Below are 98,864 nucleotides of genomic sequence, written 5' to 3'. Positions count from 1 at the left end.
TCGACGCCGACGACCGGACCGGTGCGCGGGCGGACGGTGAGAACCTCACCATCAACCTCGACCACAAGGAGGCGTTCCGGCGCATCCTCGTCTTCGTGACCATCTACGAGGGCGCCCGCAGTTTCGCCGATCTTCATGCCGCGGTCACCCTGCAGCCGCAGTTCGGCGCCCCGGTCGACTTCTCGCTCGACGAGTGCACCGTCCCATCCCCGGTCTGCGCGCTCGCGCTCATCACCAACACGGGCGGCGATCTCGTCGTCCAGCGCGAGGCCCGCTATCTGGTGCCGGAGCGCGGCGTCAGCCCGCAGCGCACCCTGGACTACGCGTACGGGTGGGGCATGAACTGGACACCCGGCCGCAAGTGAGGCGACCGCGCGGGTGAGGCGGCCCGTGGCCGCCGTGCGGGCGGTCAGGGCGCTGTGTGGGCCGTCAGGGCGCTGTGTGGGCCCGTCAGGGCGCGGCGCTGGGGCGGGCGTACGTGCGCCCCTTCCAGGCCGCGCCCCGCCCCCGCCAGTGCTGCACCGCCGAGTCGACGGTCATCAGCAGATAGAGAAAGGCCGTCAGGGGCAGCAGCGGCGCGAGCCACAGGGTCTGCCGGTAGTAGCGCAGCATCGGGATGTACGTGGCGGCCATCAGGGCCCAGGCGGCGCCGCCCGCCGCGAGCAGCGCGGGGCGGCCCGTCAGCACCCCGGCGCACAGGGCGACGGGCGGCGCGAGATACACCACCGCGAGCCCCGCGACCGTCGCCACCAGCAGCAGCGGGTGGTGGCGTAGCTGGGCGTAGGCGCTGCGCGAGACCATCCGCCACAGCTCGCTCAGCCGTGGATACGGCCGCACGCTGTCGACCTGGTCGGCGAGCCCCAGCCAGATCCTCCCGCCGGACCGTTTCACCGCGCGGGCCATCGCCACATCGTCGATGACCGCCTGCCGGATGGCCTCCGGGACCCCGGCCCGCTCGGCCGCCTCCCGGCGCAGCAGCACACATCCGCCCGCGGCCGCCGCCGTGCGCGCCCGGGGCCGGTTGACCCACCGGAAGGGGTAGAGCTGGGCGAAGAAGTAGACGAACGCGGGCACGATCAGCCGCTCCCACCCGGTCGCCACCCGCAGCCGCGCCATCTGCGAGACCAGATCCAGATCCGCGTCCCGGGCGGCCCGCACCAACTCCCGCAGGGAGTCCGGCTCATGCGCGATGTCCGCGTCCGTCAGCAGCAGATACGTGACATCGCCGCCGTCCTTATGGCCGGTGGCGAGCGCCATACCGTGCCGTACCGCCCACAGCTTGCCGGTCCAGCCCGGCTCCGGCTCACCCGGGGAGTCGACCGTCAGCGGCAGCCCGCCGTACTCCTCGGCGAGTTCGCGGGCCAGCTTTCCGGTGCCGTCCGAGCTGCCGTCGTCGATCAGGAAGATCTCCGCGCGCCCCGGGTAGTCCTGGGCGAGCAGGGACGGCAGGCTCACCCGCAGGACCGCCGACTCGTCCCGGGCGGGCACCACGACGGCCACCGGGGGCCAGTCGCCGGGCTCCGGGGGCCAGTCGCCGGGCTCCGGGGGCCAGTCGCCGGGCTCCGGGGGGCGGTCGCCGGGCCCCTGGCGCGTGGCCTTGGGCAGTCGGACGTCCGTACGCCAGAAGAACCCCTGGCCCAGCAGCAGCCACACCCATGCGGCCAGGGCCGCGGCGGCGATCCACGTCAGCGCGCTCACCCGCCGCAGTCTGCCCGAAGGTGTGCCCGGCTGCCGGGCACACCTGACCAATCCATTAAGGTGACCGGGTGAAGATCGCGCTTATGGACTCCGGAATCGGCCTGCTGGCCGCCGCGGCCGCGATGCATCGACTGCGACCGGACGCCGATCTGGTCCTCTCCTCCGACCCCGACGGCATGCCGTGGGGGCCGCGTACTCCCGAGGACGTCACGGCCCGCGCCCTGGCCTGTGTCCGCGCCGCCGCCGCACACCGGCCCGACGCCCTGATCGTCGCCTGCAACACCGCCTCCGTCCACGCCCTGCCCGCGCTCCGCGCCGAGCTCGAGCCCGCGCTGCCGGTGATCGGGACTGTGCCCGCGATCAAGCCGGCGGCGGCCGGGGGCGGGCCCATCGCCATCTGGGCCACGCCCGCCACCACCGGCAGCCCGTACCAGCGCAGGCTGATCCGCGACTTCGCGGACGGCGTCGAGGTGATCGAGGTGCCGTGCCCGGGGCTCGCGGACGCCGTCCAGCGCGCCGACATGGCGGCGATCGACGCGGCCGTCGCCGCGGCGGCGGCCCGTACTCCGCGCGACATCAGGGCCCTCGTCCTGGGCTGCACCCACTACGAACTGGTCGCCGAGCGCATCCGGGCCGCCGTACAGCCGCCCGGCGCGCCGCCGATCGCCTTCCATGAGTCGGCCGGGGCCGTCGCCGCCCAGGCGCTGCGCCGGATCGGGGCCGACCCCTTCCCGCCGGACGCGGTCGCGCCGGCCGGAGGTCTCACGGTCATCCTCAGCGGGCGCGAGGCCGCCCTGCCGGAGGCTGCCCTGGCGTACGCCGAAGGCGGGCTCCTGGCGCCCGTCACCCCGGCGCGGGGCTGACCGGAACGCCCCGGACCAGCGGATTCGTCCGCCCCGCTGCCGTGGCGGGGGAACGTGAGTACGCTGCCAACCATGAGGCACCACGAGCACGGGAAGGCGACCGCGGACGGAGAGCCGCCCCCGGTCTGGACCGGGCGCGCGCACAATCGCGTGCAGTGGCTGCTGGCCGCCGCCGGCGCCGCGTGCCTGGCGCTCGGCGTCGACCTGGCCGTCGAATCGCCCTGGGGCTCGGGTCTCGCCCCGCTGCTGATGTCGGTCATCGGCTGCGTCGCCGCCGGTCTGCTGATGCTCTTCGGCACCCTCGCCTTCGTCCATGTGGCGGTACGGGTCGACGAGGAGGTCCTGGAGATCCGCTGCGGCCACATGGGCCTGCCGCGCCGCCGTATCCCTCTCAGCGATGTGGTCGACGCCGATGTCGCCCACAAGGTCACCCCCTGCCAATGGGGCGGCTGGGGCTACCGCTGGCGCCCCGAGAAGGGCACGGCGGTGGTGGTCCGCCGTGGCGAGGGCCTGGTGGTCCGCCTCGGGGACGGGCGCGTCTTCACGGTGACGGTGGACGACGCCGAGGCGGCGGCCCGAATCATCCGTGACCGCCTGCGGCTGATCGCGGCGCGCGCCTCGCAGGTCTGACCTCCGGCCCGTCCGGCGTCCAAGGCCCGAAGGATGCTCCGGGGCCCGGGGCAAGGCCCCGGTCACGGCTCCGTGCCGGCCTCCAGTCGGCGGGCCGTCGCCAGACCGGCCAGAAGGCCCGCGCCCGCCGTTATCTGAGGGAAGCTGAGCGCGTTGCCCAGGGACGACTCGATCGCCAGGGCTGTCAGGGCCGCCGCGGCCGTCAGCACGATCGGGGTGGCCCGGGGCGACCGCCAGAGGGCGTAGAGCATCCAGCCGAAGGCCGCGCCCAGCAGGACGACCCCCGGCAGACCCTGGTCGGCGGCCAGCTGGAGCGGGGCCGAGTGCGGGGTGGCCTCCGGGCCGGCGGACTGCGCGGCCGTGCGGCTCAGCTCGCCAAACCGGTCGGGCCCCGCACCCCGTACCGGACTCGCCTCGGCGATATGGGCCGCGTCCTGCCACAGCCGGATCCGGTGCTCGGTGAGCTGGGCCCGCAGCGCGGGCGGGAGGCCGCCCGGCACGGCGTCCTGCGCCACCGCCCAGCAGCCGCCGACGGCGACGGCGGCGATGAGCGCGAGCGTGACCAGGCCCAGCAGCCGCTGCCGCAGCCGGGCGGCGACGAGCGCGCACACCAGGACGCCACCGCTCGCCAGCCAGTCCGCATCGGAGCCGCCCACCGCGGCCGTCAGCGTGATCGCCACGGCCAGCGCCCACAGCGCGAGCCGGAGCACGGACTGCCGGGCGGCCCACGCCGCGCAGCAGGCGGAACCCGTGGCCAGCGTCCATTGCGCCGCGCCCAGGCCCTCATGGCCGGCGAGCCCGTTCAGAGTGGTGGTGCAGGCCAGGCCGAGCCCCGCGAGGGCGGCGCCGGTCGCCGCGGCGACCGGCAGCAGCGATCCGGCGATCCGGCCGCATGCGTAGCCGGCGGCGACCGCCAGTACGGCGAGCAGCACCCCCTCGGGGCGGGCCAGGCGACCCATGGCCGAGACCAGTGCCCAGACGGCGCAGCCGCCCAGTACCGCGGCGCCCGCGAGATCGGACGCGCCGCTGAGAGCCGGTCTGTCGTGGTCCCCTCTGCCGTGATCCTTTACGACAGGTCCCACCGCTGATGACGTCATCCCGTCGACCCCCCCGTCGTGACGGGCACCGCACGGCGACCTCGAGGCCGGGGTGCGGGCCATGACACCGGGAACGGTAGCGCTTGTGACGAGGTATGTGTATATGGTGCGCAGAAACGATGCGTCAGTGATGAAAACGGGGCCGGGTGTACGGAACGGCCGCCGGGCGCGCGCCCGGCCCCGCCCGATACCCTCACCGCATGGCGACCCCCGACTTCATCCGTGACCTCAGGGCCACCGCTGGCCATCAACTGCTGTATCTGCCGGGCGTGAGCGCCGTCGTCTTCGACGACGAGGGCCGGGTGCTGCTGGGCCGCCGGGCCGACAACGGCCGCTGGGCGATCATCTGCGGCATCCCCGAGCCCGGTGAGCAGCCCGCCACGGCGGTGGCGCGCGAGGTGGAGGAGGAGACCGCGGTGCGCTGTGTGCCCGAGCGCCTTGTCCTCGTACGGACCGTCGAACCGGTGACCTACCCCAACGACGATATGTGCCAGTTCGTGGACATCTGCTTCCGCTGCCGGGCGGTGGGCGGCGAGGCGCGGGTCAACGACGACGAGTCGCTGGATGTGGGCTGGTTCCCGCTTGACGCGCTGCCCGAACTGCAGGACTTCTCCCTGACCCGGATCAAGCAGGCGCTCGACGACGGTCCGGCATGGTTCGAACCCATCACCGCGGAGTGAAGTGTGTGCCACGCCCACATCGGTCCGGCCGCGGCCGCTGCCTAATCTGCCCCTCATGAGCGCGTCCACCACACCAGGCCCCGCCCCCCGGCCGCCCGCCGCCCTCGACCTCTCCGGCCGTACCGCACTCGTCACCGGCGCCGCCGGGGGCATCGGCCGGGCGTGCACGCTGCGGCTGGCCGCCGCCGGGGCGCGGGTACGCGCCGTCGACCTGGACGCCGAAGGGCTCGCCGATCTGGTCGCCGCCTCCGCCGCCGCCCCCGGCTCCGCCCCCGGCCGGGCGCCGGGCACGGTCGAGGCGTACGCCCTCGACCTGACCGACCTCGACGCCGCCGAGCGGGCCGCCGAGGGCGCCGACATCCTGGTCAACAACGCCGGACTCCAGCTCGTCCGCCCCATCGAGGACTTCCCGCCCGAGGTCTTCTCCCGTGTGCTCACCGTCATGCTGGAGGCCCCGTTCCGGCTGGTGCGCGGCGCGCTGCCGCGGATGTACGCGCAGGGCTGGGGCCGGATCGTCAACATCTCCTCCGTGCACGGGCTCCGCGCCTCCCCGTACAAGTCGGCGTACGTGGCCGCCAAGCACGGTCTGGAAGGGCTCTCCAAGGTGGCCGCCCTGGAGGGCGCCGCCCATGGGGTGACTTCCAACTGCGTCAACCCCGGCTATGTGCGCACCCCGCTCGTCGAGCGGCAGATCGCCGACCAGGCCGAGGCCCACGGGATCTCCCCGGAGCGGGTCGTCTCCGAGGTCATGCTGGCCGATTCGGCGGTCAAGCGGCTGGTCGAGCCGGAGGAGGTCGCCGAGGCCGTCGCGTATCTGTGCGGTCCGCACACCTCCTTCGTCACCGGCGCCTCGCTCAGCATGGACGGCGGATGGACCGCCCACTGAGATGGACGGCCCACTGAGTGGTCACTTGGCTCAGCCACCGGACCGCCTGCCCGGCCGTCCGACGGCTGGCGCCCGCGCCCCTGGCCGGAGTATGCCTGTGCCCATGCCCGAGGATCAGCCGGAGACCCCGTATCTGGAACTGCTCGCGCGCGGCGCGCCCGCCGAGGCGTACGAGCGCCCGGTGCTGCGCGCCCGCGCCGACAAGGCGCCGGCCGACCGGCTGGCGGCCCTGGAGCGCGCCAAGCTGCTCGCCCTGCGGGTACGCGGTGAGCTGGAGGGGCGCAGGCGCCGCGAGGCCGAGCTGTCCGCGCTCTTCGAGACCGCCCACGACCTCGCCGGGCTGCGCGATCTGGACGCCGTACTCCAGGCCATCGTCCAGCGCGCCCGTTCGCTGCTGGGCACCGAGGTCGCCTATCTGACGCTCAACGACCCGACGGCCGGTGACACCTATATGAGGGTCACCGACGGCTCGGTCTCCGCCCGCTTCCAGCAGCTGCGGCTCGGCATGGGGGAGGGGCTCGGCGGTCTGGTCGCCCAGACCGCCCGCCCGTATGTGACCGAGAACTACTTCGACGACCCGCGGTTCCAGCACACCCGCACCATCGACGCGGGCGTCAGCGACGAGGGCCTGGTCGCCATCCTCGGCGTGCCGCTGCTGCTCGGCAGCGGCGTCATCGGCGTGCTGTTCGCGGCCGACCGCCGGGCCCGGGTCTTCGAACGCGAGCAGATCGCGCTGCTCGCCTCCTTCGCCGCCCATGCGGCCGTCGCGATCGACACCGCCAATCTGCTCGCCGAGACCCGTACGGCGCTCGCCGAGCTGGAGGCCGCCAACGAGATCATCCGGGCCGGCAGCGGCGTCATTGAGCGGGCCTCCGAGGTCCATGACCGGCTGACCGAGCTGGTGCTGCGCGGCGGCGGGGTGCATGACGTCGCCGCCGCCGTGGCCGAGGTGCTGAGCGGGTCCGTGGAGTTCGTCGAGGCCGATGAGGCACCCGCGGCCGCCGTGGACCGTTCGCGGGCCGACGGTCACGCGGTACGGCACGAGCAGGACTGGGTCGCCGCCGTCTCCGCGGGCGGCGAACTGCTCGGCGCGCTCGTCCTGCGCGGCCACCCCCGGCTCGACCCCGTGGACCAGCGCACCCTGGAGCGGGCCGCGATGGTCACCTCGCTGCTGCAGCTTGCCCGCCGCTCGGCGGGCGAGGCCGAACAGCGGGTGCGCGGCGAGCTGCTGGACGACCTTCTCGACGCACCGGACCGCGAACCGCGGCTGCTGCGGGAGCGCGCCGCGCGGCTGCGGGCGGATCTGGACGCGCCCCATGTGGTGCTCGCCGCGTCCGTCGACGCGGCCGGCGCGCCCGCCGAGGACGCCGCCGACCGGCAGCGGCTGTGGTCCGCCGCGTCCCATCTGGCGGTCACCCGGCACGGACTGGCCGCCGCGCGCGACGGCGGCACCGTACTCCTGCTGCCGCTCGCCGATGGCGACAGCGCCGACGCCCTCGCCCGCCGGACCGCCCGGCAGCTCGGCACCGCCGTCCACACGGCGGTCACCGTCGGCGCCTCCGCGCCGGTCCGCGCCCCCGCCGCCCGGCCCGGTGAGGTCGCCTCCTCCTACGCCGAGGCACGGCGCTGCCTCGCCGCGCTGCGGGTGCTGGGACGGGCCGGCCAGGGCGCCGCCGCCGAGGACTTCGGCTTCCTCGGCCTCCTGCTCGCCGGCACCCGCGACGGCGCCCCGGACGGCACCCGCGTCCAGGACTTCGTGACCCGCACGATCGGGGCGGTCCTCGACTACGACGAGCGGCGCGGCACGGATCTGGTGCGCACCCTGGACGCGTACTTCGCGAGCGGGATGAGTCCGGCGCGTACGAAGGACGAACTCCACGTGCACGTCAATACGGTGGCGCAGCGGCTGGAGCGGGTGGCGCGGCTGCTCGGTCCCGACTGGCAGTCGCCCTCCCGCTCCCTGGAGATCCAACTCGCCCTGCGGCTGCACCGCTTGGCGTCGGCGGTGGTCCACCACTGAGAGGGCCGTGCCCCGCGGACGCCGGGGCGCCCAAGGTCCCCGGGGCGTGGACGCGGCGCCCACGCCCCGGGGCGGGCCTGCCGGGGCCTACGAGGCCGAGGCCGAGCGCGGGGCGGGGTCCGGGGCTTCGGCCGGGTCCGGCGCGGTGCGCGGGGCGGGGGACGTGGTCGGCTGGATATCGGCCAGGTCCCGTTCGCGGGTCTCCTTGGCGGCGCCGACCGCCACCAGGGTCAGGAGCGCCGCCGCGATGACATACAGGGCGATGGGGGTCGCGCTGTGGTGGTCGGCCAGCAGCGCGGTGGCGATCAGCGGGGCGGGGGCGCCGGCCGCCACCGAGGAGAACTGGGCGCCGATCGACGCGCCCGAGTACCGCATCCGGGTCGCGAACATCTCGGAGAAGAAGGCCGCCTGGGGCGCGTACATCGCGCCGTGGAAGACCAGGCCGACCGTGACCGCGAGCAGCAGCGCCCCGAAGTCCTCCGTGTCGATGAGGGCGAAGAACGGGAAGGCCCAGGCGCCCACGCCCGCCGCGCCCAGCAGATAGACCGGACGGCGTCCGATACGGTCCGACAGCGCGCCCCAGGCGGGGATCACCGCGAAGTGCACGGCGGAGGCGATCAGTACGGCGTTGAGCGCGGTCTGGTTGTCGAGGCCGACGTGGCCCGAGGTCGCGTAGACGAGGACGAAGGCCGTGATGACGTAGTAGCTGATGTTCTCGGCCATCCGGGCGCCCATGGCGACCAGCACATCGCGCCAGTGGTGGCGCAGGACCGCCACCAGCGGCATCTTCTCGGCCGGCGCACTCCGGTCGGCCGCCTTACGGGCCTCGGCCTGGGCCAACGCCGCCTTGAAGACGGGTGATTCATCGACAGAGAGACGTATCCACAAGCCGACCAGCACCAGCACGCCCGAGAGCAGGAACGGCACCCGCCACCCCCAGGACAGGAACGAGGCGTCCGAGAGCAGGGCGGTCAGCGCGGAGAGCACACCGGTGGCCAGCAACTGCCCGGCGGGGGCGCCGGTCTGCGGCCAGGAGGCCCAGAAGCCGCGCCGTCGCGCGTCCCCGTGCTCGGACACCAGCAGCACCGCGCCGCCCCATTCGCCGCCGAGCGCGAAGCCCTGGATCAGCCGCAGTACGGTGAGCAGGACGGGCGCGGCGAAGCCGACCGTGGCATAGGTCGGCAGCAGCCCGATGGCGCAGGTCGCGCCGCCCATCAACAGCAGACTCAGGATCAGCAGCTTCTTACGGCCGAGCCGGTCGCCGTAGTGGCCGAAGACCAGGGCGCCCACCGGCCGGGCGGCGAAGCCGACCGCGTAGGTCAGGAACGACAGCAGGGTGCCGACGAGCGGATCGGAGTCCGGGAAGAAGAGCTTGTTGAAGACGAGCGCGGCGGCCGACCCGTAGAGGAAGAAGTCGTACCACTCGATGGTGGTGCCGATAAGGCTCGCGGCGACGATACGCCGCAGGGAGCTGGGGGTGGTCGGGGGAGAGGAGGCCGGTGAAGCCGGGGCAGCCATGGTCACCACTTCCGAGCGCGGGGACGGATTTGTGTCGCCACACCGTAGAAATGCGCAAGTCAGCTCGGATATGTAGGCGGACTACACACTTCGCCCGCCCACTGTGGTGCCGGAGGGGGCCAACAGGGCCGGCAAAACTAGTCGGGACGCCCCGTCCGCGGCCGCCGAGCCTTGCCGAGCTGGTGCATGACGACGCCGAGCTGATCGGCGGTGAGCGACGGGGCCGGGAGCGGGCGGGCCCCGTCGGGGCGGAGGCCGTCCAGCAGCAGGGCCAGATAGCGGCGCCAGGCGCGCGGCGCTGCGGTGGCCGAGCCGGGGACGGCCCGGCCGAGCGCGGCCAGCAGGAACAGCAGGTCCTCCGCGGTGAGGTCGTCCCGTACGGCGCCCTGCTTCTGGGCGCGTCGCAGGAGGGCGTCGATGGTCTTGGCGTTCTCCTCGCGGAGGGCGTCGAGCGAGGGGACACCCTGGATGCCCGTGGTCATCAGGTCGTTGGTGCCCCGGTCGCCGGCGAGCAGCCGGAATATGCGCTCCAGATAGGCGGTCAGCCCGGCCCATGCGTCGGTGCTCGACCTGGCGTCCTCCGCGGCCCGCAGAATGTCCTTCAGGGAATCGCCGAAGACCGCTTCGATGAGTTCGGCCCGGCCGGCGAAGCGCCGGTAGAGGGTGGCGCTGCCGACCCCGGCCCGGCGGGCGATGTCATCGAGGGGTGCGTCCACACCCTGATCCGCGTAGATTTCCCGGGCGGCTGCTATCAGCATCTCCCGGTTGCGTTGCGCGTCCCGGCGCAACGGTGTCTCTTTCTCCACACGGCTGCCCATGGCGCGCAACCCTAACATTAACCGGGGAAATCTCTCCGGTTAGGGATCTCCCTCGCCAGGCCCGTAACTCCCGTCCGGGATCTGTCGGCACCGCATACCCCCGGTGCGGCTGAGCACGCCGAACGGACCGCGGTGGGCCTCCACCGCGGTCCAACGGCCCTCGTCTCAGCGCGGTTCCGGCACCATGTGCAGCGGGCCGGCGGTGAGGCTCATCTGCGGCCTTGGCCGGATCTTCGTACCCGGGAGGGGGCGCATCCGCCAGCGGGACGCGATGGCGGCCAGGGCGAGTGTCGCCTCCGTCATGCCGAAGACATCGCCGATGCACTTGCGGCTGCCGCCACCGAACGGCAGATACGAGCCGCGCGTCACGTCCTTGGCCCGCCCGGGAAGCCAGCGGTCGGGGTCGAAGGACTCCGGCTCGGGGAAGAGACCGGCGTGGTGATGCAGCACATAGGGGCTGATCAGCACGTCGGATGCCGGGGGCAGCCGCCGTCCGCCGAGCTGTGTGGACTCGGTGGTGGTCCGGGTGAAGAGCCACGCGGGCGGGAAGAGCCGCAGCGCCTCGGTGAAGACCCGCTGGGTGTAGCCGAGCCGGGGTATGTCGGCGTAGACGGGGGCCCGCCGGCCCAGCACTTCGTCGACCTCGGCATGCAGGGCGGCCTCGGCCCGGGGATCGCGGCCGAGCAGGAACCAGGCCCAGGTGAGCGCGGAGGCCGTGGTCTCGATGCCGGCCAGCAGCAGCGTCATGACCTGGTCGTGGATCTCCTGGTCGGACATCTTGCCGCCGGTCTCGTCGTCCCGCGCGGCGAAGAGCGCGGACAGCACATCGCCGCGGTCGCCGTCGGCCGCCCGGTAGTCGCCGATCATCCGGTCGACCAGCCGCCGCAGCCGGGACAGCGCGTCCTCGAAGCGCCGGTTGGCCGCGATCGGGAGCCTGGCGAGGAGCCCGGTGGGGTCGATGGCCTGCCGGTAGGCGCCCTCCACGACGACCGGCAGACAGTGCTGGATCTCGGCGACGGCATGCGGTGCCATCTCGGTGGAGAAGAGCGCACGGGCCGTCACCCGCGCGGTGAGCGCCAGCATCGCATGGCTGACGTCGAGGGCCCGGCCCGCCCGCCACGACTGCGACTCGGCCTCGCATTCGCGCTCCATCACCTCCGCGTAGGTGGCGATCCGGGCGGTGTGGAAGGCGGGCTGCACCAGCCGCCGCTGCCTGCGGTGGTCCGCCCAGTCGGAGGTGATCAGGCCGTTGCCCAGGATCGGCCGGGCCTTCTCCTTCACCGGACCGCCGGTGTCGTAGACCCGCGCGTTCACCAGCACCTGCTGGACCAGCTCCGGATGGCAGGGCAGATAGGCGCGCCGGGGTCCGAGCCGTAGCTCGACCAGATCGCCATGGGCGGGCAGGGAGGCCAGGAACTGAAGCGGCCGGCGGCCCATGAGCAGGGCATGGCCGATCAGCGGAAGCCCGCCGGGGGCGGTGGCGAACCTCCCGTCGTGCGTCGCCGTGTGCTGCGCGGTCCTCATGAGGAGACGTCCTTCGCTCGCGAGTGATGGGGGGTACGGAAGGATGGGGGTACGGAAGGTACGGGGCCCGGCCCGTGCGGCGGCGCCCTTACGGCGGGCGCGCTCAGCGCGGCGCGCACACCATGGGCAGCGGTCCGGGTTCCAGCGTCGCCTTGGGCTCGGGCCGCAGCGTCGTGCCGGGCACCGGACGAAGCCGCCACCGGCTCGCGATCGTGGCCACGATCAGGGCGGTCTCGGTGAGGGCCAGCACATCCCCGATGCACTTGTGGCTGCCCGCGCCGAACGGGAGCAGCGCCCCGCGCGGCACCTCCTTGGCGCGATCGGCAAGCCAGCGCTCCGGGTCGAACCGCTCGGGGTCGGGGAAGAGCTCGGGGTTGTGGTGCAGCGCCTGGGCGCTGTAGAGGATCATCGTGCCCGCCGGGAGCGTCCGGCCGCCGAGTTCGGTCTCGGCCGCCGTGACCCGCATGGACATCCACGAGGGCGGATACAGCCGCAGCGACTCGGAGATGACCCCGCGGGTGTACTCCAGCTTCGGCAGATCCTCGAAGGTGGGCGAGCGGTCGCCGAGGGCCTCGTCGATCTCGGCGTGCACCCGCGTCTCGGCCTCGGGGTGGGTGCCGAGGAGATGGAAGACGAAGGCGAGGGTCGAGGCGGTGGTCTCGCTTCCGGCGACCAGGAAGGTGACCACCTGGTCGAGGATCTCGCGGTCGTTCAGGCGCGCTCCGGTCTCCGGGTGTTCGGCGCGCAGCAGCGTGGAGAGCAGATCGCCGTGGCCGGCGCCGGAGCGCCGGCGGTCGCTGATCATCCCGTCGACGATCTGCCGCAGCCGGGCGTTGGCCCGGTCGTAGCGCCGGTTGCCCGGGGTGGGGAGCTTCTCCATGATGCCCAAAGGCGCCATGGTGCGCTGGTAGATGCCGTGCGAGACGATGCGCAGACAGTGCCGCGCCTCGTCGATCGTCGCCTCGTCGACCCCGGTGGAGAACAGCGTCCGCGCGGCGACCCGCATCAGCAGGGCGTGCATGGTGTCGCTGAGGTCCAGGGTCTGCCCCGCCCGCCAGGAGCCGATCGCCGTACGGGTGTCATCGGCGACCGCGGCGGTGTAGTCGGCGATGCGCTGGATGTGGAAGGCGGGCTGGATCGTCCGCCGCTGATAGCGGTGGTCCTCCCCCCGGGAGACCGAGAGGCTGTTCCCGAGCAGCTGCCGCGCCTTGTCGAAGACGCCGCCCTTGTCGAAGACGCGGGGGTTCAGCAGCACATGGCGGACCAGCTCGGGATGGCAGACGAGATAGGCGCGGCTGGGGCCGATCCTGACCTCCACCACATCACCGTGGGCCGGCAGGGAGGTCAGGAACGGAAGCGGGCGGCGCCAGAGCGCGAGGGTGTGGCCCAGCAGTGGCACCGCTCCGGGCGCGGTGCCGCTCGACCAGGGACGCGCCGGCTGTTCGGAGGTCTTCGCGGGAGTCACGGTCCCCGTTTCCTTAACTGATGCGGGAGTTGACGTCGTTGACGGCCGCCTTGTACCGCTTGTTGCTGGCGGTCCAGATGAAGTTGCCGTAGAGGAGATCCAGGAAGACGTCCTGGGAGACCTGGTCGAACGCCTTCATGCATGCGATGTCTTCCACCATGTCGTCCAGCCTCGCCTGGAAGAACTCTTTGAAGGCCCTCTCGTCGGTCACATCGCAGAGCCGGAAGCAGTTGGTGATCTGGCCCAGCGCGACCTCGCGGTCATAGGAGTAGAAGTCATTGACGATGGTGAGGCCGCGGGTGGTCATCCGCGCCGCGAGGCTCGTCTTTGCGTGCTCGGTGAACTCCGGGTGCCGGTAGATCGGGTACGACATCTTCATCCAGAAGTCGACACCGATGTCCGTGACCCGGAACCGGAAGTACTGTTCCGGGGAGGTGGTGCACAGCGCCGCCTTGATGGGCGAGTCGCGGAACATATGGTCGCTGGTGACGAAGGCGCGAGCCGCCTCGTACGCCACCTCCGCGTCCTCGGCTCCGTAGTACTTCTCGCAGACCCGGCGCAGTTCGGGCAGGAAGAGATCGAAGTCGTGCAGCGCGGGATCCATGTCGTCCCACACGAAGGTCACACAGTTCAGGACGCAGACGGCTTTGAACGCTTCCCTGTCCTTGATGTGGCGCGGGCTCTGGGACCACAGCACGACCCCCATATAGGAGATCCAGCGCTCATCGGAAACGGTCGTTCCAAGGGGGGCCACCGCCGTGTTGCAGTCCGCTATGACCTCGCGGAGTTCGGTGTCGGTCAACTCGACCACGGTGGGCCGGGACTCGACATGCCGAGTGAACATCTCCTGGAAGCGGCGGGTGCACTCCTCCAGGTAAGGGCGCACGCTGTGCCCGCTGAGGTCCCGGGCACCGGCTGGGGAAAGGTCAGTGGTCATGAGTTCCTCACAGTGGCCATGCGGGCGATCTGCTGCAGCGCGTTGACCGCGTCCGCGGTGAAGGGGGCGTCGGCGAGAGCCCGCAGAGCCTGGTGCCGACGGTCGTCGATCATCTGCTCGACGGCTTCCCGGGCGGTGGTGGCGGCGAAGATCTCCTGGATGATCGCGGCGTCCTCCTCGTCCAGCAGCGGATCGCCGATCAGCCTGCGCAGCCGCTCGGCCTGGACGCTGTCGGCGCCGCGCAGGGCCAGGGCGATCAGGGTGGTGTTCTTGCCCGCCCGCAAATCGTCCAGCTGGGACTTTCCGGTCGACTCCGGATCGCCGTACACGCCCAGCAGATCGTCGCGGAGCTGGAACGCCTCGCCGAGCGGGAGGGCGTAGGCGGTGAAGGCCTCCATGGCCCGCGCGTCGGCGCCCGCGATGGCGGCTCCGACGTGCAGCGGGCGCTCGATGGTGTATTTGGCGGTCTTGTAGCGGTTGACCGTGAGCGTGGCCTCGACATCGTCGGTCAGCTCGCCGGTGGCCCGCAGATCGAGGTACTGGCCCAGCATCACCTCGGTGCGCATCTCCGAGAGCAGCGGAAGGACGGCGCCCAGCTGCGTGGGGGTCAGCCCCGCCGAGTGCAGGATCTCGTCCGACCAGGCGAGGGCGAGGTCGCCGAGCAGCACCGCGCCGCTGACGCCGAACCGCTCGATCTGGTCCGGCCTCCGGTCGGCGGCGCAGAGCGCGGCCAGGGTGCGGTGGATGGTCGGCCGGCCGCGCCGGGTGTCGCTGTCGTCCATGACGTCGTCGTGGATGAGCGCGAAGGCATGGAACATCTCCAGGCAGGCGGCCACCTGGACCACGGCCTCGGTGTCCTCGGCGCCGCCGACGGCCCGCCAGCCCGTGACACACAGTAGGGGCCGTATGCGCTTTCCGCCCGAGAGGAAATCCTTGAGCAGTCCGGAAAGATACGGCAGATGGTGCTGTGGAGTGGTGCGGGCCTTCCTCGTCAGAAACTCTTCGAGTGCGATGTCCACCGACTCGCGGACGGCGTCCGTATCCAAGGGGCCGGGGATGAGCGTGGGTGTGGCCATGAGACTGACTCCTCCACGTCGAACTGTCGAAATCGTGTGGTCAAGAAGAGGAAAAAGGCATGCGGAAACCGTTGGATCGGGTAAAGGCGGATTGTTGGTTTGCGCGCCATGTGGGCACGGTCAATGCGGGTGCGCAAGAGAAGTGGGTGGCCGGTCCATCGGCCGATACGCCGACGCTTCGCGGGTGTGCGCGGTCGGGGCGGATCAGGGGCCAGGTGACCGTCGCGGTCAGGTGGCTACCGTGCGCGGAAGGTCCGCCGGGCCGCGGTGCTTTCCCGGCTTTCGCGACACCTGGTGGTTACCGTCGGTTCGATGGGTGTCAGGTGTGAGCGGGCCCGCATGAATGCGCCCATGAATTTCCCCCTGAATGCCGTGCTGGTCCCCCCACTCGGACGCCAGCAGTCTAGTCACAAGATCGACGGATCCGGAAGCCCGTTCTGCCCATCCGGACAGAGCCCACAACGGGGCGACTCGCCCCGTACGCGCGGAGTATCAGCGAAATAAGCCGCCACCCCACTGGGTTCGGGGATTCGTTGAAAACCGAACGGGGCCCTGCCTTCATCGGCAGGGCCCCGTGGGAATGGGAATAGTGCGGTGGCTCAGACCTTGCGGTACTCGTACGCCTCCGAGGCCGCCTGGGCGACCGCGTCCACATCCGCCCCGGTGGAGGCGGTGACGACAGCCGCCACCGCGCCCTCCACGAGCGGCGCGTCCACCAGCCGGGTGCCCTCGGGCAGTTCATCGCCCTCGGCCAGCAGCGCCTTGACGGCCAGTACGGCGCTGCCCAGGTCCACCAGGACCGCCACGCCCGCGCCCTGGTCGACCCCGTGGGCCGCCTCGGCGATGAGCTCCGGGCTGGTGCCAAGGCCGCCGTCCGGATTGCCACCCGCGGCGCGCACGGGCGCGGTGCCCCCGCCGGCCAGCCCCGTGGCCAGCTGGGCGACCGAATCGGCCACCGCCGCGCTGTGCGAGACCAGGACTATCCCGACCCGCTTCTCCTGGTCGTCGCTCATCGGGCCGCCTCCGCGAGCGCCGCGATGATCATGGCCGACGAGGTGGCGCCCGGGTCCTGGTGCCCGACGCTGCGCTCACCCAGATAGCTGGCCCTGCCCTTGCGTGCCAGCATCGGCACGGTGGCCAGCGCGCCCTTCTCGGCCGCCTCGCCCGCCGCCGTGAAGGTCCCGGTGCCGGCGCCCAGTGCCTCGACCGCGGGGATCAGGGCGTCCAGCATGGTCTTGTCGCCGGGCGCGGCGCCGCCCAGCTGCGCGACCGCGTCGACGCCGGCCCGCAGCGCGTCCGAGAGCTGCTGTGGGGTGACCTCCTCGGCGTCGCCGAGCGCCTTGCCCGCGCGCCGCAGCAGCGTCCCGTACAGCGGCCCGGAGGCGCCGCCCACCTTGGAGATCATCTGGCGCCCGGCCAGGATAAGCGCGGCCCCGGGGGAGCCCGGCGGCTCCTTGTCCAGCGCGTCCGTCACGGCGGCGAAACCGCGCTGCATATTGGTGCCGTGGTCGGCGTCGCCGATCGCGGAGTCCAGATCGGTGAGCCGGGCCGCCTCACGGGTCACGGACGCGGCCGCGGCGGTGAGCCAACGGTGGAAGAAGGGGGTATCGAGCACGTGTTCGACGGCGGATTCACTGCTGGACACGGACGCCTCCTCAGTCGATAACAACGCAGACAGCGTACGTAGCGGGGGACGGCCCGGGTCAGCAGCCCCACCGCAGCCCGGCGGTCCGTACGGGCGCGTCCCACAGCCGCAGCAGATCCTCGTCCACCTGGCACAGTGTGATCGAAGCGCCCGCCATGTCGAGTGACGTGACGTAGTTGCCGACGAGCGTACGTGCCACGGCCACCTGGCGCTCGCCGAGCACTCGGTGCACCTCCGCCGCGAAGCCGTACAGCTCCAGCTGCGGGGTCGCCCCCATGCCGTTGACCAGCAACAGCACCGGACTGTCCGGGCGCAGGTCCTCCAGCACCACGTCCACCGCGTAGTCGGCGATCTCGCGGGAGGTCATCATGGCCCGCCGCTCGCGCCCCGGCTCGCCGTGGATGCCCACGCCCAATTCCAGCTCCCCGGCGGGAAGGTCGAAGGTGGGGCCGCCCTTGGCGGGCGTCGAGCAGGGGCTGAGCGCGACACCGAAGCTCCGCGAGGAGTCGTTGACCCGGCGGGCGATCGCCTCCACCCGCTCCAGCGGCGCGCCCTCCTCGGCCGCGGCGCCCGCGATCTTCTCCACGAATAGGGTCCCCCCGGTGCCGCGCCGGCCCGCCGTGTAGAGGCTGTCGGTCACCGCCACGTCGTCGTTGACGAGCACCTTGGCGACCGTGATGCCCTCGTCCTCGGCGAGCTCGGCCGCCATGTCGAAGTTGAGTACGTCGCCGGTGTAGTTCTTGACGATGAACAGGACGCCGTTGCCGCTGTCCACGGCCGCCGCCGCGCGCACCATCTGATCCGGCACGGGGGAGGTGAAGACCTCGCCGGGGCAGGCCGCGTCGAGCATCCCGTGCCCCACGAAACCGCTGTGCAGCGGCTCATGCCCCGAACCGCCGCCGGAGACCAGCCCCACCTTGTCGGCGACCGGCGCGTCCCGCCGGACGATCACCCGGTTCTCGATGTCCACGGTCAACTCGGGATGGGAGGCGGCCAGTCCGCGCAGGGCGTCGGCGACCACGGTCTCGGCGACGTTGATCAGCATCTTCATGAAAGGGTCCGTCCTCCACCGGATGGGGGCTGTGCACCGCTGCAACAGCCTACGGATCCGGAGCGTTCATGGCACCCCTTGAGCGCTGAGCCGAACGGCCTAATAGGCCGAAAAAGGTACATAGATATCATATGGTGCGCGCATGGAGAATACTGCCGCACCGGCGGCCGCCGCCCCCCGCCCGCGCCCGCTTCCTCCACAGCCGCAGCGGTACCGGCTCCCCGCGCCCTGGCTCGGGCTGGTCGCCGTCGGGTACGCCGTCGTCCAGCTCGCCGTGGTGATTCCGCACACCGGGCACGCGCTGGGCTGGGACGAGTCCGTGTATGTCTCCCAGGTCGACCCGCGCACCCCGCCCGCGTACTTCAGCGCACCCCGCTCGCGCGGCATCAGTCTGCTGGTCGCGCCCATCGTGGCCGCGACCTCCTCCATCCCGGTGCTCCGGATACTCCTCATGGTGCTGTCCGCGGGCGCGCTCTACGCCGCCTTCCGCGTCTGGACCCGGCTGCTGCCCCGGGGCACGGTCGCGCTCGCCGCGCTGCTCTTCTCCGGGCTGTGGATCACCCAGATCAGCGGGCCCGCGGTGATGCCGAACCTCTGGGTGGCGCTCGGCGCGGTGGCCGCCGTCGGCTGGTTCCTGCGCGTCCCCGACGAGCGCAACGCCCGCTGGTGGCTCGCCGCCGTCCTCGCCGGCGTCACGCTCATCCGCACCCCCGACGGGGCCTGGCTGGGACTCCCGCTGCTCGCCGGCGCGGCGTTCGTACGCGCCTGGCGGCCCGCCCTGCCCACGCTGGTGGGCGGGCTGCTGCTGGGCGCCGCCCAGTGGATCGGCGAGGCCTACGACCGCTTCGGCGGCATCCGCGGGCGACTGAACGTCTCCAGCGACGTCGAGGGCGGCATGGGCCTCCACTTCAGCGTGGGCGCCGCGCTGCGCAGCCTCAACGGGCCGCAGCTGTGCCGCCCGTGCGAGGTGCCGCTTCGCCATCCGGAGCTGACCGTATGGTGGCTGGCGCTGCCGGTGCTGACCCTCGCCGCGGTCTCCGTCGCCCTGCGCGACCGCCATGAGCTGCGGACCCGGGTGCGGGTGGGGCTGGGGCGGCCGGGCTACCGCCGGCCCCCCTGTGTGCCGCTGACCGTGCTGCCCATCGTCTGCGCCGGTGCCCTCGCCGTTCCCTATCTGCTGCTCATCGACTACTCCGCGCCGCGCTTCCTGATGCCCTCCTACGCCCTGCTGGCGCTGCCCATCGCCGGGCTCGTCCTGCGCGCCGTACGCGGCGCGCGGTCGCCCCAGCATCTGGCCGTCGCGCTCGGAGTGGTCATCACGCTCCAGCTCGTCAGCCAGCTCGCCGTCCTCGGGCATGCCGCGGCGAGCACCGACACCACCACCGGGCGCTACCGCACCGCCGCGAAGGCGCTGCAGCGGCTGGGGCTGCGGCCGCCCTGTCTGGTGGTCGGGGACCGCGCCCTGCCCGTCGCCTACCACGCGGGCTGTGCCTCCGCCCAGACCAGCGGGAACAACCGGTCCACCACCGTGCCCGCGCTGCTGCGGCGCGCCACCCATGAGCCCACCGCGCTGCTCACCCGGCGCGACCAGGCCCGGCCCCCGGCCTACGCCCGTACCTGGGTCGCGTATCCGCTCCCCGGCACCGAGTGGAGCGCCCATCTGCCGCCGGATCAGGCGCGGGAGATGGAAGCGGAGAAATCCCGACAGGAGATGTCCGGTAACGGCGCCAGTATGGGCGCCATGCCGATGTCCACGACCACCAGCTGGGCCGGATTCCAGGCCGCCGAGCCCGGCTTCGCCGCCTTCGCCCAGGGCCGCTTCCAGGGCTACCGCCACCATGTGCTGGCCACCCTGCGCCAGGACGGCTCGCCGCGCGTCACCCCGCTCGAAGTGGACTTCCGCTTCGGCGAGTTGTGGCTCGGCATGATGCCGGACTCGCGCAAGGCGCTCGATCTGCGCCGCGATGCGCGGTTCTCCATCCAGGCCAACCCCGGTCCGGACGCCGGGATGGCCGAGGGCGACGTACGGGTCAGCGGCCGGGCCGTGGAGGTGACCGACCCCGAGTCGCTCACCCGCTTCGCCGAGGCGGTCCGGCCGCCCGAGCCCTTCCAGCTCTTCCGCGCCGAGGTGACCGAGGTGGTGCACACCGCCGTGGAGGGCCAGGACCTGGTGCTGCGGACCTGGCGCCCGGGCGGGCCGGTACGGGTCGTACGGCGGGGCAGCGACGACAGCCCGCCGCGCGTGGAGGGGAGTGAACAGCGGGGCTGACGACCGGGTCCACGGCCCTTCCGTATTGGTGGAACACGTTCTACCGTGCCCCTCGATCCCAGGACGCTCCCAGGCCGCCGCGCGGCGCACGCGAGTGAAGGTGCTCAACTGGCAGATGGTCGACGCCCTCCAGCGCGAGACCCTGACCCCGCAGGACGCCTCCGCCCTCAAGGCGTGCGGATCCGAGGCCCGCCGGGACGCCTGCGCCTGGCTGATGGAGGTCGTCGGCGCGGCGGGCCCGCTCAAGGAGGTCTCGGCGGGCGCGGTGCTCCACGGCGAGCTGGAGCGCGGCTATCGCAGCAGCGTCGTCTTCACCTTCGGCGGCGGCATCCACGAGGTGCAGCGGGAGATCATCTCCTGGATCGGCCTGGGCATGCCGAGGGTGCGCCGCTGAGCCGCCGGCGGGCCGGGGATAGCCTGGCCGCAGGAGGTGGTGGCCATGGCGGCGGCTCTACGGCCCGGTTCGTCCGACGTCGACGCGGGGCTCTTCGGGCCCCGGTCGGTCACCTGGCAGATGCACGGCGACCCGATGATGTGGATCGCGGGCGTACGCGCGCTGTACCTCCAGGCGCTGCATCCGCTCGCGGTGCGCGGCGTCACCCAGAACTCCGACTTCCGCAAGGACGCCTGGGGCCGGCTGATCCGCACCGCCCGGTTCGTCGCCACCACCACCTACGGCACCATCGAGGCGGCGGAGCGGGCCGGCGCCAGGGTCCGTTCCATCCACCGCAGGCTGTCGGTGACCGACCCCGTCACCGGCATCCGCCGCGGCGTCGACGAGCCCGAGCTGCTGTTGTGGGTGCACTGCGCCGAGATCGCCTCGTATCTGCATGTCGTACGGCGCTCCGGCTTTCCGCTCACCGACGCCCAGGCGGACTCCTATGTCGCCGAGAACGTCGTATCCGCCCGGCTGGTCGGCCTCGACCCCACCGATGTACCGGCCGATACGGCGGCGCTCGCCGCGTACTTCGAGAAGGTGCGCCCCGAGCTGGCCGACACCCCCGAGGCACGTGAGGTCGACGCCTTTCTGCGCAGACCCCCGGTTCATGCCGCGCTGGTCCCGGCGCGTGAGGTGATCTGGGGGCGCTTCGCCGCGCTCGCGTATGCGTCCCTGCCTCCGTACGCCCATGAGCTGTACGGGCGTCTCGCGCCCGCTCCCGCCGTCGTCACCCGCCGTCTGAGGGCGACGGGCAGGGCGTTGCGCTGCATCCCCCCGAAGGTCCGCTGGCAACTGCCTTCCAAGCACATTCTGCGGGCCGTCGAGCGAATCGGTCCCGGTAGTCGTCCCTCGCCCTACAAACTCCGCAGAAACGCGGCCATACTGGACAGCGGGGACGGGCCGGGGGCGGCGTGGCGCGCGGCCGGCATCCACGGGGGCGGCGGGAGGGAGCACCTTCCGCCGGAGGCAGGGGGAGAATGGCGGACACCAGGCTGATCCAGGGCCGGTACCGACTGCTCGACCTGATCGGGCGCGGGGGAATGGGCGAGGTGTGGCGGGCGCGTGACGAGTCGCTCGGCCGGCGCGTCGCCGTCAAATGCCTCAAGCCGATGGGGCCGCAGCACGACCAGTCGTTCACCGGGGTGCTGCGCGAGCGCTTCCGCCGCGAGGCGCGGGTGGCCGCGGCGCTGCAGCACCGCGGGGTGACCGTGGTGCATGACTTCGGCGAGCACGAGGGCGTGCTGTATCTGGTCATGGAGCTGCTGGAGGGGCGTAACCTCAGCCAGCTGCTGGAGGACAACAAGCACCATCCGCTGCCGGTCCCCGATGTGCTCGACATCGGCGGGCAGGTCGCCGCCGCCCTCGCCTACACCCATGATCAGGGCGTCGTGCACCGCGATCTCAAACCCGCCAACATCGTGCGGCTGGCCGACGGCAGCGTGAAGCTCTGCGACTTCGGGATCGCCCGTCTCGGCCATGACGTCGGCCTCTCCTCCCGGCTCACCGGCACCGGCATCGCCATGGGCACCCCGCACTACATGTCGCCCGAGCAGATCGCGGGCGGCTCGGTCGACCATCGCAGCGATCTCTACTCGCTGGGCTGTGTGCTCTACGAACTGGCCACGGGCGTGCCGCCGTTCGACCTCGACGACGCCTGGGCGATCCTCGTCGGCCATCGCGACACCCCGCCCGCCCCGCCGCGCCGGCACCGCCCCGAACTCCCCGAGCGGTTCGAGCGCGTGGTCCTCGATCTGCTCGCCAAGGCCCCGGAGGGGCGGCCGCGTGACGCCGTGGACCTCGCCGAGCGGATCGCCCTGGCGCGGGCCGCCCGGCAGCCGACGGCACCGCCCTTCCCGGAGACCCGTGGGGGATTCGGGGCCACCGGCCCGCCGGCGCCGCGCCTCCCGGCCTGGGCCCGCCGTATGACCACCGGCTCCAAGGCGAGCGTCACCGCCTGCGGGATCCGGCAGGCCACCCCGGCCGACCCGGCCGCGGCGCTCACCGGAGCGTGGACCGGCGGCCCGGCCCCGCGCCCCGCGCCACCGCCCGAAGCGGCCGCCCGGCTCGCCGGCCGGCACAGCGCCGCGCTGGTCCTGGGGCGGCTGGGCCGCTGGGAGGAGGCGGCCGACGCGCACCGCGCGGTCGCCGCCGAGTGCGAGCGCCTCCTGGGCCCCGACCACCCCTCCGCACTGACCAGCCGCTATGAGATCGCCTTCGCCCTCGGGCTGCTGGGCCGCCCCGGTGACGCGCTGCGGGAGTACGAGCGGGTCGCGGCGGGCCGCGAGCGGACGCTGGGCCCCGGCCATCCGGACACCCTCGCCGCCCGGCAGGAGACCGCGTTCGCCCTGGGCTGCCTCGGCCGCTACGCCGGGGCCCACGAGGTCTATACGGCCGTGCTCGCCGTCCGCGCGCGCACCATGGGCGCCGACCATCCGGACACCCTGCGCTGCCGCCACAACCTCGCCTTCAACCTGGGCTGTCTGGGCCGGCTCGACGACTCGTACCGCATGGCGCGCGAGGTGGCCGCCGCCCGCGCCCGGGTGCTGGGCCCCGACCACCCCGACACCCTGGTCAGCCGGTACGAAGTGGCGTACGCCCTCGGCCGGCTGAACCGCTGGGACGAGGCGCTGCGGACCTACCGCGAGGTGGCCGCCGCCCGCGCCCGGGCGCTGGGCCCCGACCACCCCGATACCCTCGCCGCCCGCTATGAGGCCGGCATCAGCCTGGGCCGGCTGAACCGCGGCGCGGAGGCCCTGACGGTCTACCGCGCCCTCGTGGACGACCGCACCCGCGTCCAGGGCCCCTCCGACCCGGAGACCCTGCGCGCCCGCCACGGCCTCGGCGTCAACCTCGGCCGCCTGGGCCGCTGGGAGGAGGCCCTGACCGAGGCGCGTGACGTCTGCGCCCTCCGCGAGCGCACCCTGGGCCCCGACCATCCGGACACCCTCGTCAGCCGTCGCGAGATCGCCGTCGCCCTCGGCTGGCTCGGCCGCTGGTCCGACGCCCTCGCCCAATACCGCCATGTGGCCCGCGCCCGCACCCGCGTGCTGGGCCCGGACCACCCCGACACCCTCACCAGCCGCGGCGACGAGGCGCACTGCAGGGAGCAGCTGGGCCGCCCCCAGCCGGCCGCGCCGCCCGAGCCGCCGCGCCGGGTGGCGGTGCCGCACCAGCGGCAGGGATGATCGCCGAGGCCTGGCCCTGGCGATCACGGCGTGCTAACCAGGAGGCATGTCTCACAGCGATGCGTACGACGTCGTCATCGTGGGCGGTGGCCACAACGGCCTGGTCGCCGCCGCGTATCTCGCCCGGGCCGGGCGCAGTGTGCTGGTGCTGGAGCGGCTGGACCACACCGGTGGTGCGGCCGTGTCCACCCGGCCCTTCGCCGGGGTCGACGCGCGGCTTTCGCGCTATTCGTATCTGGTCAGCCTGTTGCCGCGGCGGATCGTGGAGGATCTCGGGCTGCGGTTCGCGGTGCGCAAGCGGGCGGTGTCCTCGTACACGCCCGATGTCCGGGGCGGGCGGGCCACCGGGCTGCTGGTGGACACCGGCGGTACGGCGCGCACGCGGGAGGCGTTCGCGCGGCTGACCGGGTCGGACCGGGAGTACGAGTCCTGGGAGCGCTTCTACGGCATGACGCAGCGCGTCGCCGAGCGGGTCTTTCCGACGCTGACGGAGCCGCTGCCCAGCCGGGACGCGCTGCGGGCGCGGATCGGGGACGAGGCCGCGTGGGAGGCGCTGTTCGAGCGGCCGGTGGGGGAGGCGATCGAGGCGGCGTTCACGGACGACCTCATCCGGGGCGTGGTGCTCACCGACGCGCTGATCGGCACCTTCGCGCACGCCCACGATCCGTCGCTGCGTCAGAACCGCTGCCTCCTCTACCACGTGATCGGGGGCGGTACCGGCGACTGGGATGTACCGGTCGGCGGGATGGGGGCGCTCACCGACGCGCTCGCCAACGCGGCCCGCGCGGCCGGCGCGCGGATCGAGACCGGCCGCGAGGTCACCGCGATCGCCACCGACGGGACCTCGGCGGAGGTCACGTACGAGGGCGAGGAAGGCGGCGGCACGGCGGCGGCCCGGCATGTGCTGGTCGGGGCCGCGCCGCGGGAGCTGGCGCGGCTGCTGGGCGAGGAGCCGCCCGCCCCGCCCGCCGAGGGGGCGCAGCTCAAGGTGAACATGCTGCTGCGGCGGCTGCCCGCGCTGCGGGACCGCGAGGTCGACCCGCGCGAGGCGTTCTCGGGGACGTTCCATATCGCCGAGGGGTACCGGGCGCTGGAGGAGGCGTACCGTCAGGCCGCCGCGGGAGAGCTGCCGGGCCGCCCGCCGTCGGAGATCTACTGCCATTCGCTGACCGATCCCTCGATCCTCGGGCCGGAGCTCGCGGGCCAGGGCTATCAGACCCTGACCCTGTTCGGACTGCACACCCCCGCCCGGCTGTTCGCCGAGGACAACGACGGGGCGCGCACCGCGCTGCTGGATGCCACGCTCGCGCAGCTCGACGCACATCTCGCCGAGTCGATCGCCGACTGTCTCGCGTACGACGCCGACGGCAGGCCCTGCATCGAGGCGAAGAGCCCGCTGGATCTGGAGCGCGAGCTGCGGCTGCCCGGCGGCAATATCTTCCACCGCGACCTGGCGTTCCCGTACGCCCAGGAGGGGACCGGCCGCTGGGGTGTGGAGACGCGCCACGCCAATGTGCTGCTGTGCGGCGCGGGCGCGGTGCGCGGCGGCGGGGTGAGCGGGATCCCCGGGCACAACGCGGCGATGGCGGTGCTGGGGAAGTAGGCACGGCACGGCGCCGAATAATCTGACGTTCCGTCAGAAAAACCCTTCCTTCGTCCCGCCCCCTGCGGCATCCTGCCGCCCGTGGAGACGGAGCTGAGCACAAGGCTGGGTGTCGAGCACGCCATCTTCGGCTTCACGCCGTTCCCCGCCGTGGCCGCGGCGATGGCCCGAGGAGATCCGGCGGTCCTGCGACGTCTCCTCGATGCGTCACGCCATCCACGGCGCCGCGCCCTGCCCCGACCACATCAAGCGCGCCATGATCGACTGGTGGGGGACCTGTGTGGAGGAGTACTACGCGGCGAGCGAGGGCGGCGGCGCCTTCGCCACCGCCGAGGACTGGCTGAAGAAGCCCGGGACGGTCGGCAGGCCCTGGCCCATCAGCGCCGTCGCCGACGCCGCCGCCTTCGGCGTACCGCACCACGACTGGGGCGAGCAGGTCAAGGCTGTCGTGGAGCCCGCCGAGGGGCATGTTCCGGACCCTGAGCCGGCCGGCTCCATCCTCGACCACTGCGCACAGCGGCTGGCGGGCTACAAACGCCCCGAGTCCGTCGACTTCATCGCGGAGACGCCACGCGACCCCAACGGCAAGCTCTACAAGCGGCGGCTGCGCGAGCCGTACTGGGAAGGCCGTGAGCGCCCAGTGTGACGCGCGTTACACCGGTCGTATCCTCGCCCTATGCACACACTTGACACGGTCGAGGTGGACGGGGTCGAGCTGGCGTACCGGGTGTGGGGCACCGCGGGCGACCCGCCCGTCCTGCTGCTGCACGGCCTCGGCGAAGGCGGCGTCGACTGGCTCACCATCGCGCCGCGGCTCGCCCCGGGCCGCCGGGTGTACGCACTCGATCTGCGTGGCCACGGTGCCAGCGACTGGCCGGGGGAGTACGCCCTGGAGCTGCTGCGGGACGAGGTCGCGGGGTTCCTCGCGGCGCTCGGCCTGACGTCCGTCACACTCATCGGGCACTCCTACGGCGGCGTGGTCGCCTATCTCCTCGCCCAGCGCTTCCCGCGTCTCGTGGCACGACTGGTCGTCGAGGACGCCCCGCCGCTGCTGCCCCAGGACCCGCCGCTGGCGGTGCCCCCGCGCCCCCAGGGGCGGATGGCGTTCGACTGGGCCGTCAAGACGCAGTTCACCGCACAGCGCAACGCCCCTGACCCCCGGTGGACCGAGGACCTCTCGGCCATCACCGCACCCACCCTGGTGATCGGCGGCGGGCCGACCAGCCATATCCCGCAGGAGCTGCTCGTCGGGATGGCCGAGCGCATACCCGACTGCCGACTCGTCACCATCGACGCGGGCCATCTCGTCCATGAGCGGTGTCCCGAGGAGTTCCTGACCGCCGTAGGGGCCTTCCTGGAGGACGGCATGTAGGTCTCCACGCGTCGCCGCGCCCGGGATTCACCCAAGTCACCTCCTGCCTTGAGTGTGGGCTTGTCAACTTTATGTCGGCCACGCTATATAAAAAGGCAGAGGGCATCGCACGCAGCGCGAGAGAGATGAGGAGTGATCTGTGATGCTCATGCGTACTGACGCGTTCCGTGAACTGGACCGGCTCTCCCAGCAGATGCTGGGCACCGCCGTACGCCCGGCCGTGATGCCGATGGACGCCTACCGGGCAGGCGACGAGTTCGTCGTCCACTTCGATCTGCCGGGCATCAACCCGGAGACCATCGACCTCGACATCGAGCGCAATGTGCTGACCGTCCGGGCCGAGCGCCGCTCGCCGGCTCCCGAGGGCGCGGAGATGATCGCCTCCGAGCGCCCCGTCGGCGTCCACACCCGCCAGCTCATCCTGGGGGACACGCTGGACACCGAGCGGATCGACGCCTCCTACGACGCGGGGGTCCTGACCCTGCGTCTGCCGGTCCTGGAGAAGGCCAGGCCCCGCAAGATCAAGATTGGCGACGGGTCCGGAGCGCCTCACCAGCTCACCGCCTGACCCACCCCCACCCCTACTACGAGAAAGGCGCTCCAGCACCCATGTTCCACCAGCGTCGGCCGGGACGGCAGGAACACGGCATGACATTCGACGAGCTGATCGAAGCGGTGAGGTACGACGGTCTCTATCCCACCAGGGAGAGGGCCGAGGAGGTCACCCGTACCGTACTGGCCGCTCTGGGACGGCAGCTCACCGGTGACGAACGCGTAGCGCTCGCGGCCCTGTTGCCCAGGAAGGCGGCACGCGCGTTCGCCGACGAGATTCCCGGCCCCGAGCCGCTGACCGGCTGGGGGTTCGTCAAGGACATCGCCGCGCACACCCCCGGCGCCACCCGGGCGACCGCCCGCTGGGACGCCGGATCGGTCCTGGGGGTCCTCGCGCGGCTGGCGGGACCCGAGCTGCTGGCGCGTATCCTCGGCCAACTGCCCGACGGCTACGCCCTGTTGTTCGGACAGGCCCAGCTGGTACGTTCGCAACCCGTCTGATCCGGCAGCGTTCCGCGGGGCCGGCCCCGATGGTCCGGGGCCGGCCCCGCGGGTCGTCCACGGCTCGGGCGGCGGCGCGAGGTGAACGGTCACCTCTCGTGCGGGAGCCCGCCGCGCTCTACGCTCGCCCGGTGGGAGACCACCGCGCCGCCGAGAAGAGAGGTCCCGACCGTGCGACTGCCCCATTCCCTCCGCCACGTGATGATCGCGGCCACGGCCACCGCCGTGCTCGCCACGGGGGCGGGCGCGGCCGTCGCCGCTCCGGCCGCGCCCGCCACGCGTCCCCACGGCCGGCTTCTGCCGGTGGCCGAACTGTCCGCCGACCGGGTGCTGGTCGCCGACAACGTCGCCGCCGCCAAATGGGGTACGGACAGCCCGATCGACGATCCGGCGCGCGAGAAGCAGGTGCTGGACTCGGTCGCACAGCAGGCCAAGGAGGTGGGCGCCGACCCCGGGGCGACCGTTCGGATCTTCCGCGACCAGATCGAGGCCAGCAAGGTGGTCCAGCGCGGTCTCTACCGCCGCTGGGACGCCGACCCCGCGCAGGCACCCACCGAGCGCCCCGACCTCGGGAAGGTCCGGCTGGAGATCAACCGGATCAACGGCGAACTCGTACGAGCCATCGCGGATTCACCGCAGGCGCGTGAGGCCCGCTCCTGCGCCGGGCGGCTGGCGGCCGGCGCCGTGGTCGTGGGACACGAGAAGCGGCTGGACACGCTGCACGCGGCGGCGCTGGCCCGCTCGCTCCCGTCGGTGTGCGAGCGCCCGTAGTGCGGCGGACCGGCGCGCCCAGCGGCATCGGCGCGCTCGTCGCCTACAAGGACCGCCGCAACGCCCTGCGCAACCCGTACGCGCATCTCCATGAGCACGATCTGACCCTGGAGAAGGTGCGCTCGTCCCCGATGCTGTGGGACCCCATCCGCTACTCCGAGACCTGCCCCTCCTCGGACGGCGCCTGCGCCATGGTGCTCACCGACCGCGCCGGCGCGGCCCGCGCGCCCCGTCCGCCCGCCTGGGTGCACGGCGGCGCCATGCGCAGCGAGCCGACGCTCTTTGCGGGCAAGGACTTCGTCTCACCGCGCGCGGGCAAGGACTGCGCGGCCGATGTCTACCGGCAGGCCGGAATCACCGACCCGCGCCGGGAGATCGACGCGGTCGTGAGGTATGTGCCGTTCAGCTGGTACGAACCCATGTGGCTGGAGAACCTGGGCTTCGCCGCCGAGGGCGAGGGCTGGAAGCTCACCGAGTCCGGCGTGACCGAACTCGGCGGCGAGCTCCCGGTCAACCCCTCGGGCGGGGCGGGGTGCTGTCCACCAACCCCATCGGGGCGTCCGGCATGCTCCGCTTCGCGGAAGCGGCGCTCCAGGTGCGCGGGCAGGCGGGCGAACACCAGGTCGAAGGGGCCCGTAAGGCGCTCGGCCACGCCTATGGCGGGGGCGCGCAGTTCTTCTCCATGTGGGTGGTGGCGGCCACGCTTCCCACCGGCTGAGCGCGGTGGAACGTACTTCTTTCGTGGCCTGTCCGGCACCGGCCGCGCTCGCTAGGGTGGGGCCCGGACGACGACCCGGGAGGAGCCAGGACGTGGCCGACACCACCACTACCACACAGCCACTGACAGGAAGCGGCGAGAAGCCAGAACTCGACCTCGCGGGAGCTCATTGGCGGTCGAGCAGCCAGGGCGTGGGCGATGTGGAGATCGCCTTCGTCGAGGGCTTTATCGCGATGCGCCACGGCCGCCGTCCCGAAGGTCCGGCCCTGGTCTTCACCCCGGCCGAGTGGCGCGCCTTCGTACTGGGCGCGCGCGAGGGCGAGTTCGACCTCACCTGAGCCGTCCGATGTCACGGGCCGGGCCGTCCGGGAGCGCCGGGCGGCCCGGCCCGTAACACGACGCCAGGCGGGTCTGGTGAGGTCCGGTGCGGTTGGGCAGCGCCCCAAAGAGGCGCGGAGCTGTATCGATATGCGGCTCCGCCGCGGGGCGCGACCAGCCACGACGGACCCGCGGGCGACGCACCGGACTTCCAGCGGAGCGCTTACGTGAGCACGACGCACCCCTTGTCCCGGAGCGCCTGGACCGCCCGCGAGCCGTCGGTGTGGTCATCGAGGGGATTCCAGCGCAGATCGAGCTTCTCCAGGGCGGGCAGCTCCGCGATCCAGTCGGGGAGCGTCCGCAGCCGGTTGGCGCGCAGATCCAGGTGGCGCAGCAGCGGCAGCGCGCGCAGTGGCTCGTCCACGGCGGTGAGCGCGTTCTCGCGCAGCTCCAGATGGCGCAGCCGGCGCAGCCCGGCCCAGGCCGCGGGCAGACGGGTGATCCGGTTGCCGCGCAGCCACAGCTCCCGCAGCGAGCCGAGCCGCCCCGCCGACTCCGGCAGCCCGGCCAGCTCGCTGTGCTGGGCGCGCAGTTCCACCAGGCCCGTCATGGAGCCGAGCTCCGAGGGGAGCCGGCCGAGCGGGTTCTCGCCGACGTTGAGATAGGCCAGCCGGTCCAGCCGACCGAGCGAGCGCGGCAGCCGGGCGAGGCGGTTGTCGTGCAGATACAGATACCGGGTGAGGCCGCCGGCCAGATCGCCGATCTCCTCGGGCACCTCGGCGAGGTGGTTGTGGCCGAGGTCGAGGGTGTGCAGCCGCCGCAGCCGCCCGATGGCGGCGGGCACACGGGTGAGGGCGTTGTCCGCCAGGATCAGGACCCGCAGCCCGGTGCGCTGCCACACCTCGTCGGGCACGTCCGTAAGGCCCGCCTTCCACAGGTTGAGCGTCTCTACGGCCATGGAGCCAACTCCGGGAGCGGCGCCGCGCCGTCGAGGCGGCCGGTCACCTCGCGCCCCGCCAGCCACGCGGTCAGATCGCCCAGCCGGCCCCGTACGGTCAGCGGTTCGCCGGATCCGCAGTCGCGCCGCTCCGGCCCGTCGGTGGCCTCCAGCGTGAGCCGTACGCCGTGGGGCGCGCGCGGTGCGAGGAAGTCCAGCGCGTGGCCGCAGAACTCCCGTGACCAGCCCCCGGGGCCGCGGCCGAGCCGGGCGTCCACGGTGTGGATCTCCAGCTCCCGCCACCAGGCGTGGAGGGCGGAGCGCACGTCGCCGTCGCGGTGGCGTACGGGCCGGTCCCAGTCCCGCGGACCGACCGCCGCCCAGGTCTCCTCCGCCTCGGCGAGGGCCTCGGTCACGGCGGCGCGCAGCTCGTCCGCCGTACGCCTCGCACCGGCCTCGATCGCGGCGTCCCTGGCCGGGCGGCCGCCGTCGTAGACCTCGACCAGCTCGCCCTTGAGCGCGTAGCGGGCCTGCCGGGCGAGCGCCCGGGCCACGCCGTCGAGATGCGAGAGCACCTGCGCGCGGCTCCAGCCGGGCAGCCCGCTCGGCTCGCGCACCGCGGCGTCGGTGAGGCCGGTGAGCAGCTCACGCAGCCGAGTATGGCCGTCCAGCACGGCGGTCCGCACCTCTGCGGTGTCCATGGGGCCCCCTGACTCCTCGGCTCATGGCGAGGGGCTAATGGTTATGGCGGGACGTTACCATTAGGCCCCATGTCCGGGAACCGCCTCGCCGTCGCGCTCGTCGTCACCATCCACCACGACGGGCGCGGCGGCGTCGCCGACGACCTCGACACCGCCGAAGGGCTCACCGCGTGGGTACGGGAGCGGGCCGAGCCGCTTGAGGACGCGCTGGACGCCCCCGGCGCCTTCACCGCGGACGCCGTCGCGCTCGACGCCGTACGGGAGTTGCGCACCGCCGTCCGCGCGCTCTTCGCCCACGCGGTGGCGCCGCCCGCGCCGCTGAGCTCCGCCGGCGCGGCGGCCCTCGGCCTCCTCAACGCGGCGGCCGCGGCGGTGCCGCGGGCGCCGCGTCTGGACTGGCCCGATGGCGGTGCGCCCGGGGTCCGTACGGTGCGTTCGGGGCCGGCCCCGGAGCGGGACCGGCTGGTTGCGGCGGTCGCGGCCGATGCCATCGCCCTGCTCGGCGGGGAGGAGCGGGAGAGGTTGCGGGCATGCCCCGCGCCGCGGTGCGTGCGGTACTTCGTCAAGGAGCATCCGCGGCAGGAGTGGTGCAAACCGTCCTGCGGCAACCGCGCGCGGGTGGCCCGCCACCAGCGCCGCCATCGAGGCCTCTAGGTGCGGCCTGGCGCGGCGGGCCGGCCTGCCCCGGCCGTCAGATCGACGACCGCCCCGCCTGGATCAGTTTGTCCAGGCTCGTCAGATGGGCCCAGGGCCGCTGCCGGCCACGGCTGACCGCTTCGATGCCCCGGTCGTCGTAGCGGGCCGTGCGCAGGGACCACCCCAGGTTGCCGCTCATCACATGCCGCATGCCGTCGACGTAGCGCCGTACGGCCGGGCGTACGTCCGGGCCCGCCCCGGCCTCGGCGAGCAGCGCCGGCAGCCCGGCGGCGGTCTCCTCGAACCAGCGGTGGCGCGCGTTGGCGAGGTCGGCGATATGCCGTACGGCGTCCTCCAGGTCACCACCCGCGCGCTCCCGCTGGACGATGACGCTGTTGTGGACGTCCCCGGCGGCCAACTCCTTGTCCAGGGAAGCGATGTCATTGGTGAAGACCACCACATCGTCCGTAGCCTCCCGCATCCGGGCGAGCGGGAAGCCGCCGTGCAGCGCGGGCGGCAGAGTATAGCCGCCGAAGGGCTCGTTCAGGTCGAGGCAGGGCTGTACCCCGATCGAATGGCGCCGCAGGGCGAGGACGGCGTCCACCGAGCGTGGCGGGGCTCCCGCCCCCGCCCCCGTCCCGGTACGGCCGAGCGCCTCGCGGTGGTAGGAATGCAGATACTCCAGCCAGTGGTGGCGGAAACGGTCCCGCCACACCGCCGTCCGACCGGAGTTGATGCGACGCCACAGGTCGCGGAAGCTCTCCAGGAGAGGGCCCTGGCCGCCGCCCCCCGTACGGCCGTCCTCCTCCGTTATCCGTATGACGGCCGCCACCAGCCGCGCCACCTCCTGCGGCCGGCACCCCAGTTCACCGTCGAACTGATCGTCGAAGACGAAGTACCAGCCGACGAGGTCATTGCCCAGGTCCAGGTCGGCGCCGGTGGCCCGGGGATAGAACAGGCCCGTCAGCAGGTCGAACCGCAGCGCGTCGTACTCCGCGACGGCCGCGCTGTCCTCGAAGACGCCATGATGCGAGAGCCATTGGATCGTGTGGAGCCTGGCCGCCTCGGCGTCGGGACTGACGTCGGCGGAGGCCGGGAAGTCGAGCAGGGCGGCCCGCCGCAGCAGGGCCGCGTGCCGGGCGTGAGGTCGCGAAGCGTGCGTGTCCATGAGTCGTGTCCGCCCCCCTTTCGGGATCCGAGCGGCCCGGGCCGCAAATACCACAGGCCATCGCGGCTTCGGGCCAACCCGCTGAATCCGGCCATCCTCGCGTGCTGTACGTGCCATCGATAGAGGAGGAGGGGAAATGGCGTGTGCCATTGGCAATGCCAATCCCTCCACGGAGGGCTACGGAGCGTGCCATACGCGCTACGCTCGGCGTTACCTGCCGGAGGGGAAGAATGGCGGAGTATATGAGCCGACAGAGCCGGGCGCGCCGGACATTGCTGGAACGGGAGCTGGAACTCGGCGCGGTCGACGGCGTGCTGACCGAGCTGTGCGGGACGGATCCGAACGATCCGGCCGGGACCCGCACCGGCGGAGTGATCGCCTTCGAGGGGCCGGGCGGCGTCGGTAAGACCGCGCTGCTCGGCGAGATGCGCCGCCGGGCCGCCGCCCGCGGCTGCACCGTTCTCTCGGCGCGCGGCGGCGAGCATGAACAGGGCGCGGCCTTCCACGTGGTGCGCCAGCTCTTCCAGCCCGTGCTCGCGGCGACCGGTGAGGACGAGCACCGCCGGATCCTGGGCAGTTGGTACGACATCGTCGCGCCGGCGGTGGGTCTCGTGGTATCGGGCGACGGCGGCTCACCCGACCCGCAGGGCGTACGCGACGGCCTCGACTGGCTGGTGACCCGCTTCGCGGTTGAACACGCCCCGGTCGTCATGATCCTGGACGACGTCCACTGGGGCGACACCGAATCGCTCGACTGGCTCACCAGGTTCGCGCCGCGCGCCGTCGCTCTGCCCCTGCTGCTGGCCATCGGCTACCGCCCGGAGGACCTGACGGCCGACGCCGCCGGGATACGGGGACTCACCGAGCGCCAGGGATCGCGGCCGCATGCGCTGGCGCCGCTCACCCCGAGCGGGGTCGGCAGGATCGTGCGCGATGTCCTCGGCCACGAGGCCGACGAGGCGTTCTGCCGTGAGTGCTGGGCGATGACCGGCGGCAACCCCTGGGAGGTCGTCGAGCTCACCGCCAAGATCCGCGACCGCGAGCTGAAGCCGCAGTCGGAGAACCTGGTTGCGCTGCGCGAGCTGGTCTCCTCGGCCAAGGACAGCGGACTCAACGACCGGCTGACCCGGCTCGGCACCGCCGCCGTCCGCCTCGCCTGGGCCGTCGCCGTCCTCGGCATCGAAGCCACCCCGACCCTGACCGCCAATGTCGCCGGACTCAGCGAGACGGAGGCCACCGATGTGGTGGCGCGGCTGGCCCACGCCCGTATCCTCGCCCCGCCGCGCGGCGGGACCCAGCCCCTCGAATACCTGCACCCGCTCATCGCCACCGCCGTTTACCAGGCGATCCCGGGCGCGCTGCGCGTGGCCATGCACGGCCAGGCCGCCACCGTGGTGCTCGCCGCCGGTCTGGGCTCAGCGGCCGCCGGCCGCCATCTGCTGGAGATGCACCCCGAGGGCGACCCGTGGGTGGTGCGCCATCTGCGGGCGGCGGCCCGTGAGTACCTGCGCGCCGGAGCCCCCGGCGCCGGGCGCCGCTGTCTCGCCCGGGCGCTGCGCGAACCGCCCGCCCTGGAGGAGCGCGCCGCCGTTCTGTACGAGCTCGGCTGCTCCGCCCAGCTCACCGAGCCCGCCGTCACCGTCAACCATCTGCGGGCCGCGCTGGAGGAGCCCGCGCTCGGCGCCGAGTTGCGCGAGGCGATCACCTACCGGCTCGCCCAGGCGTACGGTCACAGCGGCCGCATGGAGGAGGCCGCACAGGTCGTCGCCGCGGAGGCCGGACGGGCCACCAGTGCCCGCACCCGGCTGCGGATGCAGGCCGAACAGTTCATGTGGAACATGTTCCGCGCCGACGAGAAGGAGTCGCCCGCCCGCTCCCGGCGGCTGGCCCGGCTCGCGGACCACCTTACCGGCCGCGGCATGGCCGAGCGCTATCTGCTGGGGCTGCGGGCCTGGGACGCGATGACGCGCGGAGAACCGGCGGCCACCGCCCTGCACTACGCGGAGGAGGCCCTGCGCGACGGCCTCAGCTGGACCGATGACGACTGGGGCTTCGAGGTGCCCATCCTGGTCGCCCTGATCTTCCTCCACTGCGATCAGCCCGGCCGCGCCGAGGAACTGTTCAACAAGGGCATCGCCGAATGCGAGCGCAAGGGCTGGCGCGGCTCCCACCTGGCGTTCAGCATCACCCTCCTCGGCTACGCCCGCTACCGCCGCGGGGCGCTCGCCGAGGCGGAGGAACTGGCCCGCGAGGGGATGCGCATCGCCGATCTGGTCGGCTCCTCGACGCCCGCGCACTGGACCGCGGTCGGCACCCTCATCGCGACCCTGATCTCCCGGGGCCGGGTCCGCGAGGCGCAGGAGTTCGCGGCCGGCCACGGCGGCGAGACCCTTCCGCAGGCCACTCTCTGCCCGGATGTGCCCGTGGTCCGCGGCGAGCTGTCGCTGGCCGCCAATATGCACCGTGAGGCCCGGGAACAGCTCACCGCGGTCGGCCGCCGGATGGACGGCCGAGGGATGCGCAACCCCGCCTGGTGCCCCTGGCAGCTGCACCTCTCCCAGGCCCTCGCGCTGACCGAGCCGCGGCAGGCGGCCGAGGTCGCCGACGACGCGGTGCGCCGCGCCCGTCAGTTCGGCACCCACTCCGCGATCGGCCGGGCACTGCACACCGCGGCGACGGTGACCCAGGGGCCGGAGAGGATCAAGCTGCTGGCCGAGTCCGTCGGCCATCTCGAGCGGTCACCGTCGGCGTACGACCTCGCCGTGGCGCTGGTCGAGCACGGCGCCGCGCTGCGCCGCATCGGGCTGCCCCAGGAGGCCGGCGACCGGCTCTACCGCGGTCTGGAGGGCGCGGTCCAGTGCCGGGCGGACGCGCTCGTGGCCCGGGCCCGCGACGAGCTGTCGGCGGCCGGGCTGCGCCCGATGCAGCTGCGCGTCGATCACACCAGCCCGCTGACCTCGCAAGAGCAGACCGTGGCCGAGTGGGCCGCCCAGGGCTGGCCGGACGAGCGGATCAGCGAGGAGACGGGCCTGGCGGAGCGCGATGTGGCCCGGCTGCTGTCCGGGGTCTACCGCAAGGTCGGCACCGACCGGACCGGCCTGGCGAAGCTGCTGGGGCGCGCCCGCCGCCCGCCGGCCGCCCCGCCGACGAGCCCGGCCACGGAGATCCCGGCCACGCCGACCCCGGCCACCGAGGACCGCTGAGGATCCCTGACGAGCCCACCCGAGGCCCCCCGCCGCACGGTGCCTCCCGGGCGCTCCCCGGCACCGTAACGGGCGCGCGGGCACGTACCATATCCGCATGTCCTTCCTCCGCCGCCGCAGCGCCGCCACGCCCACCGGGCCGGACTTCGACGTCCTCGCCATGGACCCGGGAGACTGGCCCGGCGATCTTGGGGCGGGGCTGTTGCCCGCACCGGACGGCAGCTGCCAGGGCGTCTTTTTGCGCTACGACCTGTTCGGCGGGCGCGGCCCGGCGATGATCATCGGCAATCTGCCCGAGGGGTCCCCGGCCCGCGAGGTGGCCGAGGGCCAGGTGCCGTTCGAGGTGACGCAGCTGCTCGCGGCGCTCGGGAACGATGAACCGGTCCATGTGGTGGACACCGAGGACAGCCCGGTCATGCACGAGGACAATCTGCTCATCGTGCGCCGCGTCAAGCTCTCCGAGGGCCGGATCTCCTGCGCTCAGTTCGACCGCAGCGACGGGGTGCTCGTCACCATCGCCAGCTGGGACCGGCCGATCACCGACGATCTGTACCGGCTGCTCAAGCCGCTGCCCGCGGAGATGTTCCAGCAGCGCTGAGGGCCGCCCCCACGCCGTCCACGACAGCGCCGGGGGCCGCGAGGCGACCGTACGACGGGACGATGCCGGTACGGTCACGCTCACGGCCCTCCGCGGGCCGCCCTTGGCCGGCCGGGGTCACTTCCCGGAGCCGCGGACCGTCACATCGGCGGCCCGTACGAACGCCACCCGGTGACCGAACTGGATCTGGTAGTACGTGTCCTTGCCGCGCACCACCTTGTGCCCGGCCGGATCGAAGGTGGTCGCCCACAGATACTCGCCCTGAGTCCGCAGCCCCAGCGGGTACGACTGCCCGGCGAGGAGCTTGTACGGCAGCGGCGAGACCGCCTGCACCGGGACGCCCTCCGGATACGCCTCCTTCTCCGGGTAGGCGCGGCCGTACACCGGGACCTCCGTCGCACCCGCCTTGGGCGTGACGACGAGCCCCTTGGCGTCCACCGCCGTGGGCCGCCCCTTCGGGTTCTGGAACCACGCCTGCTGGCCGAGGTACCAGATCGCCGTCCAGTCGCCCTGGCGCCCGGCGACCGCGAACTGCTGCCCGGTGGTGGCCCGGGCGCCCGTGTCATTGACGCCGGTCGTCGAGCCGGAGCCGTCCGGGCGCAGCCCGATGTCCTTGACCAGCGGAGCGTCCGCGCTGGGCGCGGCGTGGAGCCGCACGGCGGAGGAGCCGTGCGGGGCGCATGGCCGGCCCGCCTTCTCGCAGTCCGTATAGAGCGGCTCGTTGGCGTCGTAGTCGGGGCGGATGGTGACCAGACCGCCAAAGCGGCCCGCGGTGCGGGGGAACGGCGCGCCGAGCAGCGTGAAGTAGTGCGCCCAGTCCCAGTAGGGGCCCGGGTCGGTGTGCATGCCCCTGATGGTGGCGGTGGTCGTGCCGGGCACATTGTCATGGCCCAGGATGTGCTGGCGGTCCAGCGGAATGTCGAACCGCTTCGCCAAATACCGCACCAGCCGGGCCGACGAGCGGTACATCGCCTCCGTGTACCAGGCGTCGGGGGCGGTCAGAAAGCCCTCGTGCTCAAGGCCGATGGACTTGGCGTTGACGTACCAGTTGCCCGCGTGCCAGGCGACGTCCTTGAGCGGCACATGCTGGGCGATATGCCCGTCGGAGGAGCGCAGGGTGTACTGCCAGGAGACATAGGTGGGGTCCTGGACCAGCTTGATGGTGGTGTCCCAGGAGCCCTCGGTGTCATGGATGATGATGTAGTCGATCGACTGGGACGCGGGGCGGTCGCCCAGATCGTGATTGCCGTAGTCGTTGTCCCCGAACTGCTCGTACGGGGCGGGGATCCACTCGCACGACACGTTCTTGGGCGCCTCGACCCGCGGATCCCGCTGACGGGACGGCAGGCCGAGAGCCCGCAACTGCCGGGTGTCCGGCGCCACGCCGGGCACCGCGTCCAGGGAGACCCGCTCGCCGTCCCCCGTCGTACGGGTCGCACCGCCGCGGATCACGTCGTACACATCGTCCGCGAAGACGGCCGCCGCCGTGGCGTCGTCGGTGCCGGAGTAGGCCGCCACCGCCGCGTACCAGCCGGCCGGGTCCTCGCTCAGCGGCAGGCCCAGCCTCTTCTGCTCGGCGGCCAGCAGCGCCGCGCCACCGCGCACATTGGCCGCCGCGTCGCCGCGCAGGGCCTCCGCCGACAGCCCGGTGAGCTCCGCGGCCCGGCTGAGGGTGCGCAGCCGGGCGGGCAGCTGCCGGGGCTCGGGGACCGTGGTCTCCGGCACCCTCAGGGGGCGCGCCGCGTCGCCGCGCGCGTCCTCGGCGCCCTGGCTGTGGTGCGGGGCCGCCGAGAGGGCGGTGTACGCGTCGGTGAGGTGCATGGGGCCATAGCCGCCGGTGACGCTGGGCGCGCCGCGGTGGCCGTCCCAGCGGGACTGCAGATAGGAGACGCCCAGCAGCACGCTCAGCGGCACGCCGTACTCCGCGGCCGCCGCGGCGAAGGCCCGCTGCAGGGTGTCGCCGCCGGAGCGGGGCTCGTCGGCCCGCGGCTGGTCGGCCCGCGCGGCGGGCGTCGCGGAGACGAGGGGGAGCAGAAAGGCCGCCGACGCCGCGGCCCCCGCACCCCGCAGCGTCGTTCTCCGTGTCGGGCCGGGTGCCGGTCTGTTCGAGTCGTGGGCGCTGTCCTGTCCGGATCCTGGCATTGCAGCCTCCTCCAAGGCGGGCCGAGCCGAGCCACTTAGAGGTATCCGCTGCCAGGCGATCCGTCAATCGCACTCGTCCAAAGGAGTGTTCGCACGTCAGCCTGTCTGCGGCGCGTCACCGGTCCAGACCGGTGACGCGCCGCTCGGCTCACCGGGTGCCGACCGCGGCCCGTACCGCGCGCCGGGCGAGCGCGCAGTCGTCATGCAGCCGGCGCAGCAGCAGCCGCTGCTCCTCACCGGACGGGATCACGCCCGGCACCACCGGAGCGGGATCGTGCATGGTGCGCTGCACAGCCGTCTCGTACTGGCGGATCTCACGGGTCAGCACCAGCATCAGATTCACCAGGAAGGAGTCCCGCGAGGCCGGACCGGCGGCCTGCGCCAGCTGGCTGATCTGACGGCGCGCCACCGGGGCGTCACCCAGGACCGTCCACAGCGTCGCCAGGTCATAACCGGGCAGATACCAGCCCGCGTGGTCCCAGTCGAGGAGCACCGCCCCCGAGGGCGACAGCAGGATGTTGTTCAACAGGGCGTCGCCATGGCAGAACTGCCCCGGGGCCTGCCGCCCCGGCGCGTGCGAGAGGCCGCGCAGCAGCTTCTGCACATCGCCCATGTCGCGGTCGGTCAGCAGCCCCAGCTCGTGGTAGCGGGCGAGCCGGGCGGCATAGTCGATGGGGGTGTCGAACAGATCGGCGGGCGGCCGCCACTGATTGATCCGCCGGATCGCGCCCAGCGCGGCCCCCAGATCGGCGCGCGGCGGTGGTTCGGTGGGGTGGCGATGCGCGGCCGCGATCCGCCCGGGCATCCGCTCGATGACCAGCGTGCAGTTGTCCGGGTCGGCGGCGATCAGCCGGGGCACCCGCACCGGCGGGCGCTGGCGTACGAACGCCCGGTACATCGCTATTTCCCGGCGGAACCGTTCGGCCCACGCCGGGGAGTGGTCCAGCAGACACTTGGCGACCGCGGTACTGCGGCCGGTCGTGCCGACCAGCAGCACGGACCGTCCGCTGCGCCGCAGCACCTGCACCGGGTTGAACTCCGGACAGATGCGATGGACCGATGCGATCGCGGTGCGCAGCTGCGCACCCTGTGGACCGGACAAGTCGAGTCTCCCGCGGGGCGGGACAGGGCCGAGGGCGGTGGTCCGCCGTGCGCGGTCGCTGTGGGCGGGATCGAGGTACGGCCCAGTGCCGGGCAGCTGCCGCCGGTACGGCCGGGGCGGGGCGGACACGGAGGACGATGCTGCGTACATGGGCGATACAGATCCCTTCGTGTGCCGACGAGTTGCGTACGCTCCCGGCCCCGCGGCGGGGCCGCACCCTGGGGAATGCGGTCGGTTTCGCTCGAGCCGCCACCGGGCCGGGTAACGCGCTCCTACATCACACCCGCGTGCGGGTGGCACACCATCTGGCGGACCCTGGCGAACCCTGGCGAATAGTCGCACAGCCCGTGACGGGGCCGTTACTGTCAAGTCAGCCGAGGAACCTGGGGGCTTGACGTGACGAGGGAACCCAACACCCGTCTTGCGGACTTGTTCGGCCTCGCCGGCTGGTCCAAGGGGGAGCTCGCGAGGCTCGTGAACCGGAAGGCGGCGGCCATGGGCCATCCGCAGCTGGCGACCGACACCTCGCGGGTGCGGCGTTGGATCGACACCGGCGAGACGCCGCGCGATCCCGTGCCCAAGGTGTTGGCCGCCCTGTTCACCGAGCGCCTCGGTCGAGTCGTGACCATCGAGGATCTCGGGTTTGGGCGTGGTGGGCGCGCGGGAAAGGGGCAGTCCGCCGACGGGCTGTTCTGGCCGCCCGAGTCCACGGCCGCGGTCCTCACCGAATTCACGGGAATGGACCTTATGTTCAACCGACGCGGCTTGGTGGGTGCGGGCGCCGCGCTCGCCGCAGGATCCGCCATCACCGGTGCCATGAGCGACTGGCTGCTCTCCGACCCCACCCTCGCTACCGACGCGCCCCGTACCGACAACCCCCTGTCCGCCGAAATAGCGGGCTTCGACCGCTATGAAGCCGCCCCCGTGGGCTCCCAGGAGATCGACGCGCTGGAGACCTCGGTCGAGGTCTTCCGTGCCTGGGACGCGGCCCGCGGCGGCGGGCTCCAGCGCAAAGCCGTGGTCGGCCAGCTCAACGAGGTGGGCGGAATGCTCGCCTACCGCCACCCCGAGGTCCTGCAGCGCAGGCTGTGGGGCGTCGCGGCGAATCTGGCCGTGCTCGCCGGCTGGATGTCCCATGACGTCGGTCTGGAGCCCACCGCCCAGAAGTACTTCGTCATCGCCGCGCACGCCGCCCGCGAGGGCGGCGACCGGCCCCGGGCGAGCGAGGCGCTCTCCCGCGCCGCCCGGCAGATGGTGCACATCGGCCGCCCGGGCGACGCACTCGATCTGATGGAGCTGGCCAAGTCAGGGGCGGGCGAGGGGGCGCTGCCGTGCACCCGCGCCATGTTCTGCACCATCGAGGCGTGGGCGCAGGCGTCGATGGGACACGGCCAGGCGGTGCGCCGCACCCTCGGCGAGGCGGAGGAGCTGTTCGTCTCGGACCGGGACAACGGGCCGGCGCCGAGCTGGATGCAGCTGTTCAACGAGGCCGATATGCACGGCATGCAGGGGCTGGTCTACCGCACCCTGGCCGAGCACGATCCGTCGGTCGCGGCCATCTCCCAGCGCCATGCCAAGGAGGCGCTGCGGATGCGGGAGGGCGGCCGCCAGCGGTCGCAGATCTTCGACCATATCTCGATCGCCTCGGCGTGCTTCCTCGGCGGCGACCCCGAACAGGGCGACCGCTACGCCCGGCAGGCGCTGGCGACGATCGAACAGAACTCCTCGCATCGCACCTGGGACCGGCTGCGGGAGATGTACCAGCTCACCGGGGTGTACGTGTCGAACGCGGGCATCCGGCAGCTGCGCGAGGAGATCCAGCAGGCGATGCCGAGAAGCGGGAACAAGGGGTCCAAGGGCGCCGGAACGAAAGGGGCGGGCGACATGGCGAAGAGCACGGCCATCTGACGGCCGCCGTACGCGGTCGTACGGCGGCCGTGGGACAGCGCTGACCCAGCCTCAGGTGACGACGGACGGCCGTGGGAGACAGGGCCGTGCGGCGAGACGCTATGCGCCGATCCTGGCGATCAGCACACAGGCGTCGTCCTCGCGCCGCTCGTCGCCGAACGCCTCGACCACGGTCCGTACGCACTCCTGTGCGCTGCGGGCGACGGTGAACCGTGGCGCGAGGCCGAGCAGCCGCTCGCCGACCACCGTGGCGTCCTGGGCGAGCCCGCCGGTGTACATCACCAGCAGGTCGCCCGGCTCCAGCCGCTCGTCGGCCTGGGCGTACGTGGCGCCGGTCGTGGCGCCGAGCAGCACGCCGTCCGGCGGCCGCAGGGCGCTCCCCGTCCCGTCCCGGAAGAGCAGCGGGGCGGGGTGTCCGGCCTGCGACCAGACCAGGGTGCGGGTGCCCGGGTCGTACCGCCCGCAGACGGCGCTGACCAGCGCGGGCTGGGAGGAGACGTCGAGCAGCTGGTTGAGCCGCCCCATCAGCGGGCCCGGCTCGATCCCGGCCACCGCCATGCCGCGCACCGCGCCCAGCAGCATGGCCATACCGGAGGTCGCGGCGACGCCATGGCCGGTGAGGTCGCCGACGCTGAGCAGGGTGCGGCCGTCCGGGAGTTCGAGCGCGTCGTACCAGTCGCCGCCGATCTGGGCGCTGGTCTCGGAGGGGAGGTAGTGGGCGGCGAGGTCGAGCGCGGCACCCTCGGCCGGTGCGCCGCCGTCGCCTGCCAAGCCGCCGCTGTGGCCGCTGCGGGGGAACCGGAGGGCGCCGCGCCACGGCGGCAGTACGGCCTCCTGGAGCTCGACCGCCAGCCGGCGCTCGGTGCGTGCGACATGCCGCCGGCGCTGGAGTGAGTCACTGCTCTCGCGCACCGCCCGCTCACTGCGGCGCAGCTCGCTGACGTCCCGGAGCACGGCCCACATGGAGGCGGTGCTGCCGTCGGTGTCGAGCACGGGCTCGCCCGCCATATGGACGGTACGGACCACGCCGTCCACGCGCACCACGCGGAACTCGCCGACGATCGGCTTTCCGTCCACGAGGCAGTCCGTGACCAGGGCGGTCAGGATCGGCTGGTCCTCGGAGAAGACCCAGGAGGGGAACTCGTCGAGGGTGAGCCCGCCGTCGCCGGGGTCGCGGCCGAAGATCCGGCAGAGCTCATCGGACCAGATCACCTCGTCGGTGAGCAGGTTCCACTCGGCGCTGCCGACCCGGCTCACCAGCGAGCCGCGGTCGGCGGCGGGCGAGGGGGCCGACTCCGCCTTCACGGCCCCGGCCGGTGCGCCGGTGTCGGCGCCGAGCTCGGCCCCGGGCTGGTCGGCGGGCAGTCCCTCGCGCAGCTGGCCCAGATGCTGGCCCAGATCGTCCAGATGGTGGACGGCGAGGTCGCACAGCGCGCGCTGCCAGCGCAGCTGAGGGTCGTCCGTACCGGCTATGTCCGCCGTCGTCTCGCGGCGGACGGCGTCGATCCCGCCGCGGAGCCGCTGGGTCTGCGAGATAAGGGCGTCCACCGTGCCGCGTTGGGGAGGCTGGACGGCGGAGTGGTCCGCGGAGCGGGGGGACGGCATGACGTTCTCCGATACGGGCGCGGCGCGGCCGGGTCTGAGGGAGGGACCGGTTACGACTCTTGCACAGGCTGCGACGACCCGTAAGCGGTTTGGCAATACCCGATCCGGTGGTGCTTATGGCATATGCCAGCGGCCCTCCGGGCGCAGGTCGGTCACAACTCGGCGGAGGGCGTGATTCCGGGTAGGCTGCGGCGCTCGGGATCCCCTCAGTCCACGGCGTTCATCAGGCATACCGCGCCAGGACACCGGCAAGAATGGCGGTCGACGGAAATCCCGTTGCCAGCGAACCTCCCGCACCGGATGCTGACCTCATGTTCGATCCAGACATAGCGCCCAGCGGCACCCTGCTCGGCCTCCTTCAGCGAGGCCGCGGCGACGGGACCCTGCACGCCCTCGCCGCGCCGCGGGCCGAGGCGCTCGCGGCACTGCACCACTGTGTGCTGCACGACCCCCGCCGTGACTGGCAGGTCGAGAACCGCTCCCTGTATTACGCCAGGCTCTGTCTGGACCTCGACGCCGGGCTCGACGAGATCGAACAGCACCTCTTCCACCCCGAGGACCTGGTGAACACCGACGAGGAGCGCACCGGTCTCGCCCTCGCCGTCCTCGGCCACCTCGCCGCCTACGACCGGCTGGACGCCCTGCGGCTGCTGCGCCGCTACGCCGCGTCCGGCGCCAACTGGGAATGGGCCCTCGACGAGCTGGCCCTGCGCGATGACGACACCGGGCTGTGCGCCCTCGCCCCCGCGATCCTCGCCCGCTTCCCCGAGACCCCCGACGGCCACGCCGAGCTCGCCGCCGCCGTGCGCGGCGCCTACGAACCCCGGCCCTGGCGGCTGTGGGCCGACGACCCGTACTACGGGCCGCGGGTGCGCGCCGCGCAGGAACAGGGCGCCTTCGACCGCTGGCAGCGCCAGCTCCGCCCCTCGGGGCCGCGACCCGGCTGGAGCGTCCACGACGTCCTCCTCTGGGCCCAGCAGGAGCACGACCTGAGTCCGGGCGCCCGCCGCCCCGACGCGGCGGCCCGCTGCCTTGCCGCCGTCGCCGGTCCCGAGGACCGGCCCGAACTCCTCGCCGCCGCCGCGTCAGCCCCCGACGCGGCCCGCGCGGCGGCCCTGCGGCACCTCGCGGAGATCGGCGACCCCGAGGTGCTCGACCTGATCGAAGCGGCCGTCACCGAGCCCGGCGCCACGGAACTGGTCGCCCAGGCGGCCCTCTCCTCCTTCGAACGCATGCGCAGTATCGCCGCCCTCGACCGCGCCCGGATCTGGGCCCACCGGCCCGACGCCCTCGGCGACGCCGCCGCCGCGATGCTCGCCTGCCGTGGCGGCCAGTACGACACCGCCCTGGTGCTCTCCGCCCTCCGCCGTACGGTCCGGGCCCAGGGCCCGGACGCGCAGGCCCTGTGGACGCTCGTCGACGGCGCCGGACGCCTCGCCATCACGTGTGCCGCGCCCGTACTGCGCCATGTCTACCGCGAGACGGCCTCCTCCCACCTCCGCGGCCGCGCCGCCCGCGCGCTGGCCGCCACCGATCCGTCCTTCGCCGCGGGCTTCGCGGTCGAATGCCTCTGGGACTGCGAGGAGAGCACCCGCGAACTCGCCGCCCGCCACGCCGCCACCGCCGACGCCCGTGTCGTCGAGCAGCTCCGCCGGCTGGCCGCCGACCCCGCGGAGGAGGCGGAGGTCCAAACGGCCGTCCGCAGCCGCATCGGCCCCGACGCCGCCGAGGTCTGACCTCCGCCGGGGCCGCGACCGGCCCCGGGGCCCGTTGTGCCTGACGGTGGGTGGTCGGATGCGGGTGCGGGGCCTCCGGGGCGGGGTCCTGGACCGTATATTTTTGGCGCCGGTGCCCTGGGGCGTTGGGTGGGCCGGAAATTGGCGCCACACATACACGTAAGCGTCCAGAACCCCGTCCCTGCGGCCCCGCCCCTCCCGCATCGTCGCCGACCGCCCCCTGGCGGCCCGCCCCGCCCGGTGAGCGGTTGTCCCGTCGGCGGTGGTACGGCCGACGGGATCGCCTCTGTTCGCGTCATGCGTCCGCGGCGATCGTTTTGCGCCACGGACGAGGTGTCTTCTCCAGCGGCGAGTTCCTCACTACGTTCCCCAGGAGCACTTGGCTGAGTCACCGCCCCGTCGACGCGATATCGCCACGTGTCCACCCGCCGGCCCCGCGGACACCGCAGGGGTTCGGGTGGGTTCGTCCGGTGATGGAGGTGTGCGGGCCAACGCTCATGGGACGTTCCACGGCGCGCAACGTGCAGGATGCCGGAGCCACCCTTCGTACGCCGAGAACACGGGTATGCGAGTCGCCATCGTGACTGAATCCTTTCCACCCGACATCAACGGCGTCGCTCATTGCGCGCTGCAGACCGCCGACCACCTCCACCGGCGCGGTCACCACCCCCTCGTCATCGCCCCCGCGGGTCCCCCCGGAGGCCCACCCCATGCCACGACCGACGGGCCACCGGAGAGCCGGGGGGAGCTCGACCGGTCGCATCCGTACCCCGTTGTCCGGATTCCGTCCCTGCCGCTGCCCGGCTATCCGCAGGTGCGGGTCGCGCTCCCCAGCCGTCGGCTCGCGGCCGCGATCACCTCCCACCACAGCGACGTCGTCCACCTCGCCAGCCCCTTCGTGCTCGGCGCGCGCGGTATGACGGCCGCGCTCCGGCTGCGGATCCCCGCCGTCGCCGTCTACCAGACCGATCTGGGTGGTTACGCCCGTACATACCTCGGCGCCGGCGAGAACGCGGCCTGGCGGCGGATACGGGCCGTGCACACCGCGGCCGACCGCACCCTCGCCCCGTCCACCGCCGCCGCCCGCGATCTCGATGAGCACGGGGTGCCGCGGATCCGGCTGTGGCCGCGCGGCGTGGACACCGAGCGCTTCCACCCCGCGCGCCGCGACCCGGATCTGCGCCGGACCCTCGCCCCCGGCGGTGAGCTGGTCGTCGGCTACATCGGCCGCCTGGCTCCGGAGAAGAACGTCGAGCTGCTCGCGCCGCTGTGTCTGCTGCCCGGCGTCCGGGTGGTCGTGGTCGGGGACGGGCCGAGTGAGCCCGCGCTGCGCGCCGCCATGCCGGGGGCCCGTTTCCTCGGCCGCCGGACCGGCGACGAACTGGCCCGGATCTTCGCGTCGCTGGACATCTTCGTGCACACCGGGCCGCAGGAGACCTTCTGCCAGACCGTGCAGGAGGCGCAGGCCAGCGGCGTACCGGTGGTGGCCCCCGCCGCGGGCGGCCCGCTCGACCTGGTCGACCACGGGCGGACCGGGCTGCTGGTGCCGCCCGGCGACGCGACCGAGGTGAGCGAGGCCGTATCGCGGCTCACGGCCGACTCCCGGCTGCGTACGGCGCTCGGCCACGCGGGCAGGGCGGCGGTCGAGGGCCGCACCTGGGAGGCGATCGTCGACCAGCTGATCGACCACTACGCCGAGGTGCTGACGGCCCGTACGGCGGTGGCGGCATGAACGGCGACGACCGCGGGTCCCTGCGCATCGTCCGGCTCGCCAACTTCGTGACACCCGCATCCGGTGGGCTCCGCACCGCGCTGCGCGAGCTCGGGGCGGGCTATCAGGCGGCGGGGCACGAGTCCGTCCTGGTGGTGCCGGGTGAGCGCGCCTCGGACGAGCACACCCGCCAGGGCCGGGTGATCACCCTTCCCGGGCCGTGCGTCCCCGGCACCGGCGGCTACCGCGTCCTGACCGACCGGCGGCGGGTGGCCAGGCTGCTCGACGCTCTCGCGCCCGACCGGCTCGAGGTGTCGGACCGCACCACGCTGCGCTGGACGGGGGAGTGGGCGCGCCGCGCCCGCGTGCCCGCCGTGATGGTCTCCCATGAGAGCGCGGACGCCGTGCTGCGCACCTGGGGTGTGCCGGACGCCTTTGCCCGGGGGGCCGCCGACCGGCTGAACCTCCGCACCGCGCGGTCGTATGCGCGGATCGTCTGTACAACGGAGTGGGCGGCGCGCGAGTTTGTACGGATCGGCGCGCGGAATGTCGTACGCGCCCCCCTGGGCGTCGACCTCGACCATTTCCACCCCTCCCATCACGACGGCGGGCTGCGCGACCACCACCGCGGTGAGGCCACCGTGCTGCTCGCGATGTGCTCGCGGCTCTCCCCGGAGAAGCGTCCGGGCCGCGCGCTCGACGCGCTCGCCGAGCTGCTGCGGCGGGGCGTCTCTGCGGCGCTCGTGGTCGCGGGGGACGGCCCGATGCGCCCGCGGCTGGAGGCGCGCGTCCGCGCGGAGGGGCTTCCGGCCGTCTTCCTCGGCCATGTGCCGGACCGGGCGGGGCTCGCCGCGATCCAGGCCAGCGCGGATGTGGTCCTGGCGCCGGGCCCGGCGGAGACCTTCGGGCTGGCCGCGCTGGAGGCGCTGGCGTGCGGTTCGCCCGTCGTCGTGAGCGCGCTCTCCGCCCTCCCGGACATCGTCGGCGCGGCGGGCGGGACGGCGGCCGACAACGGCCCGGCCTTCGCGGACGCCGTGGAACGCGTCCTGGCCCGCCCGGAGCCCGCCCGCCGCACGGCGGCCCGCACCCGCGCCGAGCGCTACGGCTGGCCGGCGGCGGTGGCCTCCTTCCTGGCCGCCCATGACGCGTCCACCGAGGGCGTCCAGGAACTCGGCGCCACCGGTGCCGCCCTTAAGGGCGCCACGGGCGTGCCCGCCCACGAGGCCGTCGGCGGTGCGTGGTGAGCGCAGCCCGCGCTCGTACCGCCCCGGCCGCCGCGCCCGTCCCCGGCGGCACACCGCCGGGGACGGGCGCGGCGGGCCGAGGGGGCGACGGCCACGGCGGCGAAGGCCAGGGCGCGGTGCCGCCGCGAGCGGTCGGGCCCGAGCGGTCCGCCGCCCCGCGCAAGCTGCGGTTCGCCGCGCTCGGCGACTCGCTGACCGAGGGGCTCGGGGACCCCGCGCCCGGCGGCGGATGGCGCGGCTGGGCCGCGCTGCTGGCGGCCGCGGCCGGACCGCACGACGAGCCCGTGGAGCTCGTCAATCTGTCCCGCAGCGGTGCGCTTACCGCCGACGTCGCCGAGGAGCAGCTGATCGCCGCCCGCCGCGCGCGCCCGCATATGGCGTCCGTCGTGGTCGGCGGGAACGACACGCTGCGCGACTCCTTCGACATCCACCGGGTCGCCCAGGCCCTCGACACGACGATCGGCGCGCTGCGCTCCGACGGCGTTGTGGTCCTCACGGCGTGTCTGCCCGACCCCGGGCGGATGCTCGGGCTGCCGTCCGCGCTCGCCCGCCCGCTGGGGCGGCGTATGCGCGCCGTGAACACCGTGGTGCACGCGCTGTCCCAGCGCTACGAGGCCGTCCATGTGGAGCTCGGGGACCACGCGTGGGCCGCCGACCGGCGGGCGTGGAGCGTGGACCGGCTGCATCCGAGCGAGCTCGGGCACCGGCTGCTGGCCCGGGAGTTCCATACCGCCCTCAGCGCCCGGGGGATCGCCACCGGCGAACCGCCGCCTCTGGTGCTCGACGGCCCCGCCCCCTCGCGCGCCGGTGCGGCGTGGTGGCTGGCGACCCGTGGAACGCGCTGGGTCGCGGACCGCTGCACCGACCTCTTGCCGGGGCTGATCGCGCTCGCGGCGCTGGAGTGGCGCCACCGGCTCCGCGGCACCGGGCATCTTCTGGAGACCCGGGACCAGCGGGCGACGCTCGACGCGCTCGCCTCGGTGACCCACGGGCACATACCCGGCGACCTCTCCGGCCAACTCGCCGAGCGGCTTCCCGAGCAGCTCTCCGATCAGCTCGCCGCATCCGGCCCGCCCGGCGGCAAGCCCGCCGATCCGACGCCGCACGCTGCGACAATGGCGGGGTGACAGGTCGCTGGGAGTTCTGGATCGACCGTGGCGGAACGTTCACGGACGTCGTCGGCAAGCGTCCGGACGGCCGCCTGGTCACCCGCAAACTGCTGTCGCACCACCCCGAGCGCTATAAGGACGCGGCCGTCGCCGGGATCCGGCAGACACTGGGGCTCGGCGACGGCGACGGCGACCCGATCCCGGCCGAGCGGATCGCCGTCGTCAAGATGGGCACCACGGTCGCCACCAACGCCCTGCTGGAGCGCAAGGGCGAACCGACCGTCCTCCTCGTCACCCAGGGGTTCCGGGACGCGCTGCGCATCGCCTACCAGAACCGCCCACGCCTGTTCGACCGCCGGATCCTGCTGCCCGAGGCGCTGTACGACCGGGTCATCGAGATCCCCGAGCGGGTGGACGCGCACGGCGGCGTCGTACGCGCCCTGGACCTCGACGCCGCCACCGAGGCGCTGCGCACCGCCTACCGCGACGGCTTCCGCAGCGCCGCCGTTGTCCTGCTGCACGGATACCGGCACGCCGCGCACGAGCGGGCGGTCGGCGCGGCGGCGCGCGACCTCGGCTTCACCCAGGTGAGCTGCTCGCACGAGGTCAGCCCGCTGATGAAGCTGGTGCCGCGCGGTGACACCACCGTGGTCGACGCGTATCTCTCACCGATCCTGCGCCGCTATGTCGAGGACGTGGCCGCCGAGCTGCGCGGCATCCGGCTGATGTTCATGCAGTCCAACGGCGGGCTGCGGGAGGCCGCGCACTTCCGCGGCAAGGACGCGGTGCTGTCCGGGCCCGCGGGCGGCGTGGTGGGCATGGTGCGCGCCTCCGGCGAGGCCGGACACGACCGGGTCATCGGCTTCGACATGGGCGGCACCTCGACCGATGTGTCGCACTACGCGGGCGAGTTCGAGCGGGTCTTCGGCACCGAGGTCGCCGGGGTACGGATGCGCGCCCCCATGATGAACATCCACACCGTCGCGGCGGGCGGCGGCTCGGTGCTCCACTTCGACGGGCGGCGCTACCGGGTGGGGCCGGACTCGGCCGGCGCCGTCCCCGGCCCCGCCTGCTACCGGCGCGGGGGCCCGCTGACCGTCACCGACGCGAATGTGATGCTCGGCCGGGTCCAGGCGGACCACTTCCCGGCGGTGTTCGGGCCGCACGCCGACCAGCCGCTGGACGCGGAGACGGTCCGGGAGCGCTTCGCCGCGCTCGCCGAGGAGATCGCGGAGGCGACGGGCGACCGGCGTGGACCAGAGGACGTCGCGGCGGGCTTCCTCGACATCGCGGTCCTCAATATGGCCAACGCGGTGAAGAAGATCTCCGTGCAGCGCGGCCATGACGTCACCCGCTACGCGCTCACCAGCTTCGGCGGCGCGGGTGGCCAGCACGCCCGCGCGGTCGCCGACGCGCTCGGCATCGGCACGGTGATCGTGCCGCCGCTCGCGGGCGTCCTCTCCGCGTACGGCATCGGGGTCGCCGACGCCACCGCCATACGGGAACAGGCCGTCGAGGCGGAGCTGGGCGAGGAGACGCTGCCGACGGTGCGCGAGCTGTGTGACCTGCTGGCCGGGCAGACGCGCGACGAACTGCTCGCGGACGGCGTCCCGGAGGACACCCTGGACACCACGGCCCGGGTCCATCTGCGGTACGCGGGCACGGACGCCGGCATCCCCGTCCGGCTGGACTCCGCCCCCGCGATGACCGCCGACTTCGTCCGGGCACACCGCACCCGCTACGCCTTCACCATGGACAAGCCGCTGGTCGTGGAGGCGGTGTCGGTGGAGGCCGTGGGTGCGGCGGGGCCCGCCGGAGGCCACGCCGTCCAGCCCCCGGAGCGGAAGGGGGAGCTGTCTGCGGTCACGACCGTCACGATGTTCACGGAAGGGCGATGGCAGAAGACGGCGCTCTTCGAGCGCGCCCGAATGCGGCCGTCGGACGGTGTCATCGGGCCCGCGATCATCGCCGAGGAGGATGCCACCACCGTCGTCGACCCCGGCTGGCAGGCCGCCGTAGGCGATCGGGGCCATCTGCTGCTCACCCGGGTCCGGCCCCGGCCGCGCACGGTGGCGGTCGGCACCGAGGTGGACCCCGTGATGCTGGAGGTCTTCAACAGCCTCTTCATGGCCATCGCCGAACAGATGGGCCTGCGGTTGGAGAACACCGCCCACTCCGTCAACATCAAGGAGCGGCTCGACTTCTCCTGTGCGCTGTTCGACGCGGAGGGGAATCTGATCGCCAACGCCCCGCACATCCCGGTGCATCTGGGCTCCATGGGCGAGTCCATCAAGGAGGTGCTGAGGCGCAACGGGGACGCGATGCGGCCGGGCGATGTGTACGCCATCAACGATCCGTACCACGGCGGCACCCACCTCCCCGACGTCACCGTGGTGACCCCGGTCTTCGACGAAGACGGCGCGGAGCTGCTGTTCCTGGTCGCCTCGCGCGGCCACCACGCCGAGATCGGCGGCATCACCCCCGGTTCCATGCCCGCCTTCAGCGGCACCATCCAGGAGGAGGGCGTCCTCTTTGACAACTGGCTGCTGGTACGGGACGGCGCGCTGCGCGAGCGGGAGACCCGCGAGCTGCTGACCGCGGGGCCCTGTCCGTCCCGCGCCCCGGACGCCAACCTCGCCGATCTGCGCGCCCAGATCGCCGCCAACGAGAAGGGCATCGAGGAACTGCGCCGGATGATCGCGCAGTTCGGCCTGGACGTCGTGCACGCCTATATGGGCCACGTCCAGGACAACGCCGAGGAGTCCGTGCGCCGTATCGTCGGTGTTCTCAAGGACGGTTCGTACCGCTACGAGACCGACAGCGGCGCGGTCATCCAGGTCACCCTGACCGTCGACCACGAGGCGCGCGGCGCCGTACTGGACTTCTCCGGCACCTCGCCGCAGCAGCCGGGCAACGACAACGCGCCCAGCTCGGTGGTGATGGCCGCCGTGCTCTATGTCTTCCGGACGCTGGTCGCCGAGGACATCCCGCTCAACAGCGGCTGTCTGAAGCCCCTTGAGGTCCGTATCCCGGAGGGCTCGATGCTGGCGCCCGTCTTCCCGGCCGCCACGGTCGCGGGCAATGTCGAGACCTCACAGGCCGTCACGGGCGCGCTGTACGCGGCCCTCGGCGTCCAGGCCGAGGGTTCCGGCACGATGAACAACGTGACCTTCGGCAACGACCGCGTCCAGTACTACGAGACGGTCGCCAGCGGCTCCGGCGCGGGCGACGGCTTCGACGGCGCGGACGCCGTGCAGACCCATATGACCAACTCCCGGCTGACGGACCCGGAGGTGCTGGAGTGGCGCTATCCGGTCCGGGTCGAGAGCTTCGGGATCCGGCGGGACGGCGGCGGCCGGGGCCGCTGGCACGGCGGCCATGGCGTCACCCGCCGCATCCGCTTCCTGGAACCGATGACCGTCGCACTCCTCACCGGCCACCGCCGGGTCCCCCCGTACGGCATGGCGGGCGGCGAACCGGGCGCGCTCGGCGCGAATCTGATCGAGCGCGCCGACGGCTCGGTGGATCCGCTGGAGGGCCGCGACGCGGCGGACGTCGGCGTGGACGACGTGCTGGTCGTCCGCACCCCGGGCGGCGGCGGTTACGGCCCCGCGCCGTCCGCGTGAGCGCAGGCGCGCCGAATGTCAGTGGCGGGTGCCGGATTGGGCGCATGACCGACTGGGACGACGTTCACGACTGGGCCGATCTCGCGGCCGTGGCGTACGGCCCGCCCAGTCCGGCTGGTCCACCTCCCGCGCCACCGTGAGCCCGATGTGACATATGGCGCGTACGAGTCCGTTTGCCGCCGCCACCATCGGAAACCCGAAGAGGAGTCAAGCCCGCCCGTACACGCCCCGAAGGATCAAGGGGCGCCCGCCCCGCGGATGACGCGCGGTGCGGCCGAAGGCGGGCATCTGCACGAATTTTTCACGGAAGGGGCAGTCATGGAGTGGTGGCGGAACGCCGCATGTACCCACGAGGACCCCGAGCTGTTCTTCCCGGTCGGAGTGGCGGGTCCCTCCGCTCAGCAGCAGGAGGCACGGGCCAAGGAGGTCTGCGGCCACTGCCCGGTGGTCCATGAGTGTCTGGAGTACGCGCTGGAGACCGGGATGACCCACGGAGTCTGGGGCGGTACCGGTGAGGAGGAGCGGCGTGCGCTGCGCCGGCGGGCGCAGCGTCAGGGGCGCGGCCCCGGCCGTCAGGAGTCGGCCGTGGCGCACGCCGGGGGCCGGCGCGCCGCCCGCTGAGGCGCGTCGTGCCGGGGGCCGGCCTATGCGTCACCGCCGCGCGGGCGGCCCCAGGACACCCGGCCCAGCCGGGCGAACCGCACCGGCGTGCCGGGGGCGGCCTGCGCGGCGGCGGCCAGATACGGCTCCGGTACGACGCCCACCACCGGGTAGCCGCCGGTCGTCGGATGGTCGGCGAGGAAGAGCACGGGGCGGCCGTCGGGCGGGACCTGCAGCGCGCCGAGCGCCATCCCCTCACTGGGCAGCTCGCCCTCCTTCGCCCGTTCGAGACACGGGCCTTCGGTCCGCAGCCCGATCCGGTTGCTCGCGGCCGAGACCCGGAAGTCACCGGTGGTGAGGGTGTGGAGCCCCGCGGTGGTGAACCAGTCGTCGCGCGGCCCGAGCACCACCGGCAGTACCACCTCCCGTGTGACGCCCTGATGGGGCACCCAGTCCACACGCGGCGCGGGGCCTCGCGGCGGCCCGAGCCTCAGGACGGCGCCGTCCACCAGGGGGGCAGGGCCGAGCCCGGAGAGCACATCCGTGGCCCGGCTGCCGAGCACCGCCTCGGCCTCGACCCCACCGTCGAACGCCATATAACTGCGTACGCCATGGGTCGCGGCCCCCGCCTCCAGCAGAGCGCCCGCCGGTATCCGCAGGGGCGCCCCCCACGCGGCGGGACGGCCGTCGACGGTGACCGGGCAGGGCGCGCCGGTGACCGCCACCGTCGCCGCGCGGCGGAGCCGCAGGGCGCAGCCGGTCAGCGTGGTCTCCAGGGTCGCGGCCCCTTCCGGGTTGCCCACCAGCCGGTTGGCGAGCCGGTGGGCGGGCTGGTCGAGCGCCCCGGAGCGCGGCACGCCGAGATGGGCGTGGCCGATGCGGCCCAGGTCCTGGACGGTGGTCAGCGCGCCGGACCGTACGACCGCGAAGGCGCTGTCGGTCATGCGCGGCCCTCTTTCGGTGCGAAGCGGACGCGCGTCCCGGGCGCGAAGAGCGCCGCCGGTTCGCGGGCCGCGTTCCACAGCACGGCGTCCGTCGTGCCGATGAGCTGCCAGCCGCCGGGTGAGGAGCGCGGATAGACGCCCGTGTACGGGCCCGCGAGGGCGACCGAGCCGACCGGGACCCTGGTCCTCGGGGTGGCCCGGCGCGGCACCTGGTAGCGCTCGGGAAGCCCCGTCAGATAGCCGAAGCCGGGCGCGAACCCGCAGAAGGCCACCCGGAACTCGGTGCCGGAGTGGACGCGTACGGCCTCCTCTGGGGTGACGCCCCACACCTCGGCGACCTCGGCCAGATCCGGTCCGTCGTAGCGCACGGGGACCTCCACGGTCTTGCTGTCACCGCGGCGCAGCGGCGGTATGCGCCACGTGGGCAGCTCCGCGGCGAGGCGCCTGGGGTCGTCGAGCCCGTCGAGGAAGACGGTGCGGGCGGCGGGCACGATCTCGCGCACGGCGGGCAGTTGACGGGCCGCCGCGCGGCGCAGCAGCTCGGCGTGGAGCGCCTCGGCCGCGTCGCCGCTGTCGAGTTCGATGAGCAGCCCGTGGTCGCCGACGGGCAGGCTCCGCATGCTCACGCGAACGCCGCCACACGTACCCCCGCGCCCGTCAGCTCGGCCCGCACCCGGCGGGCGAGCTCGGCGGCGCCGGGGGTGTCGCCGTGGACGCACAGGGAGCGCACCTCCACCTCGATCCGCTCGCCGTCGATGGAGGTCACCGCCCGGTCGCGGGCGAAGCCCAGGGAGCGCTTGACGACGGTGTCGGGGTCGCAGACGACGGCACCGGGCTCACCGCGCGGGACGAGGGTGCCGGCCGAGGTGTACGCGCGGTCGGCGAAGGCTTCGGCGATCACCGGCAACCCGGCCGCGCGGGCCGCCTCATGGAGCCGGGACCCGGGCAGGCCCAGGACGGGCAGCGGGCCGTCGGCGGCCAGCCGGACGCCCTCGACGACGGCGGCTGCCTGTGCCTCGTCGTACACGCTGCGGTTGTAGAGCGCGCCGTGCGGTTTGACGTAGCGCACCCGCGCCCCGGCGGACCGGGCGAAGATCTCCAACGCGCCGATCTGGTAGGCGATCTCGTCGGCCAGCTCGCGCGGCGGGACATCCATGGCGCGCCGTCCGAAGCCGGCCAGGTCCCGGTAGGAGACCTGCGCGCCGATGCGTACGCCGCGCTCGGCGGCCAGCTCGCATACCCGGCGCATGGTCGAGGGGTCGCCGGCGTGGAAGCCGCAGGCGACATTGGCGCTGGTGACGATGGACAGCAGGGCGTCGTCGTCGGTGAGCCGCCAGTGGCCGAAGCCCTCGCCCAGGTCGGCGTTGAGGTCGATCGACGGGGTCGCCAAGGAGGTGGTCATATCCGTCCGTTCGGCGTGCGGGTACGGGGCGCGGTGCGGATGACACCACAAGGTAAGCGATCGTTGAACGATCCGACAAGAAGGTTGTTGTCCCTTTCCTCTTTGTGGGCTTGAATTCTCGCGATACGGGAGGAACGGGACGCCGAAAAGGGGTAAATGTGGCGAACGGTACGAAGGGCGCGGAGCGGCGTCTCGCGGAGGCGTCGGGGGTGTCGGAGGCGGCCGAGGTCTCCGGTCTCGAGGCCGACCGGGCGCTGCTGGGGCGTACCAGCACCGCCGAGCGGGTCGCGGACATTCTGCGTGACCGTATCGCCGAGGGGTTCTTCCCGCCCGGCACCCGGCTCTCCGAGGACAGCGTGGGGGGCGCGCTCGGCGTCTCGCGCAACACCCTCCGGGAGGCGTTCCGCCTGCTCACGCACGAGCGGCTGCTGGTGCACGAGCTCAACCGCGGGGTGTTCGTCCGCATCGTCACGGTCGACGACCTCAATGACATCTACCGCGTCCGCGGGCTCGTCGAATGCGCCACGGTCCGCGGTCTGGGGGAGCCCCCGTATTCGCTGGAGGCGGTCGAGGCGGCGGTCGTGGCGGGCGAGCGGGCCGCGCACGACCGGGCGTGGCAGGACCTGTCCACCGCCAATATCCGCTTCCACCAGGCGGTCGTGGCACTCGCCGGAAGCCCGCGCGCCGATGAGCTGATGCGCGGGGTGCTGGCCGAGTTGCGGCTGGTCTTCCATGTGATGGCCGACCCCCGCCGCTTTCACGCTCCCTATCTGGTGCGCAACCGGCAGATCCTGGAGGTGCTGCAAGCCGGGGACGCGGCCGAGGCCGAGCGGTTGCTGGCCTCCTATCTGGACGACTCCCACCGGCAGTTGGCCGACGCCTACGCGCAGAAGGTGTCCCAGCGGTAGCCGTTTTCCGGGGGGTGAACGATCCGGCGAGCCGGAAACAAGTTGGTTTCAACACCTTGTCGGATCGTTCAACGAACCCTGGCCTCCGGTGCATTCTCCTCACGCCCCGGTGAGGTCCTGTGCGCGGAAGGCGGGACGCATGATCGTTCTCCTCGGCGTCCTCGTGGTGATCCTCGGATTCGCCACCCGGTGATGAGCAGGATCGAGCCGCTTCATCCACGGCTTCCGGCTGCGCCGCCGTCGCCACCTTCGCGGCGCTCGCCCTGGACGGACCAGCGGGGTGCGGGCCGTAGACTGACGGGCCGGTGAGTCGCGGGGGACGAGCCGGTGTACGGGCGCGTACGCGCGGGGCGGCTCCGTGCCATAGCGGGATCTCCGTGCCGTTTCGTCCGTTGTCGGTGCGACCGCCTACTCTGTGCGACGTGACATCTCCACCCCACGGGGCCGCTGCGCCCCAGCTCAACGGCCATGGCGGGGCCGCCCGCCCGGCCCTGGGCCCGGCGGCCGACGAGGGCCTGGCCCGTCGGCTGCGCGCGCTGGCGTGCACCGCGCCGCTGCACGACCTCGACACGCGCAAGGCCAACCTGGCGGGGGAGTACGGGGTGTACGCGATGGCCGAGGTCGCCCTCGCCGCCATCGACCTCGTCACGCTCAACATGGACTTCGACACCGGTGCCGACCATGAGCAGATAGTGGCCAGGCTGCTGCCCCGCGTGGCGGCCCAGGCCCCGGCGCGGCCCTCCGCCGAGCATGAGCGCGTCGCGCGCTGGGTGCTGGAGAACCTGATCAACGTCGGCAGCGTGGACCGAGGCTTCCGTGCCGTTTATGGCACCTTTGGTGCCGATGGTGCGTATGTCCGGCGGGACTACGACTTCAAGCTGGTCGAGGAGGTGCCCGGCCCCGGCGGCGGCGTCTATCTGCGCACGACGGACGAGGCCGTCAACGTCCTGGTCGGCGCGCTCGACACCGACGTCACCAGCGCCCAGATCGCCGCCGAGGTCAAGCTGGAGGTCCTCATCAGCCGCGGCCGGCTCGCCGACGCCCAACTCGCCGCCGAGCAGGCCCGCTACCGCACCGTGCAGTACTCGGAGACCCTGCGCCGCACCCTCGACGCGACCCGGCGGAACGTCCGCGCGGTCGACTGGCTGCGTACGGTGCCCGAGCTGATCACCGAGGCGCTGGACCATGTCGCCGACCGCTACCGGCATGAGAACGCGATCCTCACCAACATCCGCAAGGCGCGCGACGAGGCCGAGGGCGCCGAGCACAAGCGGCGCGCCGCCGAGCTCGTCGACATCGTCAAGGACTGCATCCGCCGCCACACCCAGCTGCAGTCCCGGCTGCTGGAGGCCGGGCCCCTCTTCCGCGCCGAACAGGACCGCCAGGCGTTCGCCGCCCCCGCCGCGCGCGCCGGCTTCGACCTGTACGGACAGCTGCTGGCCCCGCTCCTCCCGCTCCCCGTCGAGCAGGCCGGCCGCGTCACCGACGCGTTCTTCGCCCGCGGTACGGGGCTGCGCACGCCCAGCTCGGTGCGCGTCGGTGACCTGATCGACATGCTCCTCACCCCGCCCGTGGAGCGCGAACACCTCGGCGCGGAGATGCCCGAGCCGGACCTCATCGCCACCCCCGACGACAGCCGCTTCAGCGAGGAGCAGCTCGCGGTGGCCATGGACCTGCTCGACCTCCCCGCCGACGCCCCCCGCCGCCTCTCCGGCCTCCTCGCCGACGCCCGCCGCCGCGACCCCGACCTCCCCTACCTCATCGCCCTGCTCGCCGTCCACGCCGCCAGCCCCCCGGTCGGCACGGCCTACCGCCAGGGCGAACAGCGGCTGCTGTTCGCGGTGGACGACGGCACGGAGCTGGACGACCCGGAGTTCGGCGGCGCGGACCTCATCGTGGGCACGGCGCTGCTGGACGCCGTCGGTATGGCGGCGGACCGCGCGGAGGTGGCGTAACCGTGACGCCGACCGCCGCCCGTGAGACCGCCCCCGCCGTCAAGGAGCTTCACCCGTGACCGAGTACGACGCCGCCGACGAGGCGGCACAGCCGGAACCGACGTCCGCGCCGAGTGCCCCGAGTGCCGCCGCGCCGATCACGCCCGCCGACGCGGCCGACGCCGCGCGGCTGGTGGCCTTCGGGCTGCAGCCCAAGCTGGTGCCCGCGCGGGATGCCGAGTACGCGGAGCTGCTGCGCCGGCACCGCGACGAACCGGCGTTCGCGCGCCTCACCGATGCCATCGCCGCCGGGCTCGGGCTGGTCGTGCTGGAGGTGTCGACCCGCGCCGGGATGGCCGTGACGGCCGCAGAAGACTCCGTTTTCGCCGTACGGATGGGCGACTACGCCCGCCGGGCCGCCTCCGACTCCGCCGACCGCTTTCTGCACGGCCTCGCCCATCTCGCGGTCGCCGCCCTGGCGTTCCCGCGCCCCGAGGACCTGGCCGACGACGGCTATATCGGCCGCGTCACCGTCAACGGCGTCGACGCCTTCGTACGCCAGGCGTGCCGTCGGCTGGAGGAGCGGGCCGAGGAGCAGGGGGAGAACACCGACCCCGCCACCGGTGCGCCGGGGCTGGAATCCGCCTGGCGGGTGTACGCGCGCCGCAGCGCGACCGGCGCGACCAAGGACGCGCGCAGGCTCGCGGGTTCGACGACCGGCATCGTCGGCAAGGCCGTCGCCTTCCTCGTCGACTCCGGCTTTCTGCAGCGCACCGGGGACGACGCCGGAGGCGCGTACCGCACGACCGCCCGCTATCAGCTGCAGGTGCGCGACATGGCGGCCGGCGCCGCCATGGCCGAGCTGCTGGAGCTCGGCGTCGTGCCCGTCGGCGACGGCAGCGCGACACTGCTGCCGCCGGAGGACACCGACGACCTCGACCTCGTCGCCGGCGCGGGGCTGCCCTTCCACTCCTGAGTTCCTGACCACTGCCCGACCACCACCCTTCACGACAACGAGAGTCCGCCGCCATGTACGAGCTGTCCCGGGTCCGCCTCTACTCCATCGGGCCGGCCGGTGCGCGCTACGCCGACACCGTGCTGGACCTGCGCGGAGTCGGCGAGCCGGTGCCCAGCCCCGCTCCCACCCAGGCGGAGTTCTTCGAGGAGGAGCCCGTCGGGCCGCCGCGCCGCCCCGCGCCCGCCGGTGTGCTCTTCCTGGAGAACGGCGGCGGCAAGTCGGTCCTCCTCAAGCTGATCTTCTCGGTCATGCTGCCCGGCCACCGCAACACCCTCGGCGGCGCCAGCTCCGGCGTGCTGCGCAAGTTCCTGCTCGCCGACGACTGCGGGCATGTCGCCCTGGAGTGGCAGCACACGGTCACCGGCGAGACCGTCGTCGTCGGCAAGGTCAGCGAGTGGCGCGGCCGTCAGGTCTCCAACGACCCGCGGAAGTTCGCCGAGGCGTGGTACTCCTTCCGGCCGGGGCCCGGCCTCAGCCTCGACTCGCTGCCGGTCGCCGAGTCCGCGGCGGTGCGGCCCGTCGCCGAGGGCGCGTCCACCGCCCGCGGCCGCCGCCGCACCATGAAGGGTTTCCGGGACGCCATCACCGAGGCGGGCAAGGCGTATCCGCACCTGGACGTGGTGTGGGTGGAGATCCACGAGCGCTGGAACGAGCACCTGGGCGAGCTCGGCCTCGACCCCGAACTCTTCCGCTACCAGCGGGAGATGAACGCAGACGAGGGCGAGGCGGCCGGGCTCTTCGCGGTCAAGAACGACTCCGACTTCACCGATCTGCTGCTGCGCGCCGTCACCGACACCCGCGACACCGACGGGCTCGCCGACCTCGTCCACGGCTTCGCGCACAAGCTCGGCCGCCGCGCGGAGCTCATGGCGGAGCGGGACTTCACGGCCGGTTCGCTGGACCTGCTCTCGCGCATCGAGGAGGCCGCGGAGCGGCGCGAGCAGGCACGCGGCGTCCACACGGGAGCCGAGCGCCGCACCCGTACGCTCGCCCGGCGGCTGTCCGCGCGCGGCGCGCAGGAGCGGGGGCGCGCCGCCGAGCTGGCCCAGCAGGTCGCGTCCGCCGCGCACGCCGTCACCGAGGCCGACCAGGCGCGCGGCCGCAGCGACCTGATCGCCGCCGAAATCGCCTACCGCCACGCCTCGTTGGCCCTCGCCGCCGCCGAGAAGGGCGCGGCGGCGCAGCGCCGCGAGCTCAACGACGCCCGCACCCTGCACTCCGCCTGGCAGGCCGCCGAGACCGTGCTGCGCCACCGCGCCGCCGCCGACCGCTCCGCGCGCGTGGCCGCCGCCATCCGCGAGGCCGAGCGGGACGCGGCCCCCGCGCTCGCCGCCCGCGCCAAGGCCGCCGCCGACCTCGTACGGGTGCTGCACGCGGCGGCGGAGGACGGCGAGCGGCTCGCCAACGAGGAGGAGGAGCGCTCCGGCGCCCTCCAGGAGGCCGGCGAGGCCGCCCACCGCGACGCCACGGCCGCCGCCACGGCCGGCCAGCGCGCCCGCAGCGACGCCGGGCATCTGCGGCAGCGGCTCGCCGAGGTCGAGCAGGAGACCGCCGAGGCCGTACGCGCCGGCTGGCTCGACGACTCCGCCCCCGACGCCGACCCGGCCCGCGCCGCGCTCGCCGCCAGCGACGCCGAGAAGACGACGGTCGCCGCCTGGAACGCCGCCCGCGAGGCGGCCCGCCGCACCGCCGACCACGCCAAGGCGGCCGCGGCCGAACAGGCCCGCACCGAACTGGCCGAGGCCCGAGCGGTGGACGCGGCACGGGCCGCGGACTCCGCGTACGACGCCGAGCGGCGGGCCGCCGAGTCGCTGGGCGCGGAACAGCGCCTCGTCGAGCTGCTGGGCCTTCCACAGCCTCCGGCCGCCGTCCCCGCCCCGCGCGCCGACCGCTCCCTGCCGGCCGACTCCAGCCGGGCGGGATGGGTGACGGTCCGCGTGGACGAGGAGGACGCGGACGACATGCTGGGCCTCTCCCGACTCCCCGCCGCCTTCCGCGCGGACGGTCCGGCGCGTATCGAGGACGCCGTGGAGGAGGACGGCGTGTACTTCTTCGCCGATGCGGAGGAGGACGGCGCTCTCTCGTTCGCAGACGCGGACGCGGAGTGGGGCGGCCGTTCGTTCCGGGCGGATGCGAGCTCGCAGAGGCCCCACGCCGGGTTCGAAGCGGGGGACGGCGCGTCGCGGTCCGACGAGGGCGACGGTGCGGTGGACGATCGTCCGTCGGCGGCTGGGCCGCGCCTCACGGAGCCGGATTCGCCCCATGCCGGGGAGGCGGAGGAGGCGGCGTCGTCCGCCGGCCCGGACGAGCCGGTCGGCTGGGCGTCGTGGCGGGCCGGCTCGGACACCGCGTCGGGGGACCGTCCGTCGGCGGAGTACTCGCGCCCGGCGGGGGGCGCGTCGCCGTCTGCCGAAGGCGACGGTGCGGCGGCGGCCGAGCCACGCCCGGCCCGGCGCCTGGGGGGCGGCGCCGCCTCCGGCGGTCGTCCGGTGGCGGCCGAAACGCGCGGGCCGGGGCGGGTGACCGTCCGTATCGAGGAGACGGACGGGGAGGGCGCCGCGCCGGGTGGCGACATGGCGTCGCGGGGCGAGAGCCGAGACGTACGCCGTGGCGGCGAGCCCACGACGGCTCGCGGGGGCCGGGCGGTGGCGGCGGAGTCCCGGCCGCCAGGTGGGGTTTCGGCCCGCGTCGACGCGACGGAGGGCGGCGCGGAAGCCGATCCCGAGCCGAGCGACCAGGGCGACCAGGGCGACCAGGGCGACCAGGCCGCCGACGACGCCGACTGCTGGGCACCCGAGACCGACGGCGAGCCCGCCGCGCCGGAGCGCGCACCGAGCCGTGAGCCGGGCCGTACTGCTGTGCCGCTCCGCCCCGACGGCCCGCTGACCGCCGATGAGCTCGACCGCAACGCCGACGCGCTGCGCGAGCTCTTGGATGAGAGCGTCGCCTCCGCCGAGCGTCAGCTCTTCGAGCTGCGGACCGCCGCCGCCGACGACGCGCGCATTCTCGCCGCGCTCGGCGACGGCGGGCTGCTGCCGCCCAGCCCCGACGTACTGGCCGCCGTGGAGTATCTCGGCGAACACGGCATCCCCGCCCTCCCCGGCTGGCGCTACCTCGCCCAGGCCGTGGACCCCGTGGACCACGCCGCCGTGCTCGCGGCCCGCCCGGAGCTGGTGGATGGTGTCGTCATCACCGACCCCGACACCCACGCCCGTGCCCGCGAGGTGCTGGGCCAGGCGTCGCTGCTGCCGCGCTCGGCGGTGGCCGTCGGGACCTCCGCCGCGCTGCTCGCACCGACGCCCGCGCCCGGGGCGCCGGACAGCGGGGTCTTCCTCGTGCCGCCGAACCCGGCGATGCACGACGAGCGCGCCGCCGACGACGAACGGCGCGAGCTGCGGGCCCGCGCCACCGCGCGCGACGAGGAGATCCGGGCGCTGGCCACCCGGCTGGCCGGGGACCGGGCGCTGTCGGCACGGCTCGCGTCGTGGCGCACCGGCTGCCCGCCCGGCCGGCTCGCGGAGCTCGCCGCGGCGGCCGAAACCGCCCGGGAGGCCGCCGAGTCCGCGCAGCGGGACCTGGAGGAGGCCCGTACGGCGCGGGCGGAGGCGGATGAGGCCGCCACCGAGTCGGCCCGGGTGCGCGATGAGCGCCAGGAGGCGGCGCAGCGGGCCCGCCGGGTGGCCGACGCACTCGCGGGGCTGGCCTACCGCCTGCGCGAGCGCGCCTCCTGGCAGACCCGGCAGCGCGAACTGGCCGAGGAGGCCGCCGAGTCGGAGGAGCAGGCCGCCGCGTGCGTGGACCGCGCCCGCGCCGCCGACGAGGACCGGCGCGCCGCCCAGCGCGCGGCGGACGACGCGCGCCGCACCGCTCGCGCCCTGCGCGCCGAGCGCGCGGAGATCGCGGGCGCCCCCGACGACCTCGGGCAGGACACCGAGCCGCCCTCCGCCTCGCTGCCCGCGCTCCGCGAGGCGTACCGGGCCGCGTCCCAGGTGTACGAGAAGGTCGGCGTCGGCGCCGACCTCCGCGCCGAACAGGCCCGCGCCGAGAGCGACGAGAGCGCGGCGCTCGCCACCCTCGACCGGCTCACCAACAAGGTCCGCACCCGCGCCGCCCAGCTCCTGGAGGGCACCGACGGTGCCGACGGCCCGTCCCGCCAGGCCGCCGCGGCCCGCGCCGAATCGCTCGTCCAGATGCTGGAGACCCGCGCCTCGGCGGCGAGCGAGCAGCTCGGCCGGCTGCGCGGCGAGGCCGAGCGGCTCGCGCCCGCCGACGGCGACGCACACACCGAGCTGCCGGAAGAGATGGTTCCGGCCGACGCGGAGCGCGCGAAGGAGCTGCTGCGCACCGCCAATGCCGAACTGGCCGCCCGTACGGACGCCCTGGAGACCGCCCGCACCGCCCACGCCGATCTGCTGCGCGCCCACCGCTCCGCCGAGGACGCGGCGGGCGGCTTCGACGAGACCGCGGCCCTGCTGAGGGATCTGCTGCGGGACGGGCCGGGCGCGGCGGAGGACGAGGCCGAGCGGCCTGATCCGTACGCCGGCGACCTGGCCGAGGCCCGCCAGGCGGCGGCCGAGGCCCGGCGCTCGCTGCGCGGCTGCGCCGCGGATCTGTCGGCGGCCGAGTCGGCGGTCCGGGAGGCCGGTGACGTGCTCGTACGGCACGCCAACTCCACCCGCTACGAGCAGGTCCGCACCCCGGCCCGCCAGCAGATCCGCGAACTGCCCGCGGCGGCGCTGCCCGAGCACGCCGCGGCCTGGGCCGAGGCGTTCGCGCCCCGGCTGCGCGTGCTGACCGATGAGCTCGAGCAGCTGGAGCGCAACCGGGACAGCATCGTGGACCGGCTGCGCGGGCTGGTCGAGTCGTGTCTGGCCACGCTGCGCTCGGCGCAGCGGCTCTCCCGGCTCCCGGAGGGGCTCGGCGAGTGGTCGGGGCAGGAGTTCCTGCGGATCCGCTTCGACGACCCGGACCAGGCGACGCTCACCGAGCGGCTCGGCGAGGTCATCGACGAGGCGACCCGCTCCGCCGTGAAGAAGAACTCCGATCTGCGCCGCGACGGCATGTCGCTGCTGCTGCGCGGCGTCCACGCGGCGCTCCAGCCGCGCGGGGTGGCCGTCGAGATCCTCAAGCCGGACGCGGTGCTAAGGGCCGAGCGGGTGCCGGTGGGGCAGATGGGCGATGTCTTCTCGGGCGGTCAGCTGCTGACCGCCGCCATCGCCCTGTACTGTACGATGGCGGCGCTGCGCAGCAACGACCGGGGCCGCGACAAGCACCGCCACGCCGGCACGCTCTTCCTCGACAACCCGATCGGCCGGGCCAACGCGACGTATCTGCTGGAGCTTCAGCGGGCGGTCGCGGACGCGCTGGGCGTGCAGCTCCTCTATACGACGGGGCTGTTCGACACGACGGCGCTGGCCGAGTTCCCGCTGGTGATCCGGCTCAGGAACGACGCCGACCTGCGGGCGGGGCTGAAGTACATCAGCGTCGAGGAGCATCTGCGCCCGGGGCTACCGGCCCGGGACCCGGAGGGGGAGCAGGTGCACGGTCAGATCACGGCGACGCGGATGTACCGGCGGCCGGAGGCGGACGCGCCCGCCGAAGCCGCGGACTAGGCGGAGCGCCGGGTGGTCGCGGCGGCCCTCAGTTCGCCACCGTGTCTGGGTGGTGGTCCCCGCGGAGGGCGCGAGTTGACGTCGCCGTTGTAGCCGGTGGTGACGGTGCAGGGGGTGTCCGAGGGCGCGGTGTAGACGTGGCTGACCGTGGCCGTGCCGTCCGTGACGGGCGCCGTCACGCTGGATGTTCCGTCGCCGAAGTCGAACGTGACGGTGCCGGTCGGCGTGCCCGTCGTGGGCGGGACACCCGTCACCACAGCGGTGAAGGTCACCGGCTGGCCGACGAGGGCGGGATCAGGCGTGGAGGTGACGCTCGTCGCCGAGGGCGCCTTGCAGCCGAAGGCGTCGGGAACCGTCACGCTGCCCCCGGGGGTGGTGACGGTGATGTCGGCGGGACCGGGGACACGCGGGGGCGTCACCACGACGATCAGGGTGTCCGAGTCCGAGTACGCGCGGAGGACGTCGCGGGGACACCGCCGATGGTGACGCCGGTGACGCCGGTGACGCGGGGGCGCGGTGCCCGTCAGGACGATGGTGTCGCCGCCCGCGATCGACCCCGTGGCCGGGCTGACACCGGTGACGTGCGGGGCGGCCGCGTAGGTGCAGAGCAGCCTGTTGCTCACTCCGCCGATGGTGGTGACATGGACCGGGACGGTGCCGGGCCCCGACACGGGCGGAGCGGTCACGAGCACTTGCTGGTCGGAGACCGCCGTGGGGTGGGCGACGGCGTCGCCGAAGTGCGCGAGCAGCGCGGTGCTCAGGTTGATGCCGCTGAGTTCGACGATGTTGCCACCGCCGAGCGGACCGGCGACCGGAACGATGCCCGCCAGGCCGGGCCAGTGGATGGAGAAGAAGAGGCCGAGGGGGGGCGGTTCCGCCGGGGGTGGTGACCGTGACCGGGACCGCTCCGCTGCCCGAGGGGCTCACCGCGACGATGGTCTCGTCGTCGAGGACGGCGAAGCTCGCCGCCGGGCGGGGACCGAAGAACACGGCTGTGGCGTAGGTGAGGTGGCGGCCGATGACGGTCACCACAGTGCCGCCGCTGTAGGGGCCCTGGTCGGGTAAGACCCGGAGAACTGGTTGAGGAGTTCGAGCGTGCCCAGGCGGCCGGCGACCTCGATCCTTTGTCGGCCCACCGCGATGGCCGGCCCGTTCCCCACGCCCGGCGAGGGTGTCCAGGAGGGCGCCGCCGTCGATCGTCGCCAGCGCGCCGGCGCTGTCGACCGCGGTGCGCACGACCAGGCGGTCGGAGGCTCCCCGGACACGAGGTCACCCGAACGGACGAGCGCTCCAGCGGGCGGTCGCGGACGCGCCGGTCGGTCTGTGCGAGGGTGCCGACGAGGTCGCGGCAGGAGGGGGACGGGCCTGGTCCGGCCAGGCCCCCGGCACGGCCCGCGGCGGCCGCTCAGGCGAACCAGCCCTGGGGACGCGGACGCGTATTGCGCCAGATGTGCTTGGTCTCGCGGTACTCGGCGAGCCCGCTGGGCCCCAGCTCCCGCCCGGTACCCGACTGTTTGAACCCGCCCCACTCCGCCTGCGGCAGATAGGGGTGGTAGTCGTTGATCCATACGGTGCCCAGCCGCAGCCGGGAGGCGACCCGCTGCGCGCGCCCCTCGTCGCCGGACCACACCGCCCCCGCGAGCCCGAAGACCGTGTCGTTGGCGAGCCGTACCGCCTCGTCCTCGTCGGTGAAGCGCTCCACCGTGAGCACCGGTCCGAAGGACTCGTCGGCCAGCACGGACATGCCGTGGTGGCAGGAGTCCAGAACGGTCGGCAGATAGTAGAAGCCGTCGGCCAGGTCCGGATCGTCGGGGCGGGCGCCCCCGCAGCGCAGCCGTGCGCCCTCGGCGATCCCCGCGGCCACATACGCCTCGACCTTGGCCCGGTGCGCGGCGGAGATCAGCGGACCGGTCTGGGCGTGTGCGTCGAACGGCCCGCCGAGCCGGATTCGGCGGGCGCGGCGTACGACCTCCTCGACGAAGGCGTCGTGCACGGGGTCCTCCACCAGCAGCCGGGCGCCGGCCGAGCAGACCTGCCCGGAGTGGAGGAAGACCGCGGTGAGCGCGTAGTCGACGGCGGTCTCGAAGTCCGCGTCGGCGAAGACGATATTGGGGTTCTTGCCGCCCAGCTCCAGCGAGGTTCTCTTGACGGTGTTCGAGGCGGCGGCCATGATCCGGCGCCCGGTCCGCAGACCCCCGGTGAAGGACACCAGATCCACATCGGGGTTGTCGGTGAGCGGGGCGCCGGCCTCGGCGCCCGGGCCCAGCACCAGATTGGCCACTCCGCCGGGCAGCCCCGCCTCCTCCAGCAGCCGCGTCACGGCGATGGCCGTGCTCGGCGTCAGTTCGCTCGGCTTCAGGACGAAGGTGTTGCCCGCGGCGAGCGCGGGCGCCACCTTCCATGAGGTCTGCAGCAGCGGATAGTTCCATGGGGTGATCAGCGCGCAGACACCGACCGGTTCATTGACGACGCGGCTGACGGCGTGCTGGGTGCCGGTGTCCACGACCCGGTCCGCCTCGGTGCGCACCAGCTGCCCGTAGTAGCGGAAGCACGCCACCGCACCGTCGATGTCGAGCTCGCTCTCCGCCAGCCGCTTCCCGGTGTCCAGGGACTCCGCGCGGGCGAGTCCGGTCTTGTCGCGCTCCAGCAGGTCCGCGACGCGCAGCAGCAGATCGCCGCGCGCCCCGACCGGGGTGTGCGGCCAGGCCCCCTGGTCGAATGCCTGCCGGGCGGCGGCCACCGCCTCGGCCGCGTCCTTGCCGCCGCCCTCGTCGACGACCGCCACCAGCGATCCGTCGGCCGGGCAGCGGATCTCACGGGTGCGTTCGTCGATCGCGCCGGTCCACTGGCCACCGATGAAGAGATCAGTCACGGGCATTCCTCCGCTTCCGGGGTCGGGACATGGTCCGTCACCCATTGGTGAAAGGCGCCGATGTGGTGCTCGCTGGGGACGAGCACCCCGCCGAGGCGGTACGCGCGTGAGTCCATCGCGGGCTGGGTGCGCTCACAGGCGTCGAAGTCCTGGGTGTTGACCCGATGGAACAGCTCGACCGACTTGGACAGATCCCGTTCGGAGGCGACCACCTCGGGTGCGTAGAGCCAGTCGCATTCCACCAGCGTGCGATCGGGGGCGAGCGGGAACATCCGATGGACGATCACATGGTCGGGGACGAGGTTGATGAAGACCTGCGGCCGCACGGTGATCGCGTAGTAGCGGCGGTCCTGCTCGGCGGCGAGGCCCGTGATCCGGCCGAACCCCGCGCTGCCGTCCACCGTGAACCCCTCGGCCTCCTCGGCGAACTGGGCGCCGTGCCCGACGAAGTACTGTGCCGCGAGGCCGTCGGCGAACTCCGGCAGTACCTCGGTGAGCTCCGGGTGGATCGTGGCGCAGTGGTAGCACTCCATGAAGTTCTCGACGATCAGCTTCCAGTTGGCGCGGATGTCATAGCTGATCCGGCGGCCCAGGGACAGCCCCGCCACGCCGTAGCGCTCCACGGCACCGGCGTCGCCGAGCCGCTCGGCGACCGCCCCGATGACCGTCTCCTCGAACGACGGCGGCTCCTCGGCCAGACACACCCACGCATAGCCGAGCCATTCGCGCAGCGCCACGGGCAGCAGCCCGCGCTCGACCCGGTCGATATCGGGCATTCTCTGCAGATTGGGTGCGGCGGTGAGCTTGCCGTCGAGATCGTAGGTCCAGGCGTGGTACGGGCACTGGAGCGAGCGCCGCACCGTGCCGGACTCCTCGGTGCACAGCCGGGCGCCGCGGTGGCGGCAGATGTTCAGGAACGCGCGCAGCTCACCGCCGCGGTTACGGGTGATCAGCACGCTCTCGCGGCCGACCTGCACGGTGCGGAACGCCCCGGGCCGGTCCAGATCGGCGCTGCGCACCGCGCAGAACCACAGGGCCTCGAACAGATGCTCCTGCTCCCGCCGGAAGATCTGGGGAGCGGTGTACCAGTGACCGGGGAGAGTGGCGATGAGACTGGACGCGGTGGCGGCGGGTGATTCGGGAGCCACGGTCATGGGGTTCTCCTCAGGCGGGCGCGGCGATCAGTCGGCGGGGGTCGAAGAGCTCAATGGGTTGCGGGGTGTCACCGGTGAGCGCCAGGTCGGCGAGGATCTCGCCGACCACCGGCACGAATTCGAAGCCGTGTCCGGAGAAGCCGCAGGCGACGGTGACCGAGTCGGTGTGTGCCGGACGCCGGGTGATGACGAAGCGCTCGTCGGGCGTGTTGCTGTACACGCGGGTGGCGGCCATCACCCCGCCGCACGGCGTGGCGACCTCGCGGCCGGTGTCCCGCTCCAGCCGCTCGTACAGCTCGTAGCTGCGCAGCAGCAGCGGCACATGCGCGGGGTCCTCGAAGTACGACTGGCGGGTGACACGCGAACCGCCGTGGCTGGAGCCCCGGTTGTGCACCGGGCCGAACTTCTCCAGGCCGAGCACGCGGACGCCGCGCGCGGCGAGATGGTGGGCGGCGGCACTGCCCATGCCGCCGAGGCCCAGGACGATCACATCGTAGGTGGGGGCCATCAGGGGTCCTCCGAGCGGTCGTTCACGCGGTCGTTCACGCGGGGCGTCGGGGGGGCACACGGGCCGGATCAGCGGCGGATGCGCTCCATCCGCGGGTCGAAGAGCGGCTCGGCGGCGACGGTCGCCGGGACCTTCTCGCCGAAGTACTCGATATGGACGGCGGTGCCGGGCACGGCGGCCCCGGCCGGCAGCCAGGCGTACGCCACGGTCCGGCCGATCGTGTAGCCGTAGGAGGCGCTGGTCACATAGCCCGCCGCGACCCCGGCCGCGCCTTCCAGGAACACCGGCTCCTTGCCCATGACGAGTGCCGCCGGATCGTCCAGGGTGAGACAGGCGAGCTTGCGCCGCACCGTCTCCTCGCTGCGCCCCTCCAGCGCCGGGCGCCCCACGAAGTCGCCCTTGTTCATCCGGACGGCGAAGCCGACCCCGGCCTCGTACGGATCGTGTTCGGCGGTCATGTCATGACCCCAGGCGCGATAGCCCTTCTCCAGCCGCAGACTGTTGAAGGCGGAGCGCCCGGCGGCGATCACCCCGTGCCGCTGTCCCGCCTCCCACAGCGTGTCCCACAGCCGAAGGCCCAGATCGGCGGTGGTGTACAGCTCCCAGCCGAGCTCGCCGACGTAGGACAAGCGCATCGCGGTCACCGGGACATGGCCGATATACGTCCGCTTGGCCTTGAAGTAGCCGAACGCCTCATGGGAGAAGTCATCGCGGGTCAGCGGCTGGACGAACTCCCGGGCGAGCGGGCCCCATACACCGATGCAGCAGGTGCCCGGCGTGATGTCGGCTATATGGACGTCGGCTGGGGCGTGGCGCAGCAGCCAGTCCAGGTCCAGTCCGCTGTTCGCGCCGACTTGGAAGGCGTTTTCCGCGATGCGGGCGACCGTCAGATCGCTGCGTACGCCCCCGGCCTCGTCCAGCATCAGGGTGTAGGTGACCGCGCCGGGCTTCTTCGCGAGCTGGTTGGTGGTCATGCGCTGGAGGAAGTCGAGCGCGCCGGGCCCGCTGACCTCCAGCCGCTTGAGCGGGGTCATGTCGTACAGCGCGACCCGCTCCCGGGTGATCCGGGCCTCGGCGGCGGCGATCGGCGACCAGTAGCGGGCCGACCAGGGGTCGCGCTCGGGCAGCTCGATCCCCTCGGCGAGCGGGGCGTTGGCCTCGTACCAGTGCGGCCGCTCCCAGCCCGCGCCCTCCAGGAAGTACGCGCCCAGCTCCCGCTGCCGTACGTGGAAGGGGCTGACCCGCAGCGGGCGGGGCTGGTCCATGGGCTGCAGCGGGTGGATGACGTCGTAGACCTCGGCGAAGTTCTGCGCGCCGCGCTCGGCGACATAGGCGGGGGAGCGCTGGGCGTCCTCGAAGCGGTAGAGATCGCACTCATGGACGTCCACGGCCGGCCGCCCGTCGGTCATCCACTCGGCGACGGCCTTGGCGACGCCCGCGGAGTGGGTCACCCACACCGCCTCGGCCAGCCAGAAGCCGCGCACCTCGCGGGACTCGCCGAGGACCGGCATCCCGTCGGGGGTGAAGGAGAAGACGCCGTTGAAGCCCTCCTCGACACGGCTTTCGCCGAGCGCGGGAAGCAGTCCGACGCTGTCCTCCCAGCTGGGCGCGAAGTCCTCCTCGGTGAAGGGCAGCGAGGACGGCATGACGGGGGCCTCGTCGTACGTGGGCACCGCGGCCGGGTCGACCGGCAGGGGGCGGTGGGCGTAACTGCCGATGCCGATGCGGTCGGTGTGCTCGCGGAAGTAGAGGTCGCGGTCCTGGAAGCGCAGAATCGGCCGGCTCGCCTCCGTCCGCGGGTCGTTGACCCCCGCGAGCTCCGGCAGCGGCGCGGTCCTGGCGTACTGGTGGGCGAGCGGCAGCAGCGGTACGGGCACCCCTGCCATCGCGCCGATCAGCGGCCCCCAGAACCCGGCCGCCGAGACCACCAGGTCGGCGGGGAAGGTGCCCCGGTCGGTGACCACGGCCGTGACCCGGCCGTCCTCCTGCTCGATACCGGTGACGGTGTGCCGGTCCAGGAAGCGGGCGCCGCGCGCGGTGGCCCGCTCGATCTGGGCGCGGGAGGCGAGCAGCGCGCGGGCCAGCCCGTCGTCGGGGGTGTGGAAGCCGCCGAGGATCGCGTCCGGGTCGAGCAGCGGCCACAGCTCGGCGCACTGGGCCGGGGTGAGCAGTTCGCCCCGTACACCCCAGGACGCGGCGAGCCCCGCCTTGCGGTGCAGATCGGCCCAGCGCTCCTCGCTGGTGGCGATCTCCAGACCGCCGACCGGGTTGAAGCAGGACACCCCGTCGACCTCGAGGGAGGAGAACTTCTCGACCGTATAGGCCGCGAACTCGGTGAGGGTCTTGGACGGGCTGGTCCGGAAGACGAGCCCGGGGGCGTGCGAGGTCGAGCCGCCGGGGGCGAGCAGCGGGCCCTGGTCGAGGACCGTGACGTCGGTCCAGCCGCGCGCGGTCAGCTCATCGGCCAGCGAGCAGCCGACGATCCCGGCGCCGACGATGACGACGCGGGCGTCGATGTCGGGTGTCGCAGTGTCTTCTTGTTCGCTTCTCCGCCCGTGCGGCGCAGAGGTGCGGGTGTCGTGGTTGTTGTGCGGTTCGGTGGCCGCGCGTGCGTCGCTCGCAGTGTCTTCTTGTTCGCTTCTCCGCCCGTGCGGCGCAGAGGTGCGGGTGTCGTGGTCGTTGTGCGGTCCGGTGGCCGCGCGTGCGTCGCTCGCAGTGTCTTCTTGTTCGCTTCTCCGCCCGTGCGGCGCAGAGGTGCGGGTGTCGTGGTCGTTGTGCGGTCCGGTGGCCGCGCGTGCGTCGCTCGCAGTGTCTTCTTGTTCGCTTCTCCGCCCGTGCGGCGCAGAGGTGCGGGTATCGTGGTCGTTGTGCGGCCCGGCGGCCGCGCGTGCGTCGCTCACAGGACCACCACCGATCGCAGCACCTCGCCGCGCTGCATCTTGGCGAACGCCGCCTCGACCTCGTCCAGCGAGATCGTCTCGCTGATGAACGCCTCCAGATCCAGCTTGCGGCTGAGATGGAGGTCGACCAGCACGGGAAAGTCCCGGCTGGGCAGACAGTCGCCGTACCACGAGGACTTGAGCGCACCGCCCCGCGAGAACACATCGATCAGCGGCAGATCGATGCGCATCTCCGGATCCGGCACCCCGACCTGCACCAGCACCCCGGCCAGATCGCGCATATAGAAGCCCTGGCGGTAGGTCTCGGGGCGGCCCACCGCGTCGATGACGATATTCGCGCCGAAGCCACCGGTCAGCTCGCGCACCGCCTCGACCGGGTCCGTCCCACGGGAGTTGACGGTGTCGGTGGCGCCGAAGCGGGTCGCCGCGTCGAGCTTGGCGTCGTCGATGTCGACGGCGATCACCCGGCGCGCCCCGGCCAGTGAGGCTCCGGCGATCGCCGCGTTGCCGACGCCGCCGCAGCCGATGACCGCGACCGTGTCGCCGTTGGACACCCCGCCGGTGTGCACCGCCGCGCCGTAACCGGCCATCACCCCGCAGCCGATCAGGCCCGCCGCCTCGGGGCGGGCCGAGGGGTCGATCTTGACCGCCTGTCCCGCCGCGACCAGCGTCTTCTCGGCGAACGCGCCGATGCCGAGCGCCGGGCTGAGCGGGGTGCCGTCCGTGAGGGTCATCGGCTGGGCGGCGTTGCGGCTGTCGAAGCAGTACCAGGGGCGGCCCCGGCGGCAGGAGCGGCAGCCGCCGCACGGTGCGCGCCAGGCCAGGACCACATAGTCACCGGGTGAAAGGCCGGTGACGCCGGGGCCCACCGCCTCGACCATTCCGGCCGCCTCATGCCCGAGCAGATACGGAAACTCGTCACCGATGGCGCCGTCCCGGTAGTGCAGGTCGGTGTGGCACACCCCGCACGCCTGGACTCCCACCAGCACCTCACCGGGGCCGGGATCGGGCACGAGGACCGGCAGCACCTCGACGGGTGCGCCTTTTTTCACCGCGACGACGGCGCGGGCTTCTTGCGGCATGGCTCACTCCTCTGTTCTCCTGCGCTCGCAGGGACCGGTGCGTGGGAGCTGGCATGGCTGCCTCGATGGCCGGAGGCAGGCGGCCGTCTCAACGGCCGCCGGTACCTCCGAGTTGCGTATGGCGCGGCGTGTTGCGCGATGGGAGACATCCTGAAAGTCGCTGCCCCGTGTGGTCAAGGGGTGCGCGTAAACCACCTGTAAAGCCGCGCTGACTCCCGGTATCGCCGCGTCCGCCGGGCCCCGGGCGCCCGGCCCCGGACATGCGAAGAGGGGGCCGGAACGCTCCGGCCCCCTCTTCGCGTGGGTGGTGGGTGGTGTGGCGGTCAGCCGGGGAAGCCCATCCGGCGGGACAGCTCCTCGGCCGTCTTCACGGCGTATTCGGCCAGATCGGGCAGCCGGCTCTGCGCCATCCGGTACGCCGGCCCCGAGACGCCGATGGCCCCGATGACCGCGCCGTCGTGTCCGCGCACCGGCGCCGCGACCGCGTTCAGTCCGATCTCCAGCTCCTCGCAGGAGTACGCGAAGCCGCGCTCGGCGGCGGTCTCCAACTGCTGCCGCAGCTCGGCCGAGGTGGTGATGGTGTGCTCGGTGAACCGCGGCAGCTTCCGCGTCACCAGCCGCTCCAGGCGCTCGCCGGTCAGATGCGCGAGCAGCACCTTGCCGCTCGCGGTCGCGTGCAGCGCGGTGCGCCGGCCGAGCCAGTTGAAGGCGGTGACCGCCGCGGCGCCGCGCGCCTGCATGATGTTGACCGCCGCGTCCCCGTCCAGCACGGCGATGTTGGCCGTCTCACCGGTCTCGTCGGCCAGCGCCCGGCACACCGGGGCGCCCTCCTGCGAGATGTCCAGGCGGATGGCGGCGGCGCCCGCCAGTCTGAGCACCCCGGCGCCCAGGTAGTACTTTCCCCGCTCTCGTTCCTGGCCGACCAGGCCGCGGTTCTCCAGCACGCCGAGCAGCCGGAAGGCGGTCGACTTGTGGACCCCCAGCTCGTCGGCGATCTCGGTCACTCCGGCCTCGCCGAGCCTGGCAAGGATCTCCAGGACGCTGACCGCCCTGTCCACCGACTGCACTCCCCCGGCGGCCCCCCGCTTCTCCTCGGCCCGTTCCTCGGTCGTGTTCGTCATGGGTCTGATCTCACCATCCGACGGCTCTGCGTGGGGCCCCTCGACGGGGAACTCTTGACGGCTGCCTTCCTAATCTGGATTCTGTTGCGCATCGCGCTTTCCAATGCGTCATTCAAAACGCACATGATACCGATCAGTGTGAGGGGGGCCAATGATTCCCGTCTGCCGTATCGAGGATCTGCCGGAGGGTGAGTCGGTGCGTGTCGAGGCCGGCGACGCCACCGCGCCGATCGCGGTGTTCCACTCCGACGGAGCGTTCTACGCCATCGATGACACCTGCAGCCACCAGGATGCCTCCCTCTCCGAAGGGTGGCTGGAAGGCTGCTACGTCGAATGCCCGCTGCACGCCGCGCTGTTCGATCTGCGATCCGGCGAGCCGACGTGCCTGCCCGCCCGTAAGCCCGTACGGACCCACGCGGTCACGGTCGTCGACGGAATGCTGTATGTCCACCCCGCGGTGCACGCCGTACCCGGCGAGCCCGTACGAACGATGCAGGAAGAAGCCGTCGCGTGAAGGCGGTCACGGTGGTCGGGGCCTCGCTCGCGGGTCTGCACGCGGCGCGGGGCCTGCGCGCCCAGGGGTACGAAGGACGGCTGGTCATCGTGGGCGAGGAGCGCCACCGCCCGTACGACCGCCCGCCGCTGTCCAAGGACTTCCTGACCGGGGAGGCCGAACCGGGCGAGGGCCTTGGCGCGCTCGCCCTGACCGACCCCGAGGAGGAGGCCGAACTGGACGCCGAGTGGCTGCTCGGTGTCCGGGCCGAGGGGCTGGACGCCGCGGCCGGCGAGGTCCGCCTCACGGGTGGCCGTACGCTGCGCACCGACGGCGTCGTCATCGCCACCGGAGCCGCGCCCAGAACGCTGCGCACCCCGGACCTCACCGGAGTGCACACCCTGCGCACCCTCGACGACGCCGCCCGGCTCCGCGCCGAACTGCGCGCCGGGGCAGCGCGCGTGGTCGTCATCGGCGCCGGTTTCATCGGCGCCGAGGTCGCCTCCTCCTGCGCCGCCCTCGGCCTTGAGGTCACCGTGGTCGAGGCCGCGCCGCTGCCGCTGGTGCCCCAACTGGGCGAGGAGATGGCCCGGGTGTGCGCCGCCCTGCACTCGGGCAGCGGGGTGAGGCTGCTGTGCGGCGCCGGGGTGGCCACCCTGCGCGGCACCGGCCGGGTCACCGGCGTCGAGCTCACCGACGGGCGGGTGCTGCCCGCCGATGTGGTGGTCGTTGGCGTCGGGGTGCGGCCGGCCACCGGGTGGCTGGAAGGCTCCGGCCTGGCGCTCGACGACGGGGTGCTGTGCGACGAGGGGTGCGTCACCGCGCTGCCCAATGTCGTCGCCGTAGGCGATGTGGCCCGCCTCGCCCAGCCCGGCACCGCACGCACCGTACGGGCCGAACACTGGACGAGCGGGGTCGCACAGGGCGCCGTGGCCGCCCGCAATCTGCTCGCCGGGTCCACCGTCGAACCGTTCGGCGCCCTGCCGTACTTCTGGTCCGACCAGTACGGGGCGCGCATCCAGTTCGCCGGGCGGCGGGAGCCCGCCGACACGGTCCGGATCCTCGAAGGGGATACGGCCGGCGGCGGCGGCTTCCTCGCCGTTTACGAACGCGACACAAGCCCCACCGCCGTCCTCGGCGTCAACCGGCCCCGGTCCTTCACGCGGCTGCGCCGCGAGCTGGCCCGCGCTCCCCAGCCGGCCGGGAGGTGACCCGCTCCGCCTTACGGGCCCGGCGGCGCTGTCGGCGGATCTCCCGCGCCGTGCTGCTGGGCCGGGACACCACCCCGTACCGCTGGTTCCAGACCTGCCGGGTCACCCAGACGTCCAGCACGCCCCAGGTCGCGACCACCGTGCTCGCCACCGTGGCGAGCACGGCCGGGAAGGCGGACCACGAGCCCGCGAGCGTGCACAGCGTGGCGACCATCGCCTGCACCATCGTCACCGCGACGATGATGACCGCCCGCACCGCCGCCGTACGGACCGGATCGGGCAGCCGTCGCCTGCGGGCCGGCTCCTCGGTCCACAACTGCCGGGTCTCTCGCGCCGGGATGTCGCGATCCTTGTCCATGGCGTCCATGACGCTCCCACCCCTTTCCTGCGGCTGCCCCGGTCCGGCCGTCCAGATAGCGGGACTTGGGACGTATGCCCCCCCAGTGTGCCTCGTAAGGTCACGAATGGCAGCGACCGGAGGTTCCCCTGGGGAGGGGAAATCCGGCCAAGCGCATCCGATCGGACGCGCTCGGTAACCGTCGGTAGAGTGCCACGCCACGGGGGGTAAGTCGGACAATCACCCGACAACTCCTGATCGCGGAGTGTGGGGAGTTCCCTGCAGCAACCGGACAAGCCTTCGAGATGGTCAACTCGCAGTAGTAGGCTCGCGCCGCTCGTTGTCGGAATTCGGAACACCGCCCCCGGACTTCGGGGATGACGTTGGGGAGGCCATGCGCTTTCGCGGGAAGTCCATCCGCAGGAAGATCGTGGCGCTGTTGCTGGTGCCGCTTGTCTCACTGACGGCCATCTGGGCCTTCGCTACGGTGATCACCGGTCGTGAGGCGATGCAACTGCTGGACGCCTCCGCCATCATCGACAAAGCGGGCCAGCCGGCGGAGGACGCGGTGCACGCCGTCCAGAAGGAACGGCGGCAGACCCTCGTCCTGCTCGCGGATCCGCGCCAGTCCGACGCGCTGCCCGTGCTCCACGCGCAGCAGCGCAAGACCGATGAGGCCATCGGCAGGCTGCGCGCCGCCGAATCGGACCACGATGTGCACGACCGGCTGAACGACGACTCCGAGAACGAGCTGGACGACATCCTCAAAGCGGCCGACGGCCTCGACAGTCTGCGCCGGAAGGTCGAGGACAACGGCATCACGCGGACCGCAGCATATGAGTACTACAACAAGCTTGTCGATCTCTGCTACACATTCCGCAGCGCCCTGCACGCCGTTCCCGACACCGACCTGGACAAACAGGGCCGTGCGCTCGTCGCCATGATCCGCGCCCGCGAGGCGCTGTCCCGCGAGGACGCCCTCTATGTCTCGGGGCTCACGGCGCGCAAGATGACCCTGACCGACCTTCAGTCGCTCTCCGATCTCATCGCCGAGCGCACCCTGCTCTACGAGACCAATCTGCCGATCCTCCCCGCCTCGGAGCAGAAGGTCTTCGCCGACTACCGGCGCACCAACGCCGCCCCCGCGGCCCTGCGCGTCGCCGAGGGCAAGATCCTGTCCTCGATGGACCCGGACAAGGCCATCAAGGCCCTGGACCAGGAGCACTGGGAGGCCGCGGCCCAGCCCGTCCTCATCGACTACGACCGGCTGGGCAACGAGGCGACCGACCGGCTCCAGAAGCGCATCGACCCGGTCGCCAAGAACGTCCTCCTCAAGGCGGGCGCCGCCGGCATTCTGGGCCTGCTCGCCCTCATCGTCTCGGTCTTCGTCTCGTTCCGGATCGGCCGCAACCTGGTCCGCGATCTGTCGCAGCTGCGCACGGACGCCCAGGAGGTCTCCGGCGTCCGGCTGCCGAGCGTGATGCGCCGCCTCGGCGCGGGGGAGCAGATCGACGTCGAGACCGAGGCGCCCCGGCTCGACTACGGCTCCGACGAGATGGGCCAGGTCGGCCAGGCCCTCAACACCCTCCAGCGGGCCGCCGTCGAGGCCGCGGTCAAGCAGGCCGAACTCCGCCAGGGCGTCTCCGATGTCTTCGTCAACCTCGCCCGCCGCAGCCAGGTGCTGCTGCACCGCCAGCTGACCCTGCTGGACGCCATGGAGCGGCGCACCGAGGACACCGACGAACTCGCCGACCTCTTCCGCCTGGACCATATGACCACCCGTATGCGGCGCCACGCCGAGGGTCTGGTCATCCTCTCCGGCGCCGCCCCCTCCCGGCAGTGGCGCAAGCCGATCCAGCTCATGGACGTGGTGCGCGCCGCCGTCGCCGAGGTCGAGGACTACGAGCGGATCGAGGTCCGCCGGATGCCGCGGCTCGCGGTCATCGGCCCGGCCGTCGGCGACCTCACCCATCTCGTGGCCGAACTCCTGGAGAACGCCACCGTCTTCTCCCCGCCGCACACCGCCGTCCAGGTGCACGGCGAGCGGGTCGCCAAGGGCTTCACCCTGGAGATCCACGACCGGGGGCTCGGCATGACGCCCGACGCGCTGATGGAGGCCAATCTCCGGCTCGCCGAGACCCCCGAGTTCGAGCTGTCCGACACCGACCGGCTCGGTCTGTTCGTGGTCAGCCGGCTCGCCCAGCGGCAGGGGGTGCGCGTCTCGCTGCAGCCCTCTCCGTACGGCGGGACCACGGCCATCGTGCTCATCCCCTCCTCGCTGCTCACCGACAGCGGCCCCGACGACAGGGACGACAGGGACGACACCGAGCACACGGGCAGCCGACGAGAGGTGGGCGGGCCCGTCGAACTCGAAGCGCCGGTCTCCCCGCTCTCGGCCTTCGTCCGGGAAGACGCGGACGAGGACGAGGAAGTGGGCGGGATCTTCCGGGCCCGCGGTCTGGCGACGCGACAGCCCACGCTCGTGGAGCAGCACCAGCAGGCGCCGGACGGCCCCCTGCCCCTGCGCGACGGCGGCCTCGCGCCACTGCCCCGCCGCGTCCCGCCGGTGCTGGTCTCCGATCACGGCCACCCGGTCGAGGGGGCGTCGGGCGGACGGCACGCCCGCCCGCAGAGCGCCGGACAGCCGTCCTGGACCGAACCCGTGGAGCGCGGCGACCGCGACGAGGAGGAGCGGCCCGACCGGTCGCAGCGGCCCGACCGGTCACAGCGAGCCGGGCGGCCCGACCGAGCCGGGCGGCCCGACCGGCAGGGCCAGGGCCCGCAGCGTGGGGCGCCCGCCCAGCGGGTCGTCTCCGGGCTGCCCAAGCGGGTACGGCAGGCCAGCCTGGCCCCGCAGTTGAAGAACGACCCCGCACCGCCGACAGAGCGGACGGAGGCGGACCGATACGCTGCCGACACCGATCCCGATCCCGATCCCGAACGCGAGGCCGAGCAGGCGAGGGCCACCATGGCCTCGCTCCAACGGGGTTGGCAGCGCGGTCGGAGGCAGACGGCCAACGGCTCCGGCGGGGCGGACGCAGCACCAGGAACGACACATGAGGGGGACGGTCGATGACCGCATCGAACGCAGCACGGGACGCCTCGGCCGAGGCATCGGGCGAACTGAACTGGCTGCTTGACGAACTGGTCGGGAGAGTGGGCAGCATCCGCAAGGCGCTGGTGCTCTCCGGAGACGGCCTCCTCACCGGCGGCTCACGCGATCTGTCCCGGGAGGACGGTGAGCATCTGGCCGCCGTGGCCTCCGGTTTCCACAGCCTCGCCAAGGGCGTCGGCCGCCACTTCGACGTCGGCCGCGTCCGTCAGACCATCGTCGAACTCGACGACGCCTTCCTGTTCGTCACCGCCGCGGGCGACGGCAGCTGCCTGGCCGTGCTGGCCGATGCCGATTCGGATGTGGGGCAGGTAGCATACGAGATGACGCTGCTGGTCAAGCGGGTGGGCGCACATCTGGGCTCCGCTCCGCGCTCCGGTGGGTGACGGAGGCGGGGGGATATGACCGGAGACGGGGAAAGCGCCGCCCGCTGGTTCGACGACGCGGCGGGACCGGTGGTCCGGCCCTACGCGATGACGCGGGGACGCACCCGCAGCGCCGCCGAGGGCAAGCTCGATCTGATCGCCGTCGTCGTCGCCGACAGTGTGAACCAGCGCAGCGTCACCGACCGGACGTTGTCCCCGGAACACCTCGACATCGTCGCACTCAGTCGGGATACCCCACAGTCCGTCGCCGAACTGGCGGCCGAGCTCGACCTTCCGGTCGGCGTGGTCCGCGTACTGATCGGTGACCTGCTCCACGCGGCACTCGTCCGAGTGTCCCGGCCCGTACCTCCGGCGGAACTGCCGGACGAGAGGATTCTGCGCGAGGTGATCAATGGTCTACGGGCACTCTGACCTAGGCCGCTCTCACATCATCGAACCCGTGACGCTCAAGATACTTGTGGCGGGCGGATTCGGTGCGGGCAAGACGACCCTGGTGGGCGCGGTCAGCGAGATCAAACCGCTGCGCACGGAGGAGCTGCTCACCGAGGCGGGCCGGCCGGTCGACGACATCGCGGGGGTGGAAGGCAAGAAAACCACCACCGTGGCCATGGACTTCGGGCGCATCACGCTCCGCGAGGACCTGGTGCTCTATCTCTTCGGCACGCCGGGGCAGGACCGCTTCTGGTTTCTGTGGGACGAGCTGGCGACCGGCGCGCTGGGCGCGGTGGTGCTCGCCGACACCCGCCGGCTGGAGGACTGCTTCGCCGCCGTCGACTACTTCGAGCGGCGCGACATCGCCTTCACGGTGGCCGTCAACTGCTTCGAGGGCGCCGAGATCTACCCGGAGGAGTCGGTGCGCGACGCGCTCGACCTCGACCCGGGGACGCCGGTCATCATGTGCGACGCACGCGAGCGGGAGTCCGTCAAGGATGTGTTGATCTCCGTGGTGGAACACGCGATGCTCGCCTCCGCCACCCGCCGTTAGGCGCCTCTCCGGCGCGCGCCACGGCCCGTACCCCGCCGTCCGGGGTACGGGCCGCGGCATCGCGCGCACCGCGTCCGCGAAGGTGCTACGCGTGGCCCTCGGCGCTCTGGTCATCCTTGTGCCAGCCGAAGCTGCGCTCCACCGCCATGCGCCAGTTGCCGTATTCGCGCTCGCGCTCCTCGGCGCCCATTCGCGGGGTCCATTCGGTGTCCCGCTTCCAGTGCGCCCGCAGCTCGTCGAGGTCCTGCCATACGCCGGTGGCGAGCCCCGCCGCGTACGCCGCGCCCAGACAGGTGGTCTCGGCGACCACCGGGCGGATCACCGGTACGCCCAGCACATCGGCCTGATGCTGCATCAGCAGCCCGTTCGCGGTCATCCCGCCGTCGACCTTCAGCGAGGTGATCCGTACCCCGGAGTCCTGGTACATCGCGTCGACCACCTCGCGCGTCTGCCAGCTGGTCGCCTCCAGCACGGCGCGCGCCAGATGCGCCTTGGTGACATAGCGGGTGAGGCCGGTGACCACGCCGCGGGCGTCCGAGCGCCAGTACGGGGCGAAGAGGCCGGAGAAGGCCGGGACGATGTACGCCCCGCCGTTGTCGGCCACGCTCGCGGCCAGCGGTTCGATCTCATCGGCGGAGCGGATGATCCCCAACTGGTCGCGGAACCACTGCACCAGCGCGCCGGTGATCGCGATCGAGCCCTCCAGACAGTAGACGGGCCGCTCGCCGCCGAGCCGGTACCCCATCGTCGTCAGCAGCCCGCTCTTGGAGGGCACCGGGCGGTCGCCGGTGTTGAGCAGCAGGAAGCTGCCGGTGCCATAGGTGTTCTTGGCCTCGCCGACGCCGTAGCAGGTCTGGCCGAAGACGGCGGCCTGCTGATCGCCGAGCGCGGAGGCCACCGGCACCCCGGCGAGCTGCCCGACCGCCGTGCCGTACACCTCGGCCGAGGACCGGATCTCCGGAAGCATCGCCTCGGGAAGGTGCATGGCGGCCAGGATCGAGGTGTCCCACTGGAGGGTTTCGAGATCCATCAGCAGGGTGCGCCCGGCGTTGGTCACATCGGTGACATGCACCCCGCCGTCGGTGCCGCCGGTGAGGTTCCAGATCAGCCAGGAGTCGATGGTGCCGAAGGCGATCTCGCCGAGTTCGGCGCGGCGGCGCAGACCGGGGACGTTCTCCAGCAGCCAGGCGGCCTTGGGTCCCGAGAAGTAGCTGGCCAGCGGCAGCCCGGTGGTGCCCCGGAAGCGGTCCTGACCGTGTTCGGCGCCCAGTTCCGTACACAGGGCGGAGGTGCGGGTGTCCTGCCAGACGATGGCGTTGTGCACCGGTTTGCCGGTCGAACGGTCCCACAGGACGGTCGTCTCACGCTGGTTGGTGATGCCGAGTGCGCTCAACTGGTCGGCGCGCAGCCCCGCCTTCGCGAGCGAACCGGCCACCACGGCCTGCGTCTTGGCCCAGATCTCGGTGGCGTCGTGCTCGACCCAGCCGGGCTTGGGGAAGATCTGGCGGTGCTCCCGCTGGTCGACGGCGACGATCGCGCCGTCGTGGCCGAAGATGATGCAGCGGCTGGAGGTGGTGCCCTGGTCGATCGCGGCGACGTACGTGTCCGTATGGTTCGGCATGGCGTCTCCTTCGGTCAGAAGGCTGCGTTGAAGACGAGACCCGCGAGCACGGCCCCGATCAGCGGACCCACCACCGGTATCCAGGCGTAACCCCAGTCCGAGGTGCCCTTGTTGGGGATGGGGAGCAGGGCGTGCGCCAGACGCGGCCCGAGGTCGCGCGCCGGGTTGATGGCATAGCCGGTCGGCCCGCCGAGGGAGAGGCCGATGCCGACCACCAGGAAGGCCACGATCAGGGTCTGCATACCCGACGTGCCGAGCCCTTCGGTGAGGCCGAAGGCGAGGATCGGCAGCACCAGACCCATCGTCGCGATGATCTCGGTGACGAGATTGGCGACCGGGTTCCGGATTTCCGGGATGGTCGAGAAGACCCCGAGCGTGGGGAGGGCGTTGTCCCGGTCGGCGTTGGCCGCGAACTGCGCGTAGTAGACCAGCCAGGCGAGCACCGCACCGAGGACCGCGCCGACCATCTGCCCGGCGATGTAGAGCGGAACCTTGTCCCACTCGCCGGTGTCGACGGCGATGCCGATGGTCACGGCCGGATTGAGGTGGCCGCCGGAGAGCGGGCCCGCGGTGTAGGCCCCGGCGAGCACGCCGAAGCCCCAGCCGAAGGCGATGACCACCCATCCGGATGCCTTGGCCTTGGAGTGGTTCAGTGTGACGGCGGCGCAGACGCCGGCGCCGAAGAGAATCAGTATCGCGGTGCCGATGACCTCACCGGTGAAGATGTCCCCATTGCTCATGGCGGCTCCTAGGACCTCGCCCGGGGCGAGGTGCCCCGGTCCTCCGTGCTGGGTCGTTTCGAGCGTGCGGTTGCATCGGAATCGCCCATGGGGGGTGAGCGTGGGGAGTCTGCGCGCGGCGACGCCGACTGACACCGCAGAAGTGTTCACCGGCGGTCAGGGGGCGTCAAGGTGATGGACGGCAACGGTGTCCCGTAACGGCCGTAAGGCGCACGAGTCCGGGTCACCGGACCGCCACGATCGACGAGCCATGGCCGAACAGCCCCTGGTTCGCGGTGATTCCGGTGCGGGCCCCCGGTATCTGACGGCCACCCGCCTGGCCGCGCGGCTGCCAGGTGAGCTCGCACACCTGGGCGATGGCCTGGGCCGGGACCGCCTCCCCGAAGGACGCGAGCCCCCCCCGCTCGGATTGACCGGAATCCGTCCGCCGAGCGCCGTCGCGCCCTCGCGCAGCAGCCTCGCCCCTCCCCGGGGCCGCACAGCCCCAGGTCCTCGTACCACTCCAGCTCCAGGGCCGTGGAGAGGTCGTACACCTCGGCGAGCGACAGATCCTCGGGTCCGAGCCCGGCTTCCTCGTAATTTGCCCCAGGGGCGCATCCCGGCGCCGAGCACCGCCACCTCGCCGATCACGACCGCTCCCCTGACGGTACGTCAGAAGTGTGGCACGGGGGGCCGTACGGCGCGTAACCCGGTACAGTGACCGCGCGATCCCGGGCACGGTGCCGTGGAGCCTCCGGGCTCTACCGGCTGGGGGCACCTCCCAGCGGTAGCTGGGGGCGAGCCGAAGGGGCGCGCCGCTGTCCTAAGGGAGCGCGCGGAGGCCCTTCGGGGTCCCATCCGGTGTGGGGTACTCCTGGCGAGTGAGCTGAAGGGGCGCGCCGCTGTCGAAAGGGAGAGCGCGCGGAGGCCCCGAGGAACGAGGGGTCGAGCACGGTCGACCGTCGACAGCGGCTGAAGCGCCCCGGAGGCGAACCGAGCCGCAAAAAAAGGTGGGAACGTGACGGAGACGGAAACGGCGGTCCGCCTTGAGGCCGTCACCAAGGACTTCGGCACCGTCCGCGCGGTGGCCGGCGTCGATCTCGCCATCCGCGCGGGCGAGTTCTTCTCCCTCCTGGGCCCCTCCGGCTCCGGGAAGACCACCCTGCTGCGCCTCGTCGCCGGCTTCGAACAGCCCACCGGCGGCCGGATCGAGCTCGCCGGGCGCGATGTCACCGCGCTGCCGCCCCACCGCCGCGATGTGCACACCGTCTTCCAGGACTATGCGCTCTTCCCGCAGATGACCGTCGAGCAGAACGTCGCCTACGCGCTCACCGTGCGCGGCGTCCGCAAGGCCGAGCGGCTCGCCCGGGCCCGCGAGGCGCTCACCACCGTACGCCTCGACGGCTTCGCGGCCCGCCGCCCCGCCGAGCTCTCCGGCGGCCAGCGCCAGCGCGTCGCCCTCGCCCGCGCCCTGGTGGACCGGCCTGCCGTCCTGCTGCTCGACGAACCGCTGGGCGCGCTCGACCTCAAGCTCCGGCAGGAGATGCAGGGCGAGCTGAAAGAGCTCCAGCGCACCACCGGCATCACCTTTCTCCTGGTCACCCATGACCAGGAGGAGGCGCTGACGATGAGCGACCGGGTGGCGGTGGTCTGTGACGGCCGTATCGAACAGACCGGCCCGCCGGTCGAGGTGTACGAACGCCCCGCCACCGCCTTTGTCGCGGGCTTCGTCGGCACCACCAACCTGCTGCGCGGCGAGGCCGCCGTCCGCGTCGTGGGCCGCCCCGGTGCGTACTCCATCCGGCCCGAGCGGATCCTGCTCGCCGACCCCGCCGCCGCACCCGCCGACGGACTGCGGACCGTCGTGGGGCGCGTCGCGGACATCGTGCACGCCGGGGCGCACACCCGCTTCACCATCGCGCTTCCACACGGCGATCGGCTCACCGTGCTCCGCCAGAACCTCTCCGGACTGCCTGAATCCGCCCGACCGCACGGCGAGATCCGGCTCTGCTGGGACGAGAAGGACGCCTTTCCCGTACCGGGTTGACCTTGTCATTGCCGACGGCACTCTGGCGTGGGCACAGGAGCGCCCGGATACTGACGGGGCCTCAAGTGCCAAGTGGGACGGGGAGGACCGGATGCGAAAACAGAGGATGTCTGCGTGGAGGTCCGCGGCCGCCGTGTGCGCGCTGCTGCTGACCGCCGCCGGCTGCGGCTCCGGCGGCGACGACGGCAAGGCCGCCCATGCCCTCGACAAGCTCGGCAAGGGCGAAGGCAAGGTCAACATCATCGCCTGGGCGGGCTACGCCGAGGACGGCTCCAACGACCCCAAGGTCGACTGGGTGCACCCGTTCGAGAAGAAGACCGGCTGCCAGGTCAGCACCAAGACCGCCGGCACCTCCGACGAGATGGTCTCGCTCATGAAGACCAGGCAGTACGACACGGTCTCCGCCTCCGGCGACGCCACCCTGCGCCTCATCGCCTCCGGCGACGCGGCCCCCGTCAACACCAAGCTGGTGCCGAACTACAAGGACATCTTCCCCGCCCTCAAGCAGCAGCCGTTCAACTCCAGGGACGGCCGCATGTACGGCATTCCGCACGGCCGGGGCGCCAACCTCCTCATGTACCGCACCGACAAGGTCAAGCCCGCGCCCGACTCCTGGCGGGCCGTCTTCGACGACGCCGCGCGGTACGGCGGACATGTCACCGCGTACGACTCGCCGATCTACATCGCCGACGCCGCGCTGTATCTGATGAAGGCCAAGCCGTCGCTCGGGATCAAGAACCCCTACGCCCTGGACGACAGACAACTCGACGCGGCGGTCGCGCTGCTGAAGCAGCAGCACAAGGCGGTCGGCGAGTACTGGAGCGACTACCAGAAGGAGATCACCGCCTTCAAGGGCGGCGACAGCGTCATCGGCACCACCTGGCAGGTCATCGCCAACCTCACCAAGGCCGAGAAGACCCCGGTCAAGGCGGTGCTCCCAGCCGAGGGCGCCACCGGCTGGTCCGACACCTGGATGGTCTCCGCCCAGGCCAAGCACCCCAACTGCGCCTACAGGTGGCTCGACTGGATCGTCTCGCCGAAGGCCAACGCCCAGGTCGCCGAGTACTTCGGCGAGGCCCCCGCCAACCGCAAGGCGTGCGCCGAGACCGCCGACCCGAACCACTGCGCCGTCTTCCACGCCGATGACGAGAAGTACTTCGGCCGCGTCCACTTCTGGACCACGCCCATCAAGCAGTGCCTGGACGGCCGCAAGGACACCACCTGCACCGACTACGCCCAGTGGACCAGGGCCTGGACGGAGGTCAAGGGCTGAGATGCGAGCCCCGCGCGCCGAGGGCTCACGGCTGCGCCTCGCCGCGCTCCTCGGGCCGCCCCTGCTCTGGCTCACCCTGGCCTATCTCGGCTCGCTCGCCGTCCTGCTCCTCTCCGCCTTCTGGGCCACCGACTCCTTCACCTCCGATGTCGTCCGCACCTGGAACACCGACAAATTCCACGAGCTGCTGACCACCCCCGTCTACCGCACCATCGCGCTGCGCACCCTCGCCATCGCGGCCGCCGTCACCGTCATCGACGCCCTCCTCGCCCTGCCCATGGCCTTCTGCATGGCGCGCGTCGCCGGCCGGCGCTGGCGGCGGCCGCTGCTCGTCGCCGTGCTCACCCCGCTGTGGGCCAGCTATCTGGTCAAGGCGTACGCCTGGCGGGTCATGCTCAGCGAGGACGGCGTCGTGGGCGCGGCGCTCGCGCCGCTGGGGCTGCACGGACCCGGCTACGGCACCTCCGCCGTCGTCATCGTGCTCGCCTACCTCTGGCTCCCGTACATGATCCTTCCGGTGTACGCGGCCCTGGAGCGGCTCCCCGAGCGGACCCTGGAAGCCTCCGCCGACCTCGGCGCCGGGACCTGGCGCACCCTGCGCTCCGTCGTCCTGCCCGCCGTACGCCCCGCGCTGCTCGCCGGCTCCGTCTTCACCTTCTCGCTCAGCCTCGGCGACTACATCACCGTGCAGATCGTCGGCGGCAAGACCCAGCTGCTGGGGAATGTGATCGCCTCCCAGGTCACCCTCGACCTGCCGATGGCCGCCGCGCTCTCCGCGATCCCCGTCGTCCTCATCGTCTGCTATCTGGCCGCCGTACGCCGTGCGGGCGCCCTCGACTCGCTCTAGGGGGTCTCTTACATGCGACTGTCGCGCAGCGCCCGTGTGGTCCTCGGCTGTGTCACCGCGGCCGGGCTCGCGATCGTCTACGCGCCCCTGCTGCTGGTCCTGCTCAACTCCGTCAACGCCGACCGCTCCTTCGGCTGGCCGCCCAGCGGCTTCACGGGTCGGTGGTGGCGCGCCGCCCTCCACAGCCAGGGCGCCCGCGACGCCCTGCTCACCTCCCTCAAGGCCGGCCTCGCCGCCACCGCGATCGCCCTGGTGCTCGGCACCCTGGCCGCCTACGCCGTCCACCGCCATCGCTTCTTCGGCCGGCGGACCGTGTCCTTCCTCCTCGTCCTGCCGATCGCGCTGCCCGGCATCGTCAGCGGTATCGCGCTGAACGCCGCCTTCCGCACCGTGCTCGAACCCCTCGGCGTCGGCTTCGGCCTGTTCACGGTGGTCGTCGGGCACGCCACCTTCTGCGTCGTCATCGTCTTCAACAACATCGGCGCCCGGCTGCGCCGCGTCGCGCCCTCCCTGGGGGAGGCGTCCGCGGACCTCGGCGCGCGCCCCTGGCAGACCCTGCGCTACGTCACCTTCCCGGCCGTCCGCTCGGCGCTCTTCGCGGGCGGGCTGCTCGCCTTCGCGCTCTCCTTCGACGAGATCGTGGTGACGACCTTCACCGCCGGGCCCGGCACCCGCACCCTGCCCCTGTGGATCTACGAGAACCTGGCTCGGCCGCACCAGGCCCCCGTCGTCAACGTCGTCGCCGCGCTGCTCATCGCCCTGTCCGTGGTGCCCGTGTACATCGCGCAGCGACTGTCCTCGGACACCGCGGGCGGGCGGCTGTGACGAGGTGATCAGTGGCCGGTCAGCGACCGGCGGGAGACCGGAAAGTCGAAGTAGGTGCCCGGGAACAGCTCCGGCTTGTAGGTGAAGTGCCACCACTCCTCGGCCAGATTGACGAAGCCGAGGGACTCCATGGTGCTCTTCAGCAGCAGCCGGTTGGCCCGCTGCTCACCGGTGATCCGCGGGTCCAGGGTGTGCGAGAGCGTATCGAAGCAGTCGTATCCGGTGCCCATGTCCACGGAGTTGTCCGGGAAGCGCTCCTTCTGCGGGGCGTAACAGGGCACCAGCTTCTCGCCCGGCACATACGGACGCGTGGGGAGCGCGGGCAGCTTCACGATGGTGAGATCCAGGGTGCTGCCCCGGCTGTGGCCCGACTTCTCGGCGATATAGCCGTCCTCGAACAGCCGCTCCTTGTCGACCTGCGGATAGAACTCGCCCTTCAGCCGCTGGTCGTCGAGGTCCTTGGCCCACTCCACGAAGTCGTTGACCGCGCGCTGCGGGCGGTAGCAGTCGTACACCTTCAGGGTGTAGCCGCGCCGCAGCAGTTGACGCTGTGCCTGATGCAGCGCCTCGGCGGCCGGGCGGGTCAGGATGCACATCGGCTTGCGGTAGCCGTCGATCGGGTGGCCGGTGAAGTTATGCGGGGTGAAGTAGCGGATCTCCTGCAGGATCGTCGGATCGACATCACTCAGGGCCACGAACTCCTTCGGGGCCTTGGGCTCGGCCGTCGCCTGCGCCGGAGCGGGGGAGGCGACGGCCAGCAGGGCGGCGACGGGCAGGGCGAGCGCACGCAGCGCGGCGGTAAGTCTTGACATGACCCTTCCACTTATCAGCCACGCGGTCCGCGAACAACCCCATGCGGTCCGGCCGTTCCATCCTGGCTGCGACCGTGCGGCTGACCGTACCGGGCCGCCCCGCTACCGAGCACATCGCGCCGTGGCCACGACGCGCCTGCGGCAGGGCGGTCGCACGGGCCCTTCGGCCGCCCACCACCGCCGAGGGCGCCTCCGGGCGGAGCGCCCGTGAGAGAACGGCGCCGCGCCCGGCCGGACCGCCGGCCAGAACCTAGCGGCGCCCCCGCGACCGGTTCGACGGTGGCGGCGGCACCTCGCCGCGTACCCGCACCGGGTACCCCGCCTCGCCCCCGTCTTCCCGCTCCACGCTCACCTCACCCCCGCGCAGCCGCGTAGCGAAGCGCACCAGCTCGGTCTTCTCCCAGCCGTCGCCCGCGTCCACGACCAACGACCCGCCCCCGCCGCCCTTACGCCCCTGGCACGGCGTCCACACCTCCAGCTCCACTCCGCCGTCCGGCCCCGCCACCGGCACCACCGAACCTGCCCGCGCGAGCACCGGGATACGCGACAGCGGAGCGTCCAGCTCCACCTGCCCGGGGCCGTCGTACGCCCGGCCGGTCGCCGTGTCGTACCAGCGGCCGCGCGGCAGCCGGACCGTCCGCCGCTCGGCGCCCTCCTCCAGCACCGGCGCGACCAGCAGCGCGTCCCCCAGCAGAAAGGCGTCCTCGCAGTCGCGCAGCGCGCGGTCCTTCGGCGTCCGCCACCACACCGGGCGCACATACGGGGCGCCGGTGCGCGCGGCCAGCTGCGCCAGCGTCACGAAGTACGGGAGCAGTCGCTGCCGCTCGCGCAGTGCGGCCGCCGCGTGCTCCAGCACCCGCGGCCCGAACTCCCACGGTTCGCGCCGCCCCGCCGTGATCGCCGAATGGGTGCGGAACAGCGGCAGATACGCGCCCAGCTGGAACCAGCGCAGATACAGCTCCGGGGAGGGAAAGCCCGTGAAGCCGCCGATGTCCGGGCCCGAGTACGGCACCCCCGAAAGACCGAGCCCGATCACCAGCGACAGTGAGGCGCGCAGCCCCGGCCAGCCCGTCGCCACATCGCCGGACCAGCTGCCCCCGTACCGCTGGAGACCCGCCCAGCCCGAGCGCGAGAAGAGAAGCGGCCGCTCGCCGGGGCGCAGCTCGCACAGCCCCTCGTACCCGGCCCGCGCCATGGCCAGACCGTAGACATTGTGGGCCTCGCGGTGGTCGCCGCCCCGGCCCTCCAGGGCGTGCCGGGCCGAGCGCGGCAGTGTCGGCTCGCCGAACGCGGCGAACGACACCGGCTCGTTCATGTCGTGCCACACCCCGGAGAAGCCCTGCGCCAGCCGCTCCGCGTACAGCCCGCCCCACCACTTGCGCACCCGCGGATCGGTGAAGTCCGGGAAGACGGCCTCACCCGGCCACACCACACCCCGCACCTCCCGCCCCTTGGTGTCGCGTACGAACACATCCTCCGCCGACCCGCTGTCGTACACCGCGTCGCCCGGCTCCGCCTTCACCGCCGGATCGACGATCGACACCAGCCGCACCCCGCTCGCGCGCAGCTCGGCGGCGAGGTGGGGCAGATCGGGAAACCGCCCCCGGTCCACCGTGAACACCCGGTTTCCGGCGTGGTGGTCGATGTCCAGATGCACCGCGGACAGCGGCAGATCCCGCTCCCGGTAGCCCGCCACCACCCGCCGCACCTCCTCCGCGTCCCCGAACCCCCAGCGCGCGTGGTGGTGGCCGAGCGCCCAGCTCGGCGGGACCGCCGGAGCGCCCGTCAGCGCCGTCCAGCCCTGGAGCACCCGGGGCGGCGTCCCCACGATGACCCAGTAGCGCAGCGGGCCGCCGTCCATCCGTATCCGGCAGCCGCCCGGCCGGTCGTGCCCGGAGCCCGCGCCCTCCTCGCCTTCCCGCAGCGTGACCGTGCCGTCCCAGGAGTTGTCGTGGAACACCAGATGGGTGCCCGCGTCGGCCACCACCAGCTGCACCGGCATGGTCAGATACAGCGGATCGTCGCCGGGCTCGAAGCTGCCGCCCGGATCGGTGTTCCACAGCCGGTACGTGCCGTCCCGCAGCCGTGGCCCGGACGCCCGCCCGCCCAGCCCGAAGAACCGCGCGTCCGCCGCCACCTCGGACCGCTGCAGCCAGCGCGCGCCCGCCTCCCGGTGCTCCGCCTCCCCGTGCTCCGCCCCGCCGTGCTCCGCCCCGCCGTGCTCCGGCTCCCCGTGCTCCGCCCCGCCGTGCTCCGCCCCGCCGTGCTCCGCCTCCCCGTGCTCCGCCCCGCCGTGCTCCGCCTCCCCGTGCTCCGCCGCGGCTCCCGCACCGGCCGGCTCCCACCAGCGCGGCGGCAGATCTCTGCGGAGCACCACCCCGCCCGGGGTCCGCACCTCCACCTCGCCCGTCCGCGACACCGTCACCGTGACCCGCTCGGACACCACCCGCCAGCCGCCGGCCGTGTCCGGCTCCAGCACCACCCGTTCGTCCGCCTCCGGACACGTCCCGTCCAGCGCGTACGACGGCTCCGGCTCGGCCCCGTCCCAGCCGCAGAACACCGCGCCGCCCGCCGTCACCCGCACCCGCAGCGAGGACCGGGCGAACCGCACCACCCCGCCCCCCGGCTGCGGATCCGCCCCCTCCACCACACCCGGCATCCGGGCCAGCTCCCTGCCCCGGCGCTCCAGCCCGACCGCGTCGGACCGCCGACGCCGCCACGCCGAGCGCAGCGACCGCAACCCCTGTGCCGTACCGACCACCTTCACCGACCGCATCAGCTTCCCCGCCTGCACCAGGTCACGCGCATCCATACTGATCACCCTGCCATTGACGAGGCCCGATGCGGCCAGAGTTCAACTGCCGTTCATCCGTGCTCCGCCCACATCGCGCCGGCCCTCGATGTGGAGTGGCGCCCCTGGTGCGTCAGTCGATCACATGGCATCGTCCTGCACGGACGGATACGACGTGGATGCACCGGACACGGATGCAACCGACGCGGACAGCCCGGGAGCCGACACAGATGACCACCGCAGCGCACCCCGACCACCTGCCGCGCCCCCTGTGGCAGCCCGGCGCGGACCGGATCGCCCGGTCCCAGCTGACCCGCTTCCACACCTGGGCCGCGGCTCACCATGGCGCGCCCGCCGCCCGCCCCGACGACCCGGCGGCGGGCTACACCGCGCTGCACCGCTGGTCGGTGGGGGAGCTGGAGACCTTCTGGCGGGCGGTCGCCGAATGGTTCGACGTGCGCTTCACCACCCCGTACGAGACCGTGCTCGCCGACGCCGCCATGCCCGGCGCACGCTGGTTCCCCGGCGCCACCCTCAACTACGCCGAGCACGCGCTGCGCGCCGCCGAGGACCCCGCCCGCGCGGACACCCCCGCGCTGCTGTACGTCGACGAGACCCATGAGCCGCGCCCGGTCACCTGGGCCGAGCTGCGCGGCCAGGTCGGCGCCGCCGCCGCCGAGCTGCGCCGCCTCGGCGTCCGCCCTGGCGACCGGGTCAGCGGCTACGCCCCCAATATCCCCCAGGCCGCCGTCGCCCTCCTCGCCACCGCCGCCGTGGGCGCCGTATGGACCTCCTGCGCCCCCGACTTCGGGGCGCGCAGCGTTCTGGACCGCTTCCAGCAGGTCGAGCCGGTGGTGCTCTTCACGGTCGACGGCTATCGCTACGGCGGCAAGGTGCACGACCGCACCGAGACCGTCGCCGAGCTGCGCCGCGAGCTGCCCACCCTGCGCGCCGTCGTCCATATCCCGCTGCTGGGCACCGCCGCCCCCGAGGGCGCCCTCGAATGGGACGACGTCGTACGCGATCCGGTGGACCCGGTCTTCGACCCGCTGCCCTTCGACCATCCGCTGTGGGTGCTCTACTCCTCCGGTACCACCGGTCTGCCCAAGGCCATCGTGCAGTCCCAGGGCGGCATCCTGCTGGAACACCTCAAGCAGCTCGGGCTCCACTGCGACCTCGGGCCCGACGACCGCTTCTTCTGGTACACCTCCACCGGCTGGATGATGTGGAACTTCCTGGTGTCCGGGCTGCTCGTCGGCGCCACCGTCGTCCTCTACGACGGCAGCCCCGGCTACCCGGACACCGCCGCCCAGTGGCGGGTCGCCGAGCGCACCGGCACCACGCTCTACGGCACCTCGGCCGCGTATGTCATGGCCTGCCGCAAGGCCGAGGTGCACCCGGGCCGCGACTTCGACCTCTCCCGTGTGCGGTGCGTCGCCACGACCGGCTCCCCGCTGCCGCCCGACGGCTTCCGCTGGCTCCATGACGAGGTGGCGGAGGACATGTGGATCGCCTCCGTCAGCGGCGGCACCGATGTGTGCAGCTGCTTCGCGGGGGCCGTGCCCACCCTCCCGGTGTACATCGGCGAGCTCCAGGCCCCCGGCCTCGGCACCGACCTCCAGGCATGGGACCCGCAGGGCAAGCCGGTGGTCGACGAGGTCGGCGAGCTGATCGTGGCCCGCCCGATGCCGTCCATGCCGGTCCGCTTCTGGAACGACCCCGACGGCAGCCGCTACCGCGACAGCTACTTCGAGATGTTCCCCGGCGCCTGGCGCCACGGCGACTGGATCACCCTCACCTCACGCGGCTCCGTCGTCATCCATGGCCGCTCCGACTCCACCCTCAACCGGCAGGGCGTACGGATGGGGTCCGCCGACATCTACGAGGCGGTCGAACGCCTCCCCGAGATCCGGGAGTCCCTCGTCATCGGCGTCGAACAGCCGGACGGGGGCTACTGGATGCCGCTGTTCGTCCATCTCGCGCCGGGCGCGACGCTGGACGAGGACCTGCTGGGCCGTATCAAGAGCACCATCCGCGCACAGCTCTCCCCGCGCCATGTCCCCGACGAGATCATCGAGGTCCCCGGGGTTCCGCACACGCTGACCGGCAAGCGCATCGAGGTCCCGGTCAAGCGGCTCCTCCAGGGCACCTCGCTGGACAAGGCGGTCAACCCGGGCTCGGTTGACAACGTGGAGCTGCTGCGCTTCTACGAGCGGCTGGCCCAGGCGAAGGGCGCGTCGGCCACCTGACGGACGGACGGGCGGGGGTGGGGGAGGGGGCTCACCCCCCCGTACATCGCGCGCAGCGTGGGACCACTGGCGGCGGCGGCGATCGCGGCGGGCCCGGTCGGCCGGCTCGGCTTCGGCGCGGCGCTCGCCGCGATGTGCGGCGCCCAGCGCCACCTGGTGCGGGACCGCGGCGTCGGGGCGTTGTCAGTGGCCCCGGTTACGGTGAGTGAGCACTGAACGTCCGCGCTGAGGGGGAGTCATGGCGCACACCAGAAACGGGAGCAAGGACCGGAGCAGGCCGGGCAGGCACAGGAAGGCGAAGAATCCGACGAGGGCCGCGAAGCCCACCGCGCGGCGCGCCTTACGCAGGGAAGTGCCCAGCACCGTGGCGCTGCTGGCCGATGAGCGGGACTTCACGGCCATGCGGCGCTATGCGTCCTTCGCCTTCGATGACCACGCGCTCTATCTGCGGCAGATGGAGGGGCTGCTGCGGGCGCTCGCGTCACAGGGCGTGCACACCACCATCGCCCTCTTCGACCCGGTCGCTTACGAGGAGTACTGCGCGGACCTCCGGCTCGACCCGGACACCTCCGCGAGCCGCACCCGCTATACGGCGGAGCTGGCCGCCGCAGGCGGCAGCGTGCCCTACGAGGGCCAGCCGATCGACCGCCTGGTCCTGCGGCTCATCGGCGTGGCGGAGGAACAGGCCACCTGGGAGTACGCCACGGCGCTGCTCTCCCGCGCGGGCGACTGCGGCGACTGCGGCGACGACATCGGCCGTGCCGCACTCGACCGCGCCTCGGCCGCGCTGCGCGCGGTGCTCGAGGCGGCCGGGCCGGGGGCGCACCATCTGGTGTGCAGCGTTCCGGCCGGCGCCACCTCGCTCGTCGCCGTACTGCGCGCCAAGGCGACGGCCGAGCGGCCGCCGCGGCTCGACGCATCCGCGGCGCAGGTCTTCCGCACCGTGCTGGCCTGCGGAATCGCCCACCAGAGCCCCGGCGGCATCGTGCTGCGGACCCTCGCGCCCGGAGTCCCGGACGTGGTCCGCGGCTGGGCGCTGCTGGGCGGCTGGCTGCGCCCGCTGAGCGAAGCGGAGGTGTTCACCGCGTACTGCACCGACGCGGAGACCGGCGAGCCCATCCCGCCCGAGCACGGCGTGGAGTACCGGGCGGGCATCCCGCTCGCCCGCCCGGAATGACCAAGGGCGTCCCGCCGCGAGCATCGCGGCGGGACGCCCATGGCCGACGACACCTGGTCACCGGCTCACTCGCCGGACAGCACCGCCTGCGCCGCCCGGCGGGCATCCTCGGCGGTGTCCGCCGCACGCGCCGCGGAGGCGGCCCGCTCGCACTGAGCGAGCGTGTGCTTCGCCAGCGTGGCCCGGACATAGGGAAGGGACGCGGCACCCATGGAGAGGCTGGTGACGCCCAGACCGGTCAGCACACACGCGAGCAGGGGGTCGGAAGCAGCCTCACCGCAGACACCACAGCTCTTGCCCTCGGCCTGCGCGGCCTCCGCCGAAGCCGCCACCAGGTCGAGCAGCGCGGGCTGCCACGGGTCCTGGAGCCGCGAGACCGCACCCACCTGACGGTCGGCGGCGAAGGTGTACTGCGCCAGGTCGTTGGTGCCCAGCGACAGGAACTCGACCTCCTGCAGAATCGACCGGGCCCGCAGCGCGGCGGACGGAATCTCCACCATCGCGCCGAACTTGGCCCGCAGCCCCGCCTCACGGCACGCGTTCGCGAACGCCTTGGCGTCGAGCCGGTCGGCCACCATCGGGGCCATGACCTCGAGGTAGACCGGCAGCCCCTCGGCCGCCTTGGCCAGCGCGGTCAGCTGCGTCCGCAGCACCTCGGGATGGTCCAGCAGGGTGCGCAGCCCGCGTACGCCCAGCGCCGGGTTGGGCTCATCGCCTGGGGTGAGGAAGTCCAGCGGCTTGTCCGCGCCCGCGTCCAGGACCCGTACCACCACCCGGCCCTCGGGGAACGCCTCCAGCACCTGCCGGTACGCCGCGACCTGCTTCTCCTCCGACGGCGCCTTGGTGCTGTCGTCCAGGAAGAGGAACTCGGTACGGAACAGGCCCACGCCCTCGGCCCCCGCCTCGACCGCCGCCGGGACGTCCGCCGGACCGCCGACATTCGCCAGCAGCGGCACCTTGTGCCCATCGGACGTCGCACCCGGCCCGGAGGAGGCGGCCAGCGCGGCCCGGCGCTCCTCGGCGGCCCGGGTCAGCTCCGCGCGCTTCTCCTCGCTCGGAGCCACGAAGATCTCGCCCGTGCTGCCGTCCACGGCGATCACGGTGCCCTCGACCAGTTCCACGGCACCCGGCAGCGCCACCACGGCCGGCACGCCCAGGGCGCGCGCGAGGATCGCGCTGTGGCTCGTCGGCCCGCCCTCCTCGGTCACGAATCCGAGCACCAGGGTCGGGTCGAGCAGCGCGGTGTCGGCGGGGGCGAGATCCCGCGCGATCAGCACATACGGCTCGTCGCTGTCGGGCACCCCCGGCATCGGCACACCCAGCAGCCGCGCCACGATCCGGTTCCGTACGTCGTCGAGGTCCGCCACCCGCCCCGCCAGATACTCCCCGGCCCCGGCCAGCAGCGCCCGGTACGCGGCGAAGGCGTCGTACACCGCGCGCTCGGCGCTGCTGCCCACGGCGATGCGCCGCTCGACATCGGCGATCAGCTCCGGGTCCTGCGCCATCATGGCCTGCGCCTCGAGCACGGCCTGGGCCTCACCGCCCGCCAGATTGCCGCGTGCGATCAGATCGGCCGCCACCGCCTCCACGGCATGGCGCGCACGCCCCTGCTCACGCGGCGCCTCATCGGCGGGAATCTGCTTCGCCGGCGGCTCCAGTACCGCCGTGCCCATGTGCCGAACCTCGCCGATCGCCACCCCGTGGCTCACGCCGACGCCTCGCAGCGTTGTCTCCATTTCACCCGTCCCCGGTCGATACGGCGGGAACCCCGCCGTGGTGGATGTCGTTCTTGGCCGATCACGCCGCTGCGGCCGGATCCCGCCGGCCGCGGAGCGACGCGGCCGGTCACGTCCAGCTGAAGAGAGCGTCGCCCGGCTTCACGTCGACGTCCTCGTGGACGTCGGCAAGGGAATCGGCCGTGGCCTCAAGGGCCACGACCGGACAGATCGGCGACTTGCCCGCGGCCACGGCGACGGCGGGGTCCCAGCGCACCACCGCGTCGCCGCGCTTGACGGTGTCCCCTTTGTTGATGAGCAACTCAAAGCCTTCGCCGTTCAGCTGCACGGTGTCGATCCCGAGGTGGGTGAGCACGCCGTGCCCCTCCTCGTCCACGACGACAAACGCATGGGGGTGCAGCGAGACGACGATGCCGTCGACCGGGGCCACCGCCACACAGGGTTCGAGCGCCGGGTCGATCGCTGTACCAGGACCGACCATGGCGCCGGAGAACACCGGATCGGGAACCGCTGCGAGTCCGATCGCACGCCCGGCGACCGGGGACGTCACGGTGGTCATGGGAAGCCTCCCAGGGGTGAAGATTCATCACGCGCCGTCACCGCCTGTCCCGGACAGCGCACTGCCCAGAAGAGTAAGTCATAGGAAGATTGGATTCCGCACAAGCGGCGCAGACCGGAGAGCATCCGTGGGGCACGAATCGATTTGCCACGGCTACGTGAGGCGCTGTAGTGTCGTCCCCCTGCCCACCGGATGAAGCATCGCGGTCAGCTGCGTGCATGTCCAGGTTCAGGCGGCGCCTTCAGTTACTTGATCCAAAGCTCGGATCCGCTTTCGCATGCCATGCGGAAACATCGGTTCGGAGAGCGGGAAATGGTCTGATAGCGTGTGAACCACCGAAGGGAAGCGCCCGGAGAAACCGGTGATACGGTTTCAAAGGAAGCGTCCGTTCCTTGAGAACTCAACAGCGTGCCAAAAGTCAACGCCAGATATGTTGATACCCCGTCCACTCGTGGACGAGGTTCCTTTGAAGAAAAACACAGCGAGGACGCTGTGAACCATCGGACTATTCCTCTGATGGTTCCGCTCTCGTGATGTGTCGCCGGGATATCCCGGAAGCATTCACGG

The 98,864-nt window shown here is 72.9% G+C and carries 76 protein-coding genes and 6 pseudogenes; 46 read left to right on the top strand and 36 right to left on the bottom strand.

Going from position 1 to position 98,864, the window contains the following annotated elements:
- A pseudogene (locus ABZS71_RS22595) lies at positions 1–365 on the top strand (Tellurium resistance); the annotation flags it as partial.
- An 85-nt stretch (positions 366–450) separates the two neighbouring features.
- Here ABZS71_RS22595 and ABZS71_RS22590 read toward each other — a convergent pair.
- Positions 451–1,698: a glycosyltransferase gene (locus ABZS71_RS22590; RefSeq protein ID WP_356212857.1), complete on the bottom strand. Its 1,248-nt coding sequence runs from the start codon at positions 1,696–1,698 to the stop codon at positions 451–453.
- Between the two features lie 68 nt (positions 1,699–1,766).
- Between ABZS71_RS22590 and ABZS71_RS22585 the strand changes: the two genes are divergently transcribed.
- On the top strand, positions 1,767–2,561 hold the full coding sequence (locus tag ABZS71_RS22585; RefSeq protein ID WP_356212854.1) for an aspartate/glutamate racemase family protein: 795 nt from the start codon (positions 1,767–1,769) through the stop codon (positions 2,559–2,561).
- A gap of 72 nt (positions 2,562–2,633) precedes the next feature.
- Entirely contained in the window at positions 2,634–3,191 is a 558-nt protein-coding gene (locus ABZS71_RS22580) for a hypothetical protein (RefSeq protein ID WP_356212851.1), read from the top strand.
- Positions 3,192–3,253: 62 nt separating this feature from the next.
- Here ABZS71_RS22580 and ABZS71_RS22575 read toward each other — a convergent pair whose 3' ends face one another.
- The gene (locus ABZS71_RS22575) at positions 3,254–4,273 is read right to left on the bottom strand and encodes an O-antigen ligase family protein (protein WP_356212848.1); all 1,020 of its coding nucleotides are present in this window, start codon (positions 4,271–4,273) and stop codon (positions 3,254–3,256) included.
- 215 nt (positions 4,274–4,488) lie between these two features.
- On the opposite strand from ABZS71_RS22575, the gene ABZS71_RS22570 reads away from it, so the two are divergent.
- The 3 genes from ABZS71_RS22570 (at position 4,489) to ABZS71_RS22560 (ending at position 7,874) form a co-directional block, all read left to right on the top strand.
- On the top strand, positions 4,489–4,968 hold the full coding sequence (locus tag ABZS71_RS22570) for an NUDIX domain-containing protein (protein WP_356212845.1): 480 nt from the start codon (positions 4,489–4,491) through the stop codon (positions 4,966–4,968).
- A 55-nt stretch (positions 4,969–5,023) separates the two neighbouring features.
- Positions 5,024–5,854, top strand: coding sequence for a 3-hydroxybutyrate dehydrogenase (locus ABZS71_RS22565; protein WP_356212842.1), 831 nt, complete (start codon positions 5,024–5,026; stop codon positions 5,852–5,854).
- A gap of 103 nt (positions 5,855–5,957) precedes the next feature.
- Positions 5,958–7,874 (top strand): GAF domain-containing protein, encoded by a 1,917-nt coding sequence (locus ABZS71_RS22560; protein ID WP_356212839.1) that lies wholly within the window; start codon positions 5,958–5,960, stop codon positions 7,872–7,874.
- 87 nt (positions 7,875–7,961) lie between these two features.
- On the opposite strand, the gene ABZS71_RS22555 is transcribed toward ABZS71_RS22560, so the two are convergent.
- The 9 genes from ABZS71_RS22555 to dhaK all read right to left on the bottom strand — a co-directional run bounded on the left by ABZS71_RS22555 (position 7,962) and on the right by dhaK (position 17,908).
- Complete coding sequence (locus ABZS71_RS22555) at positions 7,962–9,392, bottom strand: MFS transporter (RefSeq protein WP_355848653.1); 1,431 nt, start codon at positions 9,390–9,392, stop codon at positions 7,962–7,964.
- A 137-nt stretch (positions 9,393–9,529) separates the two neighbouring features.
- Positions 9,530–10,210: a TetR family transcriptional regulator gene (locus ABZS71_RS22550; protein ID WP_355848650.1), complete on the bottom strand. Its 681-nt coding sequence runs from the start codon at positions 10,208–10,210 to the stop codon at positions 9,530–9,532.
- Positions 10,211–10,375: 165 nt separating this feature from the next.
- The gene (locus ABZS71_RS22545) at positions 10,376–11,734 is read right to left on the bottom strand and encodes a cytochrome P450 (protein ID WP_355848647.1); all 1,359 of its coding nucleotides are present in this window, start codon (positions 11,732–11,734) and stop codon (positions 10,376–10,378) included.
- A 103-nt stretch (positions 11,735–11,837) separates the two neighbouring features.
- Positions 11,838–13,199: a cytochrome P450 gene (locus tag ABZS71_RS22540; RefSeq protein WP_356212835.1), complete on the bottom strand. Its 1,362-nt coding sequence runs from the start codon at positions 13,197–13,199 to the stop codon at positions 11,838–11,840.
- A gap of 13 nt (positions 13,200–13,212) precedes the next feature.
- Positions 13,213–14,136, bottom strand: coding sequence for a terpene synthase family protein (locus tag ABZS71_RS22535; protein WP_356212832.1), 924 nt, complete (start codon positions 14,134–14,136; stop codon positions 13,213–13,215).
- Positions 14,133–15,212 carry a polyprenyl synthetase family protein gene (locus tag ABZS71_RS22530; RefSeq protein ID WP_356212829.1) on the bottom strand — a complete coding sequence of 360 codons (1,080 nt, stop codon included), beginning with the start codon at positions 15,210–15,212 and terminating at the stop codon, positions 14,133–14,135. The genes ABZS71_RS22535 and ABZS71_RS22530 overlap by 4 nt, the downstream gene beginning before the upstream one ends.
- Positions 15,213–15,811: 599 nt before the next feature.
- Positions 15,812–16,225: a PTS fructose transporter subunit IIA gene (locus ABZS71_RS22525; RefSeq protein WP_355848634.1), complete on the bottom strand. Its 414-nt coding sequence runs from the start codon at positions 16,223–16,225 to the stop codon at positions 15,812–15,814.
- Positions 16,222–16,827: a dihydroxyacetone kinase subunit DhaL gene (dhaL, locus tag ABZS71_RS22520; protein ID WP_356212870.1), complete on the bottom strand. Its 606-nt coding sequence runs from the start codon at positions 16,825–16,827 to the stop codon at positions 16,222–16,224. The genes ABZS71_RS22525 and dhaL overlap by 4 nt, the downstream gene beginning before the upstream one ends.
- 88 nt (positions 16,828–16,915) lie before the next feature.
- On the bottom strand, positions 16,916–17,908 hold the full coding sequence (gene dhaK / locus ABZS71_RS22515) for a dihydroxyacetone kinase subunit DhaK (RefSeq protein ID WP_356212827.1): 993 nt from the start codon (positions 17,906–17,908) through the stop codon (positions 16,916–16,918).
- A 142-nt stretch (positions 17,909–18,050) separates the two neighbouring features.
- On the opposite strand from dhaK, the gene ABZS71_RS22510 reads away from it, so the two are divergent.
- The 12 genes and pseudogenes from ABZS71_RS22510 to ABZS71_RS22455 all read left to right on the top strand — a co-directional run bounded on the left by ABZS71_RS22510 (position 18,051) and on the right by ABZS71_RS22455 (position 29,656).
- Entirely contained in the window at positions 18,051–20,177 is a 2,127-nt protein-coding gene (locus tag ABZS71_RS22510) for a pyridoxamine 5'-phosphate oxidase family protein (protein ID WP_356212824.1), read from the top strand.
- A gap of 64 nt (positions 20,178–20,241) precedes the next feature.
- Positions 20,242–20,571: pseudogene (locus ABZS71_RS22505) on the top strand (acyl-CoA dehydrogenase family protein); the annotation flags it as partial.
- 45 nt (positions 20,572–20,616) lie between these two features.
- Positions 20,617–21,612: an oxygenase MpaB family protein gene (locus ABZS71_RS22500; RefSeq protein ID WP_356212821.1), complete on the top strand. Its 996-nt coding sequence runs from the start codon at positions 20,617–20,619 to the stop codon at positions 21,610–21,612.
- Positions 21,594–23,801 carry a serine/threonine-protein kinase gene (locus tag ABZS71_RS22495; protein WP_356212818.1) on the top strand — a complete coding sequence of 736 codons (2,208 nt, stop codon included), beginning with the start codon at positions 21,594–21,596 and terminating at the stop codon, positions 23,799–23,801. Before ABZS71_RS22500 ends, ABZS71_RS22495 begins: the two co-directional genes overlap by 19 nt.
- Positions 23,802–23,847: 46 nt before the next feature.
- Entirely contained in the window at positions 23,848–25,404 is a 1,557-nt protein-coding gene (locus ABZS71_RS22490; RefSeq protein ID WP_356212815.1) for an NAD(P)/FAD-dependent oxidoreductase, read from the top strand.
- Positions 25,405–25,570: 166 nt separating this feature from the next.
- Positions 25,571–26,050 (top strand): annotated as a pseudogene (locus ABZS71_RS22485) (acyl-CoA synthetase); the annotation flags it as partial.
- 30 nt (positions 26,051–26,080) lie between these two features.
- A complete protein-coding gene (locus ABZS71_RS22480) occupies positions 26,081–26,776 on the top strand; it encodes an alpha/beta hydrolase (protein WP_356212812.1) in 696 nt (231 codons plus the stop codon).
- Positions 26,777–26,918: 142 nt separating this feature from the next.
- A complete protein-coding gene (locus ABZS71_RS22475; RefSeq protein WP_356212809.1) occupies positions 26,919–27,344 on the top strand; it encodes an Hsp20/alpha crystallin family protein in 426 nt (141 codons plus the stop codon).
- A gap of 80 nt (positions 27,345–27,424) precedes the next feature.
- Positions 27,425–27,829, top strand: coding sequence for a DUF2267 domain-containing protein (locus ABZS71_RS22470; RefSeq protein WP_355859756.1), 405 nt, complete (start codon positions 27,425–27,427; stop codon positions 27,827–27,829).
- A 171-nt stretch (positions 27,830–28,000) separates the two neighbouring features.
- Entirely contained in the window at positions 28,001–28,600 is a 600-nt protein-coding gene (locus tag ABZS71_RS22465; protein WP_356212806.1) for a chorismate mutase, read from the top strand.
- A pseudogene (locus ABZS71_RS22460) lies at positions 28,585–29,318 on the top strand (thiolase domain-containing protein); the annotation flags it as partial. The gene ABZS71_RS22465 and the pseudogene ABZS71_RS22460, both read left to right, overlap by 16 nt.
- A gap of 92 nt (positions 29,319–29,410) precedes the next feature.
- Positions 29,411–29,656, top strand: a complete 246-nt coding sequence (locus ABZS71_RS22455; protein ID WP_355859752.1) for a DUF397 domain-containing protein — start codon at positions 29,411–29,413, stop codon at positions 29,654–29,656.
- A 203-nt stretch (positions 29,657–29,859) separates the two neighbouring features.
- On the opposite strand, the gene ABZS71_RS22450 is transcribed toward ABZS71_RS22455, so the two are convergent.
- Together ABZS71_RS22450 and ABZS71_RS22445 are read right to left on the bottom strand one after the other, a co-directional pair.
- On the bottom strand, positions 29,860–30,594 hold the full coding sequence (locus tag ABZS71_RS22450; RefSeq protein WP_355859750.1) for a leucine-rich repeat domain-containing protein: 735 nt from the start codon (positions 30,592–30,594) through the stop codon (positions 29,860–29,862).
- Positions 30,585–31,274 carry a maleylpyruvate isomerase family mycothiol-dependent enzyme gene (locus ABZS71_RS22445; protein WP_356212803.1) on the bottom strand — a complete coding sequence of 230 codons (690 nt, stop codon included), beginning with the start codon at positions 31,272–31,274 and terminating at the stop codon, positions 30,585–30,587. The genes ABZS71_RS22450 and ABZS71_RS22445 overlap by 10 nt, the downstream gene beginning before the upstream one ends.
- A 69-nt stretch (positions 31,275–31,343) precedes the next feature.
- Between ABZS71_RS22445 and ABZS71_RS22440 the strand changes: the two genes are divergently transcribed.
- The gene (locus ABZS71_RS22440) at positions 31,344–31,928 is read left to right on the top strand and encodes a CGNR zinc finger domain-containing protein (protein WP_356212800.1); all 585 of its coding nucleotides are present in this window, start codon (positions 31,344–31,346) and stop codon (positions 31,926–31,928) included.
- A 37-nt stretch (positions 31,929–31,965) separates the two neighbouring features.
- Here ABZS71_RS22440 and ABZS71_RS22435 read toward each other — a convergent pair whose 3' ends face one another.
- Complete coding sequence (locus ABZS71_RS22435) at positions 31,966–33,078, bottom strand: isoafricanol synthase (RefSeq protein ID WP_356212797.1); 1,113 nt, start codon at positions 33,076–33,078, stop codon at positions 31,966–31,968.
- A gap of 242 nt (positions 33,079–33,320) precedes the next feature.
- Between ABZS71_RS22435 and ABZS71_RS22430 the strand changes: the two genes are divergently transcribed.
- Together ABZS71_RS22430 and ABZS71_RS22425 are read left to right on the top strand one after the other, a co-directional pair.
- Positions 33,321–36,281, top strand: a complete 2,961-nt coding sequence (locus ABZS71_RS22430; protein WP_356212794.1) for an AAA family ATPase — start codon at positions 33,321–33,323, stop codon at positions 36,279–36,281.
- A gap of 97 nt (positions 36,282–36,378) precedes the next feature.
- Positions 36,379–36,879, top strand: a complete 501-nt coding sequence (locus ABZS71_RS22425) for a hypothetical protein (RefSeq protein ID WP_356212791.1) — start codon at positions 36,379–36,381, stop codon at positions 36,877–36,879.
- Positions 36,880–36,996: 117 nt separating this feature from the next.
- Here the strand turns inward: ABZS71_RS22425 and ABZS71_RS22420 are convergent, their stop codons facing one another.
- Both ABZS71_RS22420 and ABZS71_RS22415 read right to left on the bottom strand, forming a co-directional pair.
- Positions 36,997–39,021, bottom strand: coding sequence for a peptidoglycan recognition family protein (locus tag ABZS71_RS22420; protein ID WP_356212788.1), 2,025 nt, complete (start codon positions 39,019–39,021; stop codon positions 36,997–36,999).
- A 148-nt stretch (positions 39,022–39,169) separates the two neighbouring features.
- Positions 39,170–40,273 (bottom strand): aminoglycoside phosphotransferase family protein, encoded by a 1,104-nt coding sequence (locus ABZS71_RS22415; protein ID WP_355852860.1) that lies wholly within the window; start codon positions 40,271–40,273, stop codon positions 39,170–39,172.
- A 246-nt stretch (positions 40,274–40,519) separates the two neighbouring features.
- Here ABZS71_RS22415 and ABZS71_RS22410 point away from each other — a divergent pair, with 246 nt between their 5' ends.
- The gene (locus ABZS71_RS22410; RefSeq protein WP_355852863.1) at positions 40,520–42,031 is read left to right on the top strand and encodes a hypothetical protein; all 1,512 of its coding nucleotides are present in this window, start codon (positions 40,520–40,522) and stop codon (positions 42,029–42,031) included.
- A 99-nt stretch (positions 42,032–42,130) separates the two neighbouring features.
- Here ABZS71_RS22410 and ABZS71_RS22405 read toward each other — a convergent pair whose 3' ends face one another.
- Entirely contained in the window at positions 42,131–43,636 is a 1,506-nt protein-coding gene (locus tag ABZS71_RS22405) for a PP2C family protein-serine/threonine phosphatase (protein WP_356212785.1), read from the bottom strand.
- Between the two features lie 311 nt (positions 43,637–43,947).
- Here ABZS71_RS22405 and ABZS71_RS22400 point away from each other — a divergent pair, with 311 nt between their 5' ends.
- The 6 genes from ABZS71_RS22400 (at position 43,948) to ABZS71_RS22375 (ending at position 53,683) form a co-directional block, all read left to right on the top strand.
- Positions 43,948–45,372, top strand: coding sequence for a HEAT repeat domain-containing protein (locus ABZS71_RS22400; RefSeq protein WP_356212782.1), 1,425 nt, complete (start codon positions 43,948–43,950; stop codon positions 45,370–45,372).
- A 565-nt stretch (positions 45,373–45,937) separates the two neighbouring features.
- Positions 45,938–47,104, top strand: a complete 1,167-nt coding sequence (locus tag ABZS71_RS22395) for a glycosyltransferase family 1 protein (protein ID WP_356212779.1) — start codon at positions 45,938–45,940, stop codon at positions 47,102–47,104.
- The gene (locus ABZS71_RS22390; protein ID WP_356212776.1) at positions 47,101–48,327 is read left to right on the top strand and encodes a glycosyltransferase; all 1,227 of its coding nucleotides are present in this window, start codon (positions 47,101–47,103) and stop codon (positions 48,325–48,327) included. Before ABZS71_RS22395 ends, ABZS71_RS22390 begins: the two co-directional genes overlap by 4 nt.
- Positions 48,324–49,454 carry an SGNH/GDSL hydrolase family protein gene (locus tag ABZS71_RS22385; RefSeq protein ID WP_356212773.1) on the top strand — a complete coding sequence of 377 codons (1,131 nt, stop codon included), beginning with the start codon at positions 48,324–48,326 and terminating at the stop codon, positions 49,452–49,454. Before ABZS71_RS22390 ends, ABZS71_RS22385 begins: the two co-directional genes overlap by 4 nt.
- Positions 49,451–53,062 (top strand): hydantoinase B/oxoprolinase family protein, encoded by a 3,612-nt coding sequence (locus tag ABZS71_RS22380; RefSeq protein ID WP_356212770.1) that lies wholly within the window; start codon positions 49,451–49,453, stop codon positions 53,060–53,062. Before ABZS71_RS22385 ends, ABZS71_RS22380 begins: the two co-directional genes overlap by 4 nt.
- A 318-nt stretch (positions 53,063–53,380) precedes the next feature.
- Positions 53,381–53,683: a WhiB family transcriptional regulator gene (locus ABZS71_RS22375; RefSeq protein ID WP_356212767.1), complete on the top strand. Its 303-nt coding sequence runs from the start codon at positions 53,381–53,383 to the stop codon at positions 53,681–53,683.
- Positions 53,684–53,706: 23 nt separating this feature from the next.
- Here the strand turns inward: ABZS71_RS22375 and ABZS71_RS22370 are convergent, their stop codons facing one another.
- The 3 genes from ABZS71_RS22370 to ABZS71_RS22360 are packed head-to-tail and all read right to left on the bottom strand — an operon-like array spanning position 53,707 to position 56,008.
- Positions 53,707–54,606, bottom strand: a complete 900-nt coding sequence (locus ABZS71_RS22370) for a biotin-dependent carboxyltransferase family protein (RefSeq protein ID WP_356212765.1) — start codon at positions 54,604–54,606, stop codon at positions 53,707–53,709.
- Positions 54,603–55,226: a 5-oxoprolinase subunit PxpB gene (pxpB, locus tag ABZS71_RS22365; RefSeq protein WP_356212868.1), complete on the bottom strand. Its 624-nt coding sequence runs from the start codon at positions 55,224–55,226 to the stop codon at positions 54,603–54,605. The genes ABZS71_RS22370 and pxpB overlap by 4 nt, the downstream gene beginning before the upstream one ends.
- A gap of 2 nt (positions 55,227–55,228) precedes the next feature.
- On the bottom strand, positions 55,229–56,008 hold the full coding sequence (locus tag ABZS71_RS22360) for a 5-oxoprolinase subunit PxpA (RefSeq protein ID WP_356212763.1): 780 nt from the start codon (positions 56,006–56,008) through the stop codon (positions 55,229–55,231).
- A gap of 209 nt (positions 56,009–56,217) precedes the next feature.
- Between ABZS71_RS22360 and ABZS71_RS22355 the strand changes: the two genes are divergently transcribed.
- From ABZS71_RS22355 to ABZS71_RS22340, 4 genes are all read left to right on the top strand, one after another.
- On the top strand, positions 56,218–56,916 hold the full coding sequence (locus tag ABZS71_RS22355) for a GntR family transcriptional regulator (RefSeq protein ID WP_356212866.1): 699 nt from the start codon (positions 56,218–56,220) through the stop codon (positions 56,914–56,916).
- 422 nt (positions 56,917–57,338) lie between these two features.
- Entirely contained in the window at positions 57,339–58,871 is a 1,533-nt protein-coding gene (locus ABZS71_RS22350; protein ID WP_356212761.1) for a hypothetical protein, read from the top strand.
- Between the two features lie 55 nt (positions 58,872–58,926).
- The gene (locus ABZS71_RS22345; protein WP_355852895.1) at positions 58,927–59,826 is read left to right on the top strand and encodes a hypothetical protein; all 900 of its coding nucleotides are present in this window, start codon (positions 58,927–58,929) and stop codon (positions 59,824–59,826) included.
- A 53-nt stretch (positions 59,827–59,879) separates the two neighbouring features.
- Complete coding sequence (locus ABZS71_RS22340; protein WP_356212758.1) at positions 59,880–65,480, top strand: hypothetical protein; 5,601 nt, start codon at positions 59,880–59,882, stop codon at positions 65,478–65,480.
- Here the strand turns inward: ABZS71_RS22340 and ABZS71_RS22335 are convergent.
- Complete coding sequence (locus ABZS71_RS22335; protein WP_356212863.1) at positions 65,477–66,247, bottom strand: IPT/TIG domain-containing protein; 771 nt, start codon at positions 66,245–66,247, stop codon at positions 65,477–65,479. The genes ABZS71_RS22340 and ABZS71_RS22335 overlap by 4 nt on opposite strands.
- Between ABZS71_RS22335 and ABZS71_RS22330 the strand changes: the two genes are divergently transcribed.
- Positions 66,197–66,370 carry a hypothetical protein gene (locus ABZS71_RS22330; protein ID WP_356212756.1) on the top strand — a complete coding sequence of 58 codons (174 nt, stop codon included), beginning with the start codon at positions 66,197–66,199 and terminating at the stop codon, positions 66,368–66,370. The genes ABZS71_RS22335 and ABZS71_RS22330 overlap by 51 nt on opposite strands.
- 46 nt (positions 66,371–66,416) lie before the next feature.
- Here ABZS71_RS22330 and ABZS71_RS22325 read toward each other — a convergent pair.
- The 7 genes and pseudogenes from ABZS71_RS22325 to ABZS71_RS22295 form a co-directional block, all read right to left on the bottom strand.
- Positions 66,417–66,509 (bottom strand): annotated as a pseudogene (locus ABZS71_RS22325) (hypothetical protein); the annotation flags it as partial.
- A 376-nt stretch (positions 66,510–66,885) separates the two neighbouring features.
- Positions 66,886–68,352: an aldehyde dehydrogenase family protein gene (locus ABZS71_RS22320; RefSeq protein ID WP_356212753.1), complete on the bottom strand. Its 1,467-nt coding sequence runs from the start codon at positions 68,350–68,352 to the stop codon at positions 66,886–66,888.
- Positions 68,349–69,506, bottom strand: coding sequence for an aromatic ring-hydroxylating dioxygenase subunit alpha (locus tag ABZS71_RS22315; RefSeq protein ID WP_356212750.1), 1,158 nt, complete (start codon positions 69,504–69,506; stop codon positions 68,349–68,351). Before ABZS71_RS22315 ends, ABZS71_RS22320 begins: the two co-directional genes overlap by 4 nt.
- 10 nt (positions 69,507–69,516) lie before the next feature.
- On the bottom strand, positions 69,517–70,014 hold the full coding sequence (locus ABZS71_RS22310) for an FAD-dependent oxidoreductase (protein WP_356212747.1): 498 nt from the start codon (positions 70,012–70,014) through the stop codon (positions 69,517–69,519).
- Between the two features lie 68 nt (positions 70,015–70,082).
- Positions 70,083–72,530 carry an FAD-dependent oxidoreductase gene (locus tag ABZS71_RS22305; protein ID WP_356212860.1) on the bottom strand — a complete coding sequence of 816 codons (2,448 nt, stop codon included), beginning with the start codon at positions 72,528–72,530 and terminating at the stop codon, positions 70,083–70,085.
- A gap of 380 nt (positions 72,531–72,910) precedes the next feature.
- Positions 72,911–73,996 carry an S-(hydroxymethyl)mycothiol dehydrogenase gene (locus ABZS71_RS22300; protein WP_356212744.1) on the bottom strand — a complete coding sequence of 362 codons (1,086 nt, stop codon included), beginning with the start codon at positions 73,994–73,996 and terminating at the stop codon, positions 72,911–72,913.
- A gap of 323 nt (positions 73,997–74,319) precedes the next feature.
- On the bottom strand, positions 74,320–75,117 hold the full coding sequence (locus ABZS71_RS22295; protein WP_355852916.1) for an IclR family transcriptional regulator: 798 nt from the start codon (positions 75,115–75,117) through the stop codon (positions 74,320–74,322).
- A gap of 151 nt (positions 75,118–75,268) precedes the next feature.
- Between ABZS71_RS22295 and ABZS71_RS22290 the strand changes: the two genes are divergently transcribed.
- Complete coding sequence (locus tag ABZS71_RS22290) at positions 75,269–75,631, top strand: bifunctional 3-phenylpropionate/cinnamic acid dioxygenase ferredoxin subunit (RefSeq protein ID WP_356212741.1); 363 nt, start codon at positions 75,269–75,271, stop codon at positions 75,629–75,631.
- Entirely contained in the window at positions 75,628–76,821 is a 1,194-nt protein-coding gene (locus tag ABZS71_RS22285) for an FAD/NAD(P)-binding oxidoreductase (protein ID WP_356212738.1), read from the top strand. The genes ABZS71_RS22290 and ABZS71_RS22285 overlap by 4 nt, the downstream gene beginning before the upstream one ends.
- On the opposite strand, the gene ABZS71_RS22280 is transcribed toward ABZS71_RS22285, so the two are convergent.
- Positions 76,769–77,188, bottom strand: coding sequence for a hypothetical protein (locus ABZS71_RS22280; RefSeq protein WP_355852925.1), 420 nt, complete (start codon positions 77,186–77,188; stop codon positions 76,769–76,771). The two genes, ABZS71_RS22285 and ABZS71_RS22280, sit on opposite strands and share 53 nt — an antisense overlap.
- A gap of 364 nt (positions 77,189–77,552) precedes the next feature.
- Between ABZS71_RS22280 and ABZS71_RS22275 the strand changes: the two genes are divergently transcribed.
- The 4 genes from ABZS71_RS22275 to ABZS71_RS22260 are packed head-to-tail and all read left to right on the top strand — an operon-like array spanning position 77,553 to position 81,641.
- Complete coding sequence (locus ABZS71_RS22275) at positions 77,553–80,234, top strand: nitrate- and nitrite sensing domain-containing protein (RefSeq protein ID WP_356212735.1); 2,682 nt, start codon at positions 77,553–77,555, stop codon at positions 80,232–80,234.
- Positions 80,231–80,656, top strand: a complete 426-nt coding sequence (locus ABZS71_RS22270; protein ID WP_356212733.1) for a roadblock/LC7 domain-containing protein — start codon at positions 80,231–80,233, stop codon at positions 80,654–80,656. Before ABZS71_RS22275 ends, ABZS71_RS22270 begins: the two co-directional genes overlap by 4 nt.
- A gap of 15 nt (positions 80,657–80,671) precedes the next feature.
- On the top strand, positions 80,672–81,067 hold the full coding sequence (locus ABZS71_RS22265) for a DUF742 domain-containing protein (RefSeq protein WP_355852934.1): 396 nt from the start codon (positions 80,672–80,674) through the stop codon (positions 81,065–81,067).
- The gene (locus tag ABZS71_RS22260) at positions 81,048–81,641 is read left to right on the top strand and encodes an ATP/GTP-binding protein (RefSeq protein WP_355852937.1); all 594 of its coding nucleotides are present in this window, start codon (positions 81,048–81,050) and stop codon (positions 81,639–81,641) included. Before ABZS71_RS22265 ends, ABZS71_RS22260 begins: the two co-directional genes overlap by 20 nt.
- An 85-nt stretch (positions 81,642–81,726) precedes the next feature.
- On the opposite strand, the gene glpK is transcribed toward ABZS71_RS22260, so the two are convergent.
- The 3 genes and pseudogenes from glpK to ABZS71_RS22245 all read right to left on the bottom strand — a co-directional run.
- On the bottom strand, positions 81,727–83,262 hold the full coding sequence (glpK, locus tag ABZS71_RS22255; RefSeq protein WP_355852940.1) for a glycerol kinase GlpK: 1,536 nt from the start codon (positions 83,260–83,262) through the stop codon (positions 81,727–81,729).
- Positions 83,263–83,276: 14 nt separating this feature from the next.
- Positions 83,277–84,002 (bottom strand): MIP/aquaporin family protein, encoded by a 726-nt coding sequence (locus ABZS71_RS22250; protein ID WP_355852943.1) that lies wholly within the window; start codon positions 84,000–84,002, stop codon positions 83,277–83,279.
- Positions 84,003–84,225: 223 nt separating this feature from the next.
- Positions 84,226–84,580, bottom strand: a pseudogene (locus tag ABZS71_RS22245) (lipid-transfer protein); the annotation flags it as partial.
- 419 nt (positions 84,581–84,999) lie between these two features.
- On the opposite strand from ABZS71_RS22245, the gene ABZS71_RS22240 reads away from it, so the two are divergent.
- From ABZS71_RS22240 to ABZS71_RS22225, 4 genes are all read left to right on the top strand, one after another.
- Entirely contained in the window at positions 85,000–86,028 is a 1,029-nt protein-coding gene (locus ABZS71_RS22240; protein WP_355852946.1) for an ABC transporter ATP-binding protein, read from the top strand.
- A 91-nt stretch (positions 86,029–86,119) separates the two neighbouring features.
- A complete protein-coding gene (locus tag ABZS71_RS22235; RefSeq protein ID WP_356212731.1) occupies positions 86,120–87,301 on the top strand; it encodes an ABC transporter substrate-binding protein in 1,182 nt (393 codons plus the stop codon).
- Between the two features lies 1 nt (position 87,302).
- Positions 87,303–88,148: an ABC transporter permease gene (locus ABZS71_RS22230; protein ID WP_356212729.1), complete on the top strand. Its 846-nt coding sequence runs from the start codon at positions 87,303–87,305 to the stop codon at positions 88,146–88,148.
- Between the two features lie 12 nt (positions 88,149–88,160).
- On the top strand, positions 88,161–88,973 hold the full coding sequence (locus ABZS71_RS22225) for an ABC transporter permease (protein ID WP_356212726.1): 813 nt from the start codon (positions 88,161–88,163) through the stop codon (positions 88,971–88,973).
- 8 nt (positions 88,974–88,981) lie between these two features.
- Here ABZS71_RS22225 and ABZS71_RS22220 read toward each other — a convergent pair whose 3' ends face one another.
- Together ABZS71_RS22220 and ABZS71_RS22215 are read right to left on the bottom strand one after the other, a co-directional pair.
- The gene (locus tag ABZS71_RS22220; RefSeq protein ID WP_356212723.1) at positions 88,982–89,785 is read right to left on the bottom strand and encodes a M15 family metallopeptidase; all 804 of its coding nucleotides are present in this window, start codon (positions 89,783–89,785) and stop codon (positions 88,982–88,984) included.
- Between the two features lie 250 nt (positions 89,786–90,035).
- Positions 90,036–92,597 (bottom strand): glycoside hydrolase family 31 protein, encoded by a 2,562-nt coding sequence (locus ABZS71_RS22215; protein WP_356212720.1) that lies wholly within the window; start codon positions 92,595–92,597, stop codon positions 90,036–90,038.
- A gap of 209 nt (positions 92,598–92,806) precedes the next feature.
- Between ABZS71_RS22215 and ABZS71_RS22210 the strand changes: the two genes are divergently transcribed.
- From ABZS71_RS22210 to ABZS71_RS22200, 3 genes are read left to right on the top strand one after another with little or no spacing between them, the layout of a single operon-like run.
- Positions 92,807–94,825: an acetoacetate--CoA ligase gene (locus tag ABZS71_RS22210; protein WP_356212717.1), complete on the top strand. Its 2,019-nt coding sequence runs from the start codon at positions 92,807–92,809 to the stop codon at positions 94,823–94,825.
- A 57-nt stretch (positions 94,826–94,882) separates the two neighbouring features.
- On the top strand, positions 94,883–95,041 hold the full coding sequence (locus ABZS71_RS22205; RefSeq protein ID WP_356212714.1) for a hypothetical protein: 159 nt from the start codon (positions 94,883–94,885) through the stop codon (positions 95,039–95,041).
- A 22-nt stretch (positions 95,042–95,063) separates the two neighbouring features.
- Positions 95,064–96,002 (top strand): hypothetical protein, encoded by a 939-nt coding sequence (locus ABZS71_RS22200; RefSeq protein WP_355852969.1) that lies wholly within the window; start codon positions 95,064–95,066, stop codon positions 96,000–96,002.
- 65 nt (positions 96,003–96,067) lie between these two features.
- On the opposite strand, the gene ptsP is transcribed toward ABZS71_RS22200, so the two are convergent.
- The gene (ptsP, locus tag ABZS71_RS22195) at positions 96,068–97,738 is read right to left on the bottom strand and encodes a phosphoenolpyruvate--protein phosphotransferase (protein ID WP_356212711.1); all 1,671 of its coding nucleotides are present in this window, start codon (positions 97,736–97,738) and stop codon (positions 96,068–96,070) included.
- Between the two features lie 109 nt (positions 97,739–97,847).
- Positions 97,848–98,297: a PTS glucose transporter subunit IIA gene (locus tag ABZS71_RS22190; RefSeq protein ID WP_355852975.1), complete on the bottom strand. Its 450-nt coding sequence runs from the start codon at positions 98,295–98,297 to the stop codon at positions 97,848–97,850.
- Between the last annotated feature and the right edge of the window lie 567 nt (positions 98,298–98,864).

Source organism: Streptomyces sp. NPDC005393, assembly GCF_040606675.1.
Taxonomy (GTDB): Bacteria; Actinomycetota; Actinomycetes; order Streptomycetales; family Streptomycetaceae; genus Streptomyces.
The sequence above is the reverse complement of the archived record's forward strand: the minus strand, read 5'-3'. Positions and strand labels throughout refer to the sequence as shown.

Excerpts from the sequence above, each read along its gene's own strand:
- ABZS71_RS22580 (WP_356212851.1), top strand. The coding sequence starts at position 2,634 with ATGAGGCACCACGAGCACGGGAAGGCGACCGCGGACGGAGAGCCGCCC.
- ABZS71_RS22570 (WP_356212845.1), top strand. The coding sequence starts at position 4,489 with ATGGCGACCCCCGACTTCATCCGTGACCTCAGGGCCACCGCTGGCCAT.
- ABZS71_RS22565 (WP_356212842.1), top strand. The coding sequence starts at position 5,024 with ATGAGCGCGTCCACCACACCAGGCCCCGCCCCCCGGCCGCCCGCCGCC.
- ABZS71_RS22560 (WP_356212839.1), top strand. The coding sequence starts at position 5,958 with ATGCCCGAGGATCAGCCGGAGACCCCGTATCTGGAACTGCTCGCGCGC.
- ABZS71_RS22555 (WP_355848653.1), bottom strand. The coding sequence starts at position 9,392 with ATGGCTGCCCCGGCTTCACCGGCCTCCTCTCCCCCGACCACCCCCAGC.
- ABZS71_RS22550 (WP_355848650.1), bottom strand. The coding sequence starts at position 10,210 with ATGGGCAGCCGTGTGGAGAAAGAGACACCGTTGCGCCGGGACGCGCAA.
- ABZS71_RS22545 (WP_355848647.1), bottom strand. The coding sequence starts at position 11,734 with ATGAGGACCGCGCAGCACACGGCGACGCACGACGGGAGGTTCGCCACC.
- ABZS71_RS22535 (WP_356212832.1), bottom strand. The coding sequence starts at position 14,136 with ATGACCACTGACCTTTCCCCAGCCGGTGCCCGGGACCTCAGCGGGCAC.
- ABZS71_RS22530 (WP_356212829.1), bottom strand. The coding sequence starts at position 15,212 with ATGGCCACACCCACGCTCATCCCCGGCCCCTTGGATACGGACGCCGTC.
- ABZS71_RS22525 (WP_355848634.1), bottom strand. The coding sequence starts at position 16,225 with ATGAGCGACGACCAGGAGAAGCGGGTCGGGATAGTCCTGGTCTCGCAC.
- dhaK (WP_356212827.1), bottom strand. The coding sequence starts at position 17,908 with ATGAAGATGCTGATCAACGTCGCCGAGACCGTGGTCGCCGACGCCCTG.
- ABZS71_RS22510 (WP_356212824.1), top strand. The coding sequence starts at position 18,051 with ATGGAGAATACTGCCGCACCGGCGGCCGCCGCCCCCCGCCCGCGCCCG.
- ABZS71_RS22500 (WP_356212821.1), top strand. The coding sequence starts at position 20,617 with ATGGCGGCGGCTCTACGGCCCGGTTCGTCCGACGTCGACGCGGGGCTC.
- ABZS71_RS22495 (WP_356212818.1), top strand. The coding sequence starts at position 21,594 with ATGGCGGACACCAGGCTGATCCAGGGCCGGTACCGACTGCTCGACCTG.
- ABZS71_RS22490 (WP_356212815.1), top strand. The coding sequence starts at position 23,848 with ATGTCTCACAGCGATGCGTACGACGTCGTCATCGTGGGCGGTGGCCAC.
- ABZS71_RS22480 (WP_356212812.1), top strand. The coding sequence starts at position 26,081 with ATGCACACACTTGACACGGTCGAGGTGGACGGGGTCGAGCTGGCGTAC.
- ABZS71_RS22475 (WP_356212809.1), top strand. The coding sequence starts at position 26,919 with ATGCTCATGCGTACTGACGCGTTCCGTGAACTGGACCGGCTCTCCCAG.
- ABZS71_RS22470 (WP_355859756.1), top strand. The coding sequence starts at position 27,425 with ATGACATTCGACGAGCTGATCGAAGCGGTGAGGTACGACGGTCTCTAT.
- ABZS71_RS22450 (WP_355859750.1), bottom strand. The coding sequence starts at position 30,594 with ATGGCCGTAGAGACGCTCAACCTGTGGAAGGCGGGCCTTACGGACGTG.
- ABZS71_RS22445 (WP_356212803.1), bottom strand. The coding sequence starts at position 31,274 with ATGGACACCGCAGAGGTGCGGACCGCCGTGCTGGACGGCCATACTCGG.
- ABZS71_RS22440 (WP_356212800.1), top strand. The coding sequence starts at position 31,344 with ATGTCCGGGAACCGCCTCGCCGTCGCGCTCGTCGTCACCATCCACCAC.
- ABZS71_RS22435 (WP_356212797.1), bottom strand. The coding sequence starts at position 33,078 with ATGGACACGCACGCTTCGCGACCTCACGCCCGGCACGCGGCCCTGCTG.
- ABZS71_RS22430 (WP_356212794.1), top strand. The coding sequence starts at position 33,321 with ATGAGCCGACAGAGCCGGGCGCGCCGGACATTGCTGGAACGGGAGCTG.
- ABZS71_RS22425 (WP_356212791.1), top strand. The coding sequence starts at position 36,379 with ATGTCCTTCCTCCGCCGCCGCAGCGCCGCCACGCCCACCGGGCCGGAC.
- ABZS71_RS22420 (WP_356212788.1), bottom strand. The coding sequence starts at position 39,021 with ATGCCAGGATCCGGACAGGACAGCGCCCACGACTCGAACAGACCGGCA.
- ABZS71_RS22415 (WP_355852860.1), bottom strand. The coding sequence starts at position 40,273 with ATGTACGCAGCATCGTCCTCCGTGTCCGCCCCGCCCCGGCCGTACCGG.
- ABZS71_RS22405 (WP_356212785.1), bottom strand. The coding sequence starts at position 43,636 with ATGCCGTCCCCCCGCTCCGCGGACCACTCCGCCGTCCAGCCTCCCCAA.
- ABZS71_RS22400 (WP_356212782.1), top strand. The coding sequence starts at position 43,948 with ATGTTCGATCCAGACATAGCGCCCAGCGGCACCCTGCTCGGCCTCCTT.
- ABZS71_RS22395 (WP_356212779.1), top strand. The coding sequence starts at position 45,938 with ATGCGAGTCGCCATCGTGACTGAATCCTTTCCACCCGACATCAACGGC.
- ABZS71_RS22390 (WP_356212776.1), top strand. The coding sequence starts at position 47,101 with ATGAACGGCGACGACCGCGGGTCCCTGCGCATCGTCCGGCTCGCCAAC.
- ABZS71_RS22375 (WP_356212767.1), top strand. The coding sequence starts at position 53,381 with ATGGAGTGGTGGCGGAACGCCGCATGTACCCACGAGGACCCCGAGCTG.
- ABZS71_RS22370 (WP_356212765.1), bottom strand. The coding sequence starts at position 54,606 with ATGACCGACAGCGCCTTCGCGGTCGTACGGTCCGGCGCGCTGACCACC.
- pxpB (WP_356212868.1), bottom strand. The coding sequence starts at position 55,226 with ATGCGGAGCCTGCCCGTCGGCGACCACGGGCTGCTCATCGAACTCGAC.
- ABZS71_RS22360 (WP_356212763.1), bottom strand. The coding sequence starts at position 56,008 with ATGACCACCTCCTTGGCGACCCCGTCGATCGACCTCAACGCCGACCTG.
- ABZS71_RS22340 (WP_356212758.1), top strand. The coding sequence starts at position 59,880 with ATGTACGAGCTGTCCCGGGTCCGCCTCTACTCCATCGGGCCGGCCGGT.
- ABZS71_RS22315 (WP_356212750.1), bottom strand. The coding sequence starts at position 69,506 with ATGACCGTGGCTCCCGAATCACCCGCCGCCACCGCGTCCAGTCTCATC.
- ABZS71_RS22310 (WP_356212747.1), bottom strand. The coding sequence starts at position 70,014 with ATGGCCCCCACCTACGATGTGATCGTCCTGGGCCTCGGCGGCATGGGC.
- ABZS71_RS22300 (WP_356212744.1), bottom strand. The coding sequence starts at position 73,996 with ATGCCGCAAGAAGCCCGCGCCGTCGTCGCGGTGAAAAAAGGCGCACCC.
- ABZS71_RS22295 (WP_355852916.1), bottom strand. The coding sequence starts at position 75,117 with ATGACGAACACGACCGAGGAACGGGCCGAGGAGAAGCGGGGGGCCGCC.
- ABZS71_RS22290 (WP_356212741.1), top strand. The coding sequence starts at position 75,269 with ATGATTCCCGTCTGCCGTATCGAGGATCTGCCGGAGGGTGAGTCGGTG.
- ABZS71_RS22280 (WP_355852925.1), bottom strand. The coding sequence starts at position 77,188 with ATGGACGCCATGGACAAGGATCGCGACATCCCGGCGCGAGAGACCCGG.
- ABZS71_RS22275 (WP_356212735.1), top strand. The coding sequence starts at position 77,553 with ATGCGCTTTCGCGGGAAGTCCATCCGCAGGAAGATCGTGGCGCTGTTG.
- ABZS71_RS22270 (WP_356212733.1), top strand. The coding sequence starts at position 80,231 with ATGACCGCATCGAACGCAGCACGGGACGCCTCGGCCGAGGCATCGGGC.
- ABZS71_RS22265 (WP_355852934.1), top strand. The coding sequence starts at position 80,672 with ATGACCGGAGACGGGGAAAGCGCCGCCCGCTGGTTCGACGACGCGGCG.
- ABZS71_RS22260 (WP_355852937.1), top strand. The coding sequence starts at position 81,048 with ATGGTCTACGGGCACTCTGACCTAGGCCGCTCTCACATCATCGAACCC.
- glpK (WP_355852940.1), bottom strand. The coding sequence starts at position 83,262 with ATGCCGAACCATACGGACACGTACGTCGCCGCGATCGACCAGGGCACC.
- ABZS71_RS22250 (WP_355852943.1), bottom strand. The coding sequence starts at position 84,002 with ATGAGCAATGGGGACATCTTCACCGGTGAGGTCATCGGCACCGCGATA.
- ABZS71_RS22235 (WP_356212731.1), top strand. The coding sequence starts at position 86,120 with ATGCGAAAACAGAGGATGTCTGCGTGGAGGTCCGCGGCCGCCGTGTGC.
- ABZS71_RS22230 (WP_356212729.1), top strand. The coding sequence starts at position 87,303 with ATGCGAGCCCCGCGCGCCGAGGGCTCACGGCTGCGCCTCGCCGCGCTC.
- ABZS71_RS22225 (WP_356212726.1), top strand. The coding sequence starts at position 88,161 with ATGCGACTGTCGCGCAGCGCCCGTGTGGTCCTCGGCTGTGTCACCGCG.
- ABZS71_RS22220 (WP_356212723.1), bottom strand. The coding sequence starts at position 89,785 with ATGTCAAGACTTACCGCCGCGCTGCGTGCGCTCGCCCTGCCCGTCGCC.
- ABZS71_RS22215 (WP_356212720.1), bottom strand. The coding sequence starts at position 92,597 with ATGGATGCGCGTGACCTGGTGCAGGCGGGGAAGCTGATGCGGTCGGTG.
- ABZS71_RS22210 (WP_356212717.1), top strand. The coding sequence starts at position 92,807 with ATGACCACCGCAGCGCACCCCGACCACCTGCCGCGCCCCCTGTGGCAG.
- ABZS71_RS22200 (WP_355852969.1), top strand. The coding sequence starts at position 95,064 with ATGGCGCACACCAGAAACGGGAGCAAGGACCGGAGCAGGCCGGGCAGG.
- ptsP (WP_356212711.1), bottom strand. The coding sequence starts at position 97,738 with ATGGAGACAACGCTGCGAGGCGTCGGCGTGAGCCACGGGGTGGCGATC.
- ABZS71_RS22190 (WP_355852975.1), bottom strand. The coding sequence starts at position 98,297 with ATGACCACCGTGACGTCCCCGGTCGCCGGGCGTGCGATCGGACTCGCA.